This is a genomic window from Veillonella sp. (assembly GCF_041333735.1).
Taxonomy (GTDB): domain Bacteria; phylum Bacillota; class Negativicutes; order Veillonellales; family Veillonellaceae; genus Veillonella.
The window spans coordinates 1,716,200-1,831,542 of the sequence record NZ_JBGKFB010000001.1 but is presented as its reverse complement, the minus strand read 5'-3'; the positions used below and the strand labels follow the sequence as shown (position 1 = coordinate 1,831,542).

Genomic DNA, 115,343 nt, shown 5'->3' with positions numbered 1-115,343 from the left:
ATGTTAGGTAAAGAATTGGGCAAATACAGTACTATAATTGTGAGTGGCGGTGCTCGTGGCATTGATTCGCATGGTCATGAAGGACTACTAGCAAGTCAGGGGTACGGCATTGTTGTTATGGGATGTGGATTAGATATTGTATATCCTAGAGAAAATTCTAAATTATTTGATAGAGTACTGGCTAATAATGGGTTACTTCTATCTGAATATCCTCCAGGCACACCGCCATCAGCAAAACATTTTCCTGCACGCAACCGTATTATTAGTGGCCTTAGTCGAGGTGTAATCGTAGTAGAGGCTAAGTCTAGTAGTGGATCCTTGATTACGGCGGATATGGCGGTCAGTGAAGGGCGCGATGTATTTGTAGTACCGTGTAACCTATTAGACCACACAGCTGATGGTAATAAGTTTCTTATGCGAAATGGTGCTTTTGTATTGACTGGATACGAGGATATAGTGGAACAGTATCATTTAACATTGCGGAATTTTTTCGCCACAGAAGAGGAACTTTTACTGGCAAAAAAGAAACTTTCAACGTCAAAGAAAGAGGGACATAGTCATGTAAAAGAAGGGGATTTATCGAGTAATACATGTAAGGGTGTTGATAGTCATGGGTCGTCTATGTTAAGCTTTAGTTTGGATAAGAGTTTAATCTTGAGTGAAATACCTCATGATCGATGTATTACTGTTAGTGATATTTTGAAAGTAACTCACATTCCATTGCAACAATTGCAGCCCTTATTGCTAGAGTTAGAGCTAGAAGGGGCTATAGAGCATCAACCGCCGAGAGGCTATATTAATATGACTAGGAGTGATATACTTGTCCATTAAACGATCTATCGTTATTGGCGAGCCAAAAGCAGCTAGTACTAGTAAAGAAACAAAAAAGAAAAGTACTACAAAAGAGAGTACTACGATAAAACGTAAGGTTGCCAAAGAGGCTCTTACTCCTATGGGGATTGTTCGAGACAAGTCTGTGCTACAAACCTCTGTGCCACCTGAGCAACGGGAACCTCGCGTATATAATCCGGATGGCAAAGTATTGGTTATCGTAGAATCTCCTGCTAAATCTAAAACAATTGAAAAATTCTTAGGTCCAAACTATGTGGTAAAAGCAAGTATGGGCCACTTACGAGATTTGCCTAAATCTCAAATGGGTATCGATATAGAGCATGGCTTTACACCGCGTTATAGCAATCTAGTAACTCGTAAAAAGGTTATAGATGAACTCGTTTCCTATGCCGATGAAAGTAGTGCCGTATTGCTCGCAACTGACCCTGACCGCGAAGGGGAAGCCATTTCATGGCATTTAGCGTACATTCTTAACGTAGATCCTACGTCTACATGCCGTATTACATTTAACGAGATTACGAAAAATGCCGTTGCAGAGGCCTTAGAATCTCCACGGACTATCGATATGAACATGGTAGATGCTCAACAAGCACGCCGTGTGTTAGACCGTATCGTAGGTTATAAATTAAGTCCATTATTATGGAAAAAGGTTTGTAAGGGCCTAAGCGCAGGTCGTGTTCAATCTGTCGCTGTTCGTCTCATCTGTGAACGCGAACGAGAAATTCAAGCCTTTGTACCACAAGAATATTGGACTATTGAAGGCAATTTTGAAACGCCTAAAAAAGAGGCTTTCACAGCAGAATTAACTCATATTAAAGGCGAGAAAATCGATATTACTACTGAAAAAGATGCACAAGCCGTTGTCGATGCCATAGGCGGTGCCGATGCAGTAGTAACGAATGTGGAAAAACGTAAGCGCTCTCGTAAGGCCGCACCACCATTTACAACCTCTACGTTGCAACAGGATGGTGTTCGTAAGTTGAACTTTGGTGCGAAGCGTACAATGATGATTGCTCAACATTTGTATGAAGGTTTAGAAATCGGTTCCTATGGTCATGTAGGTTTGATTACTTATATGCGTACAGACTCTACGCGTATTTCTAAAGAAATGCAAGCTATGGCTAAGGACTATATTATTCGTAACTATGGTGAAGATTATTATCCATCTAAACCTAACATGTATGGTGCAAAAGGTTCCGCTCAAGACGCCCATGAAGCGATTCGTCCTACATCATTAGAGTTAACACCAAAAATGGTAGAACCATTCTTGAGTCGTGATGAGCTAAAATTATATACGTTGATTTGGAATCGTTTTATGGCGAGCCAAATGGCACCACAACAAAATGAATCCACTACCATTGAATTGACTGTTCATGACGACTACACATTTAAAGCCTCAGGTTCTCGTGTAATCTTCCCAGGTTTTAGTGCTGTTTATGAAGATGCTAAAAAAGAGGATGTTCCTCAATTGCCAGCGCTTAAAAAGAATGATGCTGCTCATACTGTACAGGTATTGTCTGAACAACATTTCACGCAACCACCTCCACGTTATTCTGAGGCGAGCCTCATCAAAACATTGGAAGAGCTCGGTATTGGTCGTCCAAGTACATATGCTCCAATTCTAGATACAATCGTAAGTCGTAACTATGTAGAGAATACTAATAAGCAATTCGTTCCTACAGAGTTAGGCTTTGTAGTGGTAGATTTCTTGATCGCGTACTTTGAAAAAATCATCAATACAGGTTTTACTCGTGATCTTGAAGAAGAGCTTGATGCTATTGCATCAGGTAAGGATACGTATCTAAAGGTGTTGTCTGATTTCTATGAAGTATTCGCTAAAGAGCTAGAAGATGCGAGCGATGTGGATCGCATCGAAATTGCATCTATGGAAAGTGATGAAACGTGCGAACTCTGTCATAGCCCAATGGTATATAAATTTGGTCGCTATGGTAAGTTCCTTGCATGTTCTAACTTCCCAGAATGTAAAAATACTAAACCTATTACGGTAGGGACAGGTGTAACTTGCCCTAAATGTAAAGAAGGAGAAATCGTAGAACGTAAGTCTCGTCGAGGACGTTTGTTCTATGGTTGTAACCGTTATCCACAATGTGATTTCACATTATGGGATAAACCAACCCATGAATTCTGTGATACTTGTGGTTCTATTATGGTTGAGAAGACATATAAAAATGGGACGACTAAGAAATTCTGTTCCAATGAAGCTTGTCCAACTCGACCTCCAAAGAAAACTAGAAAGAAAAAGAGCGAAGCTAGTGAAGAAACTGTAAAAGAATCTAAAGAAACTAAAGAGTCTAAGAATTCTAAAAAATCTAGCAAAGCTAACGAGGAAACAACAGTTGAATAATAAAAATGTTATTGTTATTGGCGCAGGTCTAGCTGGCTCTGAGGCGGCTTGGCAACTCGCTAACCGTGGCATTCATGTTGACTTATATGAAATGCGCCCCGTTAAAAGTTCCCCTGCACATCAAACAGATCAATTTGCAGAACTCGTATGTAGTAATTCCTTACGAGCTGGCAATATTGAAAATGCAGTAGGTCTTTTGAAAGAAGAGATGCGTCGTTTAGGCTCCATTATTATGGAATGTGCTGATGCTACTGCTGTACCTGCTGGAGGTGCCTTAGCCGTTGATCGTCATCTATTTAGTGAAATGGTGACTGAAAAGGTAAAAGGCCATCCTAATATTACGGTGCACCACGAAGAGGTAACCGAGATTCCTACTGAAGGTACTGTTATTTTTGCTTCTGGTCCCCTTACATCTGAAGTATTAGGGGATAAGATTAAAGAATTAACTGGTGAAACAGGCTTTTACTTCTACGATGCAGCAGCACCTATTGTTACAGCAGAATCTTTGAATTATGATAAAGTATTTGCTGCTTCTCGTTATGATAAGGGCGATGCAGATTATCTTAACTGTCCTATGACAGAGGAAGAATACAAAGCATTCTGGCATGAGCTTACAACGGCTGAAGCAGTGCAATCAAAGGATTTTGAAAAAGAAATCTATTTCGAAGGTTGCATGCCTGTAGAAATTATGGCAAGCCGTGGTGAAGATACATTGCGCTATGGACCATTAAAACCAGTAGGCTTAGTAGATAAGCGTACCAATGAGGAATCTTATGCAGTAGTTCAATTGCGTAAAGAAAATAAGGAAGGTACCATGTTTAACTTGGTAGGCTTCCAAACTCACTTAAAGTGGGGCGAGCAAAAACGTGTATTTGGTATGATTCCAGGCCTTGAAAACGCAGAATTCGTTCGTTATGGTGTTATGCATCGTAATACGTATATCAACTCTCCTGAGTTGTTGAACCATGCATTCCAACTAAAAAAAGAACCGCGTTTATTCTTTGCGGGCCAAATGACAGGCGTAGAAGGTTATTTAGAATCTGCTGCTAGTGGTCTTATGGTTGGTTTACAAGTGGACCGTTATTTAGAAGAACGGTCATTTATAGACTTCCCTAAAACTACAGCTATTGGATCCCTTAGTCACTATATTTCTAACTATGAAGGGTCTAACTTCCAACCTATGAATGTCAACTTTGGCATTATGGACCCATGGCCTCAAAAAATACGCAAGAAAAAAGAGAAAAATGCACTCATTGCTAATCGTGCATTAGAAGATCTAGATGCATTAAAAGCTAAAGAAAATTTATAAACTTTGGCCATATAAAATAAATTACTCCATACTATATGAGTTTTAGACTTATAAAGAAAAATCCTTCATTCAAAGGGAGACCCATGAATGAAGGATTTTTTTATTCATAATATATGTTTCTTATTATTTGTTATTATTTACGTTTTTTCGTTTTAGGCGCTGTTTCTGTAGTTTCAAGTACAGGTTGATTTTTCTTTTCTAAGTAGCCTAGATAGATAAATAGACAAATGCCTACGATAATAACAATAAGACTAGTCATTTGAGCAGATTTTAAGCCTAGTGTTAAGTCTACATAGTCGCCGCGCAAGAATTCAAGGAAGAATCTAGCTGTAGAGTAGAGAATCGCATATAGTACGAATACTTGCCCTTTAGCATGTTTAAAGGAGCTAAATAATAGGAGGGCCACAAAGATAAGAATGTCGATTTGACCTTCCCAGATTTCGGCAGGCCATAATGGTTGATTGCCGTAAGTGCGATGTGCTAACGTGCTTTCAGGATAGAGAATGCCAAAGTTACCACCCGTAGGATGGCCAAAGGCATCGCCATTTAAGAGGTTTGCCATACGCCCTACAGATTGAGCTAAAATTAAGGCAGGGGCAAATAAATCAGCAAAGGCCCAGAAATCGATATTGTTTTTACGTAAGTACCAGTAGCCTGCAATGGTGCCTAATACAACGCCACCTTGAATGGCCATACCACCTTGCCATACAAAGGGAATTTCTAATAAATGATTGCCATAATAGTGCCAATCAAAGAAGAATACATCCCATAGTCGGGCCCCGATGAGACCAGCTACGGCAACCGTAATGGAAAAGTCGATAATATGTTCATGCCAACCACGACCATCTTTTTTTAATAAAACATAGGCAACAGAGGCACCACAGATGATAGCTAAAGCTAACATGGCACCATAAGCCCTGATAGGGAAGTCACCTATAAAAAATAGATATTGATGCATATAAAACTCCTTATGTAATAACTTGTATTGTATAAGGTAAATTATAAATTACATGTACCCTTCATGCAACAACTGAGAGGAATTCTATATAATATGGTATAATATAGAGATTGAAATTATATCCCCTTTAGGGGACTAGAGTTAGGAGAGTTCATGATTCGTAAATCTACTATTTTAAAATCTTTAACTGCTTTGGTGATGTCTGCATTGTCTAGTACAGCTGTACAAGCAGAAGTATTAGTGCCTATCGATCAATTCTTGGCGAATACTACGCGTCATTACGAAGCTAATCAATATAAAACATCCTATACGGTATATGTACCTCAAACAGTATTGCAAGGGAATACTATCGTTTTAGATCCTGCTGCTGTTGGTGAACCTGTAAAATTGCCCACAACCAGCAAAAATGGCACGACCTATGTCGATATTGAGTCTGATCCAGCTATGCTTGGTGTAAGCTATACCAAGACGAATGGACAATTAACACTAGGTCCTGCACCACAAGCTTCTACGGTAAAAGCTCCGTATACAATGCAAACACCATTGTCTTGGGCTTTTGATCCATGGCCCACACAGGGAACTCCATATCAAGCAAAACTCAATGCTAGCGGCGATAATATCATTTCTCCAAGTTGGTTTAAATTGCATAGCCTTGGCCTCGAAGCAAGTCCTAATGTAAGTATTGATTATGTTAACGATTATAAGAGTAAAGGTTACCACGTATGGCCTTTAATTACGAATCGATTTGACCCTGGCTTTACTAGTGGTATCTTAGCAGATCAATCTGTATGGAAAAAATATGCTCATAACCTCGTGCAATATGCTTATATTTACGGCTTTGATGGGTATAACTTTGACTTTGAAAATATTGATTATGCCGACCGTGATCGTTTAACAGCCTTTGTAGCGTATTTATCTAACCATTTACATCAATACAATATTAAAACATCTATTGATGTAACCGGTTATTCTGATAGCCCAGAATGGTCTTTAGTATATAACCGCAGCGCCTTTGCAAATTCCGTAGATTATGTAGTTCTCATGGCTTATGACGAAACATGGGCTAAGAGTATCACAGCAGGTCCTGTAGCAAGTTATCCATGGGTTCGCAATCATACAGAAAAAATGCTTTCTGAAGTGCCATCCCAAAAACTAGTACTTGGTGTGCCATTCTATATGCGCTTATGGCATGATACAAATGGTTATGCTAAGGGCGAAACACTGGCTATGAAAAATACAGGTAGTTACTTTGTAAACTACAAGGATAAAATGACATGGGATGATAGATTAAAATTATATTATTTATCTATCCCAACTGGGTCTGGTTCCGATCGTATTTGGTTTGAAGATAATACGTCTTTAGGTTTGAAACTAGACCTTGTAAAAGAATTACAGCTCGGTGGTTTTGCAGCATGGCGTAAAGGCTTTGAAGATGAATCTACTATTGCTATGATTCAAGGCAAAGACTTAGGCCGCGGTATTCCTAAATCTCCTACAGCGGTTGTTCCTGAACCAGTAGTAGAAGAAACTAAACCATTAACTAAGCTTGAACAATATAAATTGCGTTTAGAAGAAAAAGAAAAGGCCAAAGCTGCTAAAGCGGAAGCAAAACGTAAGGCAAAAGAAGAAAAAGAATTAGCTAAACGCAAAGCTAAAGAAGAAGCGGAGCAAGCTAAAGCTGAGAAAAAACGTCAAGCTGAGGAAGCCAAGGCAGAGAAAAAGCGTTTAGAAGAAGAAGCTAAGGCTCAAAAGGAACGTGATGCACAAGATGCAAAGAATACAATTGCTTCTTATAAGAGCCATAGATCTGTTCAAAATACAACTACTAAAAACGAATTAACAAAATCTGTACAAGTAGTAAAACGCTAGAGTTTGACTGCTTTCATAGTAAGTAGTAAAATAAAAATATTGATTATAAAACGGCAACTAATGAGGTTGACTATATGAGGAGGCCCCTACATGAATGAAAAATATGTAGCCCAAGATATTGAGAAAAAGTGGCAAAAGTATTGGGATGATAACCATACATTTAAAACAGAATATGATGAATCCAAAGAAAAATACTATGTATTAGAAATGTTCCCGTACCCATCTGGTAACTTACACATGGGTCACGTGCGTAACTATTCCATCGGTGACGTAGTAGCTCGTTTCAAAAAAATGAAGGGCTTTAACGTGTTACATCCAATGGGCTGGGACTCCTTTGGTATGCCTGCAGAAAACGCAGCTATCAAACATGGTATTGCACCTAAAACATGGACACTCGACAACATCGAGAACATGAAATTGCAACAAAAAGCACTTGGCTTGTCCTATGATTGGGAGCGCGAAGTTGCAACATGTAAAGAAGATTACTACAAATGGACGCAATGGTTCTTCGAGCAGTTCTATAAAAAAGGCTTAGCTTATAAAAAAGAAGCAAAAGTAAACTGGTGTGAAACTTGTCATACTGTATTGGCTAACGAACAAGTTATCGATGGCGCTTGCTGGCGTTGTGACAACCCAGTTGAGAAAAAAGACTTGTCTCAATGGTTCTTGCGCATTACAGAATATGCTGATCGCTTGTTAACTGATTTGGACACTCTTGATCATTGGCCACAACGCGTTAAATTGATGCAAAAGAACTGGATTGGCCGTTCTGAAGGTACAGAATTCTCCTTTGAAGTACCATCCATCAATGAACGCGTATCTGTGTATACTACACGTGTTGATACTATTTATGGCGTAAGCTATGTAGTATTGGCTCCTGAACATCCATATGTGGAACGCCTTATTGAAAATGCGCCTAATAAAGCTGAATTGGAAGCTTTCATTACGCGTATGCGCAATATGAGTGATATTGACCGTACATCTACAGAAGCACCTAAAGAAGGTATGTTCACTGGTTCCTATGCAGTAAACCCAATGTCTGGCGAACAAGTTCCTGTGTGGATCGCAAACTATGTATTGGTAGACTATGGTACTGGTGCCGTAATGGGTTCCCCTGCGCATGATGAACGTGACTGGGAATTTGCTCATAAATATGATTTGCCTATTAAACAAGTTGTAGCTTGTGAAGGTGAAGAATACAGCCTTGAAAAATGGCAAGAATGGTACCATGAAGATGGTATCCTCGTTAATTCTGGTGAATATAATGGCCAAACATCTGAAGAGGCTCGTAAAACTATTACAGCTGCTCTTAACGAACGCGGCATTGGTGAAGGTAAGGTAAACTTCCGTCTTCGTGACTGGTTGATTTCTCGTCAACGTTACTGGGGCGTGCCAATTCCTGTAGTATATTGTGAAAAATGTGGTGAACAACTTGTTCCTGAAGAAGAGTTGCCTGTACGCTTGCCAGAGGATGTTAAATTTGAGTCTGGTGCCGTATCTCCATTGGCTACATCTGAAAGCTTCCTAAATACTACATGTCCTAAGTGTGGTGGTCCTGCACGTCGTGAAACAGATACAATGGATACATTTATCGATTCCTCTTGGTATTTCTTGCGCTATACAGACGCTAAAAATGACCAAGCTCCATTCGATAAGAAAATCGCTAACTACTGGATGAACGTTGACCAATATATCGGCGGTATTGAACATGCTATTTTGCACTTGTTGTACTCTCGATTCTTTGTGAAAGTTATTTACGATTTAGGCCTTATCGAAGCTAACGAACCATTCCGTGGCTTGTTGACACAAGGTATGGTTCTTAAAGAAGGCAGCAAAATGTCTAAATCCAAAGGTAATGTAGTTTCTCCTGAAGAAATTATCAATACTTATGGTGCTGATACTGCACGTTTGTTTATTCTATTTGCGGCTCCTGTTGATCGTGACCTTGATTGGTCTGACCAAGGCGTTGAAGGTTCTTACCGTTTCTTAGGTCGTGTATGGCGTATTGTTGATGCTTACAACGAAGAAGCTAAGAAAAATGTAACTGGTGAACTTACAAAAGACGAATTTGCTTTGCGTCGTGAATTGCATCGTGTTATCAAAAAGGTAACAGAAGACCTCGATAACAACTTCAACTTCAACACTGCTATTTCTGCTATCATGGAACTAGTAAATGCTATGTACGCTCATAAGGACAAAGCTGAAACAATCAATAGTGCTTTAGCTAATGAATTAACTCATTTCTTATTACTTCTTTTAGCACCATTCGTTCCTCATATGACAGAAGAGTTGTGGCATGAATTGGGTGAAACTACATCCATCCATACTGAAAAATGGCCTGTATACGAAGAGGCAGCTCTCGTTGTAGATGAAGTAGAAGTAGTATTACAAGTAAATGGTAAAGTTCGTGATAAACTTACTGTTTCTGTAAATATTACAAAAGAAGAATTAGAAACATTGGCTAAAGAATCTAGTCGTGTTCAAGAGTTTACAGAAGGTAAAAATATTGTAAAAGTTATTTATGTACCTGGTAAACTTGTAAATATCGTAGTTAAATAACGATATTCTATTCGTTTAATACAGTAAGCCCCCAACTACATAAGTAGAAGGGGGCTTATTTTATAGTGAGGTAATTATGGCAAAACGTAGCGATTATATTTCCTGGGATGAATACTTCATGGGCGTTGCCATCTTAGCAGCGCAACGCTCTAAAGATCCTAATACACAAGTTGGTGCGTGCATCGTTAGTAATGATAATAAAATCTTATCTATTGGCTATAATGGCATGCCTTTAAACTGTAGCGATGATGATTTTACATGGGAACGCGATACAGCAGATGATAATAAATATTTTTATACTGTACATAGTGAACTCAATGCCATTCTAAATTATCGCGGCGGTTCTCTAGAGGGTTCTAAGATTTATGTCACATTATTCCCTTGTAATGAATGTGCTAAGGCAATCATTCAAAGTGGTATTAAGGCTGTTATCTACCGCGATGACCTCTATAAGGATACAAAAGAGGTAAAAGCATCTAAGAGGATGTTAAAAACTGCAGGTGTAGAGATTATTGAATATAAACCTACAGGCCGTACTTTAAATATCACATTGTAATAGAATAAATTTTTACTATTATCAAAAGACTCTATATACAAGCGTATATAGGGTCTGTTTCATATGTAGTTTTCCAATATAAATTGATATCTACTAGAGACGTTAGACTAGACATATAGTTCTTTGCTGTCATCCAATTTATGATTGTTTTGTAGTTATGTTTATACTTGTAAACGACCATCAATCATAATGTCTACTTCTTGACCATCACGAGTGTAGCCTTTGATATTCATGCGTTCATGACCAATCATAAAGTCTACATGTGTTAAGGAGTGGTTAAGGCCGCGTTCTTTTAATTCTTCTTCAGATAAACCATCGCTACCTTTGAGGCATGTAGGATAAGATGCGCCAATCGCTAAATGGCAGGACGCATTTTCATCAAACAATGTTTCGTAGAAGATTTGGTTAGATTGGCTAATTGGGCTAAAGTGATCCACTAATGCTACTTCACCAAGGTAGTGGGAACCTTCATCAGTTTCTACTAATTCTTTTAGTACTTCATAACCTTCTTTTGCAGTGTATTCTACGATTTTACCTTCTTTAAACGTGAAGGAGAAATCAGAAATCGTATTGCCATGGTAAATTAATGGTTTTGTGCTGTGCACAACGCCATTTACACCATTATATTGAGGGGCAGAGAATACTTCCTCTGTAGGAATATTAGCATTGAAAATAGTACCATCTTTGGAGGATTCTTCACCACCTAGCCAGATATGGCCTTCTGGCAATTCTAATAAAAGATCGGTGCCGTTTTCACAAGTGTAACGCAATGATTTTAAGTCTAGTTTATTTAATGCTTCACAGCGGCGACGCAATTTTGCCATGTGATGACGATATGTATCTTTTGGTTCAATACCTTCAATACGGCAAAGTTTTAATAATGTTGTCCACAATTGATCGATTTTTTCTTCGTCAGTACCTTCATAGCCAAGTAAATCTGCCCAAAGAACTGTTGGTACAGAAGCAACACACCATGTAACAGAAGAGTTCATGATGGCTGTATGATAGAAGGATAACGCTTTATTTAAGTTACGAGATTGTAAGGAAATACGATCTGTTGGAATACCTTCTAAGGCTTTTGGATTAGCACTGATTAAAGATAAGAAGGCTGCCTTATCATCGATGTATTGTTTGTAGAATTCCGGTATCCAGTTAGCAGGTTTTTCTAAAACAGATTCGTTAGCATGTAATAAACGTTGACGGGCAATTGGGGAGCATCTCCAGTTCAGAACAACCTCCTTAGCACCAAGTTCATAAGCTTCTTCAGTAACAATCACTGCAAAGTCTTTGTTTTCTACATCTACAGAAATAACTAATGTTTGGTCTTGCTGCAAGTTTACACCGTATCGTAATAATGTACGGGCATATTTTCTTAATGTATCTTGATTCATAATTTCTCCTTTAATTCGTCATCAATTGTTAAACTCCTGCTAGTGTGACCAATAGAGTCATCGGTAGGAGTTTTGTTTTTCATAGGGAAATCCTTCAGTAGGAGGTGCACTATGAAAGTTAAATTGAAGCCCTATATGATAATTGTATTAATCCTATGTATTTTAGTAGGAATTTATTTCCTATGGCCTATTATAACAGATGAAAGCGATTCTGTCCTAGCTGAAGGGGGTATAGATGGAAATTCTTCTATATCTACTGTAGAACAACAGCCTAATAAACCAATCGCTTATATAACAGGTGCAGTCGCTTCACCTGGTTTATATGAGCTTGAAAGCTCAGCTACTGTAGGTGATATTGTTAAGCTAGCAGGAGGACTATTACCGTATGCAGATGTAGAGTCGGTAAATATGGCTAAGCCAGTTACTGCAGGTGATCATATCCATGTAGTATTTAACTTTCACGGTAATCCTGAAGTGTTATTGCGTGGTAATAAGATAAACATAAACTCTGCCACTGCAAAAGAATTAGACTCTCTGCCAGGTATAGGCCCTGCCATGGCTAAAAGAATTGAGGAATATCGTTCACAAAAAGGCCCCTTTACTTCCGTTGAAGGTATCAAGGGGGTGAAGGGCATTGGTGACGGCGTATTTAAGAAAATTAAAGACAAAATTACAATTTAACAATCAAAATTGTAATCACGAAGGTATGCCACTACATACAAATATTATTGATCGTACAAAAGTGGTGTTAACTCATAGTCAATGGGCACATGTTATATTAGGATCTATCATTATAGGAACAATACTAGGGTATGGAAATTATTTTCCTGTACTCAATCAAATGTACTACATCTTTGCGATAGGGATAGCCATTATAGGTGTCGGTGTTTTTAAAGTCTTACAATCGTCTAATTGGTGGCGATCACTTGGTAAGTTAATAGTTTTAGTGTCCGTTTTTGTAGGACTGTCGTATTATCAAACAGATTTACGGATTATACATTTTAATAGCTATACTTCATATTATTTGCAGCAAGAAGGAGAATATCTTGGTACGGTTGTAACTGCTCCTGAAAGAGTAAATTTGAACGGACAGGAGTACTACAAATATACAATTAAAACTCATGGCTTACATCCTTATAAAGATACTGCCAAAAATGATTATATTAATGCACAGGGAAGGTTACAGGTATATTCAAAGGTGTCTACCACCAAACATCCCATACGACTAGGGGAATACGCAGTTGTAGAAGGTACACCAAAGTCCTTATTTCTTATCGAAGAGGAAGGTCGTATTAATCTTCGCGGTCGATATATGAGTTCCAATTCTCGAGGGCGAATCTACGATGGTGTATATAGAACTGCTACAAATAAAGACTTACAAGCATTCAACTATAAAGAGCTCTTTTCTGAAAAAATATATTGGAAACTCTTATTTATTTGTGGATCAATACGTGAGTCTATAGATAAAACTATTTCTAATTATCTAGAGGGTCCACAACATGTATTAGCACAATCATTAGCTTTAGGTGGCCATTATAGTGAGCTAGGGGAAGATACAATGAAGGATTTTTCCTATACAGGGCTTATTCATATTCTATCTATATCAGGTTCACATATTGCGCTCTTATTAGCACTGGTATATGGACTGGGACGACTTATTAAATTAAGAAAACGAACTAGTTTGACTATTGGCATTTTAGTAGCTTGCATGTATTGTGGTGTCGTTGGTGGCGATGCTCCTGTTGTACGGGCAACGATAATGAGCATACTCATGTGTATGGCTTACATAAAAGGTCGATTATATCAAGCGAAGCAGGCATTATGCATATGTGCCATACTATGTTTAGTATATGATCCTTTTTCTATATTTGATGTAAGCTTTCAGCTATCCTTTGGTGCAACTTATGGATTGCTCATATGGGGAAAAGTATTATATGAACGTATTCAATGGTTACCAAAATGGATTAAAACACCCCTTGTATTATGTGTGTCAGCACAGTTGCTCATCTTACCGCTACAGCTGTATTATTTTCACTATATCAGTATTGCTAGTTTGTTAGCAGCTTGTATAGTGGCACCTTTATTAGATATATCTATCGTTTTAATTTTTATAAGTACTATTATTAGCTCTATAATGCCAATATCATTTCTATGGTCATTGATAGATGCACTATTACGTATATCCTTATATTTAAATCATGTGTTAGGTCGTAGTGGCAGTTTACTTTGGTTCGGCATGATGAATCCTTATTGTGCTTATATGTATTTTGTCCTATTAGGTTTATTTACGTACTTTTTGACACATGGAAAACAGTATACTATTTATATAGTTATGTCCTTGTTTTTTATGATTATCAGCTTTGGGGCATCATTTTATGTTACACATTATCATAAGGATGTATTGGTTCACTATATTCCTATGAAGCAGTGTAATGTGTTACTTTGTATAGAACCTAATCACGAAGGGGCCTATGTATTAATTGATGCGCCAGACCATATTAAAACTACACCTAATGAAAGGCTTATCAATCAAGCTATACGAGCATATGGTGTCAATCCAAAGGTTGTAAAAGTAGACTACTTTCATAGTAACGGATCTGCAAAAACAATATATAAAAATAGTATGAAAGAAATCGATGTATATAATGGACAAAGAGGGGAAAAAAATCTAAAATTAAAAGATAAGACTAATACATTATTTATTACGAGTCGTTCTAGTTCAATGAATGAAATTGGTCGAGTATTACCGCATAATATGGTTTTACTTAGCAGCCCTCATGGTGTATTACGCGATGTGGATCCATCATCGGAACACATGTATATAATGGGGTACAGTTACATTAAAGATATCTATCTGTGAAAGGAGGAATTATGGCACATATTCAACTCATTTATGGCGATGAGCCACAATTAATTGAAGAAGAAAAACGTAAATTTTTAAGTGCCTATCCTGACCTTCCAGTAACAGTATTAGATGATGAAGCTGGGCCACAGAAGATTAGTGAAAAGCTATGTGAAGACTCTCTTTTTGGTGATCAAAAGGTATTTTGCTTAGTGAACTTACCTATTATTCGTAAAAGCGGTAAAAATAGCGATGCTTGGGCTCCATTATATGAACTTCTCATGGAATATAACGGGGATAACCCCATCCTTTTGATTTATCATGATATGATTGATAAACGCATTAAACAGAATAAAGAGCTTCTAGATAAAATACCAAATCATCAATGCAAGCGCCTTGAAGGGGCAGACCTTGTGATGTGGATACGTCAGTACTGTACGTCTAATGGATTTAAAATGACACCTGATGCACAGGAATATGTAGCTCATCTCATCGATTTGTGGCAAGATGTACCGGTTTCTTTTATGAGAACCGAATTTGACCGGTATTTTCTACAAATTACAGGTGATAAAGTCATTACTAAAGAGTTTCTCGAAGAAAATGGTAGCGATTATGGGGCTAAAAACATTTTCACCTTTAAAGAGGCTCTGTTAAAACGAGATATTGATACATTGCTTGAACTATTTCCGTTTATGTTCGGCTATAAAGAATTAGACCGTGCAATGAGCTATATTGAGGGGCAATTACGTTTACAGTTACTGGTTAGCGAATGCCGCCAAGCGGGAATGTCTGTTCAAGCTATACAAAACTTATGTAAGGACCATGATTCGTCATTTAAACCGTATCCGATTAAGTTAGCTTATGAGGCGAGTCCTAGAATTTCAATTAAGGCGCTACGAGCTTTATTAAAAGGACTCTATGAGATTATATTGGATAGCCGTAGTAGCAGGGGCGATATTTGGCGATTTAGAGATTTATGTATTACCTATTGTGGGTATAAGGGATAAAAATGAAAGTACGTTATCGTGTTGTACCAAAACAGAATAAGAAATCATCCTTCTATGTGAACTGTCATAGCCAACATGTGACGATTCAAGCAGCAGACTCAGCCTTTTCCACATTACTTAGTTTGCGTGAAAGATTATCTGCATGGTATAAGGATAAGAATATCTCTTTTGACGATATTCCAACTAATACCGATACAGCTTGTTGCTTCGCCTGGAAGGTAGATACTGAAACTGGGGAAGGTTTAGATACCTATTATTATGGTGGCGGCTGCGGAGCTGGTGAATGGATTGAAGCTGCTGAGGCGCAACGTGAGGCTGAAGAGGCTAAAAATCAAGCCCCTAGAGGCAAGTCCTTTGCAGGATATGATCAACAAGATGAATATGATGATGTTGACGAAGATGATTTTGCTCCATTCGTAGAGGCTGTTGAGTTAGGCTATTTCAACAATAGTCCAGTTGTTGTGTCTCGTTCTAATCAAACTGCTGCCGCATCTAGTAATAATGATACTGTCGCATCTGTGAGCAGTACACCTAAAGTAAGCAAAGGTTTTGCACCTAAAAGTACTACAAAATCTACGGCTAAAGGTAGTGAAGGGGATTGCAAATATCCTCGTCGTGCACCGAAGGATGCGCCTACTGACGAAGGTATGATTTTAGGGCCTAAAATTGAAGGTGTTACCTCTAAGATCATGGGTACCTTAGATACGCCAAGCGTCATCTTTGAAGGTGTATTTGTAGGCTTAGATAAACGGGATACTAAGACTGGTAAAAGTATTGTTAACGGCAGTATCGTAGATGATACAAATAGCATTAAATTTATTAAGTTTACAAACAGTCCTGAAGAGGGGGATGCGTTACTTAAACAGCTAAAAGGCTTACAACGCGTTCGAGTACAAGGTAGCGTCAGCTTTGATGATCGATTCGATAAAGATTATATCTTATCTATTCGAAGCATCGAGGCTATGGAAACTACGAGCGTGGAACGTACAGAAAACCGACCAGACTCCCGCGTAGAGCTTCATTTACATACTAAGATGAGTGATAAGGATGCTCTTGTATCTGTTAAGGATCTATTTAAAACAGTAAAAAAATGGGGCCATCCTGCAGTGGCTATTACAGACCATGGCGTAGTACAAGCCTTCCCTGAGGCTCAAGCTCTTGGTAAAGAGTTGGGCGTTAAGGTTATCTACGGTGTAGAGGGTTATCTTATTGAAGATGAGACAGTAACTCGCGATGAAGAGCCTGTATTAGATAAAAAGAAGAAAAAAGAAAAAGACAAACGTTACCATATTATCTTGTTAGCAAAAAATATGGTAGGTTTACGTAATCTCTATAAGATGATTTCTATATCTCACCTTGAACATTACAAGGTTCGTCCTCGTTTGCCACGTTCTGTTATTGAAGAACATCGTGAAGGTATCATCATTGGTTCTGCTTGTGAAGCTGGGGAACTTATGCAATCCATCGTTCGCGGCGCTACAAAGGAAGAGTTACTTGAGGTAGCCTCTTTCTACGACTATCTTGAAATTCAACCACATACGAACAATATGTTCTTGGTTCGTAAAGGCCTTATGCCAGATGAGCAAGCTCTTATCGATATGAATAAAACCGTTATCGAATTAGGGGAAGCTTTAAATAAACCTGTATGTGCTACTTGTGACGTTCATTATTTAACACCAGAAGAAAAGATATATCGTGAAATTATGTTAACTGCATGTGGGTATCCAGATGCGGATGAACAACCAGATTTGCACTTGCGTACTACAGATGAAATGTTGGCATCCTTCCCTTATTTAAGTGAAGAAAAGGCCTATGAAGTAGTAGTTACTAATACTCGTGCTATTAATGATAGTATTGAAGATATCAAACCAGTTCCAGACGGCACATATTCACCAAAAATTGAAGGCGCCGATGAAGCTTTCACAGAAATGTGCTATAGAAATGCGAAGGCTATTTATGGTGATCCATTGCCACGCGTTGTACAAGAGCGTCTAGATTATGAATTGGATTGTATTATTTCTAATGGTTATGGCGTATTGTATTACATAGCTCATAAACTAGTAAAAAAATCTCTTGATGATGGATATCTTGTAGGTTCTCGTGGTTCTGTAGGGTCTTCTTTTGCAGCTACCATGTCTGAGATTACAGAGGTAAACCCATTACCACCACATTATGTCTGTCCTAACTGTAAATATTCAGAATTCTTTGAAAAGGGCGAATATGCAGGTGGTTTTGACTTGCCTCGTAAAGACTGCCCTGAGTGTGGTCATGCGTTACAAACAAATGGTCATGATATTCCGTTTGCTATCTTCCTTGGTTTCGAAGGTGATAAGGTTCCAGATATCGACCTTAACTTCTCCGGTGATTACCAAGCAAAAGCTCACAAATATACGGAAGAACTATTTGGCCGTGACAATGTATTTAAAGCCGGTACTATTGGTACTATCGCTGATAAAACTGCCTTTGGTTATGTTAAAAAGTACGCTGAAATAAGGGACATTCAAGCTCGCAGTGGTTTCTTTGAACATTTGGCAAAAGGCTTTACGAATGTAAAGAATACTACTGGTCAACATCCAGGTGGTATCATGGTATGTCCTCGTGATATGGATGTGCATCACTTTACACCTATACAGCATCCTGCGAATAAGAAGGAAAGTGGCGTATTAACAACACACTTTGACTATCACTCTATTGAAGGTCGTATGACTAAACTTGATATTCTTGGCCATGATGATCCTACTATCATTCGTATGCTAGAGGATTTGACTGGTATAGATGCAAAAACTATACCATTTGATGATCCAAAAACATTGAGTTTATTCTCTTCTACAGAAGGGATTGGTTTAACACCTGAACAATTACAAGGTGACCAAGTAGCCAGCTTGGCTGTGCCAGAATGTGGTACGAAGTTCGTACGGGGCATGCTTGAAGACTCTCGTCCGCAAACATTCTCTGATTTAGTTCGTATCTCTGGTTTCTCTCATGGTACAAACGTATGGCTCGACAACGCCCAAGATCTCATCAAAAATGGTACTTGTAAATTGAACGAAGCCATTTCTACCCGTGACGACGTAATGAACTTTTTAATCCATCGTGGCATGGATAGAAAGCATAGTTTCTTTGTAATGGAAAACGTACGTAAAGGTAAGGGCATTGAAAAACGAAACAAACAAGGTCAAGCTACGACGGAGTTTGAAGCAGAAATGCGTGAGAACAATATTCCTGAATGGTTTATTGAATCATGTAAAAAGATTTCCTATCTATTCCCACGGGCCCATGCGGTTGCTTATGTAATGATGGCATTCCGCATTGCCTGGTTTAAGGTATACCATCCATTGGCATTTTATGCAGCATACTTCTCCATTCGTGCAAAGGCCTTTGACTTACGCATCATGACGGGAGACCTTAAAACTCAAATGACTGAGTTCAATCGTATTAAGGCTCTTGATCGCGCTGCCAGTCCTAAAGATAAGGACCTTATGAGCGCATTAGAAGTATCTATGGAAATGTACCAACGGGGCTATCGTTTTATCAATGTAGATATTCAACACTCTGAAGCTAGACGCTTTAGCATTAAAGATGGTGCCTTATTGCCGCCATTCTTAGCTATTGACTCCTTAGGTGAAACAGTAGCTGATGCTATCGTAGCTGAACGAGAAGAACGGCCGTTTACATCTTTAAAAGACTTGCAACGTCGTTGTAAGGTATCTAACACCATCATTGATCTTATGAAAGAACTCAAATGCTGTGGTGAACTACCTGAAGACGAACAAATGTCACTCTTTGGAGCATAATAAAATACAAGTTAAAACTTAAATATAAAGTAAGCACTATATCCCAAATGGGCTATAGTGCTTATTTTTGTACATTTTGCTAAAATAAAGTTACAATTTAAAAATAAATGATTTATATGTGTTGCTGTGTTTAATTAATAATATTATTGCTTGTCAAAAAGACAGTAAGAGGATAACATGATTTTTCTTTTTATAACATTAATGACTATTATTACAATAGTATTTCTAGTTAAATCAAAAGAGATATATTTTGTATCTGTTTCTTTTAAAAGAAATAAATCTTTTTTATTTATACAAATCTTTCAAGTTTTAGTAATTTATTTAGGTTTAATTTTTGCTGATTATAGTAATAAGATATTTTCTATTGTTTTATTCTTAGTATCTATATCTGAAATGCTTAAATTGATTTGTTTGAATAAGATTGTAAATCAAGTTATTAATAAAGAAACGAATTTACCTTATAAATTAACTGATGTTATTAGTCGACTTAGTATATATAGTCGAATTATTTTTTTGATAGTAGTTAATATTGTAGTAAATTGGTTTTTATTTAAATAGACGTTTCTAATAAAGGAAGTGTAAGGAAATGATAGACAAAAACAAAAATCAATCTGTGGAGATAGAATTTTGGGATATTGAGCCTGAGGATGTGCCTGAGTTAGAAGAATCCGATATTCCAGGTGTATATTTTAACGAATTCCGAGAATATGTTGATGAAGAGGGAAATGTATTATCTCCATCAGATCTCGATGCAATACGGTATAAAGACGATTACGAGGACGATTACTATAGATAAAAATAATTAAAGTATGATATTTATTGTGTTTATATTATAGCAAGTTGGTGAATTATGAGAGTTCCAATATATGAAGCTGTAGCACATTATAAAAGGAATGAGAAGTTACCTTATACAGAGTATTTTTGCTTAGGCTTTTTCTCTAAGTTATCTTTAGCCGAAACGGCTCTAGCTGAGTCTAAAATATTGTCTGGATTTTCTGAGTTAGATGATGATTCCTTTTCTATAACAACTCACTATTTAAATGACTGTGCTCATTTAGGTGAGGAGATTAACTATGAAATAGTAAATAACAAAATTTATGGTGTTTGGTATGATTATGATTTAGATGCTAATTATACTTCTTCTGGATACGTGGGATTATTTAGTACTTTAGAATATGCAGAGGCGGCATTAGCTTGGTATAAGACCTGGGATATATTTAAAGTATATGGATTAGAGTGTTTAGGTATCGATCCTATTACACTTAATCTTAGAGGATGGACTGAAGGTTTTATAACAGTATATAATTAATTTTAAGTAAAAAAGAGGAGTCATCAAATGATGACTCCTCTTTTTGAAAGTTTTGCAGTTTATTTAGTTTGGCAGGTTTTGTAAATTGGCAGATTTTTAGTATAGAGATTTATATTTCATCCAGTTTGTTTTGGCCATTTCTTTAAGTTCTGTACCACGGCCATCAAGGATGGCATTGATCAAGTATTTGCTAAAGCCTTTAGCTTGTTGGTACGCAATTTTAGGTGGCATAGCAAGTTCTTGTTTATCTACGCGAACATTAACGATGACTGGGCCATTATGGTTGAGAGCTTCCATGATTTTTTCGTCTACTTCGCTAGAGTTTTGAATGCTTACACCTTTAATGCCAGCTGCTTCCGCAAGTTTACCAAAGTCTGGATTTACAAAGTCAGTAGCATAGTCTAGGTAGCCAGAGGCTTTCATTTCCATGGCGATGAAGCTAAGTTCTTCGTTGTTAAACACAAAGATTTTAACAGGTAAGTTAAGTTGTTTTAATGTTAACATTTCACCCATCATCATTGTGAAGCCACCATCACCGGAAAGGGAGATAACTTGACGATTAGGACATGCATTTTGAGCACCGATGGCATGCATCATAGCATTGGCCATAGAGCCGTGATTATAAGAACCTAAGATGCGACGTTTACCATTTGTTTTTAAATGACGTGCAGTCCAAATTACTGGTGTACCTACGTCAAAGGTAAAGATAGCATCTTCAGCAGCTAATTTATTAAGACGGTTTACAAAGTATTGAGGGTGAATTGCCACGCCATCTGGTTCAGCTACAGCATAGCTATCTAAGTCGCCTCTAAATTTAGCATATGCTTTGCGTACAGTGTCGATGAATTCAGTATCACCGCGTTGACTAACAAGAGGTAATAATTCTTTTAATGTATCTTTTACAGTACCAATGATACCTTGTGTAAGAGGAACACGACGACCTAAAGCACTAGGATCTCTATCCACTTGAATTACTTTCGCATTTTCTGGATAGAATGGACGGTAAGGGAAGTCTGTACCAAGCATTACGAGTGTATCGCATTGTTCAATAGCACGATACCCAGATGTATAACCTAAAAGGCCAGTCATACCAACATCATATGGGTTATCCCATTCAACCCATTCTTTACCTCTGAAAGCGTGTACTACTGGTGCTTGTAAGCGTTTTGCTAATTCAACGACTTCGTCATGAGCACCTTCACAGCCTGCACCACAGAAGAGAGTAATACGTTTACCAGTTTCTAAATGAGCGGCCATTTCTTCAATATCGTCGCGTTGTGGCACGATATGAGGTAAACGAGGAGGAGTCCAAACAGGTAACTCATCAATTTCCATTTCCATAACTGCAACGTCCCCAGGAAGAACGATAACAGCAACATCTTGATTGCCTACAGCAGCATTCATAGCACGGAATAGAATTTCAGGCATTTGTTTAGGATTGGATACAAGTTCACAGAAACAAGAGCATTCTTTAAACAAGTTTTCAGGATGTGTTTCTTGGAAATAATTTAACCCTACTTCAGATTGAGGAATGTGGGAGGCAATAGCCAATACTGGAACACGATTGCGGTGGCAATCAAAGAGACCATTAATCAAATGTAAGTTACCAGGGCCAGAACTACCAGCACATACAGTTAATTTATGAGTTAAGGATGCTTCTGCACCTGCAGCAAAGGCTGCTGTTTCTTCATGTCGTACATGTTCAAAGGCAATCTTACCATTGCGGCGTAAACTATCGTTTACAGAGTTTAAACTATCGCCAGTGATGCCATAAATACGTTCAATGCCAGCACTAGCTAAGACATCTATGAGTACATCAGAAATTCTTTTTTTTGCCATATTATCACCTTAATTTAATAATTAATATCAATATAATATAGTTATTTAACTATATATTTCATGATAGTCCTATTCATATTGTAAATATGTGATATAAATCACCAACTTTTGTATACATAGTTTATAGAGTCTTAATCTTAAAAAAATAAATCACATTCATAAGTAAAAAAGAGAATATATTTTAAATATAAATGTCATAATTTAGTTAATAATATTTCTCAGTATAAATCTATACTTCTTGCATAACCCTAATAAAAGTGTTACTATTAATTCATAAAGAAAATAGATGAGTCTTTGGGGACAGGTGAAATTCCTTACCGGCGGTATAGTCCGCGAACCTTATGGGTATGAATCGGTGCAATTCCGATACCGACAGTACAGTCTGGATGAGAAAAGACGAGGCACATTTGTTGTGCGCAATTATGATTACCCAAGGACTATGTATATAGTCCTTTTTTTATTGAGGTGATATGGTGGATGATGTAGCATATATGAAACGCGCCATTGCACTGGCAAAACTAGCCACAGGACATACTTCACCAAATCCTTTGGTGGGTGCTGTAGTGGTGAAAGACAATACAATAATCGGTGAAGGCTATCATCACAAAGCTGGCACTGCTCATGCAGAGGTGCATGCACTGAATCAGGCCGGTGAGAATGCTAAAGGTGCTACTTTATATGTAACATTAGAACCTTGTTCTCATTATGGTAAAACACCACCTTGTGCACTTCGAATTATAGATGCTGGTATAGCTAAGGTAGTAATTGGCAGCACAGATCCTAACCCACTTGTTGCTGGTAAAGGTATTGAGCTTCTTAAAGAAGCGGGGATTGAAGTTGTCGTTCCTGTTTGTAGTGATGAATGTGCTGAGCTAAATGAGCATTTCTTTACGTACATACAGACGGGAAAGCCATTTGTAACCATTAAAAGCGCTATGTCACTTGATGGTAAGATTGCAACGTTTACAGGCCAATCCCAATGGATTACTAATGAATCCTCCCGTCGTGATGGACATGTACTACGTGCTACTCATGATGCTATGCTCGTTGGTATCGGTACAATCTTAGCAGACAATCCTCAGTTAAACTGTCGTCTTAGTGATGATGAATTAGCAGATGCTATATTGGATAGAAACATTCTTGATGAGCCGATTACAGTTCATCAACCAGATGTCATCATATTAGACAGTCTTGGTAGAACGCCTACCACAAGTCGTGTATTTGAAGTAGATACTCGCAAGGTTCATATATTTGTATCTAAAGGTTGTCCTAAAGAACGGATACAGGCTTTAGAACAAGTAGGAGCTCTTGTAACGGTTGTTGAATCAGTGTCTACTCGTAAAAGTAAAAGCACAGATATTGTCATAGATATTAAGAAATTATCTATTGATGATATTCTTACAAAGTTGGGAGATTTTGGTTATACTTCAGTGTTAGTTGAAGGTGGTTCTGCTATTATCAGCTCTTTTGTAGAGTCCATGAACTTTGATAAGGTGGTTACCTATATTGGTAATACTATAATCGGTGGTACAGAGGCTACACCTGCCGTAGGTGGTCGTGGTTTTGAAAGTTTAGACTCTTCGCCGCAATTAACCTTTACAAAAACAACTGTACTAGATAATAACATTCGTATTGAAGCATATCGTCAAGGAAGGAGGGGCGCTTATGTTCACGGGGATCATTGAAGAAATCGGCCGTGTAGAAAGCATTAAAAAAGGCCCTAAATCCTTAGCTATTACAATTCGGGGTAAAAAGATTTTTAGTGATCTGAAAATCGGTGACTCCGTTGCTGTTAATGGTGTGTGCTTGACGGCGACCACAATTGGTAATGGCGTATTTACAGCTGATGTAATGCCTGAGTCAATTAAGATGACTACTTTCACAAATTTGAAAGTTCATCAACCAGTCAATTTAGAGCGAGCTATGCTTGCTAACGGTAGATTTGGTGGTCACATTGTAGCTGGACACGTAGATGGTACAGGCCGCATCATTAACCGTGAACAAACGGATAATGCCATTATCTTTACCATAGAGGCTCCAAAATCTGTTATGGATTATGTTATCTATAAGGGATCCATTACGATCGATGGTATTAGCCTCACTATTATGCGACGAACGGACAGCAGTTTTTCCGTATCTATCATTCCTCACACATTGAGTGAAACTATTCTAGGTTCTGCTCACATTAGGACGGAGGTCAATTTAGAAACGGATATTGCTGGTCGATATATTCGTCATTTTATGAATCTTGGTAGTGAACCTACCGAAGAGAAACCTAAGAAAACTATGCAATCCCTCTTAGTAGAGAATGGATTTATATAAGGTAAGGAGCGTTCCTATGAGCGAACAATTACATTCTATTGAAGAGGTCTTACAAGACCTTAAAGCTGGTAAACCTGTTATTATCGTTGATGATGAAAGCCGTGAAAATGAAGGCGATCTTATCATTGCTGCAGAGTTTGCTACACAAGAAAATATTAACTTTATGGTTAAATATGCGCGCGGTATCGTATGTACACCAATGCGCCGTGAAGCTCTAGAAAAGCTTGGCATCCCTGCAATGGTTGCTAAAAATACAGACAATCATGAAACAGCTTTCACCGTTACTGTAGACCATGTAGATACTACAACAGGCGTATCTCCAGCAGAACGTGCGTATACAATTCAAAAATTACTAGATCCTAATGCTAAACCTGAAGACTTCCGTCGCCCAGGCCACGTATTCCCCCTCGTGTATAAAGAGGGTGGCGTATTAGTTCGCCAAGGTCATACAGAAGCATCTATCGACCTTTGCCGCTTAGCTGGTTTGCAAGAGGCAGCTGTTATTTGTGAAATCACAAAAGACGATGGCGATATGGCTCGCTTGCCTGACCTTTTACAATTCGCTAAAGAACATGATCTTAAAATTGCATCTGTAGCAGAACTTATTGAGTATCGTAAACAACATGAAGATATGATTGAGCTTGGTGCTTGTTCTAAACTACCTACTAAATTTGGTGATTTTAACATCTTTGTATTCAAAAATGATTTAGATCATAAAGAACATTTAGCTATTGTTAAGGGTGATGTTCAAAACTGTGACGATGTTCTTGTTCGTATTCACTCAGAATGTTTAACAGGCGATGTATTTGGTTCTAAACGTTGCGATTGCGGTGAACAATTAGACCACGCATTACGTGCCATCGATAAAGAAGGCAAAGGCGTTGTTGTTTATATGCGTCAAGAAGGTCGTGGCATCGGTTTAACTAATAAAATTAAAGCTTATGCTTTGCAAGAACAAGGCTTAGATACTGTAGAGGCTAATGAGCAATTAGGGTTCCCTGCAGACATGCGCGAATACTCCTTAGCGGCTCAAATTATCCGCTTCTTAGGTATTAAAAGTATTCGCTTGTTAACGAATAATCCTGAAAAACGTCATGGATTAGAACATTGGGGTATTGATGTAACTAGCCGTGTACCACTTATCATTGCAGCCAATAAATTCAATGCAGGCTACTTAAAAACAAAAGAAGAGAAAATGGGTCATATGTTAGAAGACTAATTATTTGGTTTTATTTAACAAATTGCTCGTCACATAAGAATTTCCTTTAATGGAATATAGGAGGTCAACATAATGAAGGTTCAAGAAGGTAACTTATTAGGTACTGGTAAAAAATTTGCTATCATCGGTTCTCGATTTAACGAGTTTATTACATCTAAATTAATCGGTGGTGCTGAAGATTGCTTATTGCGTCACGATGTAAAAGAAGAGGATATTACAGTAATCTGGGTACCAGGTGCTTATGAAATTCCATTAATCGCTAAAAAAGCAGCTTCATCTGGTCGCTTCGATGCAGTTATTTGTGTAGGTGCTGTTATCCGTGGTGCTACAACTCATTATGACTATGTATGTAATGAAGTAGCAAAAGGTATTGCTCATGTTTCCTTGGAAACTGGTATTCCTGTTATGTTCGGTGTAGTAACTACTGAAAACATTGAACAAGCTATCGAACGTGCTGGTACTAAAGCTGGCAATAAGGGTTACGACTGTGCTATGGGCGCTATTGAAATGGTTAACCTTATCGATCAATTCTAATAATTACATAGTAAACACTCAGTATCTCATGATGCTGGGTGTTTTTATATTATCGAAAATATGTTCTTTTAATTTGAAATTAGTGTAGACGAACATATATTCCCTATTATTGAAAAGTAATTCTATGACATGATATACTATATAAGCACTATTAAGTGTGTACGATTTATTAATTAGAAATAAGGAATGATAGAATGGATTATATAAAACGTTTTACGACCCGCGAAGGGGTTCGTATGTCTTTAGCGGTAACAACAGATACTGTTGAAACGGCTCGTGTACGTCATGATTTATGGCCTGTAGCAACGGCTGCATTAGGTCGTGCTATGACAGGGGCTATTTTATTAGCTGGGGACTTTAAAAACCATGAAAATGTAAGTCTTCGCATCAAAGGTGATGGCCCTCTAGGCGTTGTTCACGTAGATGCTTTTGCAGATAATACAGTTCGTGGATATGTAGATGAGCCACATGTGGATGTGCCTTTGAAACGTGCTGGTAAACTTGATGTGGGTGCTGCAGTAGGTCATAATGGGGAAGTGCAAGTGACTCGCTTTACACAATTAGCACAAGATTATACCTCTACAAGTCCTATTCAAAGTGGTGAAGTAGCAGAAGATTTGGCTTACTATTTATATGCTTCTGAGCAAGTACCTTCTACTATTAGCTTAGGTGTATTAGTAGATCCAGATTATCATACTGTTGTGGCAGGCGGTTTTATCGTACAAGCTTTACCAGATGCAACAGATGAAGCATTAGCCCAAGTGGAAAAGAATATTAATGAATTAGGGCCAATTACAGAATATTTGAAAGCAAATCCAGATGGTAAAGGCCTTATGGAACGCGTTCTTGACGGCCTAACTGTTAATGAAGTATATAATGAACCAATTCACTTCCAATGTCGTTGTGGTCGCGATCGCTTTGGTGCCGTACTTATGACATTAAGAGAAGAAGATAAAGAGGCTATTCTAGAAGATGAAGTAACAGAGCTTGTTTGTCACTATTGTAATGAAAAATATCATTTCACACGTGAAGAGTTACAAGATATGTTTGCTCCTAAAGGTCCAATTCAATAAAACTTTATAATATGTTGAAAAAATACAGGCTACTAGGTTTTTCCTATAGCCTGTTTTTCTATTCTATGAGAAAATAAAAGATAGAGTGATTAATAATAGGAGGTCACAATGAGTGCAATTGGCGTAATTGGTGGTACTGGTGTTTATGATCCGTCCATCTTTGAAAATATTCATGAAGAATCCTTAATGACACCATATGGTGAAATAGATTATGTACAAGGTACATACCACGGAAAAACAGTAATCTTTGTTGCTCGTCATGGCAAAGATCACACAATTCCTCCACATAAAATTAATTACCGTGCTAATATCTGGAGTTTGAAAAAATTAGGTGTTACATTTATTATTTCTACAACAGCTGTAGGCTCTTTAAATGAAAACTTCAAACCAGGTCATTTCGTTTTGACAGATCAGTTCTTAGATTTTACTAAAAACCGCATCACTACATTCTATGAAGGTGGTGACCGTCCAGTAGCACACTTGGATGTAACAAATCCGTATTGCCCAGAATTGCGTGATATTCTTCAAAAGGTTGGCACAGAACAAGGTCTTACAATTCATAACGGTGGTACTTATGTATGTACAGAAGGCCCTCGTTTTGAAACACCAGCGGAAATTAAAATGTTCCATATGCTCGGTGGGGATACAGTAGGCATGACAAATGTACCAGAAGTAAATCTCGCTAACGAAGCTGAAATGGCATATGCTACGATTTCTATGATTACCAACTATGCAGCAGGTATTTCTGAATCTGCTCTAACACATAGTGAAGTTGTAGAAATGATGGGGGATATGGCAGCTCAACTTAAATCACTTATTTTAGGTGCTATTGATATAATCGATGTAGATGCTCGTTATGATGCGCATAATCGCATGCATGAATATGGTGGATTTAAACTATAATCCATTCATAACGAAGCACAATAGTTCATCGAAGGAGAAGGTATGATTAATATTGAATGGCGTAAAGATACGCTGGTGCTATTAGATCAAACTAAATTACCTACTGAAATTACTTATGTTCACTGTACGGATTGGCGTCAAGTGGCTGAGGCTATTAAGATGCTTCGCGTTCGTGGGGCACCTGCTATTGGTGTAGCTGCTAGTTATGGTCTAATTTTAGCTGCTATGGAAGCAAGCCGTTTAGAGGCTCCATTTAGTCAACAACTTACAAGCTTATATGAATTTAGCGAGACTTTAAAAGAAACTCGACCTACTGCAATCAACTTGGCTTGGGCTATAGATCGGGTGATTTCTTTAGTATTAGGTCAAGTTGAAAGCATGTCCTCTATGAGTGAAGTAGTAGACCTTATTACTAAAGAGGCTATTATCATTCACGAAGAAGACGTATCTTTGAACTGTCGTATGGCCGAAGCAGGGGCTACGTTATTCGAAGGTAAGAAAAATATTCGTATCTTAACCCATTGTAATGCTGGTGCACTAGCTACGGGTGGTCTAGGTACTGCTCTTGGCGTTGTCCGTAAGCTTCATGAAAATGGTCAACTAGAACGGGTATATGCTGATGAAACACGTCCATTGTTACAAGGTGCTCGTCTTACTGCTTTTGAGCTTCATGAGGATGGTATCCCTGTAACATTAGAAACAGACAATATGGCTGCGTATGCTATGCAACATGGCCTTATTGATGCAGTTATCGTAGGTGCTGACCGCATCACTACTAAAGGTGATGTAGCAAATAAAATTGGTACTTATGGTGTGGCTGTGCTAGCTAAATTCCATAATATTCCATTCTATGTAGCCGCGCCATACAGCACATTTGATTTTACCCTTGAAAATGGTACTGATATTCCTATTGAGATGCGCGATGATTATGAAGTAACATCTCTACATGGTGTTCAAACTGCACCTAATGGTATTGATGTGCTTAATCCAGCCTTTGATGTGACACCACATGAATTGGTGACTGCCATCATTACTGAAGAAGGTGTATTAAAACCAAACTACGAAGAGTCTATTGATAAGCTACGTCAGATCGTAGAATCTAAATAACAAAAAATCCAAGTGGATTAACGATACATATTTTTATTTAATCTACTTGTATGAGTAAAAGGAGATATTATGCAATCTTTAATTAAAGATATTAATTTAGCCGCAGAAGGCCGTAAGAAAATTGACTGGGTTTCCAACTTTATGCCTACATTAAATACATTGGGCGACCGCTTTGAAGCAGAACAAACTTTCAAAGGTCAAACAATTGTTGTAAGTGTTCACTTGGAAGCAAAAACAGCGTATTTAGCTACAGTTTTAAAACGCGGTGGTGCAGATGTTATCGTAACTGGTTCCAACCCATTATCTACACAAGATGATGTAGCTGCAGGTCTCGTTGATATGGGCCTTACTGTATATGCTTGGTATGATTGTACTGAAGAAGAATACTTCAATTTCCTTAATAAGGCACTTGATCACAAACCGCACATTATCATCGATGATGGTGGCGATTTGGTAAACTTGTTACACACAACTCGCCAAGATGCTAAGGAACGCCTTTTAGGTGGTAGTGAAGAAACAACTACAGGTGTACATCGTCTCTATGCTTTAGAGAATGCAAAACAATTGACATTCCCTATGATTGCAGTAAACGATTCTTACTGTAAATATCTCTTTGATAACCGTTATGGTACAGGTCAATCTGTTTGGGATGGTATTATGCGTACTACTAACTTAACCGTAACAGGTAAAAATGTAGTTGTTGCTGGTTATGGTTGGTGCGGTAAAGGCGTTGCTATGCGTGCAAAAGGCCTTGGTGCTTATGTATATGTAACAGAAGTAGACCCAATTAAAGCGATTGAAGCAGTATTTGATGGATTCAAAGTATTACCTATGATTGAAGCTGCTAAAGTAGGGGATATTTTCTGTACTGTAACAGGTTGTAAAGATGTAATCGTGAAAGAACATTACGAAGTAATGAAAGATAAAGCTATCTTATGTAATGCTGGTCACTTTGATTGTGAAGTTAATGTAGCTGATCTAACTGATCTTGCAGTAAGTCATGAACGCGTTCGTCAAAATATTGAAGGCTATACTATGGCAGATGGTCGCAAACTCTATGTATTGGCTGAAGGTCGCCTTGTAAACCTTGCTGCAGGCGATGGTCACCCTGCAGAAATCATGGATTTATCCTTCGCAATGCAAGCTCTTGCAGCAGAACATATTTTACATAATGGCAAAGATATGGAACCTAAGGTATATGTATTGCCTCATGAATTAGATGCGGAAATCGCTAAATTAAAATTAAATTCCATGGGTTACGATTTAGACTCCTTAACACAAGATCAAATCGATTACCTTACAAAAGTAAATTAATTAACCAAATATAACCGAGCTACTTTAGCTCGGTTATACCTATGAGGAAACCTATGTCTGATTTATTGATTACTAATGTAGACGTCCTCACCAATGAGGGTGTTCTTAAAAATCATGCTATTGAAATTGAAAATGGCTATATTACAGCTATTTTAAAGGATAGTGAAGCTATTAAGGTTAAAGATTATGCTAAGGAAGTGCTCGATGGTAAAGGCCAATTGGCAGCGCCAGGTCTCGTAAATACCCATACTCATATTGCGATGGGTCTATTTAGAAACTATGCAGATGATCTTGAGCTTATGGAATGGCTTGAAACAGCAATTTGGCCGACAGAAGCAAAACTTAACGACGATTATGTTCGTTATGGCACTCAACTTGGCATTGCGGAAATGCTGCGCACTGGCACTACAACCTTTAGCGATATGTATTTCTTTATGAATACTACGGCTGAGGTAGTAAAAGAAACGGGCATTCGCTCTGTATTATCTCGTGGCTTAGCAGGTGTTTCTCCAACAGCAGATCAAGCATTAGTTGAGAATGCTGATTTATTCCGCACATGGAATGGCTTTGATAATGACCGCATCAAGGTATTACTTGGACCACATGCGCCATATACTTGTCCAGATGCTTATATGGAGAAGGTTATCTCCTTATCTCATGAATTAAATTGTGGCATTCACATGCACTTGTCCGAAACTAAAGGGGAAGTGGAGAATGTTATGAAAGCTACAGGTAAAACTCCAATCGCTCATATGCATGAATTAGGTTTATTCTGGAATACTACATTAGCTGCACACTGTGTTCATGTTACAGATGAAGATATGGCAATTATGGCTGAAAACAATGTAGCAGTAGCACATAATCCACAATCTAACCTAAAATTAGCAAGTGGTATTGCACCAGTTCCTGAAATGATCGATAAAGGTATTACTGTTGGGCTTGGTACGGATGGTTCCGCATCTAATAATAATGCGGACATGCTTGAAGAAGTACGCCTTGCGGCTACCTTACATAAAGGACGTCTCTACGATCCTAAAGCGATTCCTGCACAAGCAGCTTGGCATATGGGGACTGTAGAAGGAGCGAAAGCCCTTGGCTATACAGACCTTGGTGTTTTAGCGAAAGGCTATCGAGCAGATATCGTGCTATATGACGTAACTGGTATGCACTGGATGCCACGTTACAACGATTTAGCGGCACTCGTATACTCTGCAAACAGTTCTGATGTAAATACTACAATTGTAGGTGGCAAAGTTCTTATGAAAGATAAAGAATTGCTTACTATTGATGAAGAAAAACTTCGTGTAGAAATCACTATGGCTCAAGCGTATTTCAGTAACTAATATATTAAAAAAACTATAGCTGTAATTGATTAGCTTTTTCTTGTCTAGTTTAGTACTAGTTAGGTTTGTATTTATATAATATAAGTTTGTATGCGAGGTACTGCTATGCTAAAAAGAATACTTCAATACCTTTCACTTTGTATCGCCTTAGTTAGTTTGTTGATATTAGCTGGTTGTAGTAGTAATAGTGCGTCTTCTCAGCCTAAAGGAGCTGAAGGGGAATGGATTGCTTACTCAGGCTATACCGTTCAAAATGTAGTCAGCGCTGTTGATACGCCTATTTTTACGATGAATCTTACAGCTCGAAATGATAGTAAGACGATTTATACAGCAGATATGAAAGCTTATAACTATCAATATACGACGCCTGAAAAGAGACCTGTTATTGAATCTACTCAAATGGTAGGGGATATAAAGGAAACTCGTCTAAATTATATTACGGCTCTTACACTTGTAATGAGTGCTAACGATATAGTAGGTAACGCAGATAGCTCAAATTCTAATACAATCAAGATGGATATTACTGGCATACCAAATACTGCTCTTATTTATGATTCAAAAACAGATACTATTAAATTTATGGATCAAACCTTTAAACGGGTAAGCAATACAAATAATTTACAAACCTTGGCTGATGCGTATAAGAAAGATCTCCAAATAGCTTCTAATAAATATTTAGAAGAGATTGGCAATGCAGCAAATCCTAAAACAAAATTTATAACAACCTATAACTTTGATGACTCTATCATTAAAGACAATAAGAAATGATTTATAAAAGAAAACCCACTCATAGTATGATATATTCCTTTATTAGATACTTAATAAAAGGGGTACATATCATATGGAGTGGGTTTATTTTGTAATGTTTTACTTTGAATGCTATTTTATTACTTTTACCAAGAACATTGGTACAGGGATATAAAATTCATCTTTTTCGTTATAAATACGAGGTCCTACTGTGGAGTCAATAGTGACGGAGCTAGCACCTAATTTTGTGAGCACTTCTTTATCCCATTGAGGGCGTGTAAAGGATGAAATTTCAAGCATATGATAAATAGTATGGCACCGCTCTTTTAAATCATTGCTTACATGTTCATGGGCATGATGAACAGATGGTGGCAAGTCATGGTGATTGCGAGCATATTCCGCATCATAATTGAGGATTAAACCACCTGGACGAATGATGCGTAACCATTCTGCATAGGCTTTATCTGGATGTGGTAAGTTCCATGTTACATTGCGGGCTACAACAATATCAAAGGTATTAGAATCAAAGCTAAGATTTTCAGCATCCATGACGGAGAATGTGGCATCGGAGTTTAGTGATTCGGCAAGTTGATTAGCTTCATCAATCATATTTGGGGTAATATCAATACCATGTACTGTATGGCCCAATTCAGAGAGAATAATACTAAAAAATCCAGCGCCACAGCCAATATCTAAAATGCGTAGAGATCGATCAGAGTCAAAGATATGGCTCATCAATTCATCACGCCAAAGCTTAAGTTTAGGGCTTTCTAATTCTTTAGCTCGCAATGACCCAAAATCACGTGCTCGATCGCTCCAATAAGCGGTAATAAACTCTTTGTCATCCTTCATAGGATGATTCTTTTCAAATATATCGTTCATCTTTTTGTTCTCCTCATTTTTAATACACTTAATAGTACCATAAAATGAGAATGTACCATACTATAAATATCACACTTACTACATAAATAATTAATATTGAATATGATATAATACATCTATATTTTTGTTTTATGAAAGGGCAGGACAATGATTTTACAGACGGGACAACGTACGGATATTCCTGCCTTTTATGGGCAATGGTTGATTAATCGTGTTCATCAAGGATTTGTAGATGTACGAAATCCCTATAACCCAATGCAGATAACACGGTATCCTATTAATCATGAAGTAGTAGATGGTATTGCGTTTTGTACAAAGAATCCTTTGCCATTTATTCCGCTCTTACATGAAATAAATGATTATAGACAGTTTTGGCACATGACTATAACCCCTTATGGTCCAGATATCGAGCCCTATGTACCAAAAGCAGATTCTGTAATAGACGGATTTAAACAAATATCAACAAGACTGAATCCTCAATCCATGGTGTGGCGTTATGATCCTATTATTTTAACCCATATCTACACAATAGATTTCCATTTTGAAAGCTTTTATAACATGGCTAAGGCGCTAGAAGGATATACGGATACGGTAGTTGTAAGTTTCTTAGATATATTTGATAAGGTGGCTCAGAACTTTCCTGAAGGTTTTAGACCAAGTGTTGATGTACAACATAACATTATTAAGGAGCTTATTTCTATTGCTCATTCTTGCAATATGGACCTTAAAACCTGTGGAGAAGGGGACGCATTTAAAGAATTAGGGGCTAATACGGAAGGTTGTTTAACCTTAGATTGTTATGAACGGGCTTGGAATGTTACGTTAAAAGCACCTAAACGGGCACCAGCGAGACCGGAATGTAATTGTTATTTACATGGTGATATAGGTGCCTATGATAGTTGTAGTCATTTCTGTCGCTATTGTTATGCTAATACAAATCAGGCGGCGGTCCGGCATAATCGTTTGTTACATGATCCAAATTCTAGTTTACTTATTGACCAGCTTTCAAAAACAGCAATTATTAAAGAAAGCATGGAAAAAAGCTGGATTATTGATACAAATTACAGGCAAGAAACTCTATTTTAGATGGAATTACGATGCTATATAACGATTATTTCGTTGACGTGTCGTGTAAAATAGATAACAAAGGGGGTTGTCAAAGAGACACCTCAGGAATATAAGAGGGTAGAACGACGATTGTTATGTTTATACTATATTAAAGGAGGTGTCGTATGATAACATACAAAAGTGATTCTAAAGATTCATCCTTGGGACCTCGTGAAGACTCTATGCCAGTCCTTGCCATGTGCTACGATTTTGATAAGACCTTAACACCGGATGATATGCAGGCACAAGGCTTTATTCAATCTGTTGGCTATGATGAGGAGCAAATCAAGCAGTTCTGGCAAGAATCGAATCAATTGGCTAAGAAAAATGATATGGATAATAACTTAGCCTATATGTACAAGATGATCCAAGAGGCTGTAGGTCGCTTTTATGTAACTAAAGAAAAGCTCATGGAATATGGGAATCAAGTAGAGTTGTATGATGGTGTTCGCACTTGGTTTGAACGTATTAGAGAGTATGGATTAGAACATGGTGTTCGCATTGAACATTACATTATCTCTTCTGGATTGAAGGAGATGATAGAAGGCACAGAAATGGCGAAAGAGGGAGCTTTCACTAAAATATATGCCAGTGCATTTATGTTCGACGACAAGGGTGTAGCCGTATGGCCTGCGCAAGCAATTAACTATACGAATAAAACTCAGTTTTTGTTCCGTATTCAAAAGGGAATTCTAGATATTAATGATACAGGCGTTAACGATTATATTAAGCCTGAGGACCAACGTGTTCCATTCCGCAATATGATTTATATTGGGGATAGTGATACAGATATTCCTTGCATGAGCCTTGTTAACGCAAATGGAGGCCATTCTATAGGTGTGTATGATCCTATTAAAAAGGATAAAGATAAGGTGTATAAGATGATGCGTCATCACCGTATACGCTATTATGCACCTGCAGACTATACAAATGGTTCCCAGTTAGATACATTAGTTAAACAAATTATACGTAAAACAGCAGCATATGAAGTGTTAGAGGGCGAGTATATTCATTGTAAACACGAAGCAGAGGAGTAATATGGAACAATCTAAATTGACAAGTGAATGGATTCAAACGTTTAATCGTTTAGGTTCTGAAGGTAAATTAAAACCTACCGTACCATATCATGATTTATTCAACCGTAAAGAGCTAAAAGGCTTTCCGTTGCATACATTGCCAATGTGGACTGTAACGTTCCCAACAGGTCATATTACATGCTGTGATCCTTTGGTAACATTACCTAATAAACCAGATACGTATATTAGAACAGTAGAACCAGGTACGTATTTGTTAGAAACAAAAATTATTGAAATGGAACCAAATGAGTATCGCTATGTGGCAAGCCGTGTTGTTTTTAGTGGCAATGAGCCTGTGAACTATGAATTGGCTTTAAAAGGTACGGAAGACTTAACAGATCTTGATGATGGTGAAAGCTACATCGGGTTCCCTGTAGATTCTGGACTTGCTACTGTAGTTGATGCAGAAACTATCGAAACTTATAGAAAGTTCTATGATCAATGGCATACAAACTATCCTGATAAAAATATCTATGATGATTACTACAGCGACTTATTCCAGTTAAATGCATTGGCATATCCACAATTCCAACGATCTAAAGGGGATTGGATCAACTTTACAATTCCTGAAACTGAATTAACAGTGCCTATGATTCAATCCGGCTTTGGTGATGGTTTATATCCTGCATACTGGGCATTTGATAAAGATGGACAAATCTGCCAACTTATTATGGAATACATAGATTGCAGCGAAGCATATCAATAATATAATCAAGCGATATATATAGAGCTTGATAACTTAATAACTTAATAACATACTAAGAAAGACGCTTAGATTACTAAGCGTCTTTTATATATTTCTATATAATTGTAAGGCTTAAATGCCAAAAATCCAGTTTACGAATACACGAAGGATACTAAGACCTACAATGATTTCTGCTAAAAATCTTAAAGAACCTTCCATACCATTACCTAAATGTTTTAAACTGCCAATTTTAGCTTTACTTACGATATCACACCAGCACATATAATACCTCCATGAGAGTTAATATGAGTAAATTACATAATTTATATGCTTATTTTACAACGTTATATCAAAAATTTCAATATGTATTTAAAATTAAATAATAATAATTCTACACATATATCTATAATAGTAAAACTGTAATAACAATAGATCCTCGTAAATTAAGGATTATTAAGTGTTAAGTTGCTTTGATATATATTAAAACTATATAAGACTTATAGAAATAAATATAGGATAATACAGTATCATTTTTATATGAGATCTCAAAGGTTATATAAGAGTTTATATAAGTCTAAGGCATAGGCCGAAGACAGTGGATTTATTGACATATAGTCATTTTTATTGATTATTATAGTTGGAAGATAAATAAACTAGGATATAGATATATAGGCTTATTTTTATTTCTTTGCATTTTACTTCCGATAACGATATATTATCGGAAGTAATTATATAAAGAAAATTGGGCCTATATGGCCCAATCCCTTATGTTATATAGTTTTTTAGCTATTTAAGCTTATTTACGTTTAAATGTGTATGGTTCGTATTCTACATCATTATGACGGTTAGTCCACCAGTTCCAACCGATTCTTGCAAGCTTCCATGCAATGAAGCCTACGATAATGCCCAATACTAAGCCTGTTAATACATCTGTTGGATAATGTACAAATAGATATACTCTAGAAAATGCTACTACTAATGACCCAAGTAATGCTATAATTCCCAAATATCGCTTCTGAGGCGCTATTTGACTCAAGCCTAGGTAAATGGTCATGGCAGATGCAAATGAACCAAAACTATGGCCTGACGGGAATGAATAACTATTTGCTTTTGGTAATGCAGACTCTAATGGTACTGTTACATTAGGAAAATCTACAAATGGTCTTAATCGAGCTACATGTGGTTTTAAACCTTGGTCACCGATGATAAATACAAATCCTAATGCAATTATTATCGCAATGCCTAATACACGATATTTTTTCTGTAACATCAATAATAAGGCAATGACAATCCATAAGGCACCGCTGCCAGTAATTTTTGAAATAAATGCCATAATTGGTGTTAAAAAACTATATACAAGATGGTCATGTACATAGAAGATCAAGGAGTGATCAAATTGTAAGATTGTGTCCATAGTTTCCTCTTCTATTTAACTAAATGATAATTATTGAGAATGATTGAGAATAGATTATATCCTCAATATTCTGTATTGGATTTCCATATACTTTGTAATATGTATATATTGGTTTCTCAATTACATCCAAATAATAGCCTAAACTATTTATACCTCATGGTCAATAGTTTAGGCTATATTTAATAAAATCTTTAATTATGGTTTCTTTTTATCTGTTTTTTTAGTAGCACTTTCTGGGGGCATTGTTATAATCGTATCTACTGGGTCATATACAGATTCAAAGGAATCAGTTTGGGTTACCCAGTTACCATATGTAATGGTTCTATACGTATTCATTGTTAGCCCTACATGCCCTTCTTGTACTTCTTTTTCTTTTAAAGATGGATCTACGCGTGTAATTGTCTTATTTGGTATTTCACTACGATCACCAACTGAAATAGATACATTTTTAGGCTTGTCTTGAGCAGTACCTATAATATAGATGGTTAGTGTACCATGATTCATCACACTGAGAATATAAATGGATTGCTGGTATGGATTTCTAAACTTAAAGTCCAAATAGCCCCATGCTACTGTAGCATCACGACCAGCTTGAATATATCCAACAGGTTCAAAGTGAGGTGTACGTTCTACAATATTCATGCCAGATAATAAGGCTGTATTAAAGATGGTAGAACTAACTTGGCAAATGCCACCACCAATACCTGGAACTAATTTGCCATCAATCATTACCGGTGCATCATCATAGCCAGCCTCAGCAGTACGCTCGCCTACAACATCGTTAAAGGAGAATACTGCACCAGGTTTAATCAATGTACCATTGATTTTATCAGATGCGAGTTGAATATTATGTGTTCTGCTTTCATTATTTGGATCAAAATCTGTACTAAAGGATGCTAGAACGGTATTTAATGGTTTTAAATCAGAATCAGTAACCTTAATAGTATTTTTGGTGGTAAATACCATAGATAAAGATGTGATGCTTTCTCCAGATTGTAATTGATCCTTAAGGTTTTGTAAGGTTGCATCAATATCAATGCGTTTACCTTCTTTAGCAGGATGGAATACAACTTGACCATTCTCAATAGTTAGATATGCATCATGACCTGGCGTATCAATTGATTTGGCAAGTTCTGTAAGGTAGGTTTTACTTTTTACCTCGTCTAGCTTATATTGTGGTTTAAAATGTTGGCCATAATATAAGGCATTAAATCTATGTGAAAGTAATGTCCACCAATCATCTTCATACCCATATGTAGAAATAGCTTTTACTACAGCCTCTGTATCTACTTGAATACCTAAATCATGATACGTAGCCTGTTGTTTTTTATTATTCCCCATATCAATGGATATAGTCTGTTGTGGTATTTTACTATTTAGCTCTTGTATTCGAGCTTGTAATTCACCCTTTGGTGTATTAGATAAATCTGTATCATTGTAAAATACGCCATACGATGTATTTTCTGTTGGGATGTATGAGCAGCCGCTCGTACTCAGCAGGACTAGCATAGTCCCTAATATTATATATTTTTTACTCATTGTATTATAAACTCTCCCAAATTAGTCATTATATTCTCTAATTATAGCATATAAGTACCTATTCTATGGTACAATTATATTGATATTTTTAGGGGTAAGGGTGAATTATGTCAGAGTCTAAGGAACAACAAAAACATTTCTATTTGCGTAATAACGATGCGCTTATGAATAGTACAAAGTTGTCTATGAAAGCCAAACAAAGTATATTGCTATCTAAGGCTGAAAATACTGTAGATGCTTATGAATCGGATTGGGACGATTTCGTAGATTGGTGTACCTATCAAAAGGTATCTTATTTTCCGGCTACACCAGAAACCATAGTAAACTATATTAATGATCTTGCTGATTATGCTAAGGCAAACACGATTTCTCGTCGTATTAGCGCTATATCAGAGAATTATAATGCGTCTGGCCATCGGGATAATCCATGTATGGCTCCCATCGTAAAACAAGCGTTACGGGGCATTAGACGTTTAAAAGGTACATTCCAACAAGGTAAGACACCAGTCCTATTAGAGGATATTGAAGATATTTTAGATTGTATGACCAAGCTAGATGTACCGGAATTACAACTATTACGTGATAAAGCTATTCTTTTAATCGGATTTATGGGTGCTTTTCGTCGTAGCGAAATTGCGGCTATTACAGTAGAACATCTTCAATTCTCTCCACAAGGTGTTGAAATCTTTGTACCATCATCTAAAGCCGACCAAGAAGGTCAAGGTGCTGTAGTGGCGATTCCGCATCTATCTGGTTCTCCGTTAGACGCAGTTCGTGCCTTACAGCAATGGTTACGTGTCTCTGGTATAACAGAAGGACCTGTATTTAGAGGCTTTACTAAAAATATGTCGTTACGTAAAACAGCTATATCCGATAAGATGATTGCCGAAATCGTAAAGAAATATATTTCTCTTATCGGTCTTGATCCTGCCATGTATGGAGCCCATAGCTTGCGTCATGGCTTTGCAACGACTGCTGCAGCCTATGGTGTGGAAGAACGTAATATTATGAGACAAACACGCCACCATAGCGTTAATATGGTTCGTCGTTATATTAATGAAGCGAACAAGTTTGTAGACAATCCTATTTCAACAATCTTTGAAAAACGATTTAGATAAAAACTATAAATCAGTTGATTCAGATAATATCTATAAATCGGTTAATAACATACATGAAACAACAAAAAGCAGCTATCTCTATTGAGTAGCTGCTTTTTTGTGTGGGTTACACCCATATATATTTAGTTTTGAGCCACATAGTCCAAAGCTCTAACTGGACTATCAGTTTTATGTGCTGGTACCTTTAAAACTGTACCAGGTACCAGTGTACCAGAATCACTGATATTGTTAAGTTCTTTCATGGCATATACCATTTCACGAACATCCATATCTTTATGAGCTGTGCGAGCTGCAATATCCCACATTGTATCGCCTGCTTGTACCTTTACTTCACGTACTGCATGTGTATTTGTAGCTGTTACAGGATTTGTCATATTATAGCCGAACAAGATTGTTAAGCACATTCCTACCATCATCAATATATTTTTCATCTCATACCTCACATTTACATCGAACATAATATCTGAGAACATTTGTTTGTTTACATGCTTATATTAGCACACGAACGAATGTTCGGTCAAGTGTTTTAGAACAAATGTTTGCAAAAACTTTTAAAATTGCCTATAATAGGTATATAAGATTAATAATTATCTTATGTATTTATTATATAGTACAAAATGAGTAAATTTTTCCACATATATATATTGATATTATTTTGACGTTACATTGACTATGGAGGTTTATCGTGAGACGCCCTGCTACAGATATTAATACAAAACAGCGCCGTATATTAGATTTTATTAAGGACTCTTTACATAATGAATATCGTTGTCCTACTGTTCGAGAAATCTGTACGCATGTAGGCCTTAGTTCTACTTCTACTGTGCAATCTCACTTGAATGCTCTTGAAAAGTTTGGTTATATTAAGCGTGATCCTAATAAAAATCGCGCTATTACAGTATTAGAGGATACAAAACCTTCTATTTCTGTAGACGGTAATGAAACATCTAGTTCTGATAATTTTGAATTCTTAGGGGCTGGATTAAAACAAGTTCCTCTTATTGGTACTGTACAAGCAGGTATGCCTATTACAGCGGTAGAAAATTTAGAGTCTACTCTTACATTACCTGTTCAATTAACTGGTGATTCTGACTGCTTCTTACTACGTGTTCAAGGCGAATCCATGATGAATATTGGTATGTATGAAGGTGATATGCTCATCGTACGCCATCAAAATACGGCTAATAATGGTGATGTAGTTGTAGCACGTATTGATGACGAAGCTACAGTAAAACGTTTTTATAAAGAAAATGGACATATTCGTTTACAACCAGAAAATGATGATTTCGATCCAATCATTGTAGATGATTGTCATATTGAAGGTCTTGTCATTGGTCTTGTACGAGATAGAATATAGAAAAAACCGGCAACTTATGGTTGCCGGTTTTTTATTGTATCTATTAAGTTTATATATTATGTTAAACTATATTAATATTTACAATTTGAACTTGCTCATATTCTCGTATTCCAGATGCATTCAATAGGTCTGTATCAATAGTAATGCTCCCTACATAAAAAACAGAAGCTATATTAAATAGCTCCTGTTTTTATTTTATTTTATATATTCTGTTAACGCTTTATCAATATATGCTGCTTCTTCGGCACTAGGGTCACACATTGGCAAATTAAATACACCAGCAGGTAAACCTATTTTACGGACTGCATATTTAACAGGAATAGGATTTGTAGTAATAAACATAGCTTTTATGATATCCGCTAAGCTTTGATGAATACGAAGTGCTTCGTGATTATGACCAGATTCATAAGCTTGAATCATAGCATTCATATCTTTGCCCGCTACATGAGAAACTACGGATACAACACCACATGCACCTACAGATAGCATTGGCAATGTAAGACCATCATCTCCACTATATACCATGAAGTCATCCTCAGGCATTAAGCGTTTAATTTCAGATGCAATCATAAGATTGCCACTAGCCTCTTTAATCGCGCATACATGTGGATACTCACTATGTAATTGTGCTAGTGTTGTTGGGAAAATGCCTGTTCCTACACGGCTTGGTACATTATACACCATGATTGGCAGTGTAGTAGCCTCTGCAATAGCTTTAAAGTGTAAGTATTGACCTTGTTGATTTGGCTTATTGTAGTAAGGTACTACAACTAATAAACCATCGATTCCATCAATTTTAGATACTTCTTTTACAAAGTCTACAGAAGCTTTTGTGTCATTTGAACCTACATTAGCAATAATGGAACCTTTATGACCACATTCTTTAGCGATAGCTGTAAATAATGCTAATTTATCCTCTTTCGTCATGGATGGATTTTCCCCTGTTGTACCGCATACAACGAGTCCATCAGATCCATTATCTAATAAATGATGAGCAATAGCTACACTATTTTCTATGTTAAGGGATCCATCATTATTAAATGATGTAATCATAGCCGTTAATACTCGACCAAAGGTTTTCATATCTGTCCTCCCCTTGATAGATTAAAATGCTTGTTTTTCTACCAAGTACTCAGCAATTTGCAACGCATTAAGTGCTGCACCTTTACGAATTTGGTCCCCTACAATCCAGAAATTCATACCTTTGTCGTTATATAAATCTTTACGAATACGACCGATTTCACAGTCGTTTTGATTAGACGTATATAATGGCATTGGATAAATTTGTTCTGCAGGGTTATCTTTTACTTGTAAACCTGGGAATTTTTCACATGCTGCTCTGAAAGCTTCTACAGAAACTGGTTCAGCTGTTTCTACTAAAACAGATTCAGAGTGGGAACGATACACTGGAACACGTACAGTAGTTGGTACTACTTGAATTGTGTCGTCATGAAGAATTTTTTGTGTTTCATTGACCATTTTCATTTCTTCTTTTGTGTAATCATTGTCCAAGAACACATCGATTTGTGGCAATAAGTTAAATGCTACAGGATAATGTTTAGGTGCAGATCCTGTTGGCAATAAGTTTGCAGTCATTTCTTCGCCAGCAGTATATTGTTTTACTTGATTTTCAAGTTCTTCAATACCCTCTTTACCAGCACCTGATACTGCTTGATATGTACTTACAACGATGCGTTTAATTGGAGAAATATCATGTAGTGGTTTTAAACCTAAGCTCATAATAATAGTAGAGCAATTTGGGTTAGCAATAATACCTTTATGTTTTAAGATATCTTCTGGATTTACTTCAGGTACAACTAGAGGTACTTCAGGATCCATACGGAATGCACTAGAGTTATCGATAACAATTGCACCACGTTTAGCTGCTTCTGGTGCTAATGTTTTAGAAATAGAACCACCTGCAAATAAAGCGATATCAATATTTTCAAAGGATTCTGGTTTTGCTTCCTCTACTACATATGTTTTTCCATTCACTGTAAGTTCAGTACCTGCAGAACGAGCAGATGCCAACAATTTTAAATTTTCATATGGGAAATTACGCTCTTCAATAAGTGTAATAAATTCAGCACCTACTGCACCAGTAGCACCAAGAATTGCAACATTAGGTTTTTTCATTACTATATCTCCTTGCTCTAATATTATAAATAATGCTCTAAGCCGTAAGTTAAACCCGTTTTAGCACTAATTTTTTTACATGCTAATACTACACCTGGCATAAAGGAAAGTCGGCTTAAACTATCGTGACGAATTGTTAACGTTTCATCATAGCCACCAAATAGTACTTCTTGGTGAGCTACGTAACCAGGTAAACGAACGCTGTGGATTGTTACGTCATCAACCTTAGCGCCACGAGCACCTGGTAAACTTTCACGAGTCAAATCCTCATCAGGCGTTGCATTCGCCGCTTGTTTAGCTTCGTTAATTAATTTAGCTGTTAAAATAGATGTACCAGATGGGGCATCGTATTTATGGTTATGATGTAGTTCAATAATCTCTACATTAGGGAAATATGGTGCCAATTCTGCAGAAACCTTCATCATCATAACTGCACCAAGAGAGAAATTAGGTGCAACAAGGCAGTTTGCATTATTTTGGCGACCAATAGCATCTAATTCGTCACGTTGTTCCGCAGTTAAACCTGTAGTACCAATAACTACATGAATACCTGCAGATAACATTTTTTTAGCATTTTCATAAATAACAGCAGGATTTGTAAAATCTACAATTACATCAGGTTTATTAGTACCTAGAACCTCATCGATGGAGGCATTCATTGTAATTCCTAATTGTTCGATGCCTGCTACGGAGCCTACATCTTGACCTGCCTTAGTAGGATCGATGCCGCCTACTAATGTTAATTCAGGATCATTATGTACTGCTTTGACTACTTCGCGGCCCATTTTACCGCCAGCGCCATTTACCATTACTCGAATCATATATACCTCCAAAAAAGCCAGTGGATGCATCCACTGGCCTTATAGTTTATATAGCTTATAACTGTTACTAAAAGCTCAATGATAGCACTCCACCAATTCAAATTGATGACAGTCGTCCATTTATTAAATAGACAACCAGAACGATGAGTCGCAATCACCGAACTTCGGCAAGCATCCCTTTTATCATGGATCAATGCATGCCTACTCCTCATGATTACTATTTATACTCGCACCTCTATCAACATATTCACTTAATACTATTAGTATAAGTAATTATGCGATTTTAGTCAATTAAAATGGGCAATTAGTTCTTTAGCTGCTGCTAATGCTGTTGACGACATACCTCGACCAGACATCATTGAAGCGATTTGCGTAACTCGTTCATCCTCATTAAGTACAGATAATGTTGAAATTGTACGGTCATCTTGCTCTATTTTAGATAAGTGATAATGTTGTTTTGCAATACTTGCTGTTTGAGGTAAATGAGTGATACAGAATACTTGATTCGTTTTAGATAGATGTAGAATCTTTTCAGCTACTTTTAACGCTATATCTCCACTGATACCAACATCGATTTCATCAAATACCATTGTTTTGAAAGTGTCAGTACGGAATACAGATTTGAAGGCTAGCGCAATACGAGCTAATTCACCACCAGAGGCTACCTTGTGAAGCGGTAATAATTGCTCCCCTTTATTGGCAGAAAATAGTAGTTCAATTGATTTAGCACCTAAAGAAGATAATCCTTCGCCATCCTCTATATGGAACTGAATATCACCTTTTGGCATTCCTAAATCTACTAATTCTTGATGTAATGCAACAGCTATAGCTTTTGCATTTTTTTGACGAATGTCATGTAAAACCGTTAAAGCCTCTTCTGCCACTTTTTGCGCCTTATGAAGACGAGCCTCTAATTCATCTTGTGCAAATACAAGGCTTTCAAGTTCCTCTAAATGGGCTTGTGCTTTTTCTTCGTATGCTAGAATTTCTTCTATAGTTTCACCATATTTTTTCTTTAACCCATAAAGTAATGTGTCACGATCTTGGCAATACTTGTAGCGCTCTTCATCATAGCTGATAGTATCTCTGTAGCGATCTAATGATTGGGCTGCTTCCTCTAATTGAAAATAAGCAGAGTCAACCATTTCAGATACTTCCTTTAATTCACTATCATACTTTACAAGATCATTAACCTCTACCTTGATAGAGTTAATAGTGTCTAGTAATGGTTGGCGTCCATTATAGAAGGCGTCATAACAAGAACCTAATACCTTATCAATATGCTCAAAGCTATCAAGACGCTTTAATTCTTCTGCAATAGAGACATCCTCACCCATAGTGAGACCGGCTTCTTCAATTTCATCAATTTGGTATCGTAGCATATCGAGCTCACGCGCTCGTTCAGACATATTTTCTTGTAAGTGATCCACATCTTGTTTAGCTTGCTTATATACTTTATAGGCATCTAAATAGGCCTTATAAGCTACTTGTCCTTCTTTATTATACGTATCCAAATATTCATGATGAGTATCTGCATCTAACAATCGTTGATTGCTATATTGACCATGAATATCTGCTAAATGTTGACCAATTTCTTTTAATGCTTTTAATGGTATAGGTTGATCATTAGCTAAGATAGTAGATTTACCATTGCGATTAAATGAACGGGAGAGAATTAATTCCCCTTCTTCAACCATAATATTTTTAGATTCTAATAGCTCTTGTATACTTTGGTGATCGGCAATATCAAAGATTCCATCTATAACAAAACTATCTTTACCGTGACGAATGAACTCGCTGCTTGCGCGTTCTCCCAAAAGGATACTAAAGGCATCCATTAATATGGATTTCCCTGCCCCAGTTTCGCCGGTAAAGATAGTTATGCCATCATTAAATGAAATATTCATTTGCTCAATCAACGCAAAGTTGCGAATGCTCATTTGCGTTAACATCTATTTAGTCCTTCATTAAATCTTGAATTTTAGCTAAAATCGCTGGAACTTCAGCTTCAGATCTTGCAATTAACAAAATTGTATCATCACCAGCTAATGTACCAATAATTTCAGACCATTTTGCATGGTCAATAGAAAATGCTACGGATTGAGCTGAACCAGGAATTGTATGTAATACAACTTGATTCAAGCTATGATCTACCTTAATTAGAGAATCTTGGAATAATCGATTGATTCGACTACGAGATAGAACTACATTTTCTTCTGGAGATAATGCATATCGATAGTGTCCATCGCCTGTAGGAATTTTGATTAACATCAATTCCTTAATATCACGAGAAACTGTAGCTTGCGTTACTTCAATACCTTCTTCTAATAAGGCCGCTGCTAATTCCTCCTGAGTTTCAATCGCCTTGGACTGCACGATTTCTTTGATTTTGTTATAGCGATAGCGTTTCATTTTGAACTCCCTTTTTTAAACCTTGCACATAAAAGAGAATAGTATCTTTCTGCTATTATTATACCATATATTCATAATTAATATATGGTATAAATTGCATGTCTCATACTAGTTATGCATATTATATTAATATTTAAAATATTGTTAACTTTCTATATATTGATAGCGTATAAACACATATCCTATAGGCTTCATCTATTTATATGAAATTAATAATTTAAAATTAGAAGATTATACATGTATAAATAAAAGCCCCTATAAAGGGGCTTTTACATATTTCTTATGACTTTTATTCATAATGAATAAAGATATATTTCGTTTTATCGTTTTTGCAATATAAATAACTCAGGTGGATTATTGATTTGATTCATTGGATGCCAATGACATACATTATACAATTTTTGTTCTAAATCTGATAAATACGATTTAAGCATCTGCATTTCTTCAAACCCTTCTGTTGTTCCAGGGTAAGCAACAATTGTGATAACTCCAGACTTCGATAATTTTTCTAAGCCTTCATTTATGGCATCAATAGTTTGATGCGGTTTAGTTATAACTTGATGATCACCACCTGGTAAATAGCCTAGGTTAAAGATCATTAAATCAATAACTTCATCTTTTAATTGATTAGCTAATGCACGATCATGGGAGTCATGAATAAATGTTAGACTTACATCTTGTGCTATATCATTTGACTGCAATAACTCTTGGCTGCTATTAATGGCTTTCATTTGAATATCGATGCCATATAGATGACAGCCCTTTTTTGCTCGTTCTGCCAAATATAGTAAATCATGGCCATTACCACATGTTGCGTCTACCACTATATTAGCGTGTTTCATTACTCGATCCCAGATTAAATGTTGAAACTGAACAGCATTGTTAATGTTAATCACAAAATCACCCCACTTGAGATTTTAGTATTACAACAACTCGTCACGACGAGATGCTAGTTTTTTAAATAATGTACCGAAGAAACATTGATCTTTAAAACGTACGAATAAACAATAAACAGGATTAGAGCTTATATGTAGTGTTTCTTTATTGGTAAACGTATAGTCAAATGTACCGTCTATACAGATATGTAATTGTGGTTCACGTTCTGGCATCGTGATTTGGATTGTATCATGCTCTTCTAATACAAGTGAAACACCTTGAATTAGATGTGGCGCTACAGGTGTAACAATAATGGATCTATTATCAGGCTTCATAATAGGACCACCTGCGGATAGATTATATCCCGTAGACCCGGTTGCAGAGGAAATAATCAAACCATCTGAAGGATACATTTGTGTATGTTGATTATTGATGGACATGTTAATACGTGCCATTTTTGCTGGTTCAGCACGGGTAATAACGATTTCATTAATAATAGGTACTAACTCTTCTTCATTACCATTATTTCGGTCAATATATGCATATAAATGTCCGCGTTTTTCTATATTATAATCACCATTTGCAATACGTTTAATATGACTTTGCATTTGATGAACTTCAATTTGGTTTAAAAAGCCTAGCTCACCAAGGTTAATACCACAAACAGGTACATTATATGGGTAAATTTGTCTTGCCAAATGGATGATGGTGCCATCACCACCAAAACTAAAGGCAATATCAATTTGTTTAAAGATTTCTGGACGACTTAAAATATGAGTTTCAGGAATCTTAAGTACTCGTGCAGGTGCATCTGATTCGAGATCATCTGGCAAAAATACTTCGATACCTTCATCTTTACAAATATGTGCAGCCATTTTTAGAACTGCCATAATATTGCTTTTCCCCATGTTTGGGAAGAATCCGATACGCATAGTAATCTCCTATAATGAATGGGCTTCTGCAACCACTGTATCAATTAATGCATCATCAATGGCTAAAGCCCCTTCTTTGTACTTTTTAAAATAACCTAAAAACTCAATATTACCTTCCATGCCTTTAATTGGTGAGAACGTTAAGCCGTGAATATATAATCCACAATCATGAGCAACATGTAAGATACGATGTAAAACTTCTTTATGGATTTCAGGATCTCGCACTATACCGCCTTTACCTACATTCTCTTTCCCCGCCTCAAATTGAGGCTTAATCAAAGCAACAAGAGCTCCTGTATCCTTTAATAAGGTAGTCGCAACTGGCAGAACCTTGTCCAAAGAAATAAATGCTACATCAATAGAAATAAAGTCCACAAGTTCACCAAGTTGCTCAGGTGTAACAGTACGGATATTTTGCTTTTCCATATTAATCACACGCGGATCTTGACGCAATTTCCAAGCTAATTGATTATAGCCTACGTCAATGGCAAAGACTTTAGAGGCACCATTTTGTAGGGCGCAATCTGTAAAACCACCTGTGCTAGCACCAATATCAACCATAACAGCATCCTGTAAGTTGATAGGATATGTTTGAATAGCTTTTTCTAACTTTAATCCACCGCGACTAACATAAGGCAACGTATTACCCTTTACTACAATATTGGCATCTACAGGAATTTTTGTACCTGCTTTATCAATACGCGTAGTATCCATGAAGATTTGGCCAGCCATTATGGCCGCTTTTGCCTTTTCTCTACTTTCAAAAAGTCCTCGGTTAACGAGGAGTATGTCTAAACGTTCTTTACTGCTCATATAACACCATTATAAATATAATAAAATTGAACACATGCAACAAGAATACCGAGGATTAATCCTCCAAATACCTCTATTGGTGTATGTCCTAATAATTCTTTTAAGGCCTCTTTACGAGTAATGACAACAGGTATGTTTTTCTTTGTAAAATAATCTACAATTTGATTTAGAATTTGAGCTTGACGCCCAGCTTCTAATCGCACCCCAGATGCATCATACATAACTACAATAGAAAATACTAAGGATAGAATAAATAGATCCGAAGCCCCACTTTTTAGATATATAGCCGTAGTTGTAGCGATTACAAAGGATGTATGGGAACTGGGAAATCCCCCAGAGCCCACAAGGCGTTCTGGACAAAATTTACCATGCCGAACTAGTTGCCATACAAATTTGATAGCCTGCGCAGTAAACCATCCCCAAAATGCAGCTTGCGCTATGTAGTTGTGTGCTATTTGTGGTAATATATCAATCATTATTTATACCTTCTTCAGGTAATACCAATTAATTAGTTCGTTCTAAAAGATAATCAATTAGAGCAGATAATATAGATGTATCATAAGAAACAGAGTTTAATGCATCGTGAGCTTGTTTGCCAACTAATAGGGCTTGCTCTTTTGCTCCTTCTAAACCAAGCAAAGATACATACGTCGATTTATGTTGTCGAATATCACTACCAGGAGTCTTTCCTAATTCTTCAATAGTTCCAGTTACATCTAGAATATCATCAGTAATTTGGAATAACAATCCTAAACAATTAGCATATTCCATAAGCGCTGTTCGAGTAGCCGTATCTGCATTGCCTAAAATAAGGCCTAATTCTACTGACGCATTAAATAATGCACCCGTTTTTCCACTGTGCAAAACCTTTAACTCTTCTAGTGGGATATGCTTATCTTCACTGAGCATATCGAAGGCTTGACCACCGACCATACCTTCCGGGCCTGCTGCAGCAGCTACACATTGAATAGCATCTATTTTTTGCTGAGGCGTAGCAGTTTTATTCTCAGTCATTAGTTGAAAAGCATAAGTTAATAAACCATCACCAGCTAGAATAGCCATACCTTCACCATAAACTTTATGATTTGTTAAATTACCTCTGCGATAATCATCATTATCCATAGCTGGTAAATCATCATGTACTAAGGAATATGTATGGATACACTCCATGGCGCATAGAAACTCCTTATAATCAGCTGGATTTTTATGAAGCATTTCTAACACAGCTTTAGATAAGATTGGTCGGATTCGCTTGCCGCCTTGCATTAAGCTATAACTCATGGATTCATAAAGAGGTTTAAATTCTTGATTTGGGCTACTTAAGACCTCACCTAACCATTGTTCAATATGTTGTTTGCTAGACCCTAAATAATCTTTGAACATAGAATCTCCTTATTCGCTGATGCGGACTTCTTCGATAATTTGTTGAACTTCATTTTCAACCGAATCGAGCATTTCTGCACATTCTTTTACTAATGTTAAGCCCTTTTTATATTGAGTTAAGAGTTCAGAGATGGTCATATCACCATCGTCTAATTGTTTCACAATATCCTCTAAGGCTTTATATTTCTTTTCATAATTTTTTAGTGATGCGGCCATCTTTGTGCGCCTCCTTTACCGTAGCATTCACATAACCATCAGCAAGTGTAACTCGTATATCATCCTTTGGATGTAATTGAGTAACAGACGTTATAGGTTTATCATTATGTTCAACCTTTGCAAACCCTTTTACCATCATTTGTAATGGATTTAGAGATTCTAATTGTTGAGCTAATAATGCTAAACTATGTTTCTCTGTATTGCATCGTTCTTTTGTAGCATTAGTTAATGATTGTGAAAGCTCTTGTAAATGCGTTTTCTGTTTATGCAAAAATTGTAGAGCTGGAATACCTAATTTACGATTAAAGAGCAATGTTAAATCTGTACGTTTCTGTTGTAATGTATAACGTATAAACTCGTGTAGGTATTCTTCTTTTTCTGTTAATTGATCTTGTAGTGTAATGATAGGAAGTACAGCCATTTCTGCAGCGTGACTTGGCGTTGCTCCACGAGCATCTGCTACATAATCACATAAGGTATAATCTGTTTCATGACCTACTGCTGAGATTACCGGTGTATTAGCAGTATAAATAGCCTCTACAACTGCTCTATCATTGAAACACCATAAATCCTCCATAGATCCGCCACCACGACCAACGATGATAAGGTCTACCTCTGGGTCAGCATCAGCCGCTGCTATTCCTTTAGCTATAACAGGTCCTGCTGTATTACCTTGGACAGGAACGGAGAACAATTTAAATCGAACTAATGGGTTTCGTCTTTCACTGACATGTAAAATATCATGTAATACGGCGCCAGATTGAGATGTAACAATCCCTATGCAACTTGCCATATACGGTAAATTTTGTTTATGGCTATCATCAAAGTATCCTAAGGCAGTTAATTCTCGTTTTAAAGCGTCAAATTCAAGCTGTAATGGGCTTTTAGAACCTATTTGCATATCGGATGCAATGAGATTTAAACGGCCCATTTTATTGTAAAAATTAACAGATGCTTTTACAGTTACTAATAGACCATTTTGAATGGCATTAGCCAACCCTTTTTGCATAACAGTGCTAGACCACATGGTAACATCAATAGCGGCTTCTTCATCTTTTAAAGAGAAATACATATGACCACTACTATGACGCTTTGCATTAATAATGGTGCCGCTAACATAAAGATTCTTAAGTAGATATTCACGGTCTAAGGTGCGCTTTATAAGATTGTTTAATTGTGTAATGGTTAATACATTCACGATTATCCTCTAGTTTCCTCTAAAAAAGCAGCGCCAAAAGCATTGCCAGTGGCATTATCAACAGAAAATTGTGGTTGTGCCACGTGTAATGTAATGTGATTACGCATACAATAATGCTCCATTCGATGACGAAGTATACTATTGCTCATTACACCACCTACGGCAATTAATGTTTTAACAGGTTTATTTTTTAAATGATAGGTAATCATTTTTTCTAGTGCATTTCCAATAGAGGTGAATACAGCTCGCGATAGATTAGATTTTTCCATATCATTCATGGAATCACTAATGCGTCGCATAGCCGCACTACATGGCCCAGCAAAGCTTATCCAACCTTCTTTTACAGAAGATGGTAATGGTTCATATTCTTTAGTTTGTAATGCTAATGACTCTAGATGTTTGCCTGCAGGAAATGGCAAACCCATTGCAACACCAATACGATCTACATATTGACCGCCTTGTAAATCCTTAGAGCCGCCAATAATGTGAGACTCAAATATGCCTTCTCCTTTATAATGACAATATACGAGCTCCGTAGTACCACCAGATAAATGAAGTGCTAAAAATGGATCTTTAGGAATTGTTTTTAGTTCTCGAAGGGCAGCTAAAATATGATTTTCTTGATGTGCAAAAACTTGTAAAGGTACATTCATCATATGACTTAGAGATTGACCATACCCTAGCCCTACCATAAAGGCTGGCATATAAGAATTTTCCTCACGTCTAGGAAAACCACTAACACCGATACCACTAATTGGTAGTTGTGGCAATTCAGATATCAACTTAGGCAATGCCTTTGTATGTTGAAAGACCATATTTGATTGTTGTAGTCCTCGCTCACCCTGTTTGACCTCTAATATTTTGCGGGCTTCTCCAACTATTTGAAAGTCGCTATCTATAATGGCACAACTTGTAGTGTAGCAACTAGTATCAATGCCTAAGTAATATCGTTTCATTATTTACTCTTATTATATGCATCTAGAATTGCATTAATTAATTTATAGGAAGAATCAGAACCAAAATCCTTAGCTAATTGAATAGCTTCATTAATGGCTATAGATGGTTCTAAAGGTTCATCTTCATTTGTCATTTCCCATAGAGCAATACGTAAAATAGCACGATCAACCTTGTCTAAGTTTTCCACTTTACGTGATTTACAAAATGGCTGTAATGCTGCATCTATAATTTCAGAAGCGGATAATACACCATTTATAATATTATTTGCATAGGCCTTATCCATAGATTTATGCATATGTCCTTCTGGAAATTGAACATCACTTTGGTCTGCATGAAATTCATTAGCATATAACATTTGAAATGCGTATTGACGTGCTTCACGTCGATTTCGCTTAATTACCATGTGGAGTTGGCTCCTTTTCTTTAACAATACCTTCAATATGAACATCAACCTTAACATGATCAAGATCGAGCATATTCTTTAAGGTTTGTTTGATTTCTAACTGCAATTGTTTGGATAATTCAATAAGATTGTATCCATATAATGCTTTAATATAAATATTGACTTCAATAAAATCTTTACGATGTTTAACATTAATACCTGGTAAACTGCGTTGACCAAAGGCATGTGTAATACCCTCTACTAGTTCATCGTAAAAGCGAGGGCTTAAAGAATGAATACCTGGTATAGTGGTTAAAGTTTTTGTTGCTACATCTATGATGACAGAGTCTGCAATATTAATAGTATCCATATCTAATCCGTAGTTTAATTCTTTATCTGAACTCATATAGATCCTCTCCTAAGGCTGTGATGGTGTTACTAAATCATCAAAAATAATGTCTTGTACCACTACATCAATAGTTTGTACCTCAATTTCGGTATAAGAAACTAAAGCCGTTTTTATACGTTCTTGTAAACGTAAAGCCACATCAGGAATACGATATCCATACTGAATGCAAACATATAATGTTACAGAAAGAGCTCCTTCATCGTTAAATGATATCTTTACACCTTCATAATCAGATTTACGTCTAAAGAAGGCATTTACATCATCATTAAAGGTAGAACTCATATGATGTATACCCTTTGTTTCAAGCGCTGCTATAGTAACAATCGTAGCATATACATCTTCACTAATCTTAATTTTACCAGACTCTAGTTCAGTATTTTTCTTGGTCATACTGGCCTCTTTCAAAAAAAGCACTTGTCCCTATATATAATTACATAGACGACAAGTGCTTACAGTGCAAATGTTAGATATATGGGGAATCAGATTCCATGAAAAGATCTAGCCCCAATACATATCAATAAGTATTAGGCACGTTCGATGTATTGACCTGTACGAGTATCAATACGAAGTACATCATCTACTTCAATGAAGAGAGGTACTTTTACAGTGTAGCCTGTTTCCAATACAGCTGGTTTGTTACCACCAGTAGCAGTATCACCACGGATACCAGGGTCTGTTTCAACTACTCGAAGTTCAACAGATACAGGTAAATCGATACCGATTACGATACCTTGGAAGAACATGATGGATACTTCCATATTTTCAAGAAGGAAGTTTTTAGCATCACCTAGTTGTTCAAGGTTAAGTTCAACTTGATCGTAAGTTTCGTTATCCATGAATGTGTAAGCGCCATCAGATTCGTATAAGTATTGCATACGACGACGGTCAACATGTGCTTTAGGCACTTTTTCACCAGCATTGAACGTACGTTCTACTACAGAACCAGTTTGCAAATTTTTCATTTTAGTACGTACGAATGCAGCACCTTTACCTGGTTTAACGTGTTGGAAATCAACTACTTGCCATACATTACCGTCGATTTCAACGGTTACACCTGGACGAAAATCATTACTGGAAATCATCTAACTCTTCTCCTTCTAAATACCTATTTCAATTAACTCTTTTGGACTATGTGTCAACACCTCATAGCCGTCAGATTTGACGATGACACTATCCTCTATTCTCAATCCGATAGTACCTGTAATATAAATACCAGGCTCTACCGTAATGATCATATTTTCTGTAAATACCGTATCGGATTTTGTATTAGCCACTGGTTCTTCGTGAATCTCAAGACCTACGCCATGACCAGTACCATGATTAAATTCCTTGGTATATCCATGTTCTTTGATATAATCACGACATACTGCATCGAGTTCTTTACCGGTAATACCAGCCCGAACAGCAGCTACGCCGCGTTTTTGTGCTTCTAAAACTATACTATACAGCTTTTTTTGTAATTCAGAGGCAGGACCCATTACAATAGTTCTAGTCATATCGGAATGGTAACCCTTATATACGGAGCCAAAGTCGAAGGTAACAAAATCACCTGCTTCAATGACCTTATCACTAGCTACACCATGAGGCATACTAGAACGGTTACCAGAAGCAACGATGGTTGCAAAGGAAGGCTCCTCTGATCCACGTTTTAACATTTCTGTTTCTAATATGATGCGCGCTTCGTTTTCTGTCATTCCTACCTTTAATTGTGGTAATAATGCAGCAAAGGCGTCGTCACCAATTTTAGCAGCTTTTCGCAATAATTCTAATTCATCTTCTCGCTTAACTGCTCGTAGTTTAGCAAAATTGATAGAAGTAAAATTAAAGCGTTCATCTAATGTATCACATAAGGTTTCATACGTATCTACCGGCATTTGCTTGCCTTCAATACCGAATAAACCTTCGTGAATATGATGCTCATTGAATATATCTACAAGAGTATCCATAACAGAGGATTCATATTGAATGACTGTATATCCTTCACATTGTTTTGTAGCTTGCTCAGTATATCTGAAATCAGTAATCATAAAGGCTTTATCTTGTGTAATGATAGCAAAGCCTGTAGTACCAGTAAAACCAGCAAAATAATGTAAATTTATAGGGCTCATCAAAATGACGCCTGTTAATTCTTGCTCTTTAATATACTGTTGTAGCAGATTTAATCCATTCATAATCATGCTCCTAGTCTATAAAGTACAATTAATCTTACCATAAAATACCTATATTGAATAGAATTTTATGCTATTTTTTAAAAGCCTCTATATCACCAATGGTTAAGTCCTGTATAGAACCAACCTCTTCTATGCCTGTTAAATCTATATGGCCTATAGTTAACCGTTTTAAATATGTAACAGTACCGCCTGCTGCACCAATCATACGTTTTACTTGATGATATTTGCCTTCTTCAATGGTAATATGCAGAGATTGAGAAGATACAACATCAATTAAAGCAGGCTTGCAATGGGTTCCGTCACCTAGTACAATCCCCTCTTTTATACGTTGAATTCCTTCTTCTGTTAACTCACCATCATATTCTACGTAATAAACCTTGGATACATGTTTATTACCATTGATGATTGAGTGTCCCCAAACACCATCATTGGTAAGCAACAGTAATCCTTCTGTATCCTTGTCTAATCTTCCCACAGGAACTACCCCCATTTTAATATATTCAGGTGGCAATAAATCCATTACAACGGGATGATTTGCATCCTCCACAGCTGTAACATAGCCTTTGGGTTTATGAAATTTTACATAATACTGCTGCTTAGTATTAACCACTTGTCCATCAACCGTTATTACATCAGACTCAATATCAACGTGGATATCTTTTTTTGTTGTTATTTCACCATTAATAGTAACTCTTTGATCCTTTAAGAGTTGATGAACTTCTTTTCGACTGCCATAAGCTTTATTAGCCAATAATTTATCGAGTCTCATCATACATGTCCTTGGAGTAATTCAACATGAGCTGTATCATTGAGCAAATTCAAAATATTATGATCGTATTCGCCCATACCATTATAGAAAATACGATTAATAGCTGTATTACCTTGGCTAAAATTCCAACAATGACTAATAGAAATATCTAATAATTTACATAATAAGGTTCTAATAGTTCCGCCATGACATGCTATTAAAAGAGTCTCTTCCTCATCATTAACATTGAGGAATTCTTCCAGACCTGCCCAGGCACGATCTTGCAAATCTTTAAAGCTTTCGCCATTTGGTACTTTTACAAGATGAGGCCGCAAATACATCTCATCAATAAGGCCGGGCCAACGTGCTTCAATGTCTGAAAATAGCATAGCTTCCCAGTCACCAAAATTAAGCTCTCGCAATCGTTTATCTACTGTGATAGATGTTGTGCGGTCACCTCGAATCGTTTCGGCTGTAACTAAGGCACGACTTAAATCACTAGATAAGATACGGTCAAAGGTAACATCTTTAAGGGCATTACCACATGCTTTAGCTTGATTCAAACCGTTTTCATTGAGGGGAATATCTGTAATACCTTGATATTTCCCCATTTTATTCCAATCAGTTTCACCATGACGCACAATATATAATGTCTTCATAATCTTCCTATACTTTCAAAATATTTGTCAGTTTATCCACCAGTTTAATATTAGTATCATGATCTTTAATAGCAATGCGTACCCAGTGATTAGTTAAACCTACATAGGAGTCACAATTGCGCACAATCATATTATATTTTTTTAGCTCTTCATTAATATAGTTTGCTGTAATTCCTTCTTGATTAACTTGGAACAAAATAAAATTAGCTGAAGGTGGATATACAGTAATTCCTTCTATGGCATCTAATGCATTGTACATGAATGCTCTTTCTTCATTTAATTCTTGTTTTGTTCGTTTAATGTAATCCACATCATTTAAGGCAGCCTTTGTATAAGCTTGCGCTAATGTATTTACAGACCAACTAGGGATATATTGCTGTAATTGAGTAATTAATGTTTTGTTAGTAAAAGCGGCACCAATGCGTAAACCAGGTACAGCATAGAATTTTGTGAAGGAATGAACTACGATGATATTATCGAATTCATTTACTAAAGAGCGCATAGAATGCTCATTATCTTGTAATGGATCATTTCCAACAAAATCGATAAATGATTCATCTATAACAAGTAAGCTATTTGCATCTTTCAACATGCTCGCTACAGTGCGAATATGATCTTTATCAAGTAATGTACCATCTGGATTATTAGGATTACCTAAAAATACAATGATGCGACCATCTTGCCCTTTTAGTTCAGCTGCAAAGGTTTCTAATGCCAAATATGGTACCTCAAAATAAGGTTTTCCATTATCATCTTCCCAAGGTCGATAAAAAATATCACGTACAGGAATCTTACTTGCTTCAAGAGCCTCTTTATACTCAGAAAATCCTGGTGCTGGTACAAAAGCACCTGTATATCCAGGTAAACGGCAAATAGCATATAATAGCTCGGCTGCACCATTACCAACTATAATTTGATGTTTATCCATTTCATATGTATCAGCAATAGCATTTAATACATCATCATTGGTAGCATCAGGGTAATGAGAAATGTAGCGTAATTGTGCATTTAATGCATCTAATCCACGTTGACTAGGTCCAAGGGGATTAATATTAGCGCTAAAGTCGACCACCTCATATGGTTCAATTCGTTGTTCATGGGCAAACTGAAATATATTGCCCCCATGTATCTTAGACATTTAATTCTCTTTCTATTAAATATATTATCGTTTAATATAGGTTAATCCTTCATTTGTGGTTTCTACTGTATCCACATAGGATAAGTGAGGTAACTTACGTATGATTTCTTGCTTACAATCATCAATGCGACTGTAATCTACTGGAAATAGCAGTCCCATAATAGTACCACTATGAGCTATGATTGTACCAACACTGTTATAGTAATTACCTATATCGTGAAAATCATATAAATTTGCTTTATATAGAATGCGTTGATTACCAAAAGCACTCAATGTAGCAGCTTGACCAATTAAATTGATATCATGTGTATGTAAGCCTCGTTTAAATAAATCTAATGACTCACGTATAATAGACTCTTTTTCTAAAATTTTAGCTTGTAAATCTACTTGTTGATTAAAGGTAATGGTATCTATACTACCGCCTTCATCAAATACAAGAATTTTCAATGGCGGACACATTCCTAGTGGTTGAGAAATGGTACCCTTAATATAATCAAACTGCGTAACACCTTGATAAAATGAAGCATCTGTAGGTTCTACGGATAAACAGATTTGTTCTAGTTCTTTTAGTGATAAATTATAATCCATAGCTAAAGCAGTAGCCATAGCCGTTACAGAAATATCCGCAGAACTTGAAGCCATCCCTTTACCTTGTATAATGTCAGAACGTACATATACAGGTGGACAAGTTTGATCTTTATTTTTTATCTCTAATAATCGTTGTACTAATTGTCTTGCCAGAGCTGACTTAGGTTGTAATGCACAATAATGTTGTGAAAATGGATGTTTTACATTACTTAATGCGTAGGAGTAACGATTAATAGGACAAGTCACTAAAAATGACTGGCCATTAATAGAACCTTGTAGAAATTCCCCACATGTACCTGGGGCTCTTACATAATAGGTCACATTAAACTCCTTTCGCATTAAACAAAAACAGTAATTGTTTTTACAAAATAATGGATAAATAATTATTAAAACATCGTAGTATTAGAAGCCACAGAAGCAGATAATACAGATAATATAATAATATAAATTAAAAGTAGTAAAACCTCTGTAACTTCAACAACAAATCCGTAAGTATCACCTGTAGTACCACCAAGTTGCTTAACAATATAATGGTTGAGTATACGATTAATAATATAGGTAATAATCATACTTACAATATTAATTTGAAAAATACCTAATGTAGCGTAAACCAATACGCCTAATCCAACAACATAGCCTACATCAGCTATAGAAAAAATGGAATATACGCCATATAAAAGGGTATATAAAATTACACCAATTAGTAATATTACAATAGGCATAAAGAAGGTTGATAGTGTATTGTATGTAATAACATGTTTGGGTGCTAAATTAGCGAATGCAGCCCCCATCCCCTGCTCTCGTGCATAGGGATAGGATCGAATACTCAACACAAGGGACCAACGACTCATTAATGGCATCATAATCAGTGCCATTGGAATAAATTCCGCTGTTGGAATCGCTGTTAATAATTGCCATTTTAAAAGTGTAACAAATACAAAAGCAACAACACCAAAAGAACCTATACGGCTATCTTTCATAATTTCTAACTTACGGTCCCTTTCACGTCCAGAAAATAAACCGTCACTGGTGTCCATTAGGCCATCAGCATGGAGACCACCTGTAATTAAGAATTCCGCTATAACAAGGATTAACATCAATGGTACTAACGGTATAAATGGTGATAATATACCATACAATAATGCTAAAATAAGGCCAATAATTAAGCCTACATAGGGAAAGGCTACAACGGATTTACCAAAATCTTCTACAGACCATTCTGTTTGATTAACGATTTTTAAACGTGTTAGAAACTGTAATGCTATGAAAAAAGGTGTCATTATACATTCATCCCATAAGTAATGGCTGTACTAATTATGATCATTAGTATAGTCGTAAAATACATCATATAAATTGTACGTGTAATGTGGTTACGATTTAATTTTTCAATGGGATCTCCCATGTATTCACGGAAGGTCATTTTTTTGAAATATTGGTTGTATCCACCTAATCGGATATGTAAGGCTCCTGCAACTGGTGCTTCTGCATAACCGCCATTAGGACTTGGATGCTTATGGGCATCACGCAAGCCTATTTGTAGGGCTTTTTTAGCATCAAAGCGTAAAAAGAATGCAGAAATTATTAATAATATAAAGGTAATGCGTGCAGGAATCCAATTGAGCAGATCATCAAAGCGAGCTGCTACTCGTCCAAAGTATAAATATTTTTGGTTCTTATACCCAAGCATAGAGTCCATAGTATTGGCAGTTCTATATAGAATTGCACCCATTGGACCGCCAAGGATAAAGAAGAATAACGGAGCAATAATTCCATCCACTGTGTTTTCAGCAATGGTTTCTACTGTAGCTCGTGTAATTTCACTTTCATCTAATTCTTCTGTATCGCGACCTACAATCCAAGATAATCGTTTGCGTGCCTCTACAATATTATCTTGTTTAATTAATTGGCTAATAGTAAAGCCTGCACCAGCTAGTGAACGTGGAGATATAGCAATATATAAAATAATTACTTCAAGAGCATATTCTACCCATTCATCAACTACGCCACCAAGCCATAGTATTAAAGACACTATAATGTATACAGAAACGAGGATTAAGCCAACTGCAATACCACCGTACCATAATTTTTTAGTATCGTTATCAGTATCTTTATAGAGAACAGCCTCAAAAAAGGATATGATGCGACCAATAATAGCTACAGGATGGTATTTACTATTAGGATCTCCAATGAGTAAATCTAATAAAAATGCTAAGACTGGTATACATACAAAGCTATACTTTGTAAACCAATGCAAGATTGTTAAATGTTCCATATATCTCCCCTATTACCCCAAGGTAGACATAATATAATCCATATCTAAGTGTTCCTCTACAATATCAGCTAATCGATTATAAGCTGCATTCTTGTGTTCGAAATAATGGAATACTACATCTAATGGTTCTAACTCCTTACGTTCACGTAACTGATTGATAATAAAGCGTCTAAATTCATCATTATCAAACACACCATGAATATATGTCCCCATTACTTGGTGATTACCATCGATAAAACCATCGACTACATTAACGGCTTCTTCACTGCGACTTGTAATGGTGAAACAACGGCGCACACTATCTACTAATGGTGTAGTATCACCCATATGGATTTCATAGCCTACTAGTTTTTCACCTGTAAATGTACCATTTAAAAATTGAAGATTTGAAACATTGAATTCTACTTGATGTGTTGTTTTTTGATCCTTCATAGTCGTAGAAGAATCGACTAAACCAAGACCTTCAATTTCTTCAATATCTCCTTCCATATGATGCGGATCATAAATCGTTTTACCCAACATTTGATTGCCCCCACATACACCAATAACAGGTGTACCTTGGTCAGCAAGTTTTTTTATTTCATCGGCAAAACCAGAGTTACGAAGATATGTAAGATCTGCTAGTGTATTTTTGGAGCCCGGTAAAATGATTAAGTCAGGATTGCCAATAACATCGCCAGGGCCGACGAATCGAACAGATACATCTGGTTCATAATTTAATGCATCAAAGTCAGTAAAGTTAGAAATTTTAGGTGTTTGCATAACCACTACTTGAATTTCTTTAGCACCACTATTGCGTTTGTTTTCCAGTGCAACAGAGTCTTCTTCATCAATATCAAGGTTTTCAATGGCAGGAATGACACCAACTACCTTTTTTCCTGTTTTTTCTTCAATGAAGGTAAGGGCAGGTTCTAATAGTTTAATATCACCACGGAATTTATTGATAACAATACCTTTAATAAGATCTCGTTCTTCTGGTTCGAGCAATTCTAATGTACCCACAATAGATGCAATAGCACCACCACGATCGATATCAGCGATGAGATATACAGGTGCTTTCGTCATCTTAGCAATGCGCATATTTACGATATCATTAGCCTTGAGATTCACTTCTGCAGGGCTACCTGCACCTTCAATAACCATCATATCGAAATTGGAATCTAAGAAATCGATAGATTCTTTTACCTTATCAAGAGCGGTTAAGGAATATTTTGTATGGTATTCTTTAGCACTATAAACGCCCACAGGTTTACCCATCAATACAACTTGAGAAGATTGATTACCTGTAGGTTTTAATAACACAGGGTTCATTTGTACAATTGGATCTATGCCAGCAGCCTCAGCTTGCGCTACTTGAGCACGGCCAATTTCATCGCCCCATTTTGTCACATAAGAATTGAGGGCCATATTTTGAGCTTTAAAGGGAACAGTTTTAAAACCTCTTCTATAAAAGATACGGCATAATGCAGTACATAAAATACTTTTGCCTACATTGGAACTTGTTCCTTGGAACATAATTTTCTTAGCCATTTATATGAACCTCCTGGGATTTTAATTCAATGGTAACGCCACTAATCGTTAAGTATAATTTGTCAGCCTCAGTTGCTACTGTTCGATTGACGCGGCCTGCAATATCTCTAAAATATCTTGCTAGCTTATTATCTGGTACAATACCAAGACCAATTTCATTAGTTACAAATATAACTATTTTATCATCACTTACTTTAATTAGATTTAATAATGCTTCTAATTCTGAAAGTACAGTATCTTCTAACCGATTTGCATCTTGTTGGCCTTGTATTGACCCATGAGCCATCATATGATTTGTTGTAAACATGGTTAAGCAGTCTATGAGTATTACATCCGCTACACTACTAATATGTTGCCACTCTTCGGCCAAATATAATGGTATTTCAAAATTCGTCCATATATTACCACGTCGCTCTTGATGTTTCTTTATACGATCAACCATTTCATCATCAAAAGCTTGTCCTGTTGCCACATAAGCTTTTCGACCTTCTGTGGCAAGGGCTAAACGTTCTGCAAATTCACTTTTTCCACTTCGTGCCCCACCGGAACACAATATAATTTGTGATTTCATAATGCACCTATACAAGAATTTATAATTTCAGTATCATTATAAGTATAACAAAGGAGCGATACTATGGAAATTATTAATATGAAACTAAAAATGATGGCTACTTTATGGGATAATACCTATCGTGTTGCCATCGACGATGGACAAGGTAAATATATTGGCACTGCACGTGTAGTTGTAAATGTTCCACTACCACCAGAAATGTTACCAGAAAATGCACCTCAAGTAGAACCACAGTTATTGGTTTTAGTAGAAGATTTTGATTTCGAAGCTGATAAGATTATAAACTTCGAAACAACACTTTCTGATCTATTGAGAGAAAAATTCCGTTATGAAATTCCTCATATTTTCTTCTACTATCCAAGTCCTCACGATGTTTTAAATCAAACGATTTCACAATAAGGTCTATAACGAGCAAAAAGCTATGTAAAATACATAGCTTTTTTTATTTATTCAGCTCCAAGTTCCTCTTCTACACGACACATAATAAAGCAAAGGTCGGATAGACGGTTTAAATATTTTAAATTAGATTCGTGAATGCTTTCACCAGCATCTAATACACGCCATAAATCACGTTCAGCACGTCGAGTAATCGTTCTCGCTACGTGTAAATAAGCTGAAGATTGTTTTTCACCAGGAATCACAAAACTAGATAATGGTTCTAGCTTTTCATCGAAGCAATCGATGACTTTTTCCAAATGTTTTACATGTTGCTCAGTAATTACGGGAGCCGCATTTAGACTAGCAATATCGGCCATTAATGTCCATAAATTGCGCTCAATATCATATAATTCCGCTGCAACACGAGGATTTTCAGCATAGGAGCGAGCCAAACCTAAGAAAGCTTGTAATTCATCGATTGTACCATAAGCTTCTACGCGTAAAGATGACTTCTGTACACGTTCACCTGTGTATAAACCAGTTGTACCAGCATCACCTGTTTTTGTATAAACACTACTTGCCATATTATTACCTCCTATAGATATACATGGATGTAGAAATAAAAGCTAAATGATCTCAACCTAGAGATTATTTGTATTCTGGGAACCAAAGGCTAACTTCACGAGCAGCAGCTTCTGGAGAATCAGAAGCATGTACTACATTAGCGTCCATTGTTAAGGCATAGTCACCACGAATACTACCAGGGGCAGCATCTACAGGATTTGTGGCACCGTTTAAAGCACGTACAGATACGATGGCATTGTCTCCGGCCAATACGAAAGCAAGAACTGGACCAGATGTAATAAAGTCAACTAATTCACTGAAGAATGGTTTTTCTTTGTGTTCAGCATAATGCTCTTCCGCTAATTCACGAGGCACTTGTATAAGTTTTAACGCTTTAATGACAAGACCTTTACGTTCATAACGGCTAATAATTTCACCACTTAATTGACGCTTAACTGCATCTGGTTTTATTAAAACTAATGTTTCTTGCATGATATCCTCCTGTAGATATTAATTAAAATAATGCTTTCTCTTTATATTTAGGATTCATTGCTTGTTGTTTCAATTTTGCAATACGTTCCTCTGTACGAGGATGTGTACTAAAAAGATTGCTCAGGCTTTCACCAATACCAACCATAGGGTTGATGATAAACATATGGGCTGTTGCATTACTTGCATTTGGCAATGCACCATGTTTTGAATAGTAGTCAATTTTAGCGAGGGCAGATGCTAAAGCCAATGGATTTCGACACATCTCTCCGCCCCCTTCATCAGCTAAAAACTCACGAGCCCGAGAAATACTCATTTGAATGAGTCCTGCTGCAATAGGTGCAATAACTATGGCGCCTATTAACTCTAACGGATTAGAGCCTTCACGGTCATCTGAGCGACCAAATATAGCTGAGAATTGAAGCACATGGGCAATCATAGAAATAGCCCCTGCCATCATAGCGGCAATCGTGCTAATCAAGGTATCGCGATTCTTAACATGTGTTAATTCGTGACCTAGAACACCTTCTAGCTCATCATCAGTTAATAGACGTTGAATACCTTCTGTAACAGCTACCGCTGCATGACTTGGATTTCTACCTGTAGCAAACGCATTAGGTACATCACTTGGAATGATATACACCTTTGGCATCGGTAAGTTACCATTCTTAGCCAAACGTTCTACCATAGCATATAGTTTTGGGTTAGATTGAGCAGTAACTTGTTGTGCATTATATTGTGCTAAAACGATTTTGTCGCTATACCAATAGGACATAAAATTCATGCCCATGGAGATAACAAACATAATCATCATACCACTTCTACCGCCAATCATATCACCTAAGACCACTAAAATGGCCGTTAGAGTCGCTAATAATAGCGTTGTTTTCATATTGTTCATAGTTTCCTCCAATTATAGTTATGGACTAGCCTAACACTATAATTATACCACAAACTATATAATTGACGCTCCTATACTATCGGCTTCTAAACAGTATGTTTTATTTTCAATTCCATTAGCTGTAAATACAGTACCCATAGCTTCTGCTACAGCTTGTACATGTGCTTTATCAACATAAGCAATCAAAGTAGAGCCAGATCCACTAATAGTAGCACCATATGCTCCAGCTGCTTTAGCAGCTTCAAAGGCTGCATCACAATAAGGAATCAATGTTTTACGGTATGGCACATGCAAATTATCATCTAATGCAACAGATAAATTACTTAATTGATGTGTAATTAAACTTGTTACAAATAAAGATGCATGGCTCACATTTTGGACAGCCTCTTTAAATGGTACATGATTAGGTAAAACAGAACGTGCATATTCTGTGGATACCATAACCTCCGGTACCACAACAGCAAAATGTAATTCCGATGGAACAGAGATGACTGTATTTAATACCTTTGTTTTTAAACCAGTAGCACAGCATAAGTTACCAAAAATAGCAGGTGCTACATTGTCTGGATGACCTTCCATACGGTTTGCAATAACCAATAGTTCTTCTTTTGTAAGAGGGTGTTTAACTAGTGCATTAGCTAGTAAAAGTCCACCTACGATGGCTGTACTACTACTGCCGAGTCCACGAGAAGGTGGAATTAAGGTTTCAGACGTAATATGTCCGTATTGAATCGGCTCTTGAGCAGTAGCAAAAACTTGATCCATAGCAAATCCAATAAGGTTCTTTTTAGGGTCTTCAGCGCGAAGAATATCGGCACCGAAACCTTCAAAGGTATATGTATATTCAGTAGCATTTGGATCTGGTGTAAAGCTAAAGATATTGTAAAGATTTAACGCTAATCCTAGGCAATCAAAACCTGGCCCACAGTTGGCACTAGTAGCGGGCACTTGTACGCGAATGGTATTCATAGTTTAAGCTTCCATAATACGAATGACACTATTAACAGACTTAACGGAACGCAAGCTGTTAAAGGAATCAATAAGATTTAAAATATAAGATCTAGGACATTTGGACGTAACAATTGCAAGAACTGCAGTTTCTGGATCCATATTGCGTTGAACAATAGATAAAACAGAAATCTTTTGTTCTGCTAATTTTGCAGAAATTTTTGCTAACACACCTGTTTTATTATCTACTTCTAAACGCAAGTAGTAGCTAGATTGAATCTTGCCAGGAGAGTAAATGTTCTTTTGATCGTAATAGAATGGTTTCAAACGACCTGTTTCATTGTATGAAACATTTTTTGCTACTTCCATAATATCGGATACAACAGAGCTACCTGTAGGCAAGCTACCAGCACCGCGACCATATAACATTACATCATCGATACCATTACCTTTAACATAAATAGCATTATAAGAGCCACGAACGGATGCTAAAGGATGTGTTGTAGGAATAAATGCAGGGTATACGTTTAAAGATAAACCTTGGCTAGTTTCCTTAGCAATACCTAATAATTTAATATTGTAGCCAAACTCTTTACCGAATTTGATGTCTTCTGTATCTATGCTCGTAATACCTTCTACAGAAACATCTTCAAAGAAGATGCGACGATTGAAACTAATAGAGGCAAGAATAGCCAATTTACGTGCTGCATCTAGACCCTCAACGTCAGCTGTAGGATCAGCCTCTGCATAACCTAGCTCTTGTGCTTCCTTTAGTACATCTTGATAACTTAAACCTTCTTCAGACATTTTCGTTAAAATGAAGTTTGTCGTACCATTCATAATACCGATGATCTCAGTAATACGATTGCCCGCTAAGGATTCATATAATGTACGGATGATAGGAATACCACCTAATACAGATGCTTCAAAGCGCAAATCCACTCCATTTTTGCTAGCTAAATCTAATAGGTATGGGCCAGATTCTGCTAATAAATCTTTATTCGCTGTTACTACATTTTTCTTGGCCTTTAAAGCACCTTCTACACAGTCTTTAGCAAAGGTTGTACCACCCATTAATTCCACAACCATTTGAATGGAATTATCTTTTAATACTTCATCAATATCAGTTACATATTGAGCTGTTTCAGGCAATGTAATATGGCTATATTTATCAGGATTACGCACAAAGATTTTAGAAATTTCTACATTAACACCTGTACGATTTCTAATTAACTCAGCATTATCTTGCAACAAATTAAATGTACCTTGTGCAACAGTACCAAAACCTAATAACGCAATTTTTATAGTGGTCATAATTGTCCTACTCTCTTCAATAGCCTATGCTTGGCCTAAAATTTCTACCTTAATAATGCCCTTCATAGAGCGAATATCTAATAATAAATCTTCTAATGATCCTTGTAAATCTTTCGTTTCAAAGGAAATGCTACTGTTTGCAATACCCTGTAAAGGAATATCTTGATTGATTGTCAAAATACTACCATTCCGTTCTGCAATGGCTTTTAATACACTAGATAGCATGCCAGATTCATTAGACATGGAAACATAAATACTAACGATTTTACCTTGGGCAATTTCAAAAAATGGGAATACATAATCTTTGTACTTGTAATATGCAGAACGACTCAAATCCATTTTTTCAACTGCTTCATTAATCGTTTTAACTTCACCTAGCTTCAAAATCTCTTTTACCTTGATCGTCTTTTTTATCGCTTCTGGTAAAATATCTTCTTGCACCAGATAAAACTTATCTTTTTTTGGTTTAGTCATAGAACACACACTCCCTTATTGTTCTTTTGAAGTTTCTTGGGCCACAAATTGACGCCCATATAATGTTAATACTGCATACATACCGATAAAAAATGGCAAATATTCTGCCATAACTCGCCATGCTACAGCTACAATACCAACAGTTCCATTAGGTACAAAGGTACTAAACAATACTACAAATAGTCCTTCTGCAATCCCTGTTCCCCCTGGTGTTGGTGCGAAATATAAAATTAAATTTAATAGAATCATTCGATCTAATATATCAATGATAGGAATATCTGGTGTGAAAGCATACATCAATGCAGGTGCAATACAGTATAAGCATAATAAACTCAATCCAGACTCAATAAACACAATAAAGGATTGAATCGGTTGTTTATATAGCAATCCTAAACCTTGATTCAAGGTTTCTAATTTAGAGAGCCAATCTCTTGTTTTATGTGCTTTAAAACGTTGCGCTAAATTATATACAAATTGACGCATATATTTAGTCTGCAAGATATATGTACCTAAAAGCGTGGCAATAACAGCTAATACAGCGAAAATTAATAGCATATCTCGTGAGATATAAGGAATTTCAATGGCATCACGTAAAAATACTAAAGGTAACATGATGACCAAGAACATAATAGAAAATACGGTGCGTATTAATACGATTGGCGTGCCTTTAGATATTGGTACACCATAACTTTTCAATACTAGAACTTGCGCTACAGCACCTCCACTGGCACCTGGTGTCAACATGGCCATAAAATAATTACTAAAAATTACGCGAAGTACCGCCTTTATGGATAGCTTGTACCCACCGATTTTTACAAGTCTTTGTAACCGTAGGCCATCAAAATACATACCTGCTGCTAAAGCTATCAAAGCTAATAATAAAGAAATACTATTAAATGATGAAATTGTTTTTAATGCATCTAAATCAATAGTGTAGTAAATGATACCAATTGACACAGCCAATAGTAAGAGAAACATAAAAATGCCTCTCTTCATCATTTTACTCATATCAAGTCTCCATAATTAATTAGCTCAATATTATGTTGTCTAATATATAAACGCGTATGGTTAGAACAAACAGCTTGTAATTCATCCTCCCAATGATAGCCCCATTTATATTGATTTCCCAAAATCGTATTATTTAAACCTGGATGAATCATCAATTCATGAGTACCTGATTTTTTAGATACGGATTTTAATATACCCATTAACGTTTTCTGGTTAATGTGTCCCCCGTTTACCATACCCCAAAAATATTGTGTGGAATACATACCATTATCCCGCACTGTAGGCCTTGCCTTTGCCGCTACAGTAGATAAACCGACCTTGCCTAGTAATCGCACTGGCGAGTACATATAATTGACAAATAAAGAAGATTCATCTGGAATGCGTATTGCATTAATACCATAGTGTTTCGCTTGCTCAATAACGATTGGTAGTACCGTTGGTAATACATGCATATGTTGATGACCATCAATATGCGTTACGTGTAAACCGGACTCCATGATTCGTTCCATTTGAGCGTGAATTTCTTTGCGCAACTCACTATAGTTAATCTTTCCAGTATAAATTCGTTTCATAAAATCGATATATGTTTCTGGAAAGACGCCTTCGGATGTAAGCAGAGATGGTACTTCAGATGGATTACATACCGATTTTAGCCCACCTACTAAGGCGATATGAACACCAATGCCCAACTTAGGGTTATTTTTTGCCATACTTACGGCTTCTGTAAAAGCTTCGCCTCCCGCTAATAGAGAGGTGCTCGTAATGATACCTGTACGGTGGCCATCAATGACTGCAGCATTAACTGCACTATGAAGACCAAAATCGTCGGCATTTACTATTAATTTGGACATAGTTTTCTTCCTTTTCATTAAAAAAGGGGAGAACTTTGTTCTCCCACAAAGGATATATGTTATTGTACCAAATACAGAACTATAAAATCAATACAAAAGCCCCCTACTTGTATACTAGTAGAGGACTTTCGATATACTTATAAATTTTTATCATAAATACTTGATCTGATTCTCAAGTATTTTAATTATGACATCAATTGCTCTTGAGCTTTATACATACATAGAGCTGCTGCTACACTCACATTTAACGATTCAATGTCACCATACATGGGGATCATGATTCGATGCTTACATAGATTCATAACCTCAGGTGTTACCCCATTCCCTTCATTACCTAAAATCAACATACATCGTTTATCGTATGTAATCATATGATATGGTTTTGAGTTTTCTAAGGCAGTTACATAGGTAGACATATTAGATTCCGCAATCAGATCATTGAGCATAGATAATGTCACATCTTCATAGACTGGTATTTTATGTAACGCACTCATTGTGCTACGTACCGTCTTATCATTAAAAGGATCTACAGTACCTTTCATTAAAAATATGCCCTTCACACCTGCTGCTACAGCGGTACGTATAATCGTACCTAGATTACCAGGATCTTGTACGCCATCTAGTGTAATATAGACACCATCTTCAATAGAGATAGATTCTATACTATGTTTGGGTTTAGCTACAATGGCAATAATACCTTGTCCATTTACGGTATTATCGATTTTATCAAATATTGGATCTTGCGCAATATAAGTAGGAATTGATTGCATAGAATCTAAAGCTAATAACGCTTCGATATTATTATCTTTACATTTAGACTCTCGTATAACAATTGTTTTTATTACACCATTAGATGATATATCACGGATAGAACGGATACCTTCAACAATATACTCACCATGTTTATTACGATTTTTACGTTGTCCTAGAGAAACTATACGTTTAATAGTCTTATTATCTTTAGATTGGATAAATTCCATGCTAACTCCCGCTTTTTTGACGAATCCATAGATTATAAAAAGCCCCTTTTAACTCAATTAATTCTTTGAAAGAACCTTTTTCTATTATTTTACCATATTCAATATAAACAATTTCATTTGCTTCTTGTACTGTGGATAATCGATGAGCAATGCTTACGATTGTTTTACTACCACGGATATTTTCAATACTCGCTTGTATTTGTTTTTCAGTATGACTATCTACGTTAGCCGTTGCTTCATCTAATAATAGAATAGGTGTATTTCTTATGAGCGTACGTCCAAAGGCTAGTAGTTGCTTTTGACCGTCTGATAATAGTGAACCTAAGTACCCTACAGGTGTATTATAGCCTTCTGGTAATTGTTCAATCATAGTATCTAAATTAACTTGTTTTGCTGCTTTTACCATTTCATCATGACTGATAGAAGTATCAAACAGTGTAAGATTATCTTTAATAGACCCTTTAAATAAATACGCTTGTTGGAATACATACCCCATTAAGTGACGGAGTACAGAGCTATCGTATTTAGCAATATCAATACCATTTATATAGATGGTACCCTTTGTAGGTTTATAGATACCCATTAATAAAGATAACAATGTGGATTTACCACTACCAGAGGGACCAACAATGCCTGTAAAATCACCAGACTTAATATGTAAGGTGAAATCTTGTAATGCATAGGTATCATTATTTTCATAAGAGAACCAAACATGATCAAATTCAATTGATTCAACAGGAATCAGTTCTTTCGGAACTTCATCGACCATATTTCGGTCTTTCTCTTCTAATAATGGTACTAATCGTTCAGCTCCAGCTAATGAACTTTGCAATGAATTATATTTGTCTGCAATTTCCTTTAATGGCTGAAAGAAACGATCCATATATTGAATGAAAGCAAATACAGTACCTGCATCGGCTACAGAATCTACTAAATTAGTAGTAGTAAATATGACGATTAAAGCTACGAAAAACAAGCCATCAACGAGAGGTCTGAAAATAGAAAATGTTGTAACTTCAAAAAGACCAGCTTCTAAAAAACCTTTGTTAACAGTTTCATATCTACCTTCTATGGCTTTTTCTCCACCGTAGGATTTAACTATAACAATATAGTTCAGCAATTCCTTAATGCTCGCATTGGAGGCCGCTACAGACCGTCTTACTTGACGAAAAGCCTTTCTAGAAAACTTTTGATATACCCAAATAATCCCGCCCATAATAGGTACTAAAATCGTCATAATAACAGCTAACGGTACATTAATGGCATACATGAAGGCTAATATACCAATAATCATTAATCCGCTACTAGCTAAGTTTAACAATACATCGGTATATAAGGTGCGCAGTGATTCCACATCATTAGTAATACGGGTTACCCAATTGCCAATAGGCAATTTATAAAATTCATCATGTGGTTTATGTAGAATTTTTTGGAACACAATATGGCGAATATTATAGATTATTTTTTGACCAAAGCTTTTTAAAAAGTAATTTTCTACGAAAATAAAACATACACTACCAATGATTGTTAAGCCATATAAAACAGCATAATATTCAATGACATGAATATCATTAGTGGCAAATCCTAGATCTATTACTTGTTTTGTAAGATACGGTCTAAATAATAATAATATAAGATTTCCAGCGAGTGCGATTGTAGCTATTAATAAGATACCTAAATAGGGTTTAATATATGCAGTTATATAGGAGAATAGAGCCCAGTCATTTCTAACGTTATGCTTATTCATTATGACTTTCTCCTTTCTGCGCTTCATAAAGGGTTTTATATAAACCATTTCTAGTTAACAATTCTTCATGTGTACCCTCTTCAACTATATGGCCTTCATCAAAGACAATAATTTTATCCGCCTTTTCAATGACCTCTAAGCGTTGAGAAATACATAATATAGTTTGTGTATGAACCGTATGTAATGTATCTAAAATAGTATTGACGGTTACTGCATCTAACGCAGAGAAACAATCATCTAATAATAAATATGGTGCATTCTTGTAAAAACCTCGAGCCATATTAATGCGTTGTTTTTGGCCCCCCGATAAGTCATGACCTTCTTCTGCAAGATTATGTAAATCATTATGTAAAAGGTCTCCTAAATCTCTATATAAGTCTGCTTTTTTTGCGGCTACCTCAACCGATTCATGCATAGGTAAGTCTTTACCAAATTTAATATTATCTTCGATGGTAGTGCTCAATAAATAAGATTGAGTTGGCACATAAGCAATTGAATTTCTAAGCTTAGATAATGGTATATCTGATATATCTTGATTTCCAATATATATAGACTTCGGCGGACATTCTTGTAGACCAATAAGTAGTTTAAAGAGTGTACTTTTACCAGAACCAGGTTTACCTACAATACCAATAAAAGATCCTTTCCGAATGGTTGTAGATACTTGTGATAATGCATGACCTTTAGAGTTTTCATAGTTAAAATCTAAATAACGTATATTGATATCTTCAAGTGGTAATACCTCCGTAGTGTCATCAATTGACTCGATTGGTAGACGTAAGAAGTCCGTAATACGATCTAAGGATGCCAAACCTTTTTGTACAATAGAAATAAGCCCACCAAATCCAATTAAAGGTCCTACTATTAACATAATAAAGGAATTGATAGTTACAAATTCACCTATAGTCATATTGCCTTCGACAGCTAGATGTCCACATATAAAAATACTAATACTAATACAAATAAAGGGCGCAATTCTTGTTAAAGGGGTTAGTACAGAATCTAATAATGCTACATCCATATTTTTCTTATAGTTCAATTTATTTATTTTTTCAAAAGAATTAGAAATAATACGTTCCCTATTAAAAGCTCTAATTACATCTATACCTTGAAATAATTCTTGGCCAAATTCTGTCATGTCACTATACGTTGCCTGCGCACTACGCTGTTTAGCACGCAATTTCCGACCTAACACAAAGATAGCTACAATGATGAAAAATACAGGTGTCATAATTTTGAAAGCTAATAAACCATCTATCTTTTGTATGAGAATAATTGATCCTACAATGGAATAAAATATGATATCCACCACAATCATTACACCTAAACCTAACGCTACACGAAGAGATGTAACATCATTCGTCATTAACGCCATTACTTTACCAGGTCCATTTGCCTCATAGTATGTTGTTTTTATTTGTAATGCTTTTCTACACAAAATTTCACGAAAAAGGTACTCCATACGACGGATGGAACCAAGTAAGGTACGTCGTGAAATAACTTTTAGAATCGTTATGATAATAAATAATAGAATAAAGTAAATAATATAATTGACTAAGCCTTCTTTATTGTGACTTAGGGTATCGATGGCATTACCAATGAATTGTGGCACAAATAAAAATGCTATATCAATAGCAATTAGCATAGTTAAGCCGATGGCATAAACCCAGCCTTCTCGGCGGAAAAACTGCATAAATAGCTCTATAGGTTTCATAGGACCTCTCAGTTAAATTTCTATATTACAGGATTATCATTATTTAAATATACTCCTTATAGTATACACATTTTTTTCATATATCTTAATACACCTATACGTATATAATGTAGTTTATTACAATATTCTCTCATTAGTAGTTACCAATAATATAATTTTTATAATCTATAATAACACTATATCGAATTTTTTAGTTTACTTATGGTAATGTAAGTGTTATACTATGCATAGATACAAAACGTATCCTTACAAACATTAGAATTAAAACTCTTAGGAGGAATACAACATGGAAAAACGTACTGGCGTAGTAACATTTGCAGGTGGCCCTATCACATTGGTTGGTCCAGAAGTTAAAGTAGGTCAACAAGCTCCTGACTTCACAGTTTTAAGCAACGACTTACAACCTAAAACATTAAAAGATTTCGAAGGTAAAGTAAAAGTTATCTCCGTTGTTCCTTCCCTTGATACAGGCGTTTGTGACGCTCAAACTCGTTGGTTCAACCAAGATGCTACTGCACTTTCTGATGATGTTGTAGTATTGACAATTTCTATGGACTTGCCGTTCGCTCAAAAACGTTGGTGTGGCGCTGCTGGCGTTGATAAAGTTATTACTTTATCCGACCACAAAGATGCTTCCTTCGGTGAAAACTATGGTTTCTTGATCGAAGAACTTCGTCTTTTGACTCGTGGCGTAATAGTAATCAACAAAGAAGACAAAGTTACTTATGTTGAATATGTACCTGAAGTAACTCAAGCAGTTAACTTCGATGCTGCATTAGAAGCAATTAAAGCTGATATCTAATTCTTAGATATGCTGTTGATTATACTGTAGTGTAATCGAAAAAAGACCGTACGGTGTACGGTCTTTTTTATGTGGTATAGTATTTAGATATTTATTGTAGGTGAATTATATATGTGGATACGTATTTCTAAATTATTATTAACTATAAAAAATATAGCCCTTGTAGGTGTAGGCATTGCTCTTTGTATTGCCCTCATTAATACCTTAATTAGCCTAGGATTTATTACGTGGGCAAATATCCAAGGTTATAGCACTTACTATTTATTAATTGAAGAATTAATTACCTTCTTCTTATACTTTGAGTTTATTGCTCTCATCGTAAAATACTTTAAAAATAACTTCCACTTCCCGCTTAATTTCTTTTTATATATTGGCATAACTGCAATTGTTAGACTGCTAATCATCGATCATGAATCGTCATATGATAATTTAATCTGGTCTGTTGCAATTTTTGTACTTGTATGTAGCTTAGTACTAGTAGAAAAGTTTATAGGACATAACGAGTAATAGCTTTAACGGCTAAATTATAAAAAGTTAATATGAATAAAAGGGCTCCTACAAATGTAGGAGCCCTTTTTGAGTAATAGAATCAACCGATATTAGAAGATGTTTTTTGCATAGTTAGCATATTTAGCTTCTAATTCTTCCATTTTATCGTTCATTTCAATTTGTAATTGAGATGCTAAGTCATATTCACCGTCATTAAGTGCATCGATTAATCGAGTGAACAAGGATTTGCGATCATCACTATCTTTAGCAAGATAGAAACGTAAATCGTTAACTTCTGCAAAACGTTTATCATCTACACTATTACGGCTATCAGTATGAATAGCTACCATTTTACGAACAGTATCAAGATTATTAGGAATCAAACGGTGAGCCAATACAAGTTTCCAACGTTTCAAAATAGATGCAATGAAGGAATCCATCAAGTCTTTAGCAAATGCATTACCTTGAGCCAATGTTTCAACTAATTCAGGGTTGTTTTGGTAACCTTTAATATTTTCCCATACAGTAGCTGGTGCAATACCAAACATTTGATTACGTTCTTCTTGAGTGAAATCATCGAATACATCTTTTTCTGTACGGTATGCACGATTTGTAGCAAGGTATTCAGCTGGTTCACCAACTTCTTTAGAAAGTTCTGCTTCCAATTGAGCTTGTGTTTTACCAGATGTAATAGCATATTTCATACCATCAAATGCAGAGATGAAGATCAATGCTAATGCAGTATATGTGTTTGTGTAAGGGTTTGGAGAACGCAATTCATAGCGTGTAGCCATAGGATTATCGATATCGCGAATCAAACCACAAAGGATGGTACGGTTACGGCTAGGTTCAGAAGGATCAGTACCTAAGGATGTAACGATACATACTGGTGCTTCGAAACCAGGTTTCAAACGATTTAAGGAGTCTGTTGTGGAGCTAATGAATGGATTGATTGCTTCGTAGTGTTTCAATAGACCCATGATTGCACCAATACCTAAGGAGCTAGCAGATTCTTTACGCATATCTTCTGGGCTGAACAAGTTAACAAGTTTACCAGATTTCAATTTAGCCATAACACCAAAGTGTGTATGTTCGCCAGAACCAGCTACACCAATAATAGGTTTCGCATTGAATGTTACATCAAGACCGTTTTCACGGAATACTTCACGAACGATAATACGAGCTTGTAATTCGTTATCTGCTGTTTGTAATGGGTTACCAGAGAATTTCCAGTCGATTTCCAATTGTTCTAATACTACTGCTTCATGACCATCTTCATCAAGTTTAGCTTTAACGCCACCTACTTCTTTATGGCCCATTTCTGCTTCCATACCATATTGATCAAGACGTTCTACCGCTTGTTCTAATGCAGTACGAACTGTACCATGAGTACGTTGCCAGTATTGTTCTTGTAATTTTTGAGATACAGATAATTCTTTTTTAGTAACTGTTCTAGATGGAGTTTTTACCCAGAATTCCAATTCAGTAGCAGATGTGAAGATAATATCTACAACATCATCAGATTTCACATGAGGCATACCAGGTAAACCATGTTCTTTAATCAAAGATAATAATTCTGCACGAACATAGTCACAGCTATTTTTTAAGATAGAACGAGAATCAACATAACGATAGTTATGCATCAAGAATGCAGGAATACGAAGTGTACCAGTTGGCAAACCTGTTGCTTCATCGATATTTTCATAGTTATAATCAACGAACCAGTTTACACTTGGATCGCCCCACATATCAACACGTGCATTATTCAATGTTGCAATATTTGTAAGTACTACAGAAGAACCATCTGTTTGAACAGCACGACCTTCGAAGAATGCTTCATAATCATCAAAGAATGCTGACATAGGGATTTTTTCATCTGTATCATTACCAGCTAAATCGATACCTACAAGAGATACGAATTTAATTTCTGGGTGTTGTTCTAATAATGCAAGAACGCCTTCTTTACCATATTGACCTGCTGGAATGTAATACAATAAATCTTTAGTATTTGCCATAATGGTTCCTCCTAAAAATAAAAAGACTCCAACAAATAGATATATATTCTATATATCTAAAGTGGAGTCTTCGTTGACCAATTATTTTGTTGAATTCATAATATCATATAGTGAAAATATATGTCAATAACTTTCTATAGAATTTCATAATTCTCTTAATTATAGGTTTAAGAATTCTATTTTAATAAATTGAACATACTAACTATATAAAGCATTTACTTGACTATTTTACAATATATTAACCAAGTAACTCTTTAACGATATTATTAACTACCTTGCCATCCGCACGGCCTTTTGTTTTAGGCATTACATGTTTCATAACATTACCCATATTTACAGCATCGCCACAGGCAGCAATAGCCTCTTTAACAACTGTACGAATTTCATCTTCACTCATTTGAGCTGGCAAATATTTTTGTAGTACAGCCATTTCTTCTTTTACATGAGCGATTAAATCTTCACGGCCCGCTTTTTCAAATTCAGTTAAGGAGTCTTGGCGAGTTTTCATTTCTTTTGCCAAAATACCAAGAATACCATTATCATCAAGCTCAACTTTATCATTAATTTCTGTATTCTTAATCGCACTATTAACCATTCGAATTACAGAAAGCGCAGTTTTACCTTCTTCGCGTGCTTTCATAGCAGCTTTCATATCTTCTTTTAATTGATCTTTTAAGCTCATTGTATCCTCCTGATCTATTTTAATTAATAACAATCTACATCATACTATTATAAAGGTTAATCTTTACAGCTTGCAAAGATATAACACATTTAGTCATACAACATTATTATATTATAGATAAAATAATATAAAGAAACCCTAATCCTGGATTTCATAAAGCCATGAAAAGGCAGAATTAGGGTAATCATCTTATGCTCTGAATTTGCGTTTTCTTGCTGCTTCAGATTTTTTCTTTCTTTTTACGCTTGGTTTTTCGTAGTGTTCGCGTTTTCTTACTTCAGACAAAACACCCGCTTTTTGGCAGGAGCGTTTGAATCGACGAAGAGCACTTTCAAGCGTTTCGTTTTTACCGACTTTGATTTCAGACATCTATATCCCTCCCTCCAAAAATAATCTCGGGAAGTGCTGATAATTTACATACGCACATATAATATTATATGTATAGGTATAGATGTTGTCAATATTTTCCGGTATATTTTATAGGAATTTTAATAAGTATTATAAAAAGAATACATTATACCTAATTTTAAGCTTCTGGCCATCCCATTTCTTCGCCACCTAAGAGATGAGCATGCATATGAAATACAGTTTGACCAGCTTTTTTACCAGTATTAAAAATCAAACGATAACCATCTTTAGAAATACCAAGTTCTTTAGCTACATCACGAACGAATGGCAATAAACCTTCTACATAGTCCTCATTATTTTCGTTAAGATGAGCAATATTGGAAACATGGTTTTTAGGTACAATTAAAACATGTACTTTTTTCACTGGTTCAATATCATGAAATGCATAGAATTTATCGTTTTCTAACACTTTTTTAGATGGAATTTCGCCATTGATAATTTTACAGAAAATGCAGTCACTCATACTATAACTCCTTATTCAATAATCAAATAATTATCTTCTAAACCTACAACAGTACCACCAATGAGATCACCAATTTTATGTGTCCCATCAGATTTAACTTTACCATTTACATACTCATTTGTTAAGCCCATGTAGTATCCATTCTCTTCCTTTTCGATGAGAATCTCACCAGGCTTACCAATGCGAGATTTTGCGTATGCTTCATAGCCAGATTGGCTAAGCCCATTCAAAAGTGCTACACGAGTTTTCTTTACAGCTTCTGGTACTTGATCTGGCATAGTAGCTGCAGGTGTGCCTTCACGAATAGAGTATGGGAAGGCATGAATATGGGTAAATCCAATTTCACGAACTGTATTTAAGGTTTCTTCAAAGTCTTCATCTGTTTCTTGCGGGAATCCTGCAATGATATCAGTGGTAATTGATAAATCCTTAATACGAGAACGTAAACTTGCAATCAAATCTTTATATTCTTGCAATGTATAATGGCGTTTCATCAACTTTAATACATGATCAGAACCGGCTTGTAGAGGTAAATGCAAATGTGGACAAACACGTTTATTAGTAGCCATTAATTCTACTAACTCATCAGAAACTTCTACAGATTCAATGGAACCGAAACGAATGCGGTATAAATCAGGAATCTCTAATAAGGCTTTGACTACATCGGCTAATGTAGGACGACCTGGCAATTCAACGCCGTAATTTCCCAAATGAATGCCCGTTAATACGATTTCATGGAATCCATGTTCTACTAATCGTTTTGCTTCTTGTACAATATCATCAACTTTACGAGATTTTAATTTTCCTCGAGTATAAGGAATGATACAAAAGGCACAGTAGTTATTACAACCTTCTTGAATTTTCATGAATGCACGAGCTTTATCAGATTCATTACCATATAATGGCATTTCTTCAAAGTTGGATTCGTTCATGATATCCCGTACAGCATTGATTTGACGCTCTGTAGATTCCAATTGTTCTACGAGCTCAACGATTTTTGACCGGTTATTGGTACCGATAACGAGATTAACACCATCGATAGCAGCAATTGCATCTGGATCAAGCTGAGCATAACAACCAGTTACAATCACATAGGCATCTTCGTTTTGACGCTTCGCTTTGCGAATCAATTGACGGGATTTCTTTTCCCCCATATTCGTTACAGAACATGTATTGATTACATATATATCAGCTTTTTCATCGAAGTCTACAGCTTCGTAATTATTTTGTAAAAATAAACCTTTCATGGCATCTGTATCATATTGATTGACACGACACCCTAAGGTTGTAAACGCAACGGTTTTCATTGCACCTCTCTATTCTTGTTTAATTTATAGTTCTAATTCATATTGAATCATCGCTAATGATCCAATAGCAGCCGTTTCAGCACGCAAAATAGTATTACCAAGAGAAACTGAATTTCCACCACTCTCTATAATAGCATTGATTTCGTTCTCTTGATAGCCCCCTTCTGGACCAATACAAATTAGTATGTCTGTAATTGACTCATCAGAGTTGACCTGTGAAAGAACATCTTTAATAGTATGTCCATCTTCATTTTCATAGGCTACCAATTTTAATGCGTTGGATTCTATTTCTAATACTTGTGAAAGTTTTTCCCCCACTACAAGTGTTGGCAGTTGATTACGCCCACATTGTTGAGCCGCTTCTAGCATTATTTTCTCCCAACGGGTAGCCTTTGTTTGTAATTTCTTGTCATCATATTTAGCAACACAATTAGCAGTAGATACAAGATAGACTGTATCAACATTTAATTCTGTCGCCTTTTGCAATACCCATTCTAGCTTTTCACCTTTTAATAAAGATTGCACAAGGATAGTACGATAAGAAGATACATTTGATTCTACATACTCAATAAGTTTTGCTTGAGCTTTACCATCTATTTCTTCTGTAATTTGATATGTACCACACCGATTGTCACTGCCGGTAACCGTTATGGGCTTCTCCATATTATGTCGAAATACATGTAACACATGATGTGTCACATCTGTTGGTAATTCTATGGTTTCACCTAATGGTGTAGGAATAAAAATCTTTTTCATCGTTTTTCTAGCGCAAATGTATGCCAAGGCCCTGCAATGCGCTCCTCAATAATATGCCAATCAGCCTCAATGTATGGCATGATTTCATCATACCGATCATCTATAATACCACTAATGATTAAAATGCCTTGATTATCCAGTTTCTTACCAATTTGAGGTAATAGTATTTTGAGTGGATCTACGGTTAGATTCGCTAAAATTATTTGAGCAGTACCATTGAAATCACTATCCAAATTACCACAAATTATTTCAGCTGATACATGATTATTCTCACAGTTAATGCGCGCTTGATTAGCAGCATACTCTTCTATATCAATACCAACTAAATGTTTGATGCCTAACTGGGCTGCGATCAATAAAAGAATACCAGTACCAGTACCAATATCTAAACAAGTAACTGTATCAAGATCCATAGATTCACTATATGATTTCAATAACTCTGCACAAGTTCGTGTAGTCTCATGGGCTCCAGTACCAAAGGAAATATTTGAATCGATTTCAATAATAGTTTTGTGATCCACATTATCGTATTCCTGCCAAGCTGGTTTAATAATTAAATTCGGTAGAATTTCTGTGGGTTCAATATATTGCTGCCAAGAATTGAGCCATGTAGATTCATCTAATATAGTAGTATCAATTGATGTAACACTAATATTGGCGTCTGTAAGACGATTTTCTATATCTGACTTAATTGTATCTAAATCCAAAGATGGATCTGCGTACATTGTTAGTTTAATTAAATTTGGCTGATTTTCTACATCTTCTTCTATAATTCCATTGTCTGCATAATCGTCAAAAAGAGTAGTCACCTCATCGGTGGCTACTCTTTCACAGACAATGGATACTTCTATCCATTGCATATATACTCCTTTATAGGGAATGTGATGGAACAAACCATTCCTTCACATGAGCTGTTCATTTAGTCAAACAGTCCTTAATTTTTTCAAAGAGACTCTTGCTCACTTGTAAGTTATTTACATCTTCGTTACTTTCATTTGCAAAGCGTAATAATAACTCACGTTGAGTGTCTGTCAACTTCTTAGGCGTTTGAACAGTTACTACAATATGTTGGTCCCCCCGTTGTTTAGGGTTTCGCAAATATGGAATACCTTTGCCCTTTACGCGGAATGCCGTTCCCGTTTGAGTACCTTCCGGAATCTTTAACTCTACTTTACCATCTAAGGTGTTAACTTGTATAGTCGCACCTAATGCTGCTTGAGCAAAGCTAATATTTACACGGCTAATAACGTCATTACCATTACGTTCAAATTCCTTATGAGGACGAACGAAGATATATACGTAAAGATCGCCTTTTGGACCACCTAAGATACCAGGTTCACCTTCATTAGCAACGCGTAAGCGGGAACCACTATCTACACCTGCTGGAATTTTGATAGAGATTTTACGTTTTGCCAACATTTCACCTGTTCCACGACATTTGGAACAAGGTTTTTCAATGCTTTTACCAGTACCATGACAGCGGGAACAAGTGCGAACGGATTGCATACGTCCAAATGGAGTATTTTGAATAACCGCTTCTTGGCCAGAACCATGACAGTTTGGACAAGTATCGACACGAGATCCTGGTTCACCACCAGTACCATGACAGTGATCACATTCTTCATGACGATGCACTTCTATTTCCATAGATTTACCAAAGGCTGCATCTTCAAAGGAAATATCAATATCTTCGCGCAAGTCATTGCCTTTTTGAGGGCCTTGTTGTTGGTGTCCACCGCCAAACATGCCTCCAAAAATGTCGCCAAAGATATCACCAAAGCCGCCAGCTTGACCACCGAAACCGCCAAAGCCACCTTGGAAACCACCGGCGCCAGCGCCGCCTCCTTGTTTGAAGGCGTCGTGGCCGAATTGGTCATATTGAGCTTTTTTAGTTTCGTCAGACAATACTTCGTAAGCTTCGTTAGCTTCTTTAAACTTTGCTTCCGCTTCCTTTGGATTATCTTTATTTACATCTGGATGGTATTGGCGTGCCTTTTTACGGAAGGCTTTTTTGATTTCATCTTGAGAGGCATTTTTGCTAACCCCTAAGATGTCATAATAATCACGTGCCATTAGTTACCAACCCTTCTTATTTCTTGTCGTCATCCACTACTGTGTAATCAGCATCAACTACATTATCATCAGATTTTGTTTGTTGTTGACCTTGATCTGCACCACCAGCTGCTTGTTGAGCTTGTTGTGCTGCTGCATACATTTGTTCTGCTAATTTATGTAATGGTTGTTCCAAAGCTTCACTATCTTTTTTGATGTCTTCGATGTTGCCAGCTTCGATAGATTTTTTCAATTTATCTTTTGCTTCTTCCACTTCTTTCAATAAAGCAGTATCGCCTTTACCATCAAGTTCTTTCAATGCTTTTTCAGCTTGGTATACCAAGGAATCTGCATTGTTTTTAACATCTAATTCTTCTTTTCTAGCTTTATCTTCTGCTGCATGAGCTTCAGCTTCTTTAACCATGCGTTCGATTTCGTCTTCTTTCAAGCCGCTAGAAGAAGTAATTGTAATTTTTTGTTCTTTTTGAGTACCCAAATCTTTAGCTTTTACGTGTACGATACCGTTAGCATCGATGTCGAATGTTACTTCGATTTGAGGAACCCCACGAGGAGCTGCTGGGATACCATCCAAGTTGAAGCGACCCAATGTTTTATTATCTGCTGCGAACTCACGTTCACCTTGCAATACATGGATATCTACAGATGGTTGGTTATCTGCTGCAGTGGAGAATACTTGAGATTTAGATGTAGGAATTGTAGTGTTACGATCGATAATACGTGTGAATACACCACCCATTGTTTCGATACCAAGAGACAATGGAGTTACATCAAGTAACAATACGTCTTTTACTTCACCTACTAATACACCACCTTGAATAGCAGCACCGATAGCTACACATTCATCAGGGTTAACGTTTTTAGTTGGTTCTTTACCCAATACTTTTTTAATAGCTTCTTGTACAGCTGGAATACGGCTAGAACCACCAACTAACAATACTTTATCGATATCGGATGCAGATAAACCAGCATCGTTCATAGCTTTACGAGTAGGTTCAATAGTAGCTTGTACCAAATCAGCTGTCAATTCTTCGAATTTAGCACGAGTCAATGTTACATCCAAGTGTTTAGGACCAGTAGCATCAGCTGTGATGAATGGCAAGTTGATATTTGTGCTAGCTACGCCAGATAATTCAATTTTAGCTTTTTCAGCAGCTTCTTTTAAACGTTGATCAGCTAATTTATCATTGGATAAATCGATACCAGTTTCTTTTTTGAATTCTTCAATAAGGTAGTTCATAATGCGTTGGTCGAAGTCATCGCCACCAAGATGGTTATTACCAGATGTTGCCAATACTTCAAATACGCCATCACCAAGTTCAAGGATAGATACGTCGAATGTACCACCACCAAGGTCAAATACAAGAACTTTACCGTCTTCATCTTTATCTACACCATATGCAAGAGCAGCTGCTGTAGGTTCGTTGATGATACGAAGTACTTCAAGACCAGCAATCGCACCAGCGTCTTTTGTAGCTTGACGTTGAGCATCTGTAAAGTATGCTGGAACTGTAATAACAGCTTGTTTTACAGGTTCGCCCAAGTAAGCTTCTGCATCAGCTTTGATTTTTTGAAGAATCATAGCAGAAATTTCTTGTGGTGTATAAGATTTACCTTCTACAGTTACTTTGTAGTCAGTACCCATGTGACGTTTAATAGAAATGATTGTGTTTTCTGGGTTAGATACAGCTTGACGTTTTGCTAATTGACCAACTAAACGTTCGCCATTTTTTGCAAAACCAACAACGGAAGGAGTTGTACGCGCGCCTTCTTGGTTAGTAATAACCGTAGGTTCGCCGCCTTCCATAACCGCAACACAAGAGTTTGTAGTACCTAAATCAATACCAATTACCTTTGCCATAATATATGCCTCCTAAAACCTTTATAATCTATTCAACAACTTTTACCATTGCTGGACGAATACAACGACCATCAACAGTATAGCCAGTTTGCAATACTTCACATACCGTATCAGATTCATATTCATCTGACGGCACTCGCATAATCGCTTGATGGAAATTTGGATCAAATGGTTTACCAACCGCATCGATAACGGCTAAACCATGTTTAGATAACATAGCCATCAAGTTTTGATGAATCATGATAAATCCATCAAGGAATACCTTAGCATCACCTTCTGCGGGACTTTGAACAGCTCGTTCAAAGTTATCTAATACAGGAAGTAAATCTGTAAGCACATCCCCTTTAACATATCCTGCAAGTTGCTCTTTTTCTTGATTAGTACGACGTTTGAAGTTTTCAAAGTCAGCTTGCAAACGCTTATATCGATTATCGAAATCTGCTTTAAGCTCATCTAATACGTGAGCAGCGTCAGCAACAACTTCTTCAGTTTCTTCCACAGCCGGTTCCTCTACATTAGTAGCATTTGCTGTTTCGTCTACTGTTTCTTGTTTAATGTCTTGTTCTTCAGCCATTATATACCCTTTCTATTTTTGTTCTTTTACCATAGATTCCATCATATGTTTCATGTGAGACAACATTCCAATAATACGACCGTATTCCATACGTGTCGGTCCTAGAATAGCAAGTGTACCAATAGGCTGATCTTGATTTGTGAAATCAGCTTGTACCACACTCATAGAATGTAGTGCTTCAGTATCATTTTCATCGCCAATCTTTACCTTCACCGGTGTAGGTGAATCATCCTTTAAAAGTTGTCCCAATTGATTTTGCTCTTCCACTAATGAAAGTAAGGGTTGTACTTTTTCAACAGACTTAAACTCTGGTTGATTTAACAACTCCGTGGTACCTACAGAATAGAACAACTTACGTTTATTAATTGCTCGTAATAATGTTTCTGAAAGGATCATCAAAATCCCTTGGGGTCCTTCCATATGAATCAAAAGTGTTCCTAACGCTTCAGCCGTTACATGACCAATACTTACATTCTGTAATGCATTGCTAAATTGCATAGCCAAACTTTGTAATACATCAGGCGAAACGCCTTCAGTAAAGTACATCAATTCATTATCAAGAGCACCAGTCTCAGTAATAACAACCATAACTGCTTGATGTGAATCGAGGGGCAACACATGAATGTATTTGATTAATGCTCTATCATGAGCTGGAGCTAAGAATAAACTCATGCTATGGCTTACTTGTGATAATAATTTAGCCATATTTAAGAAGAGCTCACTCGTTGATCCATTGGAATGTTTCCATAACATTTCAATTTTTTCAGCATCCTGTAATGGAACAGGTTGTCGACTCAACATAGAGTCAACATATAAGCGATAGCCTTTAGCTGAAGGAATACGTCCAGCCGATGTATGAGGTTGCTCCAAATAGCCTAACTCCTCTAAATCGGACATTTCATTTCGCACTGTTGCCGGACTTATACCAAGATTATAATTCTTAGCAATGGTTCTTGACCCTACCGGTTCAGCAGATTTAACGTAGTCTTCAATTATGGCTCGCAAGATGCGCTGTTTTCTTTCATCCATAATGACACCTCTTGTTAGCACTCATAAACTTTGAGTGCTAATCGCATGTATAATATTATCACATTGGAAAAAATTGTCAAGCAAAAAAATCCTTAAAAAGTCAAATAATACCTATTTAGTCAAAAAGACAATTCAATATTTTTAATTAATTAGTCAAAAAATCAAAGTATAACAATAAGAAAACACTTATACTATCTACGTTTATGTCATATACTAAAATTTCAATCTTAGAATATGTTGGTCTAATAAAATTTATGTTATTAAAACCTGAAATAGTATAAGTGTTAATATTTGTAATAATTCTATTGTAATTTTGTTGTTAATGAGCTCTTAGTTAGATTACTTTCTAGCCATGCAAATTTATAGATTAAGAAACGTAAACCAGAACCATAAATCAATGAGAAGTATAAATATAATAATTTATAGTTCTACACCTTCTAATGGATTACCAAGTCGTTCTAACAGTTTTCCCATACGCTCACGTGGTTTCCCATGTTCCGCATACCAATCAACTAAAATATCTACAGCTTTTTTGGATTGCTCTACAGTAAGTTGTCTAGCCAAAATTTTGCCAGCTTCTGGTCTCATACCTGTATTGCCGCCAACAGCTAACATAAAACCTTGAGACGTACCAATAAAGGCAATATCTTTTACCATTGCATCTGGACAGTTACGACCACATCCACTGATGCCAATTTTGCACTTATGAGATGTTTTTCGGCCGTAATGTTTTCTCTCCACATAATCAGCTAACTCTTTTGTTTCCATTTGGCCATTTTTACAATAGCCTTTACCAACGCAGGCAATTAAGGAATTAACCCCTCTATGAATAACCGTAGTTACACCTTCAGGTAATTCGGAAATAAGCTGTTCCTTATCTTCTTTTTCAATACCTGTAATTTGTATACCTGTTACAACATGACGGAAGGATCCACCATATTTTTCAGCTAATTCTATGCATGCCTTCATTTGGTCTAAAGTAAATTCATTATGTAAACCGTGTAAAATAACCGATGTCTTCATCGTTCCTCCTCAAATCTAGCATGCTTATTCATCATCATCCTATTTATACTAACATATTAGATTTTGAGAAACTGTGAAAAATTACTCACGAATAAATTGACTAAATACATAGTTACCATGTTTTGCCCCTTCCGAGGTCAAATGATAACTATCATTTTCATATTCTAATAGGCCTTTGCTAACTAAATCTTTTATTGTAGCGCCAAATAAATCATGAACAGATACACCAAATCTATTTTTGAATTTTAGCTCATCAAGGCCCCATTTAGTGCGAAGTGCTAAAAAACAAAAATCCTCTTGGGCCCGCTCTACCGTAATAGTCTCCGTATCGATAATAGGCATAGTATATCGATCAACAGCTTGTATATAAGGCATTACATTACGATTGTTACTGCGGCGTACTCCGTCATAAAAAGAATGAGCACCTGCACCAAAGCCTAAATAGTCTATATAATGCCAATATTTTAAATTATGACGACTGTAGGAATTACCCTTCGCGAAATTTGAAATCTCATATCGCTCAAATCCCAGCTCTTTTAAACCAGCCATCATCGTATCATACATTGATTCATCTATACTTTCACTAGGAATAGAAATCAAGTTCTTTTGTACTAAATGATATAAATATGTGCCTATCTCAACTTGTAAGCCATACGTAGAAATATGATTAATTGGTAGGTCTTTTACAATATTTAAATTACGCTGAATATCCTCTAATGTTTGTCGTGGCAAGCCATAGATTAAATCAATATTAATATCAGTAAATCCAGCCTCTTTAGCATCGTAAACCGCCTGTTTAGCCTTCTCCCCATTATGGCTGCGATGCAACATGGTAAGCGCTTTATCATCAAAGGTTTGAACACCAAAGCTTATGCGATTAAATCCTAGTTTAACAAGTTTCGTTAAATACGATAAATCCACTTCCCCAGGATTTGATTCAATAGTCATATGACAATCATCTGTAATTGTAAACGTACTTTTGATTTTATCTACAATCATCTGTAACTGTTGAATCGATAATTCAGTCGGCGTGCCGCCACCAAAGTAAATGGTATCAATAGGTCTAAATTTAGATTCTGGGTGTTCTGTAACCCACAAATCTATTTCTTGTACTAATGCATATACATAGGTTTCATAGTAATCTTGTAGATTTTGATAGGCTGGAAAATCACAGTACATACATTTCTGTTTACAAAAAGGGATATGGACATAAAAGCCCATATCCCCAAGTGTAGACAGATTCAAAGTATTAGAATCTGTTTTCATTATATTAGTCCTCAACCTTGAGAATAGCCATGAATGCTTCTTGTGGAATCTCTACAGATCCTACAGACTTCATACGTTTCTTACCGGCTTTTTGTTTTTCTAGCAATTTACGTTTACGAGAGATATCGCCACCGTAACATTTTGCTAAAACGTCCTTACGCCAAGCTTTTACAGTTTCACGAGCTACAATTTTAGTGCCTACTGCTGCTTGAATAGGAATTTCAAACATTTGACGAGGAATGAGTTCTTTTAATTTTTCCGCTAATGCACGGCCACGTGTAGCAGCACGATCTTTGTGTACGATAATGGACAACGCATCTACAGGATCACCATTTAATAGAATATCCATCTTAACCATTGGAGATTGTTTATAACCAATCAATTCATAGTCTAGAGATGCATAGCCCTTTGTAGCAGATTTTAACTTATCGAAGTAATCGTAAATGATTTCACTTAAAGGTAAGTGATACACAACAGATACCCGTGTTTCATCCAAGTATTCCATGGATTGATATTCACCACGTTTATCTTGAGATAACTCCATAATAGTGCCAACAAAATCTTTAGGCACAATAGTAGTGGCTTTTACATAAGGTTCTTCAATGTAGTCGATTTCTGTTGGTGGTGGTAATTTAGCAGGATTATCGACTTCGAGCATTTCTCCATTTGTCTTATACACTTTATAGTTTACAGATGGAGCTGTTGTAATAAGGGATAAGTTATATTCACGTTCCAACCGTTCTTGAATTACATCCATATGTAATAGGCCGAGGAAACCACAACGGAAACCGAAGCCTAATGCCAAAGATGTTTCTGCTTCGTATTCTAAAGCTGCATCATTAAGTTGTAACTTTTCTAATGCATCACGAAGATTTTCATAGTCCTTAGAATCTGTTGGATACAAGCCACAATATACCATAGATACAGCTTTGCGATAGCCCGGTAATGGTTCTGGTGCAGGATTATTAGCTAATGTTACAGTATCACCAACGTGACAATCAGCTACATTCTTTATGCTAGCAGCAATACAACCTACGGAGCCACATGGTAATTCCTGAACAGGCACGAGATTTGGTGTAAAGATACCAAGTTCTGTTACATCAAAATCCTTTTTATCATGCATCATACGGATTGTATCTTTTGCTTTAATAGAACCTTCTTTTACGCGAACATACGCGATAGCACCTTTGTACGCATCAAATCGACTATCAAAAATCAATGCTCTTGTAGGTTCATCAGATTTATCTGGTGGTGCAGGCACCTTATTTACGATAGCTTCCAAAATATCTGGAATGCCAATACCAGATTTAGCAGAACATAATACAGCTTCTGATGCATCTAAACCAATGATATCTTCAATTTCTTGTTTAACTCTATCAGGATCTGCAGAAGGCAAATCAATTTTGTTAATAACAGGAATGATTTCAAGATCATGTTCTAAAGCGAGATACACATTCGCCAACGTTTGTGCCTCTACACCTTGTGCAGCATCTACTACGAGTAATGCGCCTTCACAAGCTGCAAGAGAACGAGATACTTCATAGCTGAAATCCACATGGCCCGGAGTATCAATAAGGTTCAGAGTATACTCTTCACCATCTTGTGCTTTATACAAAATGCGAACAGATTGGGCTTTAATAGTAATACCACGTTCACGTTCTAAATCCATGGAGTCTAGAACTTGAGCTTCCATTTCGCGCTTTTGTAATGTGCCAGTATATTCAATTAATCTATCGGCAATGGTAGATTTACCATGGTCAATATGAGCTATAATACAGAAGTTTCTAATCTTTTTCGTTGACATACTATGTGAACAAGTTCAAAGAACTTGTATTCTCCTTTCTAACATACGCGATCGATAACAGCACCTCCTAATAATTGAGTGCCATTATAAAAGGCTACGGACTGACCTGGTGTGATAGCCCGTTGTGGTTCTTCGAAGATAACCTCCATCGTATCATCATCTAAGATACGTGCAGTACAAGGTGAAGGGTTCGCAGCGTAGCGGATTTTACCTTCTGCTTTTAATTCTTTATGAATTGTATCATCTAAGAAGTTATAGAACTTACAAATCATACGATTTGTAAAGAGTCGTTCATTAGGACCTACGATAACCTCATTGCGTTCACCATTAAAGCCAATAACATATAATGGGTGCTTGTATGCGATACCAAGGCCCTTACGTTGGCCAATAGTGTAGTTAAATAAGCCGTTATGCTTACCTAATACTTCACCATCTTCAGTAACGATATTACCAGACTTTGGTTTATCCTTCATTTCTTCTACCACGAGCTTTTGATAATTTCCGTGAGGCAAGAAACAAATATCTACACTATCTGGTTTTTTAGCTACTGGTAAATCATATTCAGCAGCTAATTTACGTGTTTCAGTCTTACATTGACCACCTAGTGGGAACATAAGATGACTCAAGATACGTTGGTTCATATTATACATAACGTAACTTTGATCTTTTGTAGGATCAACGCCTTTATGTAACTCATATAAACCTGTTTCTTCATTATAATTAACCTGTGCATAGTGACCAGTAACCATATGTGTGGCCCCCAGTTCAAGTGCACGATTAAGCATCAAATCAAACTTGATATTTTTGTTACAGAATACACAAGGATTTGGTGTACGACCATAGGCATATTCTTTTACAAAGTAATCTACCACATTATCGTAGAATACATCGCGAGCATCGATAACGTGATGCTCAATACCAAGAAAATCACACATCTTCTTAGCATCTGTTACAGCAAGGGGAACTGAATCATAAGGTGTACCACTCACCCACAGCCACAGGGTAATACCAAATACTTTATAGCCTTGTTTTAGTAGCATTGCAGCAGTTAGAGAACTGTCTACGCCACCACTCATAGCTACAGCGATAACTTTTTCCATACTTTCTCCTTTTAATGATCTCTTGATCATAAAACTAATCAGGGTGAAAGCCTGACGTGTAAAAAAACACTAGTTCGGTGTAAAAGTCCGAGTAGTATTGCTATGAAATTATAGCAACTTATATTATAGCCTAGAACTAGGTATATTGAAAAGATTTGAAACAAAAGAATCCCTTTCTCAAAGAGAAAGAGATTCTAACTGTTATCTATGTTTTAATATTTCTTCTGCAGCACCTAAAATACCGAGCATGGAGTGTTCAAACACAAGGCCACCTTGCATGAAAATAGTATACGGTGGACGAACAGGACCATCTGCACTTAATTCAATGGAAGAACCTTGTACAAAAGTACCACCAGCCATGATAATTTTATCTTCATAACCAGGCATATCACCGGGAATAGGATGTACGTGAGCATCTACAGGAGAATAGGCTTGCATACCTACACAGAAGTGCTCCATTTCTTCCCCATTTTTTAGATTGATAGCTTGAATCAAATCATAGCGATCAGCATTTACCTTAGGGAATACATCATAGCCTAACAATTCACCTACCGCAGCCGTATATACGGCACCTTTAAGAGCTTGTAATACTACGTGAGGTGCCATAAATAAACCTTGGAAGAACAAGCGATAACCAGGAGCATAGGAGCCCATATGATCGCCAAGTCCTGGAGCAGTTAGTTGATACGCTGCATCTTCAACAAGGTCTTCTCTACCCACAATATAACCGCCAGTTGGTGCCAAACCACCACCAGCATTTTTAATGAGTGAGCCAGCCATAATATCGGCACCAGCTTCTAATGGTTCTTGTAACTCTGTAAATTCGCCATAGCAATTATCTACAAAACAAATGGTGTTAGGATTCTTAGCTTTTACAGCATCTACAATGATCTTAATATCGGCAATGGATAATGGCTCACGCGTACTATAGCCGCGAGAACGTTGAATGACTACTACTCGCGTATTATCATTCACAGCGTTAGCAATGGCCTCTACATCATAGGTATTATCTTTTAAAGGCACCTCAGTATAGGTAAACCCTTTTTCTACTAAAGAACCACGTACTTCACGAGCAGCACCAATTACGGATTGCATTGTATCGTAAGGAGCCCCAACGGCATAGATAAATTCTTTACCTTTAGAACCATTCCCCATTAAGGAAATCAACGTCGTTGCTAGTGCATGTGTACCAGATACGAAATGAGGACGAACGATGGCTTTTTCACCTTTAAATACATAGGCAAATACTTCATCTAATTTTTCACGTCCTACATCGTTATATCCATATCCAGTAGTACCTGTGAAGTGATAATCAGATACTTGGCATTCTTTAAAGGCTTCCAACACCTTTTTAGTATTGGCCAATGCAATAGGTTCAAATTTCTTAAATTCTGGTTCAGCCATCTCAAGGGCTTTACTGCGTATTTCTTCTAATGTCATGCTAATCCTTCTCTACGGATTAAATCCATAGCTTTATTAAATATAAAATCTTTAGATGTATCGTTATCAATATGTATCCATTCAATATATGGCATACGTTTATACCAAGTAATTTGGCGCTTCGCAAAATGTCGTGTATTCTTCTTGATTAAATCACGACATTCATCAAGGGTAATACCACCATTCATATATTCTACAACCTCTTTATAACCAATGCCTTTAAAAGCTTGGCAATCTGGATTTACTCCAGATGTAACAAGTTGCTCTACTTCTTCAATCAAACCTGCATCAAACATCATATCAACGCGTAAATTAATGCGTTCATATAACTTATCACGGTCTCTCATAAGACCTATAACAGGTCCTTTATAAGATACACCATCTTTTGTTTGATTACGTAATGAATCTACATCACCATGATGCAATATCTCAATAGCCCGATACAAACGATGTTTGTCATTATATTGTATCTCTATATTATGTTCTTTACCTAATGTGAAAGCATACTCTCGTAAGCCTTCAATACCTTTTGTATTATAAAGATCATCAAGGTTTGCTCGTAAATTTTCATCAGGCTTAACATCATTAAAGTTATAGTTCTCCAATAATGATTGAACATACAGTCCTGTGCCACCAGATAAAATAGGAAGAATATTCCGATCTTTTAAACTAGCGATAATCTCTTTCGCTTGGTCCTGAAAAATAGATACCGAATATGAATCATTTGGTTCTAGTATATCGATGAGATGATGTTTTACCCGATTAAGTTCATCCAACGATGGTTTAGCGGTACCGATATTAAGTTGTTTATATACTTGGTAAGCATCACCAGAAATAACCTCAGCATTAAGTTGTTCAGCTAATTCCAAGGTAAGATCAGTTTTGCCCACCGCCGTAGGTCCAACGATGGTAATTAAGGGATTCACGATAACTCCTTCATATATACACCATAGCCTATACGGCTATACTTTCCCCCCACCCATTGATGAGGTGGATACTTTTGAAAGACCGAACTAAAGGATCGTTCTTTTATAATAACACCATAAGAGGCAACACGCATAGCCTCAGCCATGATATGATCATCAATATGACTTTCTACAGTATGACCACGAAGTGGCTTGAATTGAGGACTTTCCTCTACAGGCACTTCAAACATGGGATCAAAATAAATAATATCAACACTATTATCTGGTAGGCTAGGTAAATAGTTTTCAAAGGTATCATGTTGTACCTGAATACGACGTAACGCATTTGTTACACTATCCTCACTATGAATATAATGAGCCAATCCATAGGAAGTAGCAAGCCATATAGGAAACGAACCTTCTAACCCTTGTATCTCTACATTAGGAAAAGCATAACTAACAATAATGCTATCACTAGCTAGGCCTATAGTAGAGTCGAGATATGTAAACTGCTGTCCATCAAGTATGCCTTTTTTATCCAGAATAGTTTGAACAGCATTAACTAGATGATCTCCTTCACCACGTTCTATACGTAATATACGTAGTTGTGCCATAGAAAGATGAAAGCTATGTTGTTTATTTTCAGGAAAGTGGATGGTTAATCCAGATCCTGAAAGAACTGCAATATATTCACATTGATGTTCTCTAAATAATGCCGGTATAGATGTTTTTCCACGTTTTATATAGGTCATATGCATAGAGGAAGCCAATGCTTTGGCTTCCTCCTGAATGGCCTCATTAGATTTTTGAGATGTAGTTAAAATATTCATATTAGGACCGTAAGAATAATTTCCCTAATTCATCAGGTGTAAACTTAATAATTGTTGGACGACCATGAGGACATACGTATGGTTTTTCAGTACTAAATAAATCCTCAATTAAGGTAGTCATTTGATACATGTTTAAATTATGTCCTGCCTTGATGGCACCTCTACAAGATGCATAGGCTAGCATTTCATGACGTAACTGAGCCTTAGTAGGTTGTTGGTGGTCATGTAAGTAAGAAAATACATATTGGAGAATTTCAAATGCCTTTGACTCTACTAAATCTACAGGAGCGCCTACAAGTTTTATCTTTGTAGGACCACCTAATTCGACATCAAATCCAAGATCAAGTAATGTTTCTCGTTCTTCCTCTACCAAATTCATTTCATCATCAGTGGCCTCACTATATTGAGGAACTAGTATAGATTGCATCGGAATTGCTTCAGAGGACTTACAAAGCTTATCATAACGTACACGTTCATGGGCCGCATGTTGATCTATAATGTAGAGATCATCACCCTTTTTAGCCAAAATATAACAAGACGCAACTTGTCCCATCGGTAAGAATCCAGAGTTTTGAATCGTACGTTCTTCCGTATTGTCTTTCCGAATATCTTGAGCTAAGGACTTAAATCTCTCAACATCCTCTTTCGTATAACTAGTATATTCAGTAGGGACAGCATCAAAACTTTCATCTGTAAAGGATGACTGTTCATAAGTTGCCTTAGGCGCAGGTGGTGTGTACCCTTTAGTTTTAAGGTTCTCTACAAACTGCGTAGTTTCAATACGCATGACTTCGTACCCTTTTGTACGTCGTCCACCAAAGACCTTATCAAAATCTACCGCTGTTGCTATATGTTCAGCAGACTGCATCTCATCTTCTACCACAGAAGGTGTTCGATACGAATCATACGTACTATTGCCAGCGGAAAATGAACTACTATTACTATCCCTATTGTTACTATTGAAGTCAACTCCATTAGTGACTGTACCATTCATATAAGAGGATGATTCTCGTTCATATCGCTCATGGAGAGGATTATTTAAGGCATTTAAAATACCATGATAAACGGCTTTAAATATAATCTTATCATCAGAGAATTTTACTTCACTCTTGCGAGGATGCACATTAATATCAACCATCTCAGCAGGAACAGTAATATTTAGAACTACTAAAGGATGACCATTTTTCGGCAATAGTGCATGGTATGCATTATCTATAGCCTTCATTATGGTTTTATCAGAAATAACCCGGTTATTAACGATAATAGTCTGCCAAATTCTCGTACTTTTAAGAAGTGTAGGTTTACTTACTACACCATCGATATAAATAGAGTCACTTTCATAAGCAACAGAAAAAATATCATCCTTAGTTTTATAGCCATATAGGGCCGCTACAGTATCACCAATATTACCATTTCCAGGCGTAATAATAGCCACTCGATCATCAATGATGAGCTTAAAGGAAATATGTGGATTACTAAGGGCTAATTTTCCCACAATATCTTGAATCTTAGAAGATTCTGTACGTTCTGTTTTCAAGAATTTACGACGGGCTGGCGTATTATAGAACAAATCTCTAATCTCAATTGTCGTACCAGGTGCAGCTCCGTAAGGAATACAATCAGTAAAAGTACCACCATCTACAGTAATACGGGTTCCTAAATCAGAGTCTGCTTTACGTGTAGTCAATGAGAATTGAGATACAGAGGCAATACTAGCCAATGCTTCACCACGGAATCCAAGAGACGCAATATCAAATAAATCCTCTACATGCTGAATTTTAGATGTAGCATGTCGTAGGATTGCTAACCGCGCATCCTCTTCAGTCATGCCAATGCCATTATCGGTAATGCGCATATAGGCCACACCACCATCTCCAATTTCTACCTCTATATTAGTAGCAGATGCGTCAATGGAGTTTTCAATAAGCTCTTTAATAACTGATGCGGGACGTTCAACGACTTCACCAGCAGCTATCTTATTGATTGTGGTTTCATCCAATACATGAATGGTAGCCATTATTTCCCGCCTCCTTTACGAGCCTCCTCTTGTAATTCATATAATTTATTTAATGCTTCAATCGGTGTCATGCTCATTACATCCACTTCCAGCAAGCTATCTACTACGGAATGAGTGAATAAGTTACCTAGAGGAGAATCACTAACTTGTTTTACAGCTGGTTTAGACACATTAGTAGATTGACCACCAATAACGCGATTATTTAAATCACTAATATCATGACTTTGGTCTTCTAAAGATTCTAAAATCACTTCTGCCCGTTTTAGTACAGAATTAGGTAAACCTGCTAATCTAGCTACATGAATACCATAGCTACGGTCTGCACCACCTTTAATGATGCGGCGCAAGAATGCAACATCCTTACCTTTTTCTTTTACAGCTACAGTGTAATTCTTTAACTTGCTATAGCTTTCTTCTAAACAAATTAGCTCATGATAATGGGTAGCAAATAATGTCTTGCCGTGAATATGCTTACAAATATGCTCAACTACGGCTTGGGCAATACTTAACCCATCAAATGTACTAGTGCCACGACCAATTTCGTCTAGAATAATCAAGCTATTATGGGTAGCATTTTCTAAGATATAGGCTACCTCTTTCATTTCCACCATAAAAGTACTTTGACCAGTAGAAATATCATCACTAGCACCTACGCGTGTAAAGATGCGATCCACTGGAGAAATAGATGCTTCACGGGCAGGAATAAAAGAGCCTATTTGAGCCATAATCATCAAAATAGCAGCTTGACGCATATATGTTGATTTGCCGGCCATATTAGGGCCTGTAATGAGCAAGAATTCCTCATCATCGTGATTTAGAACAATATCATTTGGTACAAAAACTTCACGCTTCAAGAATTTTTCAATAACAGGATGACGACCATCTCGAATATTGATTTGGCCATTCATTACAATGGTAGGGCAAATATAATTCTCTTCGTAACCTACTAGTGCCAAAGAACACAATACATCAAGCTCAGCAAGAGCACGAGCTGTTTCTTGTACATCTTTAATAACAAGTTTTATATCATTTCGCAATTGTTGATATAATTCATGCTCTAAAGCGATTATCTTGTCCTTAGCGCTAAGAATTTTGATTTCAAACTCCTTTAACTCAGGCGTAATATAACGCTCTGCATTAGCTAAAGTTTGTTTTCGAATAAAGTAATCCGGTACTTGTTCAGATTTACTATGGGATACTTCAAAGTAATATCCAAATACCTTATTATAACCAGTTTTAATTTTAGATAAACCAGTAGCCTCTTTAATATCAGCTTCCATCTTAGCCAGCCATTGCTCACTATTAGTAGCTAAAGAACGTAGTTCATCTAAAGTTGGATTGAAACCATCTTTAATAACTCGGCCTTCTTTTAATGTCAATGCTGGTTGGTCAGCAATAGCACGACATAATAAATCATAAATGTCTTTATGATCTTGTATGCGGTCATTAATAGATGTTAATGCTAAACTTGAGCATGTACCTAATACATTTTTAATATCTGGCAATACTGCTAGAGATTCACGAAGAGCCGTTAAATCTCTAGGTGACACAGAACCTGTTTCTACACGACCTACGATGCGCTCAAAATCATAAATACAATCTAATAAGCTACGCATATGAGACCGTTCAGCACCACGTGTAATAAGTTCTGCTACGGCAGCTTGTCTACGTTGAATTTGATTTACATCAGTCAACGGACTTTCAAGCCATTGTTTTAATAGGCGCGCCCCCATTGGTGTCAATGTTCGATCAAGTACATCGAGTAATGTACCTTTTTGACCGCCATCACGTAGATTATGGGTAATTTCAAGATGCCGTAAGGAAGATGTATCTAAGATTAGACGATTACCTACACTCAATTGATGTACATAGTTAATATGAGAAATTTCAGACTTAATAATATCCTCTAAATATAAAAGCATATATCCTAATGCTTCCCATACATCCTCTTCCATAAGGCCTAAATCACCAAAGTGAGTAACTGCTTTTTCCGCTACCTCTCGTTGTGTATGATATGTACTAAATGGAGATAATACAATATTGCTGAATTGATTATCCATAAAGTCTTTTATATCTTGCGGTAATACAGTTCCTTCAGGCAATATAATTTCACTTGGACGATACATACTGAGTGCATCAAACATATCACTTCGTTTTTCACAATCAGTAATACGATGCCAAATAACTTCCCCAGTAGATACATCTGAAAATACGAGTATCCATGCATCTTTTACCATATAAAATAATGATAAAAAATTGTTTGACCGTGCATCATTACCATTTTCAGTCATTACAGTTCCCGGTGTAATAACCTTAATAACGTCACGCTTAACAATACCCTTAACTGCTTTAGGATCTTCTAATTGTTCACAAATAGCAACTTTATAACCTTTTTTTACCAATGTTTCTATATAACTTTCAGCAGCATGAAAAGGAACGCCACACATTGGTGTGCGTTCCTCATCTCCTGTTGGGCGACCTGTTAAGGTTATATTAAGTTCACGAGATGCAATTAATGCATCATCATTAAATAATTCATAAAAGTCACCTAACCGAAAGAACAGTAATTCTTCAGAATATCTAGATTTAATATCTAAATACTGCTCCATCATAGGTGTTTGCTTTTTTGCCATACTTACCCCTTTTGTATTGTACCGTAGCAAACCCAAGTTTGTGCTTTATCAATATATGCAGGTACAGTTTCGCCAATTGATAAAGAATCGTCTTTCGGAAATAACACCATTTTATTGCCCGATGTCCGACCAAACCACATATCTTCATCGCGAGGACTTGGCCCCTCTACAATAATATCAAACACTTGACCTTCCATAGGTTTATTTAGTTCATAAGAGATTTCATTTTGTACGTCCATCAATGTTTGTAAACGCACGCGTTTAACCTCTTCTGGAACTTGATCATCCATAGTCGCTGCTGGCGTACCAGAACGTTTAGAATAGATAAACGTATATGCCATATCATAACGAACATCTTTTAAGAGTTGTAAAGTAGCTTGGAAATCTTCCTCTGTTTCCCCAGGAAAACCTACAATAATATCAGTAGTAACCACTAGATCTTTAATTTTCTCACGACAGTAAGAAAGTAGTTCTTTATAATGCTCCACTGTATAATGTCGGTTCATTTTCTTCAAGATACGGTCCGAACCAGATTGAATCGGTAAATGTAAATGAGTAACAATATTAGAAGATCGACCAAGGGCATCTATCATAGATTTAGTCATATCTTGAGGATGACTTGTCATATAACGAATACGTTCAATACCTGGAATACCATCAAGAGCGTCCACTAATGTACCAAAATCAGTACCATCTTTAAAATCTAAGCCATAAGAGTTTACATTTTGCCCCAATAAAGTGATCTCTTTAAACCCTTTTGCCCCTAGTTCGGTTACCTCTTTTACGATGGCCTCTATAGGACGACTAATTTCTCTACCACGAACGTGAGGAACGATACAGTACGTACAGAACTTATTGCATCCATTCATAATAGGTACCCATGCATAAAAGGTACCATTAGGTTTTGCTTCCAATTCAGGTAACACGGAATTATCCATATCTACATTGATTTGGTGTGTATGACCTCGTTGTACCTCTTCAATCATTTCATTAATATGTTGAATATTATGAGTACCTAAGACAATATCAATATGTGGAGCGCGCTTAAACATTTCTGCTTGATTCTTCTGTGCCATGCATCCTGTAACAGCAAGAATTAAGTTTTTATTTTTTCTCTTCAGTCTCATTAGCTCACCTATGCGGCCATAGACTTTTGTTTCTGCATTCTCACGTACTGCACAAGTATTTAATAATATTAAATCTGCAGTTTCTACGTCCTCTGTAGGTGTATAGCCAACAGATTCTAACTGATGCGATAAGCGCTCAGAATCAGCAGTATTCATTTGACAACCATAGGTGTAAATATAATAAGACTTCATTCTAACTCCTATACTTTAACAATCTTACGTTTTGTTTCTATAATATTTTTAACTTTTATGGACATCCGTTCTATAGACATGCCTGTAATGTATTCAATCTCATTGCGTACAGATTTTTGTACTTGCTGCATCAATGTTTTTACAGGATAACCATGTTCAATAACAACAGCCATATCAACAACGAGACCATTTTGGCCTTTATCACCTTTTTTGAAAGAAATAACACTAGACTCGTCAACACCAGCTACTTTTTTAAGGCCATTGCGAATCAATTTAATAATTACATCATCATCAAAGGTGAGTCGTCCATAATAGCTGAAAGCAGGGCGTACTACAGAACGTTCAAAGCCTTCTGACCCAATTTGCCCCAATGTATCTTGGTCTTGTTTTTTTAATGTACGTCGACGCCACATAGTTTTGATTGGATCAATTAAGTACCCTCTAAAGTGAGGTTTCAATTCCATCGTTGGAACTGGAATAATATGTTTACCTTCTTTTAGACGAGCATGTTGTGCCTTTTCAATTTCTTTAGGTGTAGCAACGTCCTCAATGCGAATATACCGATCAGGATCTTGCAAGCCTAATGCTTTAGTAATTTTCTTAACCATATTATCGGATGTACCAATAATCATAAGTTTATTAGGATTGATTTTATCTAATTGCTCACGTACTGATTTTACTTGCACTTCATCTTGGAAAATGGCACGACGAACAGCTTTTAATCGGCTAGATTCCTTCTTAGCAGAAAAACCAGCTACAATCTTATTATCGTGAATTAAAATACCATCATCGATAATACATTCAATATTGTTTTCATGAGCAACTACGAGCGCACGATGGCTTTTACCAGTGCCACTACTACCTACAAATGCAACGACTTCCATAGTCAACCTCATTATTTATAACAAACTAATAAATTCTGATACATTCTCAGATGATACCAAGTAGTCTCCAAATTTATCTGGTGCTTTTCCTGGAATACCATGATAATCAGAACCACCTGTAATAAACAAGTTATGTTTTGTTGCTAATGCTTTATATCGTTTCACATCATCATCATTATGTTTAGTATGGTAAACCTCCATACCATCAAAATCATAGGCTAACATTTCTACAACATACTCATCACTAGATACTAATTTAGGATGAGCCATAACGGCAAGGCCTCCAGCTTTATGAATTATGTCTATAATATATGGAACCTCAATCTTTACCTTAGGCACATAGCATGGACTATCTTTTCGAAGAATACCTTTGAATACCTCATTAATATCCTTAGCATAACCACCATCAATTAATAACTGTCCAATATGTGGACGCCCATAAGCTTGCGTCTTAGGGAATTTTTTAAGTAGGTCATCTTTTGATATAACATATCCAGCATTATTACAACGTTTGATAATCTCATCAATCCGTTCTTCTCGTTTTGCTTTAAAATATTGAATAAAGTCTTTTAATTCTTGATTTGTTTCATCAAAACGATATCCCAGAATATGAATAGATTTATCTTTATAGTCAGCACTAAATTCACAACCATTAATAATTTTAATAGTTTTCTCCGGATCTAATTGCTTTTGAGCGGCACGCAATGCTTTTATGCCATCAATTTCGTCATGATCAGTTAACGCCATCATAGATAGTTTACATTCTAAAGCATGACGTAATAATTCTTCTGGACTTTTAACACCATCAGAATAGATAGAATGCATGTGAAAATCAACAAGCATAGAGCACCTCCCATTACAATTATCCTATCTTTTAATTATGACTGATTTAGCTAATTTATTCAAGATGAGATAGAAAAATTGCGACCCTAATGAGTATTCACTAGAATCGCAATTTAATTATAAATCTTGAAGCAATTCAGTAACCTTAGTTGCTACAGAATCAATGGCACATGTAATGGCCTCTCCAGACTTACGAATTTGAATTTCTACTTCATTATTTTCAAGTGTATTTTTACTTACTGTAATACGAAGTGGATAACCAATTAAATCAGCATCCTTAAATTTTACACCAGCTCGATCTTTACGGTCATCAAGTAACACATCTACACCTGCATTTTGTAATGCACTATAAATGGTTTGACTTGTTGACATCAACGCTTCATCTTTAGCATTAATAGGTACGATAACAGCTTCAAATGGTGCAATAGAACGAGGCCAAATAATACCATTTTCATCGTGGTATTGCTCAATAGCTGCAGCTAATGTACGAGATACACCAATGCCATAACAGCCCATAATCATTGGATTAGGACGACCATTTTGGTCTAAGAATGTAGCTTGTAATGCTTCAGAATATTTTGTGCCTAATTTAAATACTTGACCAACTTCAATACCTTTAGCATGTTCTAATGCACCACCACAAGTTGGGCAAACATCATCATCTGTAATTAAACGAATTGGTGCAACAATAATATCTTCTACATTAAAGTCACGTTTAGGGTTGATATTAACATAGTGCGCATCTTTTTTATTGGCACCGCCACAAACATTGTAAGTTTCCATAACAGATTCATCCACAACAATAACAAACTCCTCTGTTTGTTTTAATCCTACTGGACTAATGAAGCCAGCTGTTAAGCCAACTTTTTCTAATTCTTCAGGTGTAGCCATTTCAGGTTCTACAGAACCCAAAACCGCATGTTGTACTGCCACTTCATTGACTTCATGATCACCACGAACAATTGCTAATACCACTTTACCATCAATGGAGAATACTACAGCTTTGATAGTTTTATGTAGTGGTAAGTTCAACATTTCCGCCACAGCTTCAATAGAGCTTGCATTAGGAGTATCTACAACGGATAACTCTTGCAGTGCTTCTTCTTCCTGTTTCATAACACCAGGTTTGCCAATTTCAATATTTGCAGCATAGTCACATTTTGTGCAATATATAATATCAGCTTCACCAGCTTCAGCGATCGCCATAAATTCATGTGTTCCACTACCACCGATAGCACCACTATCAGCTTCTACAGGACGGAATGAAAGACCACAACGCGTAAAAATACGTGTATATGCATCATACATAGATTTATAAGATTCGTCTAAACCAGCTTCATCTACATCAAAAGAATATGCATCTTTCATAATAAATTCGCGACTACGCATCAAACCATAACGTGGACGACGTTCATCACGGAATTTACTTTGGATTTGATATAAATTTACTGGTAATTGACGATAGGAGTTAATCTCATTTTTTACAAGAGTTGTAATCATCTCTTCATGAGTTGGCCCCAAGCAGAATTCATTATCATGACGATCATTAATACGCATCATTTCTGCGCCATATGCGTTCCAACGGCCAGACTCTTTCCAAATTTCTGCAGGTTGTAAGATAGGCATCATGATTTCTTGAGCACTAGCACGATCCATTTCTTCACGTACAATGGCTTCAATTTTTTTGATACTTCTCCACCCCAATGGCAAAAAGCTATATAAACCATTTGCAGTTTTGCGCATAAAACCAGCGCGAAGCATAAGCTGTTGGCTAACTACATCAGCATCAGATGGAACCTCACGCAATGTAGGTGCATATAATTTAGTGGCTAACATAAAGACTCCTCATTTAAGCTTTCTAAATATTGATCAATTTCTCTAAATAATGTATCTACTAATTCAGCTTCTGGTACAGTCTTGATAACTTCACCCTTTCGGAAAACAATACCTTGACCATTACCACCAGCAATACCAAAATCAGCTTCACGAGCCTCACCGGGCCCATTTACAACACATCCCATAACAGCAACTTTAATCGGTGCTTTAATAGATGCTAAGCGCTCCTCTACAATTCCCGCCATGTCAAACAGATTGACTTGGCATCGGCCACATGTAGGGCAGGAAATCATTGTAGCACCAAAGTTGCGTAATCCCAAGTTACTTAAAATACTACGGCCTACTTCTATTTCATGTATTGGGTCACCCGTTAAAGATACCCGTAATGTATCACCAATGCCGTCTAATAATAAAGCACCAATGCCCATAGCAGACTTAATGGTACCTTGTTTTATCGTCCCAGCCTCAGTAACACCTAAATGCAAAGGATAAGGAATCTTATCGGATAACTTACGATAGGCTTCTACCATTAAAGGAACTTCCGTTGCTTTAATGGATAATTTCATTTGGCGATAGTCGAGCTTTTCAAGAATTCGCACATGTTCTAATGCAGTCTCTACCATACCATCTGCTGTAGGATGACCACCATGAGCATCGAGGATATGCTTAGGTAAAGAACCAGCATTGACACCTATACGAATTGGAATTTGTTTAGGTTTAGCTTTTTCAATAACAGCTAATACTTTATCCTCTCCGCCAATATTTCCTGGGTTAATACGCAATCCATCAACATTATTCTCAATAGCTTCTAAAGCTAATTTATAGTCGAAATGAATATCAGCAATTAAAGGAATATCGATACCAGCACGAACTGCTTTTAAAGCTTTTGCAGATGCCATTGTAGGTACTGCAACACGTACTAATTCACAACCAGCCTCAGCTAAGCGATTTATTTCAGCAATAGCCTTTTCCGTGTGAACCGGATCAGTGGTAATCATAGATTGAATGCTTACCGGTGCATAATCACCTATTTTAACTGTACCTACATAGATACCATTTGTTGGTTTACGTACAATCATTGTAATCTCCCATCTATCTTATAGTAATCGGAATATATCCTGAGTTGTTACATATAAGAATAATGCTACCATCAAAGCAACACCAACCATTTGAATATACATAAGTGCCTTAGCAGGTAACTTACGACCTGTGATGGCTTCAGCCAAAATAATAATTAAATGACCACCATCTAATACAGGTAATGGCAAAAGATTAATAACCCCTAAGTTAATACTTAAAAACGCTGCAAAACTTAATAGTGGCGCAAAGCCAGATTGTGCAATAGTACCAGCCATTTGTGAAATCCCTACAGGGCCAGATAGCTCTGCTGCCTGTGTGCCTCGAATCATATCATATAAGCCACTTAACATAGCAACAATTGTTTGACCTGTGCGAGTAACGGCTAAACTAAAAGATTCTCCAATACTATAAGTTTCTCGAGTATAACTAGGATAAATACCAATTTTAGGACTATCCTGTTCCATTTTTGGAATCACTGTAGTTTCTACAGTTTCCCCTTCTCTATCTACTACAACAGTAACACCATGATTGGCAGTACCTTGTAGGCTAGGACGGATTTCATCCCATGTAGAGATTTTTTTACCATCGATGGTAAGAATTCTATCGTTAGATTGTAAATGTGCCTGTTCAGCAGCGCTACCTGGGATGATATTACCAATAACAGGATCATTTGTATACGTGAGATTACCTACTGTTGCATTGAGACCAAAGAATAAAACTATGGCCAATAAAAAGTTAAATACAGCCCCTGCAGAAATAACAATAAATTTCTTCCATGCAGGTTTAGTATAAAATGAACGCTCATTAAGAGGCTCGTCAGGTGTCATACCTGCAATACGATTAAATCCACCAAGAGGAATGATACGAATCGAGTATAAAGTTTCCCCTCTTTGAACCTTGAATATGGCAGGTCCAAAACCAATGGCAAATTCATCTACTTGCATACCTGACATTTTTGCTGTAATAAAATGGCCTAATTCATGAATAAACACGATTAAACCAAATACAAATATTGTGGCTAATGCCGTTGTCATATATACTCCTATACCATCAATGATGTGGCCTTTTCTCGAGCCCATCTATCAATGGCCAATAAATTGTCTAATGTAAAGTCATCTTCAGGTCCCATAGATTCAAGGACTGATGTGACGACTTTATAAATATCACCAAAGGCGATTTTATCATCTAAAAATGCATAAACTGCAGTTTCATTTGCAGCATTAAACACAGCTGGTTTAAAACCGCCTGATCGGCCCACTTCATAAGCAAGACGAAGAGCCGGGAAATCATCATATCGAGGTGGCAAGAATTCTAATTGTAAAGCCTTTGAAAGATCTAGGTGATTCATATGTAAAGTTTCACGTTTAGGATATGTCAAAGCATACTGAATAGGCTCCCTCATATCGGGATTCCCCATTTGTGCTAAGATGGCCCCATCTTTCATTCGTATCATTGAATGAACAATGCTTTGTGGATGTACCACTACGTCAATATGATCAAAATCAAAACCAAATAGCCAATGAGCTTCAATTACTTCTAACCCTTTATTAAATAGAGATGCAGAGTCAATCGTAATCTTGTTGCCCATATTCCAAGTTGGATGACGTAGGCAATCAGCAGCTGTGGCAGTTTGAATTTTATCAGAGTCCCAAGTGCGTAAAGGACCACCAGAAGCGGTAACAATTAAGGAATCAACATTCTCGCGATTTTGCCCTTCTAAACACTGGAATATTGCGCTATGTTCACTATCAATAGGTAGAATTTGTACGCCATACTCCTTAGCCAAAGATGTAATCAATGGTCCACCAGCAACCAATGTTTCCTTATTAGCTAGACCTATAGTCTTACCTTTCTTTATAGCCTCTACAGTAGGTTCAATACCTGCAGCACCAACAATAGCAGTTACAACCATAGTTGCTTCTTGAATCGTAGCAGCAGCTATGAGTGCTTCCTTACCGCCCACAAGTTTTGTAGGACCGGTATAGCGTCCTTGTAGTTCTTTAAAAGCGCTTTCATCAACTAGACCGGCTACTAATGGCTGATATTCTTTAATTTGTTTTTCTAAGAGGTCAATATTATGATGTGCCACTAAGGCAACCACCTTGAATTGATCTGGATGTTGAGACACCACATCTAGTGTCTGTGTACCGATTGAGCCAGTACTGCCAATAATACTTAGGTATTTCATAAGCTTACCTCTATTAGATTAGAACGAGAATAGTAATATATAAATCAATGTAATAGGTGCCGTAAATAATAAGCTATCAAATCGATCCAATACACCGCCATGACCTGGTAATAAGGTACCAGAATCTTTCACATTACATAATCGTTTAATCTTTGATTCAAATAAATCACCTAATGGTGCAAGTATACCGCTAATCATACCAACATGAATACCCATCCACCATGGAATACCCACGATATACGAAAATACTGCACCTGTAATGATACAGCCAATAAAGCCACCAATAAAACCTTCTAATGTTTTATTAGGACTAATGGATGGAACAATTTTATGTTTACCAAAGGCACGACCTGCAAAGTACGCAAAAGTATCACTAGCCCATGTGGTAAATAATAATAACCAAAGAGTAATTGTTCCCCAATTATATAATTCAAATGGCATTGATAAAGACATGTAAATAGAGTCATGACGAATCATAAGCAAAGAAATCATGCCAATACCAACATATAATAAACCAAATATACTAAAAGAAACACTAGCTAAAGAGTATTTATTTTCACCAAATGTACATAACATATAATTGGCTGATAAACTCAATACTAATATAGCAATTGCTAAAATATACTGATGACATGCAAAGGCAATCATCAATAATAAAATACTAATATAACCCCATAAAATGGACATTCGCACATGTTTAGCTTTACCTAGTAAAACAAACTCACGCCATCCCAATAGAGCTAATAATGTAATAAGAATATCATACACAGATTCGCCTAATGTAATGGCCCCTAAGGCAATAATAAAACCTATAACAGCGGTTATAACACGTGTTTTTAACATTTTTTATTCCTCATCACGTAAGCCACCAAATCGGCGTTCTCGTTTTTGATATGCTGCAACAGCCTCTAATAATGTTTCTTTAGTGAAATCAGGCCAATGTAAATCAGTAAACCAGAATTCAGCATAAGCTAGCTGCCACAATAAAAAGTTACTAATTCTAAAATCACTACTTGGACGAATTAATAAGTCTACGTCACTAAACTCTTTAGTGAAAAGTTGAGAACTAACATAGTCTTCTGTAATATCGTCTGTAGTAATAGATCCATCTACAACAGAATTGGTGATGTTGCGGATAGTCCTAACTATTTCATCACGCCCACCATAGTTAAGAGCTAACTGTAAAGTAAGGCCTGTATTATTCTGAGTTAATAATTCTGCATCGCGAATAATCTTTTGAAGCTCCTCTGAAAGAGCACCAATATATCCAATAAAGCGAATGCGTACATTATGTTCATGCATATACTTAACATTATTGTTTAAGTATTCTTTTATGAGAGCCATAAGTAAAGAAACTTCCTGTTCAGGACGCTTCCAGTTCTCTGTGGAGAAACCATATACCGTAAGAGCTCTAATTCCAATCTCATCTGCAGCAATAACAATCTGCTTTAATACGTCGGCTCCTGCACGGTGCCCCATAGATCGTGGCATCCCTCTTCGTTTAGCCCAACGACCATTGCCATCCATAATAATAGCAACATGTTTTGGAATCGCATTACTATCAATATCAGGCGTATCAGATGGTTTACGGTTAAATAATTTCTTTAGCATAGTCTACCTCGATAGAATTTCCGAAGTCGCTGGCAATCATTGGTCTATACACTAGTATATGTAAACACTCATCAACCTTGGTAATACGTGCTACATAAAGTCCTTTATCGGCAATATCAAAAAAGCGATTAAAGGATCCCCCAATCATTACCTTAAAAGGAATATGGGCAGCCTGCAAACGAGACTTTGCAAGCTGCCATGGCATTCCAATAAGGCTATTAGAATCTAACATTATACTTCTAATACGTCCTTTTCTTTTACTACTTTTAACTCATCAATCTGCTTAATTTTAGAATCTGTAAGTTTTTGGATTTGATCTAAACCGTCTTTAGCATCATCTTCAGTAATTGTTTTAGCTTTTTCTTCTTTTTTCAATGCATCATTTACATCACGACGAATATTTCGTACTGCAACTTTAGCATCTTCAGCTTTTTTATGAACAACTTTAACGATTTCTTTACGACGTTCCTCAGTCAATTGAGGAATAGTCAATCGGATTTGAGCACCATCATTACCTGGATTTAAACCAAGATCAGATTGTAAGATTGCTTTTTCAATAGCACCAATCATAGTTTTATCCCAAGGTGCAATAACAATCATACGCGGCTCAGGCACGGAGATATTTGCAACTTGGTTAATTGGAGATGGGCTACCATAATAGTCAACCATTACTTTGTCAAGCAATGCTACACTAGCACGGCCTGTACGAATAGATGCAAATTCATGTTTTAAAGCCTCAATAGACTTATTCATGCGTTCTTCTGCTTGTTGCAACAATTCTTTAATTTCCATTTGAATTATTCTCCTCGAACTATGGTACCAATCTCTTCACCTTTAGCGGCTTTTGTAATGTTACCAGGAATGTCCATGCTAAATACAATAATAGGGATATTATTATCTTTACATAAAGTTGTGGATGTTGCATCCATAACCTTTAATTCTTTTGTGATGATATCATTATATGTTAATTCATCAAATTTAACGGCATTAGGATTCGTTTTAGGATCAGAATCATATACACCGTCAGCAAACTTCTTCGCCATCAAAATTGCATCTGCTTCAATTTCAGCAGCGCGCAATGCAGCTGTTGTGTCTGTAGAGAAGTATGGTTTACCAAGACCTGCACCGAAGATAACGATACGTTTTTTCTCTAAGTGACGAATTGCACGACGACGAATATAAGGTTCTGCAATTTCTTGCATTTCGATAGCAGTTTGAACACGAGTGTCTACGCCTGCTTGTTCTAATGCATCTTGCAATGCTAAGGAGTTCATTACTGTTGCTAGCATACCCATATAGTCAGCTGTAGCACGATCCATACCTTGGTTACTACCAGCTAACCCTCTCCACAAGTTACCGCCACCAACAACAATTGCGATTTCTAAATCAGTGGATTTTGCTAAAGCAGCAATTTCTTTTGCAAATTCTTCAACAACATCAGGGTTAATACCAAAACCTTGTTCACCCGCTAATGCTTCACCACTCAACTTCAAAACAATACGTCTAAAGTTTCTCTTTGCCATGTGTTTACTCCTCTATTGCAAAATAAGAGAACACTGTACGGTGTTCTCTTATTATTTCTTAATTATTTACCAACAGATGCCATTACTTCAGCTACGAAGTCATCTTGGCGTTTTTCAATGCCTTCGCCCAAACCGTAGCGAACAAAACGACGTACGTTGATGTTTTCACCGATTTTTGCAATATTTTCATTAATGATGTCTGTAACAGTTTTGTCGCCATCTTTAATGAATACTTGTTCTAATAGGCAGTTTTCTTTATAGAATTTTTCAATACGACCAGCAACCATTTTTTCCAAAACAGCTTCAGGTTTTGGTTTACGGCCAGCTTTAACGTCTTCTTCAGCTTCTACTTTAGCTTGTTCCAACAATACTTGTTTTTCGTGTTCGATTACTTCAGCAGGAACTTCTTCACGGTTCAAGTATGTAGGATTAACAGCTGCGATTTGCATAGCGATATCGCGTGCCAAGTTTTGGAAATCATCAGTTTTAGCAACGAAGTCAGTTTCGCAGTTAACTTCTACCAATACACCGATACGGCCACCAGCGTGGATGTAAGATTGTACTACACCTTCAGCTGCGATACGACCAGCTTTTTTAGCTGCAGCAGCCAAACCTTTTTCACGAAGAAGGTCAACCGCTTTTTCGATATTACCGTCAGTTTCAACCAATGCTTTTTTAGCGTCCATCATACCTGCGCCAGTCATGTCGCGCAATTCTTTTACCAAAGCAGCAGTAATTGCCATTATTTTGTTCCTCCTAGTACTAATTAAGGTAAGGATATAGTCCTTACCCTAATTATATATGTTATAGATTTATCTTTCAAATGCTAATCAGAAATGATTAAGTAGCTTAACAGAATTATTCTGCAGCTTCAGCACCGTCTAAAGATTCGCCTTGACGACCTTCAAGAACAGCGTCTGCCATTTTACCAGCCAACAATTTTACAGCGCGAATAGCGTCATCATTTGCTGGGATTGGGAATTCTACTTCATCAGGATCGCAGTTAGTGTCAACTGTTGCAACAACTGGAATACCCAATTTTTTAGCTTCTGCAATAGCGATTTTTTCTTTTTTAGGATCAACTACGAAAAGAGCACCTGGCATTTTAGGCATATCTTTGATACCGCCAAGATATTTTTCCAATTTTTCCATTTCATGACGAAGACCGATAACTTCTTTTTTAGGCAATACTTCGAAAGTACCATCTTCTGCCATAGCTTCCAATTGTTTTAAACGTTTAATACGAGTTTCAATTGTTTTGAAGTTAGTCAACATACCGCCCAACCAACGTTCATTAACGAAGAACATGTTAGCACGGATAGCTTCTTCTTTAATAGCTTCTTGAGCTTGTTTTTTAGTACCTACGAACAAGATTACTTCGCCTTGGGAAGCAACTTCACGCAAGAAATTGTAAGCTTCTTCTACTTTTTTAACTGTTTTGGACAAGTCAATGATATAAATACCATTGCGTTCAGTGAAGATGAATTTCGCCATTTTAGGGTTCCATCTTCTAGTCTGATGACCAAAGTGTACACCAGCCTCTAATAATTGTTTCATTGATACTACTGCCATTGTGGCACCTCCTGTTAATTAACCTCCGCCGCTTCATCCTTCGGGTCACCCAAAATTAGGCACAGTACCGAAGTCCACCGACGTGCATATTTTTCATACCCAGTAATTTTACCAAAAAATTATTCTAAAAGCAAGCAAGGAGTGAGGATTTATTTAAGAAAACCTCACTCCTTCTATTTGATTATAAAATTATTTTTCTAGTAGCTATTATTTCAAAACATAATACTGTTTAGATACTACTCATATTATTAAGATAGTAAACTCAAAATAACAATTATTATAATAACTAGTTATTTCGAATGGCCTCAATCATATTTGCTCGATCATCAGCGCCAAACACAGCGGAACCAGCAACTAAAATTGTAGCACCTGCTCGTTTAATAGGTACACAAGTAATATCATTAATACCGCCATCTACTTCAATAACTGCAGTTGTGTTGTCCACTTCTTCTAATAGCATTTTAGCTTGTTTAACTTTTTTAATAGCGTTTGGAATAAAGGATTGACCACCAAAGCCAGGATTTACGGACATAATTAAAATCATATCAAGATCACCTGCTACATCCTCCAATAAAGATACTGGTGTACCTGGATTAAGTGATACCCCTGCTTTCATACCACATTGTTTGATATGTTGAATCAATCGATGCATATGAGGCACTGTTTCTTGATGGAATGTAAAATACTCTACACCAATCTTTGCAAACTCTTCTACGTAATCACCAGGATTAGTAACCATTAAATGAACATCAAATGGTAGTTGTGTATAAGGACGGATTGCTTTTACTATAGGTGCACCAAAGGTTAGGTTTGGTACAAAATGACCATCCATAATATCAATATGCAATAAGTCTGCTCCGGCTAATTCAATAGATTTTATTTCTTCACTTAATGTTGCAAAATTTGCAGAGAGCATAGATGGTGCAATTTTAATCATTTTAAAACCTCTTTCGTTGACTTTCTATGTCATTACGTATAGACATATATGCATCATATCGTCCTTGATGAATATGGCCAGCCTCTAAAGCATCTTTTATGCCACA

The 115,343-nt window shown here is 36.5% G+C and carries 110 protein-coding genes, 2 pseudogenes and 2 riboswitches (2 of these 114 running past the window's edge); of the genes and pseudogenes, 30 read left to right on the top strand and 82 right to left on the bottom strand.

Features of this window, described 5'->3' with window-relative positions:
* The 3 genes in view from dprA to trmFO are tightly spaced (each overlapping or abutting the next) and all read left to right on the top strand, a layout consistent with a single transcriptional unit that may run on beyond the window.
* A protein-coding gene (gene dprA, locus ACDF53_RS08460; RefSeq protein ID WP_295825184.1) for a DNA-processing protein DprA crosses the window boundary here: on the top strand, positions 1-831 show its 3' portion. 417 nt of this gene lie to the left of the window's left edge; only the last 831 of its 1,248 coding nucleotides appear in the window; the start codon falls outside the window, past its left edge; it ends in the stop codon at positions 829-831.
* A complete protein-coding gene (gene topA / locus ACDF53_RS08455; RefSeq protein WP_295825183.1) occupies positions 821-3,217 on the top strand; it encodes a type I DNA topoisomerase in 2,397 nt (798 codons plus the stop codon). Before dprA ends, topA begins: the two co-directional genes overlap by 11 nt.
* On the top strand, positions 3,210-4,526 hold the full coding sequence (gene trmFO, locus ACDF53_RS08450; protein WP_370816011.1) for a methylenetetrahydrofolate--tRNA-(uracil(54)-C(5))-methyltransferase (FADH(2)-oxidizing) TrmFO: 1,317 nt from the start codon (positions 3,210-3,212) through the stop codon (positions 4,524-4,526). The genes topA and trmFO overlap by 8 nt, the downstream gene beginning before the upstream one ends.
* 133 nt (positions 4,527-4,659) lie before the next feature.
* On the opposite strand, the gene lgt is transcribed toward trmFO, so the two are convergent.
* The gene (lgt, locus tag ACDF53_RS08445) at positions 4,660-5,484 is read right to left on the bottom strand and encodes a prolipoprotein diacylglyceryl transferase (RefSeq protein ID WP_105089221.1); all 825 of its coding nucleotides are present in this window, start codon (positions 5,482-5,484) and stop codon (positions 4,660-4,662) included.
* 153 nt (positions 5,485-5,637) lie between these two features.
* On the opposite strand from lgt, the gene ACDF53_RS08440 reads away from it, so the two are divergent.
* The 3 genes from ACDF53_RS08440 to ACDF53_RS08430 all read left to right on the top strand — a co-directional run bounded on the left by ACDF53_RS08440 (position 5,638) and on the right by ACDF53_RS08430 (position 10,468).
* Entirely contained in the window at positions 5,638-7,353 is a 1,716-nt protein-coding gene (locus tag ACDF53_RS08440) for a glycosyl hydrolase family 18 protein (protein ID WP_295824421.1), read from the top strand.
* A 90-nt stretch (positions 7,354-7,443) separates the two neighbouring features.
* Positions 7,444-9,912 (top strand): leucine--tRNA ligase, encoded by a 2,469-nt coding sequence (gene leuS / locus ACDF53_RS08435; protein ID WP_295824423.1) that lies wholly within the window; start codon positions 7,444-7,446, stop codon positions 9,910-9,912.
* A 76-nt stretch (positions 9,913-9,988) separates the two neighbouring features.
* Entirely contained in the window at positions 9,989-10,468 is a 480-nt protein-coding gene (locus tag ACDF53_RS08430; RefSeq protein WP_119206709.1) for a dCMP deaminase family protein, read from the top strand.
* 161 nt (positions 10,469-10,629) lie between these two features.
* Here the strand turns inward: ACDF53_RS08430 and ACDF53_RS08425 are convergent, their stop codons facing one another.
* Complete coding sequence (locus tag ACDF53_RS08425; RefSeq protein ID WP_370816008.1) at positions 10,630-11,859, bottom strand: aminopeptidase; 1,230 nt, start codon at positions 11,857-11,859, stop codon at positions 10,630-10,632.
* A gap of 111 nt (positions 11,860-11,970) precedes the next feature.
* Between ACDF53_RS08425 and ACDF53_RS08420 the strand changes: the two genes are divergently transcribed.
* From ACDF53_RS08420 to ACDF53_RS08395, 6 genes are all read left to right on the top strand, one after another.
* Positions 11,971-12,540, top strand: a complete 570-nt coding sequence (locus tag ACDF53_RS08420; protein WP_105089216.1) for a helix-hairpin-helix domain-containing protein — start codon at positions 11,971-11,973, stop codon at positions 12,538-12,540.
* On the top strand, positions 12,497-14,719 hold the full coding sequence (locus tag ACDF53_RS08415; protein WP_295824439.1) for a ComEC/Rec2 family competence protein: 2,223 nt from the start codon (positions 12,497-12,499) through the stop codon (positions 14,717-14,719). Before ACDF53_RS08420 ends, ACDF53_RS08415 begins: the two co-directional genes overlap by 44 nt.
* 11 nt (positions 14,720-14,730) lie before the next feature.
* Positions 14,731-15,708 carry a DNA polymerase III subunit delta gene (gene holA, locus ACDF53_RS08410; RefSeq protein ID WP_295824426.1) on the top strand — a complete coding sequence of 326 codons (978 nt, stop codon included), beginning with the start codon at positions 14,731-14,733 and terminating at the stop codon, positions 15,706-15,708.
* 2 nt (positions 15,709-15,710) lie between these two features.
* Complete coding sequence (locus ACDF53_RS08405) at positions 15,711-19,502, top strand: PolC-type DNA polymerase III (RefSeq protein ID WP_295824427.1); 3,792 nt, start codon at positions 15,711-15,713, stop codon at positions 19,500-19,502.
* A 586-nt stretch (positions 19,503-20,088) separates the two neighbouring features.
* Positions 20,089-20,298, top strand: a complete 210-nt coding sequence (locus ACDF53_RS08400) for a hypothetical protein (protein WP_295824428.1) — start codon at positions 20,089-20,091, stop codon at positions 20,296-20,298.
* 54 nt (positions 20,299-20,352) lie between these two features.
* Positions 20,353-20,811 carry a hypothetical protein gene (locus tag ACDF53_RS08395; RefSeq protein WP_295824429.1) on the top strand — a complete coding sequence of 153 codons (459 nt, stop codon included), beginning with the start codon at positions 20,353-20,355 and terminating at the stop codon, positions 20,809-20,811.
* Positions 20,812-20,907: 96 nt separating this feature from the next.
* On the opposite strand, the gene poxB is transcribed toward ACDF53_RS08395, so the two are convergent.
* Positions 20,908-22,650: a ubiquinone-dependent pyruvate dehydrogenase gene (poxB, locus tag ACDF53_RS08390; RefSeq protein WP_370816006.1), complete on the bottom strand. Its 1,743-nt coding sequence runs from the start codon at positions 22,648-22,650 to the stop codon at positions 20,908-20,910.
* Positions 22,651-22,936: 286 nt separating this feature from the next.
* Positions 22,937-23,052: riboswitch (FMN riboswitch) on the top strand.
* 68 nt (positions 23,053-23,120) lie between these two features.
* Here poxB and ribD point away from each other — a divergent pair.
* The 10 genes from ribD to ACDF53_RS08340 all read left to right on the top strand — a co-directional run bounded on the left by ribD (position 23,121) and on the right by ACDF53_RS08340 (position 33,233).
* Positions 23,121-24,335 carry a bifunctional diaminohydroxyphosphoribosylaminopyrimidine deaminase/5-amino-6-(5-phosphoribosylamino)uracil reductase RibD gene (gene ribD / locus ACDF53_RS08385; RefSeq protein ID WP_295824431.1) on the top strand — a complete coding sequence of 405 codons (1,215 nt, stop codon included), beginning with the start codon at positions 23,121-23,123 and terminating at the stop codon, positions 24,333-24,335.
* Positions 24,316-24,972 carry a riboflavin synthase gene (locus ACDF53_RS08380; RefSeq protein ID WP_295824433.1) on the top strand — a complete coding sequence of 219 codons (657 nt, stop codon included), beginning with the start codon at positions 24,316-24,318 and terminating at the stop codon, positions 24,970-24,972. Before ribD ends, ACDF53_RS08380 begins: the two co-directional genes overlap by 20 nt.
* Positions 24,973-24,988: 16 nt before the next feature.
* Positions 24,989-26,191 (top strand): bifunctional 3,4-dihydroxy-2-butanone-4-phosphate synthase/GTP cyclohydrolase II, encoded by a 1,203-nt coding sequence (locus tag ACDF53_RS08375; RefSeq protein ID WP_295824435.1) that lies wholly within the window; start codon positions 24,989-24,991, stop codon positions 26,189-26,191.
* Positions 26,192-26,263: 72 nt separating this feature from the next.
* Entirely contained in the window at positions 26,264-26,725 is a 462-nt protein-coding gene (gene ribE / locus ACDF53_RS08370) for a 6,7-dimethyl-8-ribityllumazine synthase (RefSeq protein ID WP_295824436.1), read from the top strand.
* Positions 26,726-26,919: 194 nt separating this feature from the next.
* Positions 26,920-27,798, top strand: coding sequence for an Hsp33 family molecular chaperone HslO (gene hslO / locus ACDF53_RS08365; protein ID WP_105089207.1), 879 nt, complete (start codon positions 26,920-26,922; stop codon positions 27,796-27,798).
* A 108-nt stretch (positions 27,799-27,906) separates the two neighbouring features.
* Positions 27,907-28,701: an S-methyl-5'-thioadenosine phosphorylase gene (mtnP, locus tag ACDF53_RS08360; protein WP_370816005.1), complete on the top strand. Its 795-nt coding sequence runs from the start codon at positions 27,907-27,909 to the stop codon at positions 28,699-28,701.
* A gap of 42 nt (positions 28,702-28,743) precedes the next feature.
* Positions 28,744-29,808 carry an S-methyl-5-thioribose-1-phosphate isomerase gene (mtnA, locus tag ACDF53_RS08355; RefSeq protein ID WP_370816003.1) on the top strand — a complete coding sequence of 355 codons (1,065 nt, stop codon included), beginning with the start codon at positions 28,744-28,746 and terminating at the stop codon, positions 29,806-29,808.
* A 69-nt stretch (positions 29,809-29,877) separates the two neighbouring features.
* Positions 29,878-31,122, top strand: coding sequence for an adenosylhomocysteinase (locus tag ACDF53_RS08350; RefSeq protein WP_295825087.1), 1,245 nt, complete (start codon positions 29,878-29,880; stop codon positions 31,120-31,122).
* A 53-nt stretch (positions 31,123-31,175) separates the two neighbouring features.
* Positions 31,176-32,465 carry an amidohydrolase gene (locus ACDF53_RS08345; RefSeq protein WP_295825089.1) on the top strand — a complete coding sequence of 430 codons (1,290 nt, stop codon included), beginning with the start codon at positions 31,176-31,178 and terminating at the stop codon, positions 32,463-32,465.
* A gap of 105 nt (positions 32,466-32,570) precedes the next feature.
* A complete protein-coding gene (locus tag ACDF53_RS08340; RefSeq protein ID WP_287512413.1) occupies positions 32,571-33,233 on the top strand; it encodes a hypothetical protein in 663 nt (220 codons plus the stop codon).
* Between the two features lie 111 nt (positions 33,234-33,344).
* Here the strand turns inward: ACDF53_RS08340 and ACDF53_RS08335 are convergent, their stop codons facing one another.
* Entirely contained in the window at positions 33,345-34,094 is a 750-nt protein-coding gene (locus ACDF53_RS08335) for a class I SAM-dependent methyltransferase (protein ID WP_295825091.1), read from the bottom strand.
* A 147-nt stretch (positions 34,095-34,241) separates the two neighbouring features.
* Between ACDF53_RS08335 and ACDF53_RS08330 the strand changes: the two genes are divergently transcribed.
* The 3 genes from ACDF53_RS08330 (at position 34,242) to ACDF53_RS08320 (ending at position 36,983) form a co-directional block, all read left to right on the top strand.
* Positions 34,242-35,180: a DUF1848 domain-containing protein gene (locus ACDF53_RS08330; RefSeq protein ID WP_295825095.1), complete on the top strand. Its 939-nt coding sequence runs from the start codon at positions 34,242-34,244 to the stop codon at positions 35,178-35,180.
* 146 nt (positions 35,181-35,326) lie between these two features.
* Complete coding sequence (locus tag ACDF53_RS08325; RefSeq protein ID WP_370815999.1) at positions 35,327-36,238, top strand: haloacid dehalogenase-like hydrolase; 912 nt, start codon at positions 35,327-35,329, stop codon at positions 36,236-36,238.
* Between the two features lies 1 nt (position 36,239).
* On the top strand, positions 36,240-36,983 hold the full coding sequence (locus ACDF53_RS08320) for a DUF4241 domain-containing protein (protein ID WP_370815997.1): 744 nt from the start codon (positions 36,240-36,242) through the stop codon (positions 36,981-36,983).
* 111 nt (positions 36,984-37,094) lie between these two features.
* Here the strand turns inward: ACDF53_RS08320 and ACDF53_RS08315 are convergent, their stop codons facing one another.
* The 3 genes from ACDF53_RS08315 to ACDF53_RS08305 all read right to left on the bottom strand — a co-directional run bounded on the left by ACDF53_RS08315 (position 37,095) and on the right by ACDF53_RS08305 (position 39,915).
* Positions 37,095-37,244 (bottom strand): hypothetical protein, encoded by a 150-nt coding sequence (locus ACDF53_RS08315; RefSeq protein ID WP_024066213.1) that lies wholly within the window; start codon positions 37,242-37,244, stop codon positions 37,095-37,097.
* Positions 37,245-37,758: 514 nt separating this feature from the next.
* Positions 37,759-38,376: a phosphatase PAP2 family protein gene (locus tag ACDF53_RS08310; RefSeq protein WP_295868837.1), complete on the bottom strand. Its 618-nt coding sequence runs from the start codon at positions 38,374-38,376 to the stop codon at positions 37,759-37,761.
* Between the two features lie 195 nt (positions 38,377-38,571).
* Positions 38,572-39,915, bottom strand: a complete 1,344-nt coding sequence (locus tag ACDF53_RS08305) for a VanW family protein (RefSeq protein WP_370815995.1) — start codon at positions 39,913-39,915, stop codon at positions 38,572-38,574.
* 107 nt (positions 39,916-40,022) lie between these two features.
* Between ACDF53_RS08305 and ACDF53_RS08300 the strand changes: the two genes are divergently transcribed.
* Complete coding sequence (locus ACDF53_RS08300; protein ID WP_370815993.1) at positions 40,023-41,033, top strand: site-specific integrase; 1,011 nt, start codon at positions 40,023-40,025, stop codon at positions 41,031-41,033.
* Between the two features lie 122 nt (positions 41,034-41,155).
* On the opposite strand, the gene ACDF53_RS08295 is transcribed toward ACDF53_RS08300, so the two are convergent.
* Complete coding sequence (locus ACDF53_RS08295; RefSeq protein WP_370815992.1) at positions 41,156-41,464, bottom strand: LysM peptidoglycan-binding domain-containing protein; 309 nt, start codon at positions 41,462-41,464, stop codon at positions 41,156-41,158.
* A 254-nt stretch (positions 41,465-41,718) separates the two neighbouring features.
* Between ACDF53_RS08295 and lexA the strand changes: the two genes are divergently transcribed.
* Positions 41,719-42,390 carry a transcriptional repressor LexA gene (lexA, locus tag ACDF53_RS08290; protein ID WP_005386617.1) on the top strand — a complete coding sequence of 224 codons (672 nt, stop codon included), beginning with the start codon at positions 41,719-41,721 and terminating at the stop codon, positions 42,388-42,390.
* Positions 42,391-42,460: 70 nt separating this feature from the next.
* On the opposite strand, the pseudogene ACDF53_RS08285 reads toward lexA, so the two are convergent.
* The 27 genes and pseudogenes from ACDF53_RS08285 to cobU all read right to left on the bottom strand — a co-directional run.
* Positions 42,461-42,562 (bottom strand): annotated as a pseudogene (locus ACDF53_RS08285) (aspartate 1-decarboxylase); the annotation flags it as partial.
* Positions 42,563-42,585: 23 nt separating this feature from the next.
* A complete protein-coding gene (dapA, locus tag ACDF53_RS08280) occupies positions 42,586-43,473 on the bottom strand; it encodes a 4-hydroxy-tetrahydrodipicolinate synthase (RefSeq protein ID WP_370815991.1) in 888 nt (295 codons plus the stop codon).
* Between the two features lie 21 nt (positions 43,474-43,494).
* The gene (locus tag ACDF53_RS08275; RefSeq protein WP_105094375.1) at positions 43,495-44,526 is read right to left on the bottom strand and encodes an aspartate-semialdehyde dehydrogenase; all 1,032 of its coding nucleotides are present in this window, start codon (positions 44,524-44,526) and stop codon (positions 43,495-43,497) included.
* A gap of 23 nt (positions 44,527-44,549) precedes the next feature.
* On the bottom strand, positions 44,550-45,347 hold the full coding sequence (gene dapB / locus ACDF53_RS08270; RefSeq protein WP_303938413.1) for a 4-hydroxy-tetrahydrodipicolinate reductase: 798 nt from the start codon (positions 45,345-45,347) through the stop codon (positions 44,550-44,552).
* A 74-nt stretch (positions 45,348-45,421) separates the two neighbouring features.
* Positions 45,422-45,593: riboswitch (Lysine riboswitch) on the bottom strand.
* A gap of 41 nt (positions 45,594-45,634) precedes the next feature.
* The gene (gene recN, locus ACDF53_RS08265; protein WP_370815990.1) at positions 45,635-47,299 is read right to left on the bottom strand and encodes a DNA repair protein RecN; all 1,665 of its coding nucleotides are present in this window, start codon (positions 47,297-47,299) and stop codon (positions 45,635-45,637) included.
* A 4-nt stretch (positions 47,300-47,303) separates the two neighbouring features.
* The gene (gene argR / locus ACDF53_RS08260; RefSeq protein WP_303938411.1) at positions 47,304-47,759 is read right to left on the bottom strand and encodes an arginine repressor; all 456 of its coding nucleotides are present in this window, start codon (positions 47,757-47,759) and stop codon (positions 47,304-47,306) included.
* 320 nt (positions 47,760-48,079) lie between these two features.
* Positions 48,080-48,583 (bottom strand): class I SAM-dependent methyltransferase, encoded by a 504-nt coding sequence (locus ACDF53_RS08255; protein ID WP_370815989.1) that lies wholly within the window; start codon positions 48,581-48,583, stop codon positions 48,080-48,082.
* 99 nt (positions 48,584-48,682) lie between these two features.
* Positions 48,683-49,567, bottom strand: coding sequence for an NAD(+)/NADH kinase (locus ACDF53_RS08250; RefSeq protein ID WP_105085621.1), 885 nt, complete (start codon positions 49,565-49,567; stop codon positions 48,683-48,685).
* Positions 49,568-49,576: 9 nt separating this feature from the next.
* Positions 49,577-50,380 carry a TlyA family RNA methyltransferase gene (locus ACDF53_RS08245; RefSeq protein WP_213467835.1) on the bottom strand — a complete coding sequence of 268 codons (804 nt, stop codon included), beginning with the start codon at positions 50,378-50,380 and terminating at the stop codon, positions 49,577-49,579.
* Positions 50,377-50,856, bottom strand: a complete 480-nt coding sequence (locus ACDF53_RS08240) for a divergent PAP2 family protein (RefSeq protein WP_370815988.1) — start codon at positions 50,854-50,856, stop codon at positions 50,377-50,379. Before ACDF53_RS08240 ends, ACDF53_RS08245 begins: the two co-directional genes overlap by 4 nt.
* 28 nt (positions 50,857-50,884) lie before the next feature.
* The gene (locus tag ACDF53_RS08235) at positions 50,885-51,763 is read right to left on the bottom strand and encodes a polyprenyl synthetase family protein (protein WP_370815986.1); all 879 of its coding nucleotides are present in this window, start codon (positions 51,761-51,763) and stop codon (positions 50,885-50,887) included.
* Between the two features lie 9 nt (positions 51,764-51,772).
* The gene (xseB, locus tag ACDF53_RS08230) at positions 51,773-51,979 is read right to left on the bottom strand and encodes an exodeoxyribonuclease VII small subunit (RefSeq protein ID WP_298631581.1); all 207 of its coding nucleotides are present in this window, start codon (positions 51,977-51,979) and stop codon (positions 51,773-51,775) included.
* Positions 51,954-53,177 (bottom strand): exodeoxyribonuclease VII large subunit, encoded by a 1,224-nt coding sequence (gene xseA / locus ACDF53_RS08225; RefSeq protein WP_370815984.1) that lies wholly within the window; start codon positions 53,175-53,177, stop codon positions 51,954-51,956. The genes xseB and xseA overlap by 26 nt, the downstream gene beginning before the upstream one ends.
* 2 nt (positions 53,178-53,179) lie before the next feature.
* Positions 53,180-54,133 (bottom strand): metallohydrolase, encoded by a 954-nt coding sequence (locus ACDF53_RS08220; RefSeq protein ID WP_370815983.1) that lies wholly within the window; start codon positions 54,131-54,133, stop codon positions 53,180-53,182.
* The gene (nusB, locus tag ACDF53_RS08215) at positions 54,133-54,537 is read right to left on the bottom strand and encodes a transcription antitermination factor NusB (protein WP_295208618.1); all 405 of its coding nucleotides are present in this window, start codon (positions 54,535-54,537) and stop codon (positions 54,133-54,135) included. The genes ACDF53_RS08220 and nusB overlap by 1 nt, the downstream gene beginning before the upstream one ends.
* Positions 54,527-54,922, bottom strand: coding sequence for an Asp23/Gls24 family envelope stress response protein (locus ACDF53_RS08210; RefSeq protein WP_370815981.1), 396 nt, complete (start codon positions 54,920-54,922; stop codon positions 54,527-54,529). The genes nusB and ACDF53_RS08210 overlap by 11 nt, the downstream gene beginning before the upstream one ends.
* Positions 54,923-54,934: 12 nt before the next feature.
* On the bottom strand, positions 54,935-55,315 hold the full coding sequence (locus ACDF53_RS08205) for an Asp23/Gls24 family envelope stress response protein (RefSeq protein ID WP_105085612.1): 381 nt from the start codon (positions 55,313-55,315) through the stop codon (positions 54,935-54,937).
* A gap of 134 nt (positions 55,316-55,449) precedes the next feature.
* Positions 55,450-56,007: an elongation factor P gene (gene efp, locus ACDF53_RS08200; protein ID WP_370815980.1), complete on the bottom strand. Its 558-nt coding sequence runs from the start codon at positions 56,005-56,007 to the stop codon at positions 55,450-55,452.
* Between the two features lie 15 nt (positions 56,008-56,022).
* Positions 56,023-57,096 carry a Xaa-Pro peptidase family protein gene (locus tag ACDF53_RS08195; protein ID WP_156719123.1) on the bottom strand — a complete coding sequence of 358 codons (1,074 nt, stop codon included), beginning with the start codon at positions 57,094-57,096 and terminating at the stop codon, positions 56,023-56,025.
* A 70-nt stretch (positions 57,097-57,166) separates the two neighbouring features.
* Entirely contained in the window at positions 57,167-57,865 is a 699-nt protein-coding gene (locus ACDF53_RS08190) for a pseudouridine synthase (RefSeq protein WP_213467976.1), read from the bottom strand.
* Entirely contained in the window at positions 57,865-58,503 is a 639-nt protein-coding gene (locus ACDF53_RS08185) for a histidine phosphatase family protein (RefSeq protein ID WP_024066067.1), read from the bottom strand. Before ACDF53_RS08185 ends, ACDF53_RS08190 begins: the two co-directional genes overlap by 1 nt.
* Positions 58,504-58,510: 7 nt before the next feature.
* A complete protein-coding gene (locus tag ACDF53_RS08180; RefSeq protein ID WP_370815977.1) occupies positions 58,511-59,641 on the bottom strand; it encodes a histidinol-phosphate transaminase in 1,131 nt (376 codons plus the stop codon).
* A gap of 24 nt (positions 59,642-59,665) precedes the next feature.
* Complete coding sequence (locus tag ACDF53_RS08175) at positions 59,666-60,550, bottom strand: GHMP kinase (protein WP_287499883.1); 885 nt, start codon at positions 60,548-60,550, stop codon at positions 59,666-59,668.
* Between the two features lie 65 nt (positions 60,551-60,615).
* Positions 60,616-61,509 carry an adenosylcobinamide-GDP ribazoletransferase gene (gene cobS / locus ACDF53_RS08170; protein WP_024066070.1) on the bottom strand — a complete coding sequence of 298 codons (894 nt, stop codon included), beginning with the start codon at positions 61,507-61,509 and terminating at the stop codon, positions 60,616-60,618.
* A complete protein-coding gene (cbiB, locus tag ACDF53_RS08165) occupies positions 61,509-62,501 on the bottom strand; it encodes an adenosylcobinamide-phosphate synthase CbiB (protein WP_119208702.1) in 993 nt (330 codons plus the stop codon). The genes cobS and cbiB overlap by 1 nt, the downstream gene beginning before the upstream one ends.
* Positions 62,502-62,513: 12 nt before the next feature.
* Positions 62,514-64,031 carry a cobyric acid synthase gene (locus ACDF53_RS08160; protein WP_287513991.1) on the bottom strand — a complete coding sequence of 506 codons (1,518 nt, stop codon included), beginning with the start codon at positions 64,029-64,031 and terminating at the stop codon, positions 62,514-62,516.
* The gene (gene cobU, locus ACDF53_RS08155; protein WP_024066073.1) at positions 64,024-64,602 is read right to left on the bottom strand and encodes a bifunctional adenosylcobinamide kinase/adenosylcobinamide-phosphate guanylyltransferase; all 579 of its coding nucleotides are present in this window, start codon (positions 64,600-64,602) and stop codon (positions 64,024-64,026) included. The genes ACDF53_RS08160 and cobU overlap by 8 nt, the downstream gene beginning before the upstream one ends.
* A 63-nt stretch (positions 64,603-64,665) precedes the next feature.
* On the opposite strand from cobU, the gene ACDF53_RS08150 reads away from it, so the two are divergent.
* The gene (locus tag ACDF53_RS08150; RefSeq protein ID WP_316119546.1) at positions 64,666-65,001 is read left to right on the top strand and encodes a hypothetical protein; all 336 of its coding nucleotides are present in this window, start codon (positions 64,666-64,668) and stop codon (positions 64,999-65,001) included.
* 47 nt (positions 65,002-65,048) lie between these two features.
* Here ACDF53_RS08150 and ACDF53_RS08145 read toward each other — a convergent pair whose 3' ends face one another.
* The 11 genes from ACDF53_RS08145 to ACDF53_RS08095 form a co-directional block, all read right to left on the bottom strand.
* A complete protein-coding gene (locus ACDF53_RS08145; RefSeq protein WP_370815975.1) occupies positions 65,049-65,564 on the bottom strand; it encodes a cob(I)yrinic acid a,c-diamide adenosyltransferase in 516 nt (171 codons plus the stop codon).
* Positions 65,565-65,628: 64 nt separating this feature from the next.
* Positions 65,629-66,036: a nucleoside-diphosphate kinase gene (gene ndk, locus ACDF53_RS08140; RefSeq protein WP_119208694.1), complete on the bottom strand. Its 408-nt coding sequence runs from the start codon at positions 66,034-66,036 to the stop codon at positions 65,629-65,631.
* Positions 66,037-66,058: 22 nt separating this feature from the next.
* Entirely contained in the window at positions 66,059-66,934 is an 876-nt protein-coding gene (htpX, locus tag ACDF53_RS08135) for a zinc metalloprotease HtpX (RefSeq protein WP_370815973.1), read from the bottom strand.
* Positions 66,935-66,988: 54 nt separating this feature from the next.
* The gene (thrB, locus tag ACDF53_RS08130; protein ID WP_370815972.1) at positions 66,989-67,903 is read right to left on the bottom strand and encodes a homoserine kinase; all 915 of its coding nucleotides are present in this window, start codon (positions 67,901-67,903) and stop codon (positions 66,989-66,991) included.
* Between the two features lie 3 nt (positions 67,904-67,906).
* Positions 67,907-69,196, bottom strand: coding sequence for a homoserine dehydrogenase (locus ACDF53_RS08125; RefSeq protein WP_370815971.1), 1,290 nt, complete (start codon positions 69,194-69,196; stop codon positions 67,907-67,909).
* 24 nt (positions 69,197-69,220) lie between these two features.
* Positions 69,221-69,670 carry an ACT domain-containing protein gene (locus tag ACDF53_RS08120; RefSeq protein ID WP_005386672.1) on the bottom strand — a complete coding sequence of 150 codons (450 nt, stop codon included), beginning with the start codon at positions 69,668-69,670 and terminating at the stop codon, positions 69,221-69,223.
* A gap of 15 nt (positions 69,671-69,685) precedes the next feature.
* Entirely contained in the window at positions 69,686-70,678 is a 993-nt protein-coding gene (locus ACDF53_RS08115; protein ID WP_370815969.1) for a YbhN family protein, read from the bottom strand.
* The gene (locus ACDF53_RS08110; protein WP_370815968.1) at positions 70,675-71,529 is read right to left on the bottom strand and encodes a ChbG/HpnK family deacetylase; all 855 of its coding nucleotides are present in this window, start codon (positions 71,527-71,529) and stop codon (positions 70,675-70,677) included. Before ACDF53_RS08110 ends, ACDF53_RS08115 begins: the two co-directional genes overlap by 4 nt.
* A gap of 185 nt (positions 71,530-71,714) precedes the next feature.
* The gene (locus ACDF53_RS08105; protein WP_370815966.1) at positions 71,715-72,509 is read right to left on the bottom strand and encodes a TrmH family RNA methyltransferase; all 795 of its coding nucleotides are present in this window, start codon (positions 72,507-72,509) and stop codon (positions 71,715-71,717) included.
* A gap of 1 nt (position 72,510) precedes the next feature.
* Positions 72,511-74,256 carry an ABC transporter ATP-binding protein gene (locus tag ACDF53_RS08100; RefSeq protein ID WP_370815964.1) on the bottom strand — a complete coding sequence of 582 codons (1,746 nt, stop codon included), beginning with the start codon at positions 74,254-74,256 and terminating at the stop codon, positions 72,511-72,513.
* On the bottom strand, positions 74,249-75,970 hold the full coding sequence (locus tag ACDF53_RS08095) for an ABC transporter ATP-binding protein (protein ID WP_295824083.1): 1,722 nt from the start codon (positions 75,968-75,970) through the stop codon (positions 74,249-74,251). Before ACDF53_RS08095 ends, ACDF53_RS08100 begins: the two co-directional genes overlap by 8 nt.
* A gap of 286 nt (positions 75,971-76,256) precedes the next feature.
* Between ACDF53_RS08095 and tpx the strand changes: the two genes are divergently transcribed.
* Both tpx and ACDF53_RS08085 read left to right on the top strand, forming a co-directional pair.
* Positions 76,257-76,772: a thiol peroxidase gene (gene tpx, locus ACDF53_RS08090; protein WP_370815962.1), complete on the top strand. Its 516-nt coding sequence runs from the start codon at positions 76,257-76,259 to the stop codon at positions 76,770-76,772.
* Positions 76,773-76,883: 111 nt separating this feature from the next.
* Positions 76,884-77,279 (top strand): phosphate-starvation-inducible protein PsiE, encoded by a 396-nt coding sequence (locus tag ACDF53_RS08085; protein WP_024066740.1) that lies wholly within the window; start codon positions 76,884-76,886, stop codon positions 77,277-77,279.
* Between the two features lie 92 nt (positions 77,280-77,371).
* Here ACDF53_RS08085 and ACDF53_RS08080 read toward each other — a convergent pair whose 3' ends face one another.
* The 36 genes and pseudogenes from ACDF53_RS08080 to rsgA form a co-directional block, all read right to left on the bottom strand.
* On the bottom strand, positions 77,372-79,276 hold the full coding sequence (locus ACDF53_RS08080; RefSeq protein WP_119207155.1) for a glutamine synthetase: 1,905 nt from the start codon (positions 79,274-79,276) through the stop codon (positions 77,372-77,374).
* 238 nt (positions 79,277-79,514) lie between these two features.
* Entirely contained in the window at positions 79,515-79,958 is a 444-nt protein-coding gene (locus ACDF53_RS08075) for a GatB/YqeY domain-containing protein (protein ID WP_105094354.1), read from the bottom strand.
* Between the two features lie 189 nt (positions 79,959-80,147).
* Positions 80,148-80,327, bottom strand: coding sequence for a 30S ribosomal protein S21 (gene rpsU / locus ACDF53_RS08070; protein ID WP_004695751.1), 180 nt, complete (start codon positions 80,325-80,327; stop codon positions 80,148-80,150).
* Between the two features lie 157 nt (positions 80,328-80,484).
* Positions 80,485-80,829, bottom strand: coding sequence for a histidine triad nucleotide-binding protein (locus tag ACDF53_RS08065; RefSeq protein ID WP_005386682.1), 345 nt, complete (start codon positions 80,827-80,829; stop codon positions 80,485-80,487).
* Between the two features lie 11 nt (positions 80,830-80,840).
* The gene (gene mtaB / locus ACDF53_RS08060) at positions 80,841-82,136 is read right to left on the bottom strand and encodes a tRNA (N(6)-L-threonylcarbamoyladenosine(37)-C(2))-methylthiotransferase MtaB (protein WP_005386683.1); all 1,296 of its coding nucleotides are present in this window, start codon (positions 82,134-82,136) and stop codon (positions 80,841-80,843) included.
* Positions 82,137-82,160: 24 nt separating this feature from the next.
* On the bottom strand, positions 82,161-82,892 hold the full coding sequence (locus ACDF53_RS08055; protein ID WP_370815959.1) for a 16S rRNA (uracil(1498)-N(3))-methyltransferase: 732 nt from the start codon (positions 82,890-82,892) through the stop codon (positions 82,161-82,163).
* Positions 82,889-83,752: a 50S ribosomal protein L11 methyltransferase gene (locus ACDF53_RS08050; protein WP_370815958.1), complete on the bottom strand. Its 864-nt coding sequence runs from the start codon at positions 83,750-83,752 to the stop codon at positions 82,889-82,891. Before ACDF53_RS08050 ends, ACDF53_RS08055 begins: the two co-directional genes overlap by 4 nt.
* Positions 83,753-83,807: 55 nt before the next feature.
* Positions 83,808-84,965, bottom strand: coding sequence for a molecular chaperone DnaJ (dnaJ, locus tag ACDF53_RS08045; protein ID WP_295794167.1), 1,158 nt, complete (start codon positions 84,963-84,965; stop codon positions 83,808-83,810).
* Positions 84,966-84,981: 16 nt separating this feature from the next.
* On the bottom strand, positions 84,982-86,823 hold the full coding sequence (gene dnaK / locus ACDF53_RS08040; RefSeq protein WP_005386694.1) for a molecular chaperone DnaK: 1,842 nt from the start codon (positions 86,821-86,823) through the stop codon (positions 84,982-84,984).
* A gap of 28 nt (positions 86,824-86,851) precedes the next feature.
* Positions 86,852-87,397, bottom strand: coding sequence for a nucleotide exchange factor GrpE (gene grpE / locus ACDF53_RS08035; RefSeq protein WP_005386696.1), 546 nt, complete (start codon positions 87,395-87,397; stop codon positions 86,852-86,854).
* Positions 87,397-88,426 (bottom strand): annotated as a pseudogene (gene hrcA / locus ACDF53_RS08030) (heat-inducible transcriptional repressor HrcA). Before hrcA ends, grpE begins: the two are co-directional and overlap by 1 nt.
* A gap of 420 nt (positions 88,427-88,846) precedes the next feature.
* Positions 88,847-89,449 carry a nitrite/sulfite reductase gene (locus tag ACDF53_RS08025; protein WP_295794163.1) on the bottom strand — a complete coding sequence of 201 codons (603 nt, stop codon included), beginning with the start codon at positions 89,447-89,449 and terminating at the stop codon, positions 88,847-88,849.
* A gap of 81 nt (positions 89,450-89,530) precedes the next feature.
* Positions 89,531-90,715: a radical SAM family heme chaperone HemW gene (hemW, locus tag ACDF53_RS08020; RefSeq protein WP_370815956.1), complete on the bottom strand. Its 1,185-nt coding sequence runs from the start codon at positions 90,713-90,715 to the stop codon at positions 89,531-89,533.
* Between the two features lie 4 nt (positions 90,716-90,719).
* Positions 90,720-92,519 carry a translation elongation factor 4 gene (gene lepA / locus ACDF53_RS08015; protein WP_296006278.1) on the bottom strand — a complete coding sequence of 600 codons (1,800 nt, stop codon included), beginning with the start codon at positions 92,517-92,519 and terminating at the stop codon, positions 90,720-90,722.
* Positions 92,520-92,557: 38 nt separating this feature from the next.
* Complete coding sequence (gene mnmA / locus ACDF53_RS08010; protein WP_039969211.1) at positions 92,558-93,619, bottom strand: tRNA 2-thiouridine(34) synthase MnmA; 1,062 nt, start codon at positions 93,617-93,619, stop codon at positions 92,558-92,560.
* 201 nt (positions 93,620-93,820) lie between these two features.
* Entirely contained in the window at positions 93,821-95,059 is a 1,239-nt protein-coding gene (locus ACDF53_RS08005) for a methionine gamma-lyase family protein (protein ID WP_295793544.1), read from the bottom strand.
* Positions 95,056-95,985, bottom strand: coding sequence for a tRNA (adenosine(37)-N6)-dimethylallyltransferase MiaA (miaA, locus tag ACDF53_RS08000; protein WP_370815953.1), 930 nt, complete (start codon positions 95,983-95,985; stop codon positions 95,056-95,058). The genes ACDF53_RS08005 and miaA overlap by 4 nt, the downstream gene beginning before the upstream one ends.
* Positions 95,982-96,794 carry a class I SAM-dependent methyltransferase gene (locus ACDF53_RS07995; RefSeq protein WP_370815951.1) on the bottom strand — a complete coding sequence of 271 codons (813 nt, stop codon included), beginning with the start codon at positions 96,792-96,794 and terminating at the stop codon, positions 95,982-95,984. The genes miaA and ACDF53_RS07995 overlap by 4 nt, the downstream gene beginning before the upstream one ends.
* Before the next feature lies 1 nt (position 96,795).
* The gene (gene mutL, locus ACDF53_RS07990) at positions 96,796-98,811 is read right to left on the bottom strand and encodes a DNA mismatch repair endonuclease MutL (RefSeq protein WP_370815949.1); all 2,016 of its coding nucleotides are present in this window, start codon (positions 98,809-98,811) and stop codon (positions 96,796-96,798) included.
* On the bottom strand, positions 98,811-101,444 hold the full coding sequence (mutS, locus tag ACDF53_RS07985; protein ID WP_370815946.1) for a DNA mismatch repair protein MutS: 2,634 nt from the start codon (positions 101,442-101,444) through the stop codon (positions 98,811-98,813). Before mutS ends, mutL begins: the two co-directional genes overlap by 1 nt.
* A 2-nt stretch (positions 101,445-101,446) precedes the next feature.
* Positions 101,447-102,763 (bottom strand): tRNA (N6-isopentenyl adenosine(37)-C2)-methylthiotransferase MiaB, encoded by a 1,317-nt coding sequence (gene miaB, locus ACDF53_RS07980; protein WP_370815943.1) that lies wholly within the window; start codon positions 102,761-102,763, stop codon positions 101,447-101,449.
* Positions 102,764-102,771: 8 nt separating this feature from the next.
* Positions 102,772-103,647: an Asp23/Gls24 family envelope stress response protein gene (locus ACDF53_RS07975; protein WP_314360211.1), complete on the bottom strand. Its 876-nt coding sequence runs from the start codon at positions 103,645-103,647 to the stop codon at positions 102,772-102,774.
* A 15-nt stretch (positions 103,648-103,662) separates the two neighbouring features.
* Positions 103,663-104,490, bottom strand: coding sequence for a PHP domain-containing protein (locus tag ACDF53_RS07970; RefSeq protein ID WP_370815941.1), 828 nt, complete (start codon positions 104,488-104,490; stop codon positions 103,663-103,665).
* A gap of 117 nt (positions 104,491-104,607) precedes the next feature.
* Entirely contained in the window at positions 104,608-106,326 is a 1,719-nt protein-coding gene (locus ACDF53_RS07965; protein ID WP_370815940.1) for a proline--tRNA ligase, read from the bottom strand.
* Complete coding sequence (ispG, locus tag ACDF53_RS07960; protein WP_005386720.1) at positions 106,320-107,405, bottom strand: flavodoxin-dependent (E)-4-hydroxy-3-methylbut-2-enyl-diphosphate synthase; 1,086 nt, start codon at positions 107,403-107,405, stop codon at positions 106,320-106,322. The genes ACDF53_RS07965 and ispG overlap by 7 nt, the downstream gene beginning before the upstream one ends.
* A gap of 18 nt (positions 107,406-107,423) precedes the next feature.
* Positions 107,424-108,440, bottom strand: a complete 1,017-nt coding sequence (gene rseP, locus ACDF53_RS07955; RefSeq protein ID WP_060924640.1) for an RIP metalloprotease RseP — start codon at positions 108,438-108,440, stop codon at positions 107,424-107,426.
* Between the two features lie 8 nt (positions 108,441-108,448).
* Positions 108,449-109,594 carry a 1-deoxy-D-xylulose-5-phosphate reductoisomerase gene (locus ACDF53_RS07950; protein WP_370815937.1) on the bottom strand — a complete coding sequence of 382 codons (1,146 nt, stop codon included), beginning with the start codon at positions 109,592-109,594 and terminating at the stop codon, positions 108,449-108,451.
* Between the two features lie 18 nt (positions 109,595-109,612).
* Positions 109,613-110,437, bottom strand: a complete 825-nt coding sequence (locus ACDF53_RS07945) for a phosphatidate cytidylyltransferase (protein WP_370815936.1) — start codon at positions 110,435-110,437, stop codon at positions 109,613-109,615.
* 3 nt (positions 110,438-110,440) lie between these two features.
* Entirely contained in the window at positions 110,441-111,205 is a 765-nt protein-coding gene (locus ACDF53_RS07940) for an isoprenyl transferase (protein WP_156719086.1), read from the bottom strand.
* Positions 111,186-111,437: a hypothetical protein gene (locus ACDF53_RS07935; RefSeq protein ID WP_105085568.1), complete on the bottom strand. Its 252-nt coding sequence runs from the start codon at positions 111,435-111,437 to the stop codon at positions 111,186-111,188. The genes ACDF53_RS07940 and ACDF53_RS07935 overlap by 20 nt, the downstream gene beginning before the upstream one ends.
* A complete protein-coding gene (gene frr, locus ACDF53_RS07930; RefSeq protein WP_370815933.1) occupies positions 111,437-111,997 on the bottom strand; it encodes a ribosome recycling factor in 561 nt (186 codons plus the stop codon). Before frr ends, ACDF53_RS07935 begins: the two co-directional genes overlap by 1 nt.
* A gap of 5 nt (positions 111,998-112,002) precedes the next feature.
* A complete protein-coding gene (gene pyrH / locus ACDF53_RS07925) occupies positions 112,003-112,728 on the bottom strand; it encodes a UMP kinase (RefSeq protein WP_024066541.1) in 726 nt (241 codons plus the stop codon).
* 62 nt (positions 112,729-112,790) lie between these two features.
* Entirely contained in the window at positions 112,791-113,471 is a 681-nt protein-coding gene (tsf, locus tag ACDF53_RS07920; protein WP_105089146.1) for a translation elongation factor Ts, read from the bottom strand.
* A 115-nt stretch (positions 113,472-113,586) separates the two neighbouring features.
* The gene (gene rpsB, locus ACDF53_RS07915) at positions 113,587-114,300 is read right to left on the bottom strand and encodes a 30S ribosomal protein S2 (RefSeq protein WP_005386735.1); all 714 of its coding nucleotides are present in this window, start codon (positions 114,298-114,300) and stop codon (positions 113,587-113,589) included.
* A 286-nt stretch (positions 114,301-114,586) separates the two neighbouring features.
* Positions 114,587-115,237, bottom strand: a complete 651-nt coding sequence (gene rpe, locus ACDF53_RS07910; protein ID WP_295232148.1) for a ribulose-phosphate 3-epimerase — start codon at positions 115,235-115,237, stop codon at positions 114,587-114,589.
* A gap of 1 nt (position 115,238) precedes the next feature.
* A protein-coding gene (gene rsgA / locus ACDF53_RS07905; RefSeq protein ID WP_295232145.1) for a ribosome small subunit-dependent GTPase A crosses the window boundary here: on the bottom strand, positions 115,239-115,343 show its end. 759 nt of this gene lie beyond the right edge of the window; only the last 105 of its 864 coding nucleotides appear in the window; its start codon lies off the right edge, out of view — the gene reads right to left on this strand; its stop codon occupies positions 115,239-115,241.

Excerpts from the sequence above, each read along its gene's own strand:
- lgt (WP_105089221.1), bottom strand. The coding sequence starts at position 5,484 with ATGCATCAATATCTATTTTTTATAGGTGACTTCCCTATCAGGGCTTAT.
- ACDF53_RS08440 (WP_295824421.1), top strand. The coding sequence starts at position 5,638 with ATGATTCGTAAATCTACTATTTTAAAATCTTTAACTGCTTTGGTGATG.
- leuS (WP_295824423.1), top strand. The coding sequence starts at position 7,444 with ATGAATGAAAAATATGTAGCCCAAGATATTGAGAAAAAGTGGCAAAAG.
- ACDF53_RS08430 (WP_119206709.1), top strand. The coding sequence starts at position 9,989 with ATGGCAAAACGTAGCGATTATATTTCCTGGGATGAATACTTCATGGGC.
- ACDF53_RS08425 (WP_370816008.1), bottom strand. The coding sequence starts at position 11,859 with ATGAATCAAGATACATTAAGAAAATATGCCCGTACATTATTACGATAC.
- ACDF53_RS08420 (WP_105089216.1), top strand. The coding sequence starts at position 11,971 with ATGAAAGTTAAATTGAAGCCCTATATGATAATTGTATTAATCCTATGT.
- holA (WP_295824426.1), top strand. The coding sequence starts at position 14,731 with ATGGCACATATTCAACTCATTTATGGCGATGAGCCACAATTAATTGAA.
- ACDF53_RS08405 (WP_295824427.1), top strand. The coding sequence starts at position 15,711 with ATGAAAGTACGTTATCGTGTTGTACCAAAACAGAATAAGAAATCATCC.
- ACDF53_RS08400 (WP_295824428.1), top strand. The coding sequence starts at position 20,089 with ATGATAGACAAAAACAAAAATCAATCTGTGGAGATAGAATTTTGGGAT.
- ACDF53_RS08395 (WP_295824429.1), top strand. The coding sequence starts at position 20,353 with ATGAGAGTTCCAATATATGAAGCTGTAGCACATTATAAAAGGAATGAG.
- poxB (WP_370816006.1), bottom strand. The coding sequence starts at position 22,650 with ATGGCAAAAAAAAGAATTTCTGATGTACTCATAGATGTCTTAGCTAGT.
- ribD (WP_295824431.1), top strand. The coding sequence starts at position 23,121 with ATGGTGGATGATGTAGCATATATGAAACGCGCCATTGCACTGGCAAAA.
- ACDF53_RS08380 (WP_295824433.1), top strand. The coding sequence starts at position 24,316 with ATGTTCACGGGGATCATTGAAGAAATCGGCCGTGTAGAAAGCATTAAA.
- ACDF53_RS08375 (WP_295824435.1), top strand. The coding sequence starts at position 24,989 with ATGAGCGAACAATTACATTCTATTGAAGAGGTCTTACAAGACCTTAAA.
- ribE (WP_295824436.1), top strand. The coding sequence starts at position 26,264 with ATGAAGGTTCAAGAAGGTAACTTATTAGGTACTGGTAAAAAATTTGCT.
- hslO (WP_105089207.1), top strand. The coding sequence starts at position 26,920 with ATGGATTATATAAAACGTTTTACGACCCGCGAAGGGGTTCGTATGTCT.
- mtnP (WP_370816005.1), top strand. The coding sequence starts at position 27,907 with ATGAGTGCAATTGGCGTAATTGGTGGTACTGGTGTTTATGATCCGTCC.
- mtnA (WP_370816003.1), top strand. The coding sequence starts at position 28,744 with ATGATTAATATTGAATGGCGTAAAGATACGCTGGTGCTATTAGATCAA.
- ACDF53_RS08350 (WP_295825087.1), top strand. The coding sequence starts at position 29,878 with ATGCAATCTTTAATTAAAGATATTAATTTAGCCGCAGAAGGCCGTAAG.
- ACDF53_RS08345 (WP_295825089.1), top strand. The coding sequence starts at position 31,176 with ATGTCTGATTTATTGATTACTAATGTAGACGTCCTCACCAATGAGGGT.
- ACDF53_RS08340 (WP_287512413.1), top strand. The coding sequence starts at position 32,571 with ATGCTAAAAAGAATACTTCAATACCTTTCACTTTGTATCGCCTTAGTT.
- ACDF53_RS08335 (WP_295825091.1), bottom strand. The coding sequence starts at position 34,094 with ATGAACGATATATTTGAAAAGAATCATCCTATGAAGGATGACAAAGAG.
- ACDF53_RS08330 (WP_295825095.1), top strand. The coding sequence starts at position 34,242 with ATGATTTTACAGACGGGACAACGTACGGATATTCCTGCCTTTTATGGG.
- ACDF53_RS08325 (WP_370815999.1), top strand. The coding sequence starts at position 35,327 with ATGATAACATACAAAAGTGATTCTAAAGATTCATCCTTGGGACCTCGT.
- ACDF53_RS08320 (WP_370815997.1), top strand. The coding sequence starts at position 36,240 with ATGGAACAATCTAAATTGACAAGTGAATGGATTCAAACGTTTAATCGT.
- ACDF53_RS08315 (WP_024066213.1), bottom strand. The coding sequence starts at position 37,244 with ATGTGCTGGTGTGATATCGTAAGTAAAGCTAAAATTGGCAGTTTAAAA.
- ACDF53_RS08310 (WP_295868837.1), bottom strand. The coding sequence starts at position 38,376 with ATGGACACAATCTTACAATTTGATCACTCCTTGATCTTCTATGTACAT.
- ACDF53_RS08305 (WP_370815995.1), bottom strand. The coding sequence starts at position 39,915 with ATGAGTAAAAAATATATAATATTAGGGACTATGCTAGTCCTGCTGAGT.
- ACDF53_RS08300 (WP_370815993.1), top strand. The coding sequence starts at position 40,023 with ATGTCAGAGTCTAAGGAACAACAAAAACATTTCTATTTGCGTAATAAC.
- ACDF53_RS08295 (WP_370815992.1), bottom strand. The coding sequence starts at position 41,464 with ATGAAAAATATATTGATGATGGTAGGAATGTGCTTAACAATCTTGTTC.
- dapA (WP_370815991.1), bottom strand. The coding sequence starts at position 43,473 with ATGAAAACCTTTGGTCGAGTATTAACGGCTATGATTACATCATTTAAT.
- ACDF53_RS08275 (WP_105094375.1), bottom strand. The coding sequence starts at position 44,526 with ATGAAAAAACCTAATGTTGCAATTCTTGGTGCTACTGGTGCAGTAGGT.
- dapB (WP_303938413.1), bottom strand. The coding sequence starts at position 45,347 with ATGATTCGAGTAATGGTAAATGGCGCTGGCGGTAAAATGGGCCGCGAA.
- recN (WP_370815990.1), bottom strand. The coding sequence starts at position 47,299 with ATGTTAACGCAAATGAGCATTCGCAACTTTGCGTTGATTGAGCAAATG.
- argR (WP_303938411.1), bottom strand. The coding sequence starts at position 47,759 with ATGAAACGCTATCGCTATAACAAAATCAAAGAAATCGTGCAGTCCAAG.
- ACDF53_RS08250 (WP_105085621.1), bottom strand. The coding sequence starts at position 49,567 with ATGCGTATCGGATTCTTCCCAAACATGGGGAAAAGCAATATTATGGCA.
- ACDF53_RS08245 (WP_213467835.1), bottom strand. The coding sequence starts at position 50,380 with ATGAGCAGTAAAGAACGTTTAGACATACTCCTCGTTAACCGAGGACTT.
- ACDF53_RS08240 (WP_370815988.1), bottom strand. The coding sequence starts at position 50,856 with ATGATTGATATATTACCACAAATAGCACACAACTACATAGCGCAAGCT.
- ACDF53_RS08235 (WP_370815986.1), bottom strand. The coding sequence starts at position 51,763 with ATGTTCAAAGATTATTTAGGGTCTAGCAAACAACATATTGAACAATGG.
- xseB (WP_298631581.1), bottom strand. The coding sequence starts at position 51,979 with ATGGCCGCATCACTAAAAAATTATGAAAAGAAATATAAAGCCTTAGAG.
- ACDF53_RS08220 (WP_370815983.1), bottom strand. The coding sequence starts at position 54,133 with ATGAAACGATATTACTTAGGCATTGATACTAGTTGCTACACTACAAGT.
- nusB (WP_295208618.1), bottom strand. The coding sequence starts at position 54,537 with ATGGTAATTAAGCGAAATCGACGTGAAGCACGTCAATACGCATTTCAA.
- ACDF53_RS08210 (WP_370815981.1), bottom strand. The coding sequence starts at position 54,922 with ATGAGTTCAGATAAAGAATTAAACTACGGATTAGATATGGATACTATT.
- ACDF53_RS08205 (WP_105085612.1), bottom strand. The coding sequence starts at position 55,315 with ATGACCAAGAAAAATACTGAACTAGAGTCTGGTAAAATTAAGATTAGT.
- efp (WP_370815980.1), bottom strand. The coding sequence starts at position 56,007 with ATGATTTCCAGTAATGATTTTCGTCCAGGTGTAACCGTTGAAATCGAC.
- ACDF53_RS08195 (WP_156719123.1), bottom strand. The coding sequence starts at position 57,096 with ATGAATGGATTAAATCTGCTACAACAGTATATTAAAGAGCAAGAATTA.
- ACDF53_RS08190 (WP_213467976.1), bottom strand. The coding sequence starts at position 57,865 with ATGAGACTCGATAAATTATTGGCTAATAAAGCTTATGGCAGTCGAAAA.
- ACDF53_RS08185 (WP_024066067.1), bottom strand. The coding sequence starts at position 58,503 with ATGAAGACATTATATATTGTGCGTCATGGTGAAACTGATTGGAATAAA.
- ACDF53_RS08180 (WP_370815977.1), bottom strand. The coding sequence starts at position 59,641 with ATGTCTAAGATACATGGGGGCAATATATTTCAGTTTGCCCATGAACAA.
- cobS (WP_024066070.1), bottom strand. The coding sequence starts at position 61,509 with ATGACACCTTTTTTCATAGCATTACAGTTTCTAACACGTTTAAAAATC.
- cbiB (WP_119208702.1), bottom strand. The coding sequence starts at position 62,501 with ATGGAACATTTAACAATCTTGCATTGGTTTACAAAGTATAGCTTTGTA.
- ACDF53_RS08160 (WP_287513991.1), bottom strand. The coding sequence starts at position 64,031 with ATGGCTAAGAAAATTATGTTCCAAGGAACAAGTTCCAATGTAGGCAAA.
- cobU (WP_024066073.1), bottom strand. The coding sequence starts at position 64,602 with ATGAAATCACAAATTATATTGTGTTCCGGTGGGGCACGAAGTGGAAAA.
- ACDF53_RS08150 (WP_316119546.1), top strand. The coding sequence starts at position 64,666 with ATGGAAATTATTAATATGAAACTAAAAATGATGGCTACTTTATGGGAT.
- ACDF53_RS08145 (WP_370815975.1), bottom strand. The coding sequence starts at position 65,564 with ATGGCAAGTAGTGTTTATACAAAAACAGGTGATGCTGGTACAACTGGT.
- ndk (WP_119208694.1), bottom strand. The coding sequence starts at position 66,036 with ATGCAAGAAACATTAGTTTTAATAAAACCAGATGCAGTTAAGCGTCAA.
- htpX (WP_370815973.1), bottom strand. The coding sequence starts at position 66,934 with ATGAACAATATGAAAACAACGCTATTATTAGCGACTCTAACGGCCATT.
- thrB (WP_370815972.1), bottom strand. The coding sequence starts at position 67,903 with ATGAATACCATTCGCGTACAAGTGCCCGCTACTAGTGCCAACTGTGGG.
- ACDF53_RS08125 (WP_370815971.1), bottom strand. The coding sequence starts at position 69,196 with ATGACCACTATAAAAATTGCGTTATTAGGTTTTGGTACTGTTGCACAA.
- ACDF53_RS08120 (WP_005386672.1), bottom strand. The coding sequence starts at position 69,670 with ATGACTAAACCAAAAAAAGATAAGTTTTATCTGGTGCAAGAAGATATT.
- ACDF53_RS08115 (WP_370815969.1), bottom strand. The coding sequence starts at position 70,678 with ATGAGTAAAATGATGAAGAGAGGCATTTTTATGTTTCTCTTACTATTG.
- ACDF53_RS08110 (WP_370815968.1), bottom strand. The coding sequence starts at position 71,529 with ATGTCCAAATTAATAGTAAATGCCGACGATTTTGGTCTTCATAGTGCA.
- ACDF53_RS08105 (WP_370815966.1), bottom strand. The coding sequence starts at position 72,509 with ATGGAATTTATCCAATCTAAAGATAATAAGACTATTAAACGTATAGTT.
- ACDF53_RS08100 (WP_370815964.1), bottom strand. The coding sequence starts at position 74,256 with ATGAATAAGCATAACGTTAGAAATGACTGGGCTCTATTCTCCTATATA.
- ACDF53_RS08095 (WP_295824083.1), bottom strand. The coding sequence starts at position 75,970 with ATGAAACCTATAGAGCTATTTATGCAGTTTTTCCGCCGAGAAGGCTGG.
- tpx (WP_370815962.1), top strand. The coding sequence starts at position 76,257 with ATGGAAAAACGTACTGGCGTAGTAACATTTGCAGGTGGCCCTATCACA.
- ACDF53_RS08085 (WP_024066740.1), top strand. The coding sequence starts at position 76,884 with ATGTGGATACGTATTTCTAAATTATTATTAACTATAAAAAATATAGCC.
- ACDF53_RS08080 (WP_119207155.1), bottom strand. The coding sequence starts at position 79,276 with ATGGCAAATACTAAAGATTTATTGTATTACATTCCAGCAGGTCAATAT.
- ACDF53_RS08075 (WP_105094354.1), bottom strand. The coding sequence starts at position 79,958 with ATGAGCTTAAAAGATCAATTAAAAGAAGATATGAAAGCTGCTATGAAA.
- rpsU (WP_004695751.1), bottom strand. The coding sequence starts at position 80,327 with ATGTCTGAAATCAAAGTCGGTAAAAACGAAACGCTTGAAAGTGCTCTT.
- ACDF53_RS08065 (WP_005386682.1), bottom strand. The coding sequence starts at position 80,829 with ATGAGTGACTGCATTTTCTGTAAAATTATCAATGGCGAAATTCCATCT.
- mtaB (WP_005386683.1), bottom strand. The coding sequence starts at position 82,136 with ATGAAAACCGTTGCGTTTACAACCTTAGGGTGTCGTGTCAATCAATAT.
- ACDF53_RS08055 (WP_370815959.1), bottom strand. The coding sequence starts at position 82,892 with ATGAAAAAGATTTTTATTCCTACACCATTAGGTGAAACCATAGAATTA.
- ACDF53_RS08050 (WP_370815958.1), bottom strand. The coding sequence starts at position 83,752 with ATGCAATGGATAGAAGTATCCATTGTCTGTGAAAGAGTAGCCACCGAT.
- dnaJ (WP_295794167.1), bottom strand. The coding sequence starts at position 84,965 with ATGGCACGTGATTATTATGACATCTTAGGGGTTAGCAAAAATGCCTCT.
- dnaK (WP_005386694.1), bottom strand. The coding sequence starts at position 86,823 with ATGGCAAAGGTAATTGGTATTGATTTAGGTACTACAAACTCTTGTGTT.
- grpE (WP_005386696.1), bottom strand. The coding sequence starts at position 87,397 with ATGGCTGAAGAACAAGACATTAAACAAGAAACAGTAGACGAAACAGCA.
- ACDF53_RS08025 (WP_295794163.1), bottom strand. The coding sequence starts at position 89,449 with ATGAAGACATCGGTTATTTTACACGGTTTACATAATGAATTTACTTTA.
- hemW (WP_370815956.1), bottom strand. The coding sequence starts at position 90,715 with ATGAAAACAGATTCTAATACTTTGAATCTGTCTACACTTGGGGATATG.
- lepA (WP_296006278.1), bottom strand. The coding sequence starts at position 92,519 with ATGTCAACGAAAAAGATTAGAAACTTCTGTATTATAGCTCATATTGAC.
- mnmA (WP_039969211.1), bottom strand. The coding sequence starts at position 93,619 with ATGGAAAAAGTTATCGCTGTAGCTATGAGTGGTGGCGTAGACAGTTCT.
- ACDF53_RS08005 (WP_295793544.1), bottom strand. The coding sequence starts at position 95,059 with ATGACATTAGAAGAAATACGCAGTAAAGCCCTTGAGATGGCTGAACCA.
- ACDF53_RS07995 (WP_370815951.1), bottom strand. The coding sequence starts at position 96,794 with ATGAATATTTTAACTACATCTCAAAAATCTAATGAGGCCATTCAGGAG.
- mutL (WP_370815949.1), bottom strand. The coding sequence starts at position 98,811 with ATGGCTACCATTCATGTATTGGATGAAACCACAATCAATAAGATAGCT.
- mutS (WP_370815946.1), bottom strand. The coding sequence starts at position 101,444 with ATGGCAAAAAAGCAAACACCTATGATGGAGCAGTATTTAGATATTAAA.
- miaB (WP_370815943.1), bottom strand. The coding sequence starts at position 102,763 with ATGAAGTCTTATTATATTTACACCTATGGTTGTCAAATGAATACTGCT.
- ACDF53_RS07975 (WP_314360211.1), bottom strand. The coding sequence starts at position 103,647 with ATGGAAGTCGTTGCATTTGTAGGTAGTAGTGGCACTGGTAAAAGCCAT.
- ACDF53_RS07970 (WP_370815941.1), bottom strand. The coding sequence starts at position 104,490 with ATGCTTGTTGATTTTCACATGCATTCTATCTATTCTGATGGTGTTAAA.
- ACDF53_RS07965 (WP_370815940.1), bottom strand. The coding sequence starts at position 106,326 with ATGTTAGCCACTAAATTATATGCACCTACATTGCGTGAGGTTCCATCT.
- ispG (WP_005386720.1), bottom strand. The coding sequence starts at position 107,405 with ATGATTGTACGTAAACCAACAAATGGTATCTATGTAGGTACAGTTAAA.
- rseP (WP_060924640.1), bottom strand. The coding sequence starts at position 108,440 with ATGACAACGGCATTAGCCACAATATTTGTATTTGGTTTAATCGTGTTT.
- ACDF53_RS07950 (WP_370815937.1), bottom strand. The coding sequence starts at position 109,594 with ATGAAATACCTAAGTATTATTGGCAGTACTGGCTCAATCGGTACACAG.
- ACDF53_RS07945 (WP_370815936.1), bottom strand. The coding sequence starts at position 110,437 with ATGTTAAAAACACGTGTTATAACCGCTGTTATAGGTTTTATTATTGCC.
- ACDF53_RS07940 (WP_156719086.1), bottom strand. The coding sequence starts at position 111,205 with ATGCTAAAGAAATTATTTAACCGTAAACCATCTGATACGCCTGATATT.
- ACDF53_RS07935 (WP_105085568.1), bottom strand. The coding sequence starts at position 111,437 with ATGTTAGATTCTAATAGCCTTATTGGAATGCCATGGCAGCTTGCAAAG.
- frr (WP_370815933.1), bottom strand. The coding sequence starts at position 111,997 with ATGGAAATTAAAGAATTGTTGCAACAAGCAGAAGAACGCATGAATAAG.
- pyrH (WP_024066541.1), bottom strand. The coding sequence starts at position 112,728 with ATGGCAAAGAGAAACTTTAGACGTATTGTTTTGAAGTTGAGTGGTGAA.
- tsf (WP_105089146.1), bottom strand. The coding sequence starts at position 113,471 with ATGGCAATTACTGCTGCTTTGGTAAAAGAATTGCGCGACATGACTGGC.
- rpsB (WP_005386735.1), bottom strand. The coding sequence starts at position 114,300 with ATGGCAGTAGTATCAATGAAACAATTATTAGAGGCTGGTGTACACTTT.
- rpe (WP_295232148.1), bottom strand. The coding sequence starts at position 115,237 with ATGATTAAAATTGCACCATCTATGCTCTCTGCAAATTTTGCAACATTA.